General features: G+C 63.8%; 95 protein-coding genes and 1 other RNA gene (1 of these 96 cut by a window edge). 49 read left to right on the forward strand and 47 right to left on the reverse strand.

Translation table 11 applies throughout. From position 1 onward, the window contains the following. The 3 genes from QUG03_RS18375 to QUG03_RS18385 form a co-directional block, all read right to left on the reverse strand. Positions 1-3,724 (reverse strand): amino acid adenylation domain-containing protein (locus QUG03_RS18375; protein WP_500820623.1); only part of this gene is annotated, 3,724 nt, incomplete at its 3' end. Between the two features lie 203 nt (positions 3,725-3,927). After that, the gene (locus QUG03_RS18380) at positions 3,928-4,152 is read right to left on the reverse strand and encodes an MbtH family protein (protein WP_500820624.1); all 225 of its coding nucleotides are present in this window, start codon (positions 4,150-4,152) and stop codon (positions 3,928-3,930) included. Between the two features lie 425 nt (positions 4,153-4,577). Next, positions 4,578-7,295 carry an MHYT domain-containing protein gene (locus QUG03_RS18385; RefSeq protein ID WP_500820625.1) on the reverse strand — a complete coding sequence of 906 codons (2,718 nt, stop codon included), beginning with the start codon at positions 7,293-7,295 and terminating at the stop codon, positions 4,578-4,580. A 326-nt stretch (positions 7,296-7,621) separates the two neighbouring features. Between QUG03_RS18385 and QUG03_RS18390 the strand changes: the two genes are divergently transcribed. Genes QUG03_RS18390 through QUG03_RS18400 form a run of 3 tightly spaced genes read left to right on the forward strand, consistent with a single transcriptional unit; the run spans position 7,622 to position 21,685 of the window. After that, a complete protein-coding gene (locus tag QUG03_RS18390; RefSeq protein WP_500820626.1) occupies positions 7,622-14,794 on the forward strand; it encodes a hypothetical protein in 7,173 nt (2,390 codons plus the stop codon). Positions 14,795-14,805: 11 nt separating this feature from the next. After that, entirely contained in the window at positions 14,806-18,576 is a 3,771-nt protein-coding gene (locus QUG03_RS18395) for a hypothetical protein (protein ID WP_500820627.1), read from the forward strand. 10 nt (positions 18,577-18,586) lie between these two features. Continuing rightward, complete coding sequence (locus QUG03_RS18400) at positions 18,587-21,685, forward strand: phospholipase D-like domain-containing protein (protein WP_500820628.1); 3,099 nt, start codon at positions 18,587-18,589, stop codon at positions 21,683-21,685. 34 nt (positions 21,686-21,719) lie between these two features. Here the strand turns inward: QUG03_RS18400 and QUG03_RS18405 are convergent, their stop codons facing one another. The 5 genes from QUG03_RS18405 to licT form a co-directional block, all read right to left on the reverse strand. Further along, complete coding sequence (locus QUG03_RS18405; RefSeq protein ID WP_500820629.1) at positions 21,720-22,028, reverse strand: hypothetical protein; 309 nt, start codon at positions 22,026-22,028, stop codon at positions 21,720-21,722. 31 nt (positions 22,029-22,059) lie between these two features. Next, a complete protein-coding gene (locus QUG03_RS18410; RefSeq protein WP_500820630.1) occupies positions 22,060-23,457 on the reverse strand; it encodes a carbohydrate porin in 1,398 nt (465 codons plus the stop codon). 121 nt (positions 23,458-23,578) lie between these two features. Continuing rightward, complete coding sequence (locus QUG03_RS18415; protein ID WP_500820631.1) at positions 23,579-24,976, reverse strand: glycoside hydrolase family 1 protein; 1,398 nt, start codon at positions 24,974-24,976, stop codon at positions 23,579-23,581. Positions 24,977-24,997: 21 nt separating this feature from the next. Further along, positions 24,998-26,857 carry a beta-glucoside-specific PTS transporter subunit IIABC gene (locus QUG03_RS18420; protein WP_500820632.1) on the reverse strand — a complete coding sequence of 620 codons (1,860 nt, stop codon included), beginning with the start codon at positions 26,855-26,857 and terminating at the stop codon, positions 24,998-25,000. A gap of 154 nt (positions 26,858-27,011) precedes the next feature. Beyond that, positions 27,012-27,830 (reverse strand): BglG family transcription antiterminator LicT, encoded by an 819-nt coding sequence (licT, locus tag QUG03_RS18425; protein WP_500820633.1) that lies wholly within the window; start codon positions 27,828-27,830, stop codon positions 27,012-27,014. Positions 27,831-28,809: 979 nt separating this feature from the next. On the opposite strand from licT, the gene QUG03_RS18430 reads away from it, so the two are divergent. The 6 genes from QUG03_RS18430 to QUG03_RS18455 all read left to right on the forward strand — a co-directional run bounded on the left by QUG03_RS18430 (position 28,810) and on the right by QUG03_RS18455 (position 32,363). Continuing rightward, positions 28,810-29,382, forward strand: coding sequence for a PAAR domain-containing protein (locus QUG03_RS18430; RefSeq protein ID WP_500820634.1), 573 nt, complete (start codon positions 28,810-28,812; stop codon positions 29,380-29,382). A 3-nt stretch (positions 29,383-29,385) separates the two neighbouring features. Beyond that, a complete protein-coding gene (locus QUG03_RS18435) occupies positions 29,386-30,234 on the forward strand; it encodes a hypothetical protein (RefSeq protein WP_500820635.1) in 849 nt (282 codons plus the stop codon). Then, complete coding sequence (locus QUG03_RS18440; protein ID WP_500820636.1) at positions 30,219-30,683, forward strand: hypothetical protein; 465 nt, start codon at positions 30,219-30,221, stop codon at positions 30,681-30,683. The genes QUG03_RS18435 and QUG03_RS18440 overlap by 16 nt, the downstream gene beginning before the upstream one ends. A gap of 43 nt (positions 30,684-30,726) precedes the next feature. Further along, positions 30,727-31,098 (forward strand): hypothetical protein, encoded by a 372-nt coding sequence (locus QUG03_RS18445; RefSeq protein ID WP_500820637.1) that lies wholly within the window; start codon positions 30,727-30,729, stop codon positions 31,096-31,098. A 79-nt stretch (positions 31,099-31,177) separates the two neighbouring features. Beyond that, entirely contained in the window at positions 31,178-31,831 is a 654-nt protein-coding gene (locus tag QUG03_RS18450; protein WP_500820638.1) for a hypothetical protein, read from the forward strand. A 106-nt stretch (positions 31,832-31,937) separates the two neighbouring features. Beyond that, positions 31,938-32,363: a hypothetical protein gene (locus tag QUG03_RS18455; protein WP_500820639.1), complete on the forward strand. Its 426-nt coding sequence runs from the start codon at positions 31,938-31,940 to the stop codon at positions 32,361-32,363. A 182-nt stretch (positions 32,364-32,545) separates the two neighbouring features. Here QUG03_RS18455 and QUG03_RS18460 read toward each other — a convergent pair whose 3' ends face one another. The 11 genes from QUG03_RS18460 to rluD form a co-directional block, all read right to left on the reverse strand. Beyond that, positions 32,546-33,205 (reverse strand): BRO-N domain-containing protein, encoded by a 660-nt coding sequence (locus tag QUG03_RS18460; protein ID WP_500820640.1) that lies wholly within the window; start codon positions 33,203-33,205, stop codon positions 32,546-32,548. Positions 33,206-33,794: 589 nt separating this feature from the next. Beyond that, a complete protein-coding gene (locus QUG03_RS18465) occupies positions 33,795-34,754 on the reverse strand; it encodes a hypothetical protein (RefSeq protein WP_500820641.1) in 960 nt (319 codons plus the stop codon). A 468-nt stretch (positions 34,755-35,222) separates the two neighbouring features. Then, the gene (locus QUG03_RS18470; RefSeq protein WP_500820642.1) at positions 35,223-35,849 is read right to left on the reverse strand and encodes a hypothetical protein; all 627 of its coding nucleotides are present in this window, start codon (positions 35,847-35,849) and stop codon (positions 35,223-35,225) included. Further along, positions 35,833-37,236, reverse strand: a complete 1,404-nt coding sequence (locus QUG03_RS18475) for an AAA family ATPase (protein ID WP_500820643.1) — start codon at positions 37,234-37,236, stop codon at positions 35,833-35,835. The genes QUG03_RS18470 and QUG03_RS18475 overlap by 17 nt, the downstream gene beginning before the upstream one ends. Before the next feature lie 75 nt (positions 37,237-37,311). Further along, positions 37,312-38,391, reverse strand: a complete 1,080-nt coding sequence (locus QUG03_RS18480; protein WP_048410338.1) for a ribonucleotide-diphosphate reductase subunit beta — start codon at positions 38,389-38,391, stop codon at positions 37,312-37,314. Between the two features lie 19 nt (positions 38,392-38,410). Beyond that, positions 38,411-38,635: a hypothetical protein gene (locus tag QUG03_RS18485; protein ID WP_107798792.1), complete on the reverse strand. Its 225-nt coding sequence runs from the start codon at positions 38,633-38,635 to the stop codon at positions 38,411-38,413. 13 nt (positions 38,636-38,648) lie between these two features. After that, entirely contained in the window at positions 38,649-39,035 is a 387-nt protein-coding gene (locus QUG03_RS18490; RefSeq protein ID WP_019102819.1) for a hypothetical protein, read from the reverse strand. Positions 39,036-39,220: 185 nt separating this feature from the next. Then, the gene (locus tag QUG03_RS18495) at positions 39,221-39,601 is read right to left on the reverse strand and encodes a DUF6841 family protein (RefSeq protein WP_048414891.1); all 381 of its coding nucleotides are present in this window, start codon (positions 39,599-39,601) and stop codon (positions 39,221-39,223) included. 248 nt (positions 39,602-39,849) lie between these two features. Further along, a complete protein-coding gene (locus QUG03_RS18500; protein ID WP_107798794.1) occupies positions 39,850-42,705 on the reverse strand; it encodes a ribonucleoside-diphosphate reductase subunit alpha in 2,856 nt (951 codons plus the stop codon). Positions 42,706-43,336: 631 nt separating this feature from the next. Beyond that, positions 43,337-44,092 (reverse strand): peptidoglycan editing factor PgeF, encoded by a 756-nt coding sequence (pgeF, locus tag QUG03_RS18505; protein WP_500820644.1) that lies wholly within the window; start codon positions 44,090-44,092, stop codon positions 43,337-43,339. Further along, the gene (gene rluD, locus QUG03_RS18510; protein WP_107798796.1) at positions 44,082-45,185 is read right to left on the reverse strand and encodes a 23S rRNA pseudouridine(1911/1915/1917) synthase RluD; all 1,104 of its coding nucleotides are present in this window, start codon (positions 45,183-45,185) and stop codon (positions 44,082-44,084) included. Before rluD ends, pgeF begins: the two co-directional genes overlap by 11 nt. Here rluD and QUG03_RS18515 point away from each other — a divergent pair. Together QUG03_RS18515 and QUG03_RS18520 are read left to right on the forward strand one after the other, a co-directional pair. Then, positions 45,184-45,975: an outer membrane protein assembly factor BamD gene (locus QUG03_RS18515; protein WP_107798797.1), complete on the forward strand. Its 792-nt coding sequence runs from the start codon at positions 45,184-45,186 to the stop codon at positions 45,973-45,975. The two genes, rluD and QUG03_RS18515, sit on opposite strands and share 2 nt — an antisense overlap. A 142-nt stretch (positions 45,976-46,117) precedes the next feature. Continuing rightward, on the forward strand, positions 46,118-47,632 hold the full coding sequence (locus QUG03_RS18520) for a hypothetical protein (protein ID WP_500820645.1): 1,515 nt from the start codon (positions 46,118-46,120) through the stop codon (positions 47,630-47,632). Between the two features lie 60 nt (positions 47,633-47,692). Here the strand turns inward: QUG03_RS18520 and QUG03_RS18525 are convergent, their stop codons facing one another. Beyond that, positions 47,693-48,031 (reverse strand): P-II family nitrogen regulator, encoded by a 339-nt coding sequence (locus tag QUG03_RS18525; protein ID WP_019100167.1) that lies wholly within the window; start codon positions 48,029-48,031, stop codon positions 47,693-47,695. Positions 48,032-48,179: 148 nt separating this feature from the next. Between QUG03_RS18525 and purL the strand changes: the two genes are divergently transcribed. Next, complete coding sequence (gene purL, locus QUG03_RS18530) at positions 48,180-52,139, forward strand: phosphoribosylformylglycinamidine synthase (RefSeq protein WP_500820646.1); 3,960 nt, start codon at positions 48,180-48,182, stop codon at positions 52,137-52,139. Positions 52,140-52,219: 80 nt separating this feature from the next. On the opposite strand, the gene QUG03_RS18535 is transcribed toward purL, so the two are convergent. Continuing rightward, positions 52,220-53,140, reverse strand: coding sequence for a LysR family transcriptional regulator (locus QUG03_RS18535; protein ID WP_500820647.1), 921 nt, complete (start codon positions 53,138-53,140; stop codon positions 52,220-52,222). A 114-nt stretch (positions 53,141-53,254) separates the two neighbouring features. Between QUG03_RS18535 and QUG03_RS18540 the strand changes: the two genes are divergently transcribed. From QUG03_RS18540 to QUG03_RS18565, 6 genes are all read left to right on the forward strand, one after another. After that, the gene (locus QUG03_RS18540) at positions 53,255-54,019 is read left to right on the forward strand and encodes a sulfite exporter TauE/SafE family protein (RefSeq protein ID WP_197081470.1); all 765 of its coding nucleotides are present in this window, start codon (positions 53,255-53,257) and stop codon (positions 54,017-54,019) included. Positions 54,020-54,228: 209 nt separating this feature from the next. Then, positions 54,229-54,519 carry a helix-hairpin-helix domain-containing protein gene (locus QUG03_RS18545; RefSeq protein ID WP_107798801.1) on the forward strand — a complete coding sequence of 97 codons (291 nt, stop codon included), beginning with the start codon at positions 54,229-54,231 and terminating at the stop codon, positions 54,517-54,519. Next, complete coding sequence (locus QUG03_RS18550) at positions 54,519-55,145, forward strand: paraquat-inducible protein A (protein WP_253313602.1); 627 nt, start codon at positions 54,519-54,521, stop codon at positions 55,143-55,145. The genes QUG03_RS18545 and QUG03_RS18550 overlap by 1 nt, the downstream gene beginning before the upstream one ends. Then, positions 55,127-55,759 (forward strand): paraquat-inducible protein A, encoded by a 633-nt coding sequence (locus QUG03_RS18555; protein ID WP_107798803.1) that lies wholly within the window; start codon positions 55,127-55,129, stop codon positions 55,757-55,759. Before QUG03_RS18550 ends, QUG03_RS18555 begins: the two co-directional genes overlap by 19 nt. After that, positions 55,749-57,377, forward strand: coding sequence for a PqiB family protein (locus QUG03_RS18560; protein WP_488905618.1), 1,629 nt, complete (start codon positions 55,749-55,751; stop codon positions 57,375-57,377). Before QUG03_RS18555 ends, QUG03_RS18560 begins: the two co-directional genes overlap by 11 nt. Beyond that, positions 57,374-57,967 carry a PqiC family protein gene (locus QUG03_RS18565; protein ID WP_227103423.1) on the forward strand — a complete coding sequence of 198 codons (594 nt, stop codon included), beginning with the start codon at positions 57,374-57,376 and terminating at the stop codon, positions 57,965-57,967. The genes QUG03_RS18560 and QUG03_RS18565 overlap by 4 nt, the downstream gene beginning before the upstream one ends. Here QUG03_RS18565 and QUG03_RS18570 read toward each other — a convergent pair. After that, positions 57,957-59,468 (reverse strand): amidase, encoded by a 1,512-nt coding sequence (locus tag QUG03_RS18570; RefSeq protein WP_500820648.1) that lies wholly within the window; start codon positions 59,466-59,468, stop codon positions 57,957-57,959. The genes QUG03_RS18565 and QUG03_RS18570 overlap by 11 nt on opposite strands. Positions 59,469-59,580: 112 nt before the next feature. Between QUG03_RS18570 and QUG03_RS18575 the strand changes: the two genes are divergently transcribed. The 5 genes from QUG03_RS18575 to QUG03_RS18595 all read left to right on the forward strand — a co-directional run bounded on the left by QUG03_RS18575 (position 59,581) and on the right by QUG03_RS18595 (position 63,407). After that, a complete protein-coding gene (locus QUG03_RS18575) occupies positions 59,581-60,474 on the forward strand; it encodes a hypothetical protein (protein ID WP_500820649.1) in 894 nt (297 codons plus the stop codon). Next, positions 60,471-60,866: a hypothetical protein gene (locus tag QUG03_RS18580; RefSeq protein WP_253313607.1), complete on the forward strand. Its 396-nt coding sequence runs from the start codon at positions 60,471-60,473 to the stop codon at positions 60,864-60,866. The genes QUG03_RS18575 and QUG03_RS18580 overlap by 4 nt, the downstream gene beginning before the upstream one ends. A gap of 163 nt (positions 60,867-61,029) precedes the next feature. After that, positions 61,030-61,758 carry a pseudouridine synthase gene (locus QUG03_RS18585; protein ID WP_107801719.1) on the forward strand — a complete coding sequence of 243 codons (729 nt, stop codon included), beginning with the start codon at positions 61,030-61,032 and terminating at the stop codon, positions 61,756-61,758. A gap of 49 nt (positions 61,759-61,807) precedes the next feature. Continuing rightward, entirely contained in the window at positions 61,808-62,794 is a 987-nt protein-coding gene (locus tag QUG03_RS18590; RefSeq protein WP_500820650.1) for a hypothetical protein, read from the forward strand. Between the two features lie 253 nt (positions 62,795-63,047). Continuing rightward, entirely contained in the window at positions 63,048-63,407 is a 360-nt protein-coding gene (locus tag QUG03_RS18595; RefSeq protein ID WP_107798808.1) for a hypothetical protein, read from the forward strand. Positions 63,408-63,499: 92 nt separating this feature from the next. On the opposite strand, the gene QUG03_RS18600 is transcribed toward QUG03_RS18595, so the two are convergent. After that, a complete protein-coding gene (locus tag QUG03_RS18600) occupies positions 63,500-64,765 on the reverse strand; it encodes an Hsp70 family protein (RefSeq protein WP_488905612.1) in 1,266 nt (421 codons plus the stop codon). A 214-nt stretch (positions 64,766-64,979) separates the two neighbouring features. Between QUG03_RS18600 and QUG03_RS18605 the strand changes: the two genes are divergently transcribed. The 3 genes from QUG03_RS18605 (at position 64,980) to QUG03_RS18615 (ending at position 67,222) form a co-directional block, all read left to right on the forward strand. After that, positions 64,980-65,648 carry a YiaD family glycine zipper/OmpA-like lipoprotein gene (locus QUG03_RS18605; protein ID WP_488905611.1) on the forward strand — a complete coding sequence of 223 codons (669 nt, stop codon included), beginning with the start codon at positions 64,980-64,982 and terminating at the stop codon, positions 65,646-65,648. 171 nt (positions 65,649-65,819) lie between these two features. Further along, positions 65,820-66,887, forward strand: a complete 1,068-nt coding sequence (locus tag QUG03_RS18610) for a DNA-binding protein (RefSeq protein ID WP_107798811.1) — start codon at positions 65,820-65,822, stop codon at positions 66,885-66,887. A gap of 98 nt (positions 66,888-66,985) precedes the next feature. Then, a complete protein-coding gene (locus QUG03_RS18615) occupies positions 66,986-67,222 on the forward strand; it encodes a hypothetical protein (RefSeq protein ID WP_107798812.1) in 237 nt (78 codons plus the stop codon). A 99-nt stretch (positions 67,223-67,321) separates the two neighbouring features. Here the strand turns inward: QUG03_RS18615 and QUG03_RS18620 are convergent, their stop codons facing one another. The 5 genes from QUG03_RS18620 to QUG03_RS18640 all read right to left on the reverse strand — a co-directional run bounded on the left by QUG03_RS18620 (position 67,322) and on the right by QUG03_RS18640 (position 71,211). Further along, complete coding sequence (locus QUG03_RS18620; protein ID WP_253313612.1) at positions 67,322-67,804, reverse strand: free L-methionine (R)-S-oxide reductase MsrC; 483 nt, start codon at positions 67,802-67,804, stop codon at positions 67,322-67,324. Between the two features lie 106 nt (positions 67,805-67,910). Further along, complete coding sequence (gene phbB, locus QUG03_RS18625; RefSeq protein WP_107798814.1) at positions 67,911-68,651, reverse strand: acetoacetyl-CoA reductase; 741 nt, start codon at positions 68,649-68,651, stop codon at positions 67,911-67,913. A gap of 115 nt (positions 68,652-68,766) precedes the next feature. Next, a complete protein-coding gene (rsgA, locus tag QUG03_RS18630) occupies positions 68,767-69,642 on the reverse strand; it encodes a ribosome small subunit-dependent GTPase A (protein ID WP_227103405.1) in 876 nt (291 codons plus the stop codon). Next, on the reverse strand, positions 69,639-69,965 hold the full coding sequence (locus QUG03_RS18635; RefSeq protein ID WP_048415508.1) for a 4a-hydroxytetrahydrobiopterin dehydratase: 327 nt from the start codon (positions 69,963-69,965) through the stop codon (positions 69,639-69,641). Before QUG03_RS18635 ends, rsgA begins: the two co-directional genes overlap by 4 nt. A gap of 1 nt (position 69,966) precedes the next feature. Continuing rightward, on the reverse strand, positions 69,967-71,211 hold the full coding sequence (locus QUG03_RS18640) for a M48 family metallopeptidase (protein ID WP_500820651.1): 1,245 nt from the start codon (positions 71,209-71,211) through the stop codon (positions 69,967-69,969). Positions 71,212-71,292: 81 nt separating this feature from the next. Between QUG03_RS18640 and orn the strand changes: the two genes are divergently transcribed. From orn to QUG03_RS18655, 3 genes are all read left to right on the forward strand, one after another. Continuing rightward, on the forward strand, positions 71,293-71,838 hold the full coding sequence (gene orn, locus QUG03_RS18645) for an oligoribonuclease (protein ID WP_107798817.1): 546 nt from the start codon (positions 71,293-71,295) through the stop codon (positions 71,836-71,838). Positions 71,839-72,066: 228 nt separating this feature from the next. Continuing rightward, on the forward strand, positions 72,067-73,716 hold the full coding sequence (gene pgi / locus QUG03_RS18650; protein ID WP_107798818.1) for a glucose-6-phosphate isomerase: 1,650 nt from the start codon (positions 72,067-72,069) through the stop codon (positions 73,714-73,716). A 22-nt stretch (positions 73,717-73,738) separates the two neighbouring features. Then, entirely contained in the window at positions 73,739-74,227 is a 489-nt protein-coding gene (locus QUG03_RS18655; protein WP_500820709.1) for a CinA family protein, read from the forward strand. Positions 74,228-74,266: 39 nt separating this feature from the next. Here QUG03_RS18655 and xerC read toward each other — a convergent pair whose 3' ends face one another. The 4 genes from xerC to QUG03_RS18675 form a co-directional block, all read right to left on the reverse strand. After that, complete coding sequence (gene xerC, locus QUG03_RS18660; RefSeq protein WP_227103399.1) at positions 74,267-75,151, reverse strand: tyrosine recombinase XerC; 885 nt, start codon at positions 75,149-75,151, stop codon at positions 74,267-74,269. 1 nt (position 75,152) lies between these two features. Then, entirely contained in the window at positions 75,153-76,007 is an 855-nt protein-coding gene (locus QUG03_RS18665) for an AAA family ATPase (RefSeq protein WP_500820652.1), read from the reverse strand. Between the two features lie 65 nt (positions 76,008-76,072). After that, entirely contained in the window at positions 76,073-76,486 is a 414-nt protein-coding gene (locus tag QUG03_RS18670) for a tellurite resistance TerB family protein (protein WP_107798822.1), read from the reverse strand. A gap of 12 nt (positions 76,487-76,498) precedes the next feature. Beyond that, positions 76,499-76,936 (reverse strand): acyl-CoA thioesterase, encoded by a 438-nt coding sequence (locus tag QUG03_RS18675; RefSeq protein ID WP_107798823.1) that lies wholly within the window; start codon positions 76,934-76,936, stop codon positions 76,499-76,501. A 117-nt stretch (positions 76,937-77,053) separates the two neighbouring features. On the opposite strand from QUG03_RS18675, the gene QUG03_RS18680 reads away from it, so the two are divergent. Further along, positions 77,054-77,503 carry a universal stress protein gene (locus tag QUG03_RS18680; protein ID WP_107798824.1) on the forward strand — a complete coding sequence of 150 codons (450 nt, stop codon included), beginning with the start codon at positions 77,054-77,056 and terminating at the stop codon, positions 77,501-77,503. A gap of 125 nt (positions 77,504-77,628) precedes the next feature. On the opposite strand, the gene QUG03_RS18685 is transcribed toward QUG03_RS18680, so the two are convergent. Continuing rightward, positions 77,629-77,952, reverse strand: coding sequence for a helix-turn-helix domain-containing protein (locus QUG03_RS18685; RefSeq protein WP_107798825.1), 324 nt, complete (start codon positions 77,950-77,952; stop codon positions 77,629-77,631). A 272-nt stretch (positions 77,953-78,224) separates the two neighbouring features. Further along, positions 78,225-78,323: signal recognition particle sRNA small type (gene ffs / locus QUG03_RS18690), an RNA gene on the reverse strand. Positions 78,324-78,481: 158 nt separating this feature from the next. On the opposite strand from ffs, the gene argE reads away from it, so the two are divergent. Then, positions 78,482-79,654 carry an acetylornithine deacetylase gene (gene argE / locus QUG03_RS18695; RefSeq protein WP_107798826.1) on the forward strand — a complete coding sequence of 391 codons (1,173 nt, stop codon included), beginning with the start codon at positions 78,482-78,484 and terminating at the stop codon, positions 79,652-79,654. Positions 79,655-79,840: 186 nt separating this feature from the next. Beyond that, positions 79,841-81,229 (forward strand): sodium-dependent transporter, encoded by a 1,389-nt coding sequence (locus tag QUG03_RS18700; protein WP_227103392.1) that lies wholly within the window; start codon positions 79,841-79,843, stop codon positions 81,227-81,229. Between the two features lie 64 nt (positions 81,230-81,293). Here QUG03_RS18700 and QUG03_RS18705 read toward each other — a convergent pair whose 3' ends face one another. Beyond that, positions 81,294-81,572 carry a hypothetical protein gene (locus tag QUG03_RS18705; protein ID WP_107798828.1) on the reverse strand — a complete coding sequence of 93 codons (279 nt, stop codon included), beginning with the start codon at positions 81,570-81,572 and terminating at the stop codon, positions 81,294-81,296. Between the two features lie 220 nt (positions 81,573-81,792). On the opposite strand from QUG03_RS18705, the gene QUG03_RS18710 reads away from it, so the two are divergent. From QUG03_RS18710 to QUG03_RS18725, 4 genes are all read left to right on the forward strand, one after another. Beyond that, positions 81,793-82,992: an amino acid aminotransferase gene (locus QUG03_RS18710; protein WP_500820710.1), complete on the forward strand. Its 1,200-nt coding sequence runs from the start codon at positions 81,793-81,795 to the stop codon at positions 82,990-82,992. A gap of 96 nt (positions 82,993-83,088) precedes the next feature. Continuing rightward, positions 83,089-83,715: a YbhB/YbcL family Raf kinase inhibitor-like protein gene (locus tag QUG03_RS18715; RefSeq protein ID WP_253313617.1), complete on the forward strand. Its 627-nt coding sequence runs from the start codon at positions 83,089-83,091 to the stop codon at positions 83,713-83,715. 224 nt (positions 83,716-83,939) lie between these two features. After that, positions 83,940-84,287 carry a hypothetical protein gene (locus QUG03_RS18720; RefSeq protein WP_107798831.1) on the forward strand — a complete coding sequence of 116 codons (348 nt, stop codon included), beginning with the start codon at positions 83,940-83,942 and terminating at the stop codon, positions 84,285-84,287. A gap of 191 nt (positions 84,288-84,478) precedes the next feature. Further along, positions 84,479-87,421, forward strand: coding sequence for a DNA translocase FtsK (locus tag QUG03_RS18725; protein ID WP_500820653.1), 2,943 nt, complete (start codon positions 84,479-84,481; stop codon positions 87,419-87,421). A 71-nt stretch (positions 87,422-87,492) separates the two neighbouring features. Here QUG03_RS18725 and QUG03_RS18730 read toward each other — a convergent pair whose 3' ends face one another. Then, positions 87,493-87,627, reverse strand: coding sequence for a hypothetical protein (locus QUG03_RS18730; RefSeq protein WP_019100128.1), 135 nt, complete (start codon positions 87,625-87,627; stop codon positions 87,493-87,495). Between the two features lie 159 nt (positions 87,628-87,786). Next, positions 87,787-88,971: a vWA domain-containing protein gene (locus tag QUG03_RS18735; protein ID WP_500820654.1), complete on the reverse strand. Its 1,185-nt coding sequence runs from the start codon at positions 88,969-88,971 to the stop codon at positions 87,787-87,789. A 102-nt stretch (positions 88,972-89,073) separates the two neighbouring features. Here QUG03_RS18735 and QUG03_RS18740 point away from each other — a divergent pair, with 102 nt between their 5' ends. The 3 genes from QUG03_RS18740 to QUG03_RS18750 are packed head-to-tail and all read left to right on the forward strand — an operon-like array spanning position 89,074 to position 92,637. After that, positions 89,074-90,501 (forward strand): coniferyl aldehyde dehydrogenase, encoded by a 1,428-nt coding sequence (locus QUG03_RS18740; protein ID WP_486637297.1) that lies wholly within the window; start codon positions 89,074-89,076, stop codon positions 90,499-90,501. A gap of 1 nt (position 90,502) precedes the next feature. Further along, positions 90,503-91,027 (forward strand): twin-arginine translocation signal domain-containing protein, encoded by a 525-nt coding sequence (locus QUG03_RS18745; RefSeq protein ID WP_227103382.1) that lies wholly within the window; start codon positions 90,503-90,505, stop codon positions 91,025-91,027. After that, on the forward strand, positions 91,024-92,637 hold the full coding sequence (locus QUG03_RS18750; RefSeq protein WP_500820655.1) for a GMC family oxidoreductase: 1,614 nt from the start codon (positions 91,024-91,026) through the stop codon (positions 92,635-92,637). Before QUG03_RS18745 ends, QUG03_RS18750 begins: the two co-directional genes overlap by 4 nt. A gap of 75 nt (positions 92,638-92,712) precedes the next feature. On the opposite strand, the gene QUG03_RS18755 is transcribed toward QUG03_RS18750, so the two are convergent. Further along, positions 92,713-93,297 (reverse strand): superoxide dismutase, encoded by a 585-nt coding sequence (locus QUG03_RS18755; RefSeq protein ID WP_107798836.1) that lies wholly within the window; start codon positions 93,295-93,297, stop codon positions 92,713-92,715. Positions 93,298-93,415: 118 nt separating this feature from the next. Between QUG03_RS18755 and QUG03_RS18760 the strand changes: the two genes are divergently transcribed. Then, the gene (locus tag QUG03_RS18760) at positions 93,416-94,588 is read left to right on the forward strand and encodes a BaiN/RdsA family NAD(P)/FAD-dependent oxidoreductase (RefSeq protein WP_107798837.1); all 1,173 of its coding nucleotides are present in this window, start codon (positions 93,416-93,418) and stop codon (positions 94,586-94,588) included. Between the two features lie 145 nt (positions 94,589-94,733). On the opposite strand, the gene QUG03_RS18765 is transcribed toward QUG03_RS18760, so the two are convergent. Further along, positions 94,734-95,072, reverse strand: a complete 339-nt coding sequence (locus QUG03_RS18765; RefSeq protein WP_107798838.1) for a nuclear transport factor 2 family protein — start codon at positions 95,070-95,072, stop codon at positions 94,734-94,736. 156 nt (positions 95,073-95,228) lie between these two features. Here QUG03_RS18765 and dnaB point away from each other — a divergent pair, with 156 nt between their 5' ends. The 3 genes from dnaB (at position 95,229) to QUG03_RS18780 (ending at position 97,727) form a co-directional block, all read left to right on the forward strand. After that, positions 95,229-96,638, forward strand: coding sequence for a replicative DNA helicase (gene dnaB / locus QUG03_RS18770; protein ID WP_107798839.1), 1,410 nt, complete (start codon positions 95,229-95,231; stop codon positions 96,636-96,638). A 172-nt stretch (positions 96,639-96,810) separates the two neighbouring features. Continuing rightward, positions 96,811-97,119 (forward strand): (2Fe-2S) ferredoxin domain-containing protein, encoded by a 309-nt coding sequence (locus QUG03_RS18775; RefSeq protein WP_107798840.1) that lies wholly within the window; start codon positions 96,811-96,813, stop codon positions 97,117-97,119. Then, positions 97,119-97,727, forward strand: coding sequence for an alpha/beta hydrolase (locus QUG03_RS18780; protein WP_500820656.1), 609 nt, complete (start codon positions 97,119-97,121; stop codon positions 97,725-97,727). Before QUG03_RS18775 ends, QUG03_RS18780 begins: the two co-directional genes overlap by 1 nt. Before the next feature lie 59 nt (positions 97,728-97,786). On the opposite strand, the gene rnk is transcribed toward QUG03_RS18780, so the two are convergent. The 5 genes from rnk to QUG03_RS18805 all read right to left on the reverse strand — a co-directional run bounded on the left by rnk (position 97,787) and on the right by QUG03_RS18805 (position 103,445). Next, entirely contained in the window at positions 97,787-98,191 is a 405-nt protein-coding gene (gene rnk, locus QUG03_RS18785) for a nucleoside diphosphate kinase regulator (protein WP_107798842.1), read from the reverse strand. A gap of 170 nt (positions 98,192-98,361) precedes the next feature. Continuing rightward, on the reverse strand, positions 98,362-99,219 hold the full coding sequence (locus tag QUG03_RS18790; RefSeq protein ID WP_253313623.1) for a flagellin N-terminal helical domain-containing protein: 858 nt from the start codon (positions 99,217-99,219) through the stop codon (positions 98,362-98,364). A 156-nt stretch (positions 99,220-99,375) separates the two neighbouring features. After that, positions 99,376-100,170 carry a type I methionyl aminopeptidase gene (map, locus tag QUG03_RS18795; RefSeq protein ID WP_048415481.1) on the reverse strand — a complete coding sequence of 265 codons (795 nt, stop codon included), beginning with the start codon at positions 100,168-100,170 and terminating at the stop codon, positions 99,376-99,378. Between the two features lie 99 nt (positions 100,171-100,269). After that, positions 100,270-101,649, reverse strand: coding sequence for an ATP-dependent RNA helicase DbpA (gene dbpA, locus QUG03_RS18800; protein ID WP_107801722.1), 1,380 nt, complete (start codon positions 101,647-101,649; stop codon positions 100,270-100,272). A gap of 167 nt (positions 101,650-101,816) precedes the next feature. Further along, positions 101,817-103,445 carry a methyl-accepting chemotaxis protein gene (locus QUG03_RS18805; RefSeq protein WP_107798844.1) on the reverse strand — a complete coding sequence of 543 codons (1,629 nt, stop codon included), beginning with the start codon at positions 103,443-103,445 and terminating at the stop codon, positions 101,817-101,819. A gap of 241 nt (positions 103,446-103,686) precedes the next feature. Between QUG03_RS18805 and QUG03_RS18810 the strand changes: the two genes are divergently transcribed. The 3 genes from QUG03_RS18810 to QUG03_RS18820 all read left to right on the forward strand — a co-directional run bounded on the left by QUG03_RS18810 (position 103,687) and on the right by QUG03_RS18820 (position 106,836). Further along, a complete protein-coding gene (locus QUG03_RS18810; RefSeq protein ID WP_107798845.1) occupies positions 103,687-104,925 on the forward strand; it encodes a TIGR03862 family flavoprotein in 1,239 nt (412 codons plus the stop codon). A gap of 189 nt (positions 104,926-105,114) precedes the next feature. Further along, positions 105,115-105,327, forward strand: coding sequence for a sigma factor-like helix-turn-helix DNA-binding protein (locus QUG03_RS18815; RefSeq protein WP_048415477.1), 213 nt, complete (start codon positions 105,115-105,117; stop codon positions 105,325-105,327). A gap of 150 nt (positions 105,328-105,477) precedes the next feature. Beyond that, complete coding sequence (locus QUG03_RS18820; protein ID WP_500820657.1) at positions 105,478-106,836, forward strand: aspartate aminotransferase family protein; 1,359 nt, start codon at positions 105,478-105,480, stop codon at positions 106,834-106,836. Between the two features lie 141 nt (positions 106,837-106,977). Here the strand turns inward: QUG03_RS18820 and QUG03_RS18825 are convergent, their stop codons facing one another. Further along, complete coding sequence (locus QUG03_RS18825) at positions 106,978-109,134, reverse strand: HDOD domain-containing protein (RefSeq protein ID WP_500820658.1); 2,157 nt, start codon at positions 109,132-109,134, stop codon at positions 106,978-106,980. Between the two features lie 208 nt (positions 109,135-109,342). On the opposite strand from QUG03_RS18825, the gene cysD reads away from it, so the two are divergent. The 3 genes from cysD to QUG03_RS18840 all read left to right on the forward strand — a co-directional run bounded on the left by cysD (position 109,343) and on the right by QUG03_RS18840 (position 113,131). Next, on the forward strand, positions 109,343-110,269 hold the full coding sequence (gene cysD, locus QUG03_RS18830) for a sulfate adenylyltransferase subunit CysD (protein WP_107798848.1): 927 nt from the start codon (positions 109,343-109,345) through the stop codon (positions 110,267-110,269). After that, on the forward strand, positions 110,269-111,705 hold the full coding sequence (gene cysN / locus QUG03_RS18835; RefSeq protein WP_227103368.1) for a sulfate adenylyltransferase subunit CysN: 1,437 nt from the start codon (positions 110,269-110,271) through the stop codon (positions 111,703-111,705). Before cysD ends, cysN begins: the two co-directional genes overlap by 1 nt. A gap of 421 nt (positions 111,706-112,126) precedes the next feature. Further along, a complete protein-coding gene (locus tag QUG03_RS18840; RefSeq protein ID WP_107798850.1) occupies positions 112,127-113,131 on the forward strand; it encodes a BMP family lipoprotein in 1,005 nt (334 codons plus the stop codon). 95 nt (positions 113,132-113,226) lie between these two features. Here QUG03_RS18840 and QUG03_RS18845 read toward each other — a convergent pair whose 3' ends face one another. Then, positions 113,227-114,021: a 2,3-dihydro-2,3-dihydroxybenzoate dehydrogenase gene (locus QUG03_RS18845; protein WP_500820659.1), complete on the reverse strand. Its 795-nt coding sequence runs from the start codon at positions 114,019-114,021 to the stop codon at positions 113,227-113,229. Further along, positions 114,018-114,313, reverse strand: the final stretch of a protein-coding gene (locus tag QUG03_RS18850; RefSeq protein WP_107798852.1) for an isochorismatase family protein. It continues 595 nt past the right edge of the window; only the last 296 of its 891 coding nucleotides appear in the window; its start codon lies beyond the right edge, outside the window — the gene reads right to left on this strand; the stop codon is at positions 114,018-114,020. The genes QUG03_RS18845 and QUG03_RS18850 overlap by 4 nt, the downstream gene beginning before the upstream one ends.

The raw sequence follows: 114,313 nt of genomic DNA on the forward strand, positions 1-114,313 counted from the left end.
CGGCCAGCGGGTAGGCGTGCTGCATCCACAGCAGACGGTTGACGATGGCGCGATGGCTGTTGACGGCGCCCTTGGGGCGGCCGGTGGAGCCGGAGGTGTAGATGACGTAGGCCGGATGCCTGTCGTCGCCGGGGAGCTCCAGCGGCGCATCGGACAGGGTCTCGTCGAGTTGGTCCAGACACAGTGCGCGTTCGACCGGCAGGCTGGTCAGTAGCTCGGAGCGGGACAGGACCACGGCGGGCTGGGCGTCGGCCAGCATGAAGGCGATGCGCTCGGCCGGATAGTCGAGATCGAGCGGCAGATAAGCGCCGCCGGCCTTGAGCACGGCGAGCAGGGCCACGACCAGATCGATGGAGCGGGGCAGCGCGACGGCGACCAGGGTCTCGGGGCCGACGCCGTCGGCGCGCAGGCGGCGGGCGAGGCGGTTGGCGCGCTGGTGCAGCTGGCGGTAGCTGAGGGCGGCCTCGTCGAAGCGCAGCGCCTCGGCGTCGGGGCTGAGTTCCGCCTGGCGTTCCAGCAACTGGGTCAGGGTGGCGGCGGGCAGCGGGGCGTCGGTGCAGTTCCAGGCGGCGAGCGCGTCTTGCTGGGCCGGCGTGGCCGGCGGGATGCGGGCGAGCGGCAGCTCGGGCTGTTCGGCGATCAGGCGCAGCAGTTCCAGCAATTGCCGGGCGATGCCGTCGACGGCGTCGGCGGAGAAGAGATCGGGCCGGTAGCCGAAGCGCAGCTCGAGTTCGGGTCCGGGGACGGCGCACAGGTTGAGCGGATAGTGCGAGGTGTCTACGCCCTGGCCGCCCAGATAGCCGATGGACAGCGCGTCGTCCACGCGGCGATCGTCATCGGCGATCGGATAGTTTTCAAAGACCAGCAGGGTGTCGAACAAATCGCCAAGGCCGGCCGCCTGCTGGATCTCGGCGAGGCTGAGGTGTTGATGCTCGATCAGCGCGGCCTGCTGGGCCTGCAGGCGTTGCAGCAGGGCGGTCAGGGTTTCCTCGGGCTGCAGCCGCAGGCGTAGCGGGACGGTGTTGATCAGCAGGCCGACCATGCGCTCGACGCCGGGCAGTTCCGGCGGACGTCCGGAGACGGTGACGCCGAAAACGACGTCGTCTGAGGCGGAGAGGCGGGCGAGCAGAATGGCCCAGGCGGCTTGCAACAAGGTGTTGAGGGTGAGACCTTGCCGGCGGGCCAGCCGCTCCAGCGCGGCGTAGACCGCCGGGTCCGCCGTCACATTGTGGTTGCGCGGCAGATGCCGGCTTTTTTGCGCGCTGGGCGCCAGGCGCGCCGGCTGTTCCAGCCCGGCCAGATGCTTGATCCATTGGCGCTTGGCGGCGTCGCGGTCGCGGGTGTGCAGCCAGGCCAGGTAATCGCGGTAGGGAATGGCGGGCGGCAGCGCGTCGCCGCGGTAGAGGGCGAACAGTTCGCGCAGCAGCACCGGCACCGACCAGCCGTCGAACAGCAGGTGGTGGAAGCTCCACAGCAGCTGGTGGCGCTCCGCGTCCAGCTTGACCAAGGTAAAGCGCAGCAGCGGCGCGCGCGCCGGGTCCACGCCGGTGGCGTAGTCGTCCGCGCGCAGCCGTTCCAGGGCGCGCTGCTGTTCATCGGCCTGATGCGCGGACAGGTCCAGCTCGCGCCAGGGCGTCTCCACGCGCTCCAGCACGATTTGCGCCGGCTGCTCCAGCCCGTCCGCGGAGAAGGCCGCGCGCAGATGGTGATGGCGTTGCAGCAAGCCTTCGGCGGCCGCCCGCAGCTTGTCCGCGTCCAGCGGGCCGTCCAGCTGGAAGCCCATCTGTATCAGGTAGACGTCGCTTTGACCTTCGTCGTACAGCAGGTGGAACAGCAGGCCCCGCTGCAGCGGCGACAGCGGCAGCACCGCGCTGACCGCCGGATAGCGGGCGCGGATGCTTTCCAGGTCCGCGGCGCTGGGCGGCGGCAATTCACCCGCCGCCGCGTCGGCGTCCACCGGGCGGACCCGGAGCGCCAGACGCTCGATGCAGGGGTGGTCGAACACGTCCTGCGGGCTGAATTGCAGGCCGTGGGCGCGGGCGCGGCTGACCAGCAGAATGGCGCTGATGCTGTCGCCGCCCAGATCGAAGAAACCCTGGCCCAGGCCCACCCTGGACAGCCCCAGCACTTCCGCATACAGCTTGGCCAGCGTTTTCTCCAGCCAGTCCCGCGCCTCGCCGGCGTCGGCGTTTTCGAAATCCGGCGCGGGCAGCGCCTGTTTGTCCACCTTGCCGTTGGGGGTCAGCGGCAGACGCTCCAGCGGCACCACCGCCGCCGGCACCATGTAGTCGGGCAGCAGCTCGGCCAGCGCCGCGCGCAAGGCCGCGCCGTCGGCTTGCAGGCCGGCGCGGGAAACGACGTAGGCGACCAGTTGCTTGATGCCGGGCAGGTCTTCGCGCAGGCGGACCACGGCCTGGCTCACGCCGGCCTGCTGCGTCAGCAGGTGTTCGATTTCGCCGGGTTCGATGCGGTAGCCGCGCAGCTTGAGCTGTTCGTCGGCTCGCCCCAGATAATCCAGCGCGCCGTCGGCGCGCAGCCGCGCCAGGTCGCCGCTGCGGTAGAGGCGGCTGCCGGCGGGGCCGAAGGGGTTGGCGACGAAGCGCTCGGCGCTCAGCGCCGGCCGGCCCAGATAGCCGCGAGCCAGCCCGTCGCCGGCAAGATACAACTCGCCTTCCACGCCCGGCGGCAGCGGCCGCAGGGCGTCGTCCAGCACGTAAGCCTGGACGCCGGGCAGCGGCGCGCCGATGTCGGCGGGCGCCTCGTCCCGCATCCGGCCGCTCATCGTCGCGCAGACGGTGGCTTCGGTGGGCCCGTAGGCGTTGAGCATGGTTCGGCCGGCGGACCAGCGCCGCACCTGGGCCGCCGGGCAGGCCTCGCCGGCGACGATCAGGCCGCAATCCTGCGGGATGCCGCCGTCCGGCATGAGGGCCAGCGCGCTGGGCGGCAGCGTCAGATGGCTGATCCGCTGGCGGGCGAGCAAGTCCGCCAGCGCCGCGCCCGGCGTTACTTCCGCCGCCGGCGCGGTGACCAGGCAGGCGCCGGAGAGCAGGGTCATGGCGATTTCGGAGAAGGCCGCGTCGAAACTGGAGGAGGCGAACTGCAGCACGCGGGCGCCGGGGGCGATGCCGAAGCGCCGGCTCTGGGCGCGCGCCAGCGCGCCGATGCCGCGGTGGGTGACCGCCACGCCCTTGGGCTGGCCGGTGGAGCCCGAGGTGTAGATCACATAGGCCAGCTGGTCCGGCGAGTCATGCCGCAGAGGCGGGTGGTCCGGTTGCGCCTGCCAGGCCGCTTGCTCGGTATCCAGTTCCACCACCCGCGCCCAGTGGGCCGGCAGCTGCTCGGTCAGCGCGGCGCGCGTCAGCAAGGCGGCCGGCATGGCGTCGTTGAGGATGTAGGCCAGTCTCGCGCGCGGATAGTCGGGGTCCAGCGGCAGATAGACGCCGCCGGCCTTGAAGACGGCCAGCATGGCGATGATCTGCTCGGGCGAGCGGTCCAGGCAGAGTCCCACCGGCGTTTCGCGATCTATGCCCAGCTCGCGCAGATAATGGGCCAGGCGGTTGGCCTGGCTGTCCAGTTCGCGGTAGCTGAGCGCGCGCGCGCCGTGCCGCAGCGCAATGGCGTCCGGGTGGTCCGCCGCGCTGCGGGCGAACAGGGCGGCGAAGGTTTCGGCCGACGCGGCCTGGGTATGCGGATCGCGGGAGGGAGAAACGGCGTTGTCGTTCATGTCGCACCTAAAGATGGCTTGCTGCAGGACGTGAAGCCGCAAGCTGTCGCGCATGCGCGGCAGGCCGGCGTTTTTTCGATGTGGAGCGGGACGGCGAAAGGGGGGCCGCGGCGAACGCGTCGCAGCGGAATGGGAAGAAAGGCGCCGCGCTTTGTCTTGAAAGCGGACGCGACCCGGCTTCGCCCCTTGAGCCGGGGCGGGGGTCAGCCGGTGGAGAGCATCTCGTCTTGAGCGCGGGCCAGGCTGGCGGGCCGCATGTCTATCCAGTTTTGCTCGATGTGATCGAGACAGGACTGGCGGTCGGAGGGGCCGAGACGGGTTTGCCAGCCCTCGGGAACGGGCGCGAATTCGGGCCACAGCGAGTATTGGCCTTCATCATTGATCAGGGCGAAAAAAACGCCTTCCTTGTTGTCGAACGGGTTCGCCATGACACTTCTCCCTGTGACTCTCATGAATTTTGCCTGCGCAAAAACGCAGGATTATTTGTACAGCATAACAATGAAAAATGAATATGTCATTAAATAAATATGGCTATATCGCAGTGAATGAGCTATGGGGGAGGCGCTGGCAAAATCCAAGAACCTGTTCAAAGTCTCGCGAGCAAGGGCGAGACAAGGCGAAAACTGGCGAAAAAGCGGAATGTGCGAGGGGTACACGAGCATTTTGAGCTGGTTTTTAACGCCGTATCGCCGACGCGCAGCAGACCTTGAACAGGTTCTAAGGGAGCTCCGTCTGTTTCATCCGCTTGAGCTTCCGCGAGCCGCGCAGGCCTGGATGGTTGCAAGGTAAGGCAGGGGAAAAGCCCAGCCCGCCCGGGAGGGCATGGCCCGGCTGCGGCTCTCGCCTTCGCCGGCTAGCCCGCCAAGCGCTTCATCACGCGTTCGATCTCATCCTGCAGCCGGCCGATGTCTATGGGCTTGGTCATGAAACCGTCCATGCCGGCGGCCATGGCCGCCTCGCGGTCCTCCTGGAACGCGCCGGCGGTCAAGGCGATGATGGGCGTCGCGCGCTTGTCGCTGTCGGGGTCCACCTGACGGATGAATTTGCAGGCGGTGATGCCGTCCATCACCGGCATCTGAATGTCCATCAGGATGAGGTCGATGTCGTGGTGCTGCCACGCGTTGATGACCTCTTTGCCGTTGGCCGCGGTATAGATCCGGTGCCCGTATTTCTTGAGCAGGATGGAGACGATGTCCAGATTGATCTCGTCGTCGTCGGCCACCAGGATGTTCAGGGGGGACGGCGGTTTGGGCGCGCGCTCCGCGTCGGGCGGCTCCAGGCAGGGCAGGGCGTCCGGCGGCGCCGGGCGCAAGGGCAGGTAAACCTGAAAGACGGAGCCCTTGTTGAGCGCGCTTTGCACCTCGATCCGGCCGCCCATCTTCTGCGCCAGCTGCAAGGCGATGGTGGTGCCGAGGCCGGTGCCGCCAAAGCGGCGGGTGGTCGAGGCGTCCGCCTGGGAGAAGGGCTCGAACAGTTTGGCCAGGGTTTCCTGGCTCATGCCTATGCCGCTGTCCCGGATGATGACGACCACGTTTTCCCGCGCAGACAGCACCGTCAGCCAGACCCCGCCCTGAGCGGTGAACTTGATCGCGTTGCCTACCAGATTCATCAGAATCTGCCGCACCCGGAAGGCGTCGCCGATAAAGGCCTGCTGAATAATGGCCGGGTATTTCAACTGCAGGGTGATGCCCTTTTTGCTGGCGCTCAGCCGCAGAATGTCGATCACATGCTCCGCCACCTCGCGCAAAGAGAAGGGCGCTTCCTCCAGCTCCAGCGCGTTCTGCTCCAGCTTTGCCGTGTCGAGAACGTCGTTGAGCAGGCCCAGCAAGCTTTTGGCTGAGTGGTTGACGGTTTTGAGCATGCCTTTCTGCCTGTCGTCCAGCTCGGTGTCCTGCAGCACATCGGTGTAGCCGATGATCGCGTTCATCGGCGTCCTGATTTCATGGCTCATATTGGCCAGGAAGGCGCTTTTGGATTTGACCGCCGACAGCGCGCGGTTCTTGGCCTCGATCAGGGCGAACTCCGCCGCCTTCTTCTCCGAAATGTCCAGGATCACCCCGTCGATCAACAGCGGCGCGCCGCCCTCGTCGTAGACGCCGCGGGCGCTCTCCAATACCCAGCATTCCTGCTGGTTCAGGCAGAGCAGGCGGTACTCGACGACATAGAGCTGCCGCTGTTCCAAGGCGTGGCGGATGGTTCCGCGCACTCTCTCCTTGTCTTCCGGGTGAATGACGTCCAGCAGCTGAATGCGGCCGTCCAGAAAGGATTTTGCGGGCCAGCCGCATAGTTTTTCGATGTCTTCGCTGATGAAGACGATTTTCCAGGGCTCCTGGCAGTGGCTGCGGAAGGCGACGCCGGGGATGTTGTCGATCAAGGTGCGGAACTGGCTCTCGCGCTCTTCCAGCTCCCGCTGGATGCGGTGGCGTTCGCTGATGTCGCCGATGAAGCCGACGTAAATCACCTGCTCGGGCAGCTGCACCTTGCCTATAGACAAGCGGATGGGGAACTGGGCGCCGTCCTTTTTGAGCGCCATCTCCTCGCGTTCCCGGCCTATCAGCTTCGCGATCTGAGTCTCCTTGTAGTCGGAAAGGAAACGATCGTGTTTGGAATGGTGGGGCTCCGGCATCAGCAGATTGATGTTCTTGCCCAGCAACTCGTCCACCTTCCAGCCAAACAGCCGCTCCACCGCGGGGTTGGCGCTTAAGATGCGGCCCTTTTCGTCAATGGTGATGATGCCGTCCAGCGAGGTGTTGAAGGTGGCTTGCAGCTTCAACTCATTGCTCAGCGTTCTTTGATACAAAGGGCGGTAACGCAGCAACATATTGCCGACGAAGACGATGTTGCCGAGCACCAGCACGGTGACGGCGATGGCGACGGCCAGATTCGCGTTGTCGGCAAAGGCGTTGCGGAAGGCCGGGTCCGGCGTGCCGATGAAGCGGGCGGCCTCCATGCCGAAATAATGCATGCCGGCAATGGCGACCCCCATGACCGCGCCGCTGAGCAAGGTCATCTTTCCCTTGCCGATTTTCTTATTGTCCAGCCCAAAGCGGATCCAGAGCGACAGGGTGCTCAGCAAGACGGCGAGCAAGATAGAGACGGCGAACCACGCGGGGTCGTAGCGCAGCAGCGGCGTCATGCGCATCGCCGCCATGCCGGAGTAGTGCATGGTGCCGATGCCGCCGCCCACCAGCGCGCCGCTGATCAGCAACTGCTTGCCGTCAACCTTGGCTTGAGACAGCAAGTGCAAGGCAATCAGGGAGGCGGCGACGGCGGGCAGCATGGACAAGAGGGTGGGCAGCAGCGCGTATTCGATCGTGCTGCAAACGCTGAAGGCCAGCATGCCGACGAAATGCATCGCCCAGATGCCGCCGCCCATCGCGCAAGAGCCGGTGGCGAGGGCGACCCGGCGCAGCCAGCGGTCGCTGGCCTCGCGGGCCAGGCCGGCGATCTGCAGCGCCAGACAAGAGGTGAAAACGGCCACCAGCAGGGACAGCGCCACCAGCCACAGATTGTATTGGGTCGGCAAAAACAGATAGGACTGGTAAGCGTCGATAAAAAACGATCCGAGCATGGCCTCCCCATTTTCAATGGCTTCTTAACGCTGCGCCAACTTAAGCGCGGGCACTCACCCTTGGTATAGACAATGGCGGCGCCGGCGACGGAATCGGGCCGGCTTCCCGGCTTCTTCGCGCGTTTTGCGCGTGAAACCCTGTCCCGCCGGCGGCGCTCCGCGAGGCCTGGCTGGCCGCTTTCAAGCGGCTTCAGGGCTTGCCATTGCGCATATCCTATTGAATTCACAAACTTAATGGAATATGTGCTGCCGGTGGTCTATGCTCTTCTGATCAGTCTCTAGCGCCCAACCGACGCGTTAACTCCTTTCCAAGAAAGGAAGTTATGATGGTTACCGAACTTGCGCTCGTGGATTTGTTCCGCCCCTATCTGCTCAAGGGCGAGAACACGGATTGGCATGCCGTGCTGTCGGTGCTCTATGTGGAGAGCTTCGAGACGGCGTTTGGCTCCGAAGGCACGGTCATCCGCGGCGTGGCGCGGTTCTCCGGCGATGTGGAGATCAGCTTCGATCCGTCCAGCGGCACCTTGCGCGCGGCGGCGTCCAACACCGAGGGGCATCCCCGCTCCCAGTCCGGCCGGCGCGATCCCTGGTTCGACATCACCGACACCCACGTGGACTTCGCCCTGTCCGCGCCGCGGGCGGCGGGCGCCATCATCGCCAACGGCGTGGGCGGCATTCCCGGCGGCGACGCCGCTTTCGCGCCGGTGCGCGCGGTGCTCAACGCCTGGGACCCGATTCCCGGCGACGCGCCGCCGTCGGATTATCCCGGCACCGGCTTCACGCTGGACCTGGTGCTGGCCGGCATCGTGCTGCGGCCGCCTTTCCTCAAGCCGGCCAAGATGGAGAGCGACGGCCTGCTGGTGCCGGACACCTCGCGCAGCGACGTCTTCTTCACCCTGCCCAAGATCAAGCTGCGCCTGGCGCAGGGCAGCGACGCCGCCGCCGTGCTGGACGTGTCCATCGCCTCGCTGGGCGTCACCGGCATCGACGATCCCGGCGACATCGGCGCTGCGCAGCTGATCACGATGACCCCGCCTTACGCCTTCGTCGGCGACGGGCAGGTGGTGGGCTTCGGCTTCCGCTCCGCCACCCTGGACCTGGCCGACGGCTACACGCCGCCGGAGGTGCTGGACCAGTTTGGCTTCGACGAGAGCTGGACCGGGCTTTATCTGCCGGAGATCCGCCTGTTCGTGGCCCCCAACGGCATGCAGGACTTCGCCGTGGACGCCGGGGTGCGCAACTTCCTGATCGGCTTCGGCCAATCCAGCGGCGTGACCGGCGATTTCGAGCTGATGGTGATCAATCAGGGCGCAGGCCAGCTCAATGTGTCGGCGCGCTTTTTCACGCCGGACGGCGCCGCCATCGGCATCCGCCGCACCGGCGAGCACACCGCCGAGGCGTCCTTGCCCGCGCACACGCGCATGGTGATCGACATCACGGGGGGCCGCGCGCCCTATGTCGGGCAGGCGAGCTTCGGCGGCGGCGCGCATAACGGCCTGGTGCACGACATCGATCTGTCCGGCGCCGCCGACATGAGCATAGGCGTCACCGCCACCGACGCGTCCAATCCGCAGAAAAGCGCCACCCTCACCATCACCGCGCGGCGGGAGCAGGCCGCGCAGAGCCTGCCCGCGCCCGGCGCCGCGCCCGGCCAGCCGGCCACGGTGCGCACCACCTCCATCACGCTGGAAGGGCAGCCGCAGACCACGCCCGAGCTGCTGCTCGTCCGTCAGGACGCGAGCTCCGTCACCGTCAGCCTCAACCCGGCCAATCCGGCCACGGCCTGGACCGTGGACGGCGCGGCGCAGAGCCCCGGCGCCACGGTGACGATCCCGGTGTCCGCCGGGCAAACCCGGGCGATACGCGCGGAGCTGAGCAGCGGCTCCGTGACCGGCATCACCTGCTACTACCGCTTCGATCACCCCAATGACAGCGATCCGGCCGACTACGCGCTGATCCCCGACAACACCAACAGCTCGCCGGCGGTGGACCCGAGCGGCAGCGCCGTCTGGACGCCGCCGGCGACGCCGTTCATGCAGCAGTACCGCGCGGCGCTCAAACGCATTTCCGCCGCCGCGCTGACGCTGACCGGCGTGGCCAGCTTCGAAGGCAATGTGGCCAAGGCCAAGTACAACTACCTGCTCTCGCGCCGCCGCGCGCGGGCGCTGCAGCAGATCCTGAGCGCGGAGGCGGCCAATCCGGACGCCAATCTGCGCATCCCCAGCTTTACGCTGACGCTGGACCCGCCCGACATCGGCGCGGCGGAGCCGCCGCCGGCCTGGACCGCGGACTGGCAGACGCATTCCGGCGCGCGCAATCTGTGGTGGAAGGCGAGCATCGGCGGCTTCGGGCCCATCGCCTTGCCGGGCACCGTCACCCAGGGCGACGCCACGCGGCCGGCGGCCCCGCCGCCGCCGCCGCCCACCATCCCCACGCGGGATCCCGCGCCCGCCACGCCGCCGCCGCCGGACTGGTTCCGCTCCGCCGCGCTCAAGGTGCGCATCGTGCGCGATCAGTTCGTCGCCATTGAATTGAGCGGGTCGATCGATTTTGAAACCGCGGCCGAACAGCGGCTGCGCAACGGCGGCGTCGCCCAGGGCGACATCCCCACCTTCCAGGGCCTGGGCAGCCAGAACCCGTCGGACGGCATCGTCAATTACCAGATCCTCTACCAGCGCGATCCGGCCAGCCAGACCGACGAGGTCAAGCTTTACCTGGGCGCCGATCCCAACGACCGCGACGGCCTGGTGATGACGGGGCAGCTGGCCGGCCAGCCGCTGCAAGCCCCCAGCACCGGCCGCAACGTGCTGGGCATGACCACGGTGTTCACGCCGCTGCTGGCCGCCACCGCGCCCGCCAATCCGGCCGACGGCGACGTCGGCGCCCTGGTGCTGACCGGGGCCGCGCTCGCGCTGCCCATCACGCTGGCGGAGCTGGGTCTGTTCAATGTGGAGCGCGTGGTGCTGTACGGCGGCGAGTTGCATGTGACGACGCGAGCGGGGCAGTGGGTTTCCACGCTGCTGTTCGACGTGGAAACGGCGGTGTCGGCCAATGTCTCCATCGGCGGCTTCCAGCTGCTGGAGATTCCGCGCAACAAGCCGCTGGCGGTGCGCTACAAGGCGATAGGCCTGCAGATGGGCTATCCGCCGGGCTCGGCCAACCGCTTCCAGCTGCGGCCGATGTTCGATTCGTCCAAGGGCTATTCCATCGACCTGTCGGGGCCGGGCGCGGTGCGCGTGCCGGACCCGCTGGGCCAGATCATCCAGGTGTTGGGCGCGCGCATCGCGCGGACCAATCCGCTGACCTTCGAAGTGGATCTCGGTTTCGCGGTCAACCTGGGCGTGATCACCATAGAACGCGCGCGGGTGCGCATTCCCGTGGACCCGGCGGGTCCGCCGGAGTTGACCGCCTTCGCCGCCAGCCTGAAAGTGCCGGGCACCATAGAAGGGCGCGGCTATATGGAGATCAACGCCAACCCGTTCGAGATCAAGGGGCAGATCGACGTATCGCTGGTGCCCATCAAGCTGCGGCTGGCGGCGGGCATCGCGGTGTCCGACATCCCGGCGGCCCTGGGCGGGCCGGCCACGGCGGTGGCGATCTCGCTGGAACTGGAGCTGCCGGTGGCGATACCGCTGGCGCAGTCTGGCTTCGGCATTTACGGCTTCCTCGGCCTGTTCGCCATGCACTACACCCGCAACGAGGACGGCATCACCTCGCTGACGCCCGCGCTCACCTGGCTCAAGGACCGGGCCCAGGGCAATCCGACCAACCTTCAGGCGTGGAAGCCGCAGATAGACCATTGGGCCTTCGGCGTGGGCGCCATCCTGGGCACGATGGAAGGCGGCATCATCTTCAACGTCAAGGGGATGGTCCTGCTGGAATTGCCGGGGCCGCGCCTGCTGCTGGTGGTCAAGGCCAATCTGCTGGCCAAGCTGCCGGACCTCAAGGACAAAACCGCCGAAGGCACCTTCCTGTGCGTGATCGATCTCGACTTCGGCCGCGGCACGCTGACCATCGGGCTGTCCATCGATTTCAAGATCACCCCCATCGTGCAGATCACCATCCCGATCGAGGCGTATTTCAACCTCAATCACGGCGGCGACTGGCACGTCTACCTGGGCACCTTCCCGGGCAGCGACAGCATGAACCGTCCGCTGCCGGGCCCCATCCACGCCAACATCCTCAAGGTGTTCGACGGCCAGGGCTATGTGATGGTGTCCGGGCACGGCATCCCGGCGTACAAGGGCTTGTCGGCGGTCTCGGGCGTGGGCTTGGCCGTGGGCCTGGAGGTGTCCATCACCTGGGGCAACACCTCGATCAACCTTTATCTGCGCGCCACCGCCGGTTTCAACGCGGTGCTCGGCTTCGACCCGTTCTACGTGGGCGGCCTGCTCTACGTCCGCGGGGACTTGCACCTGTTCATCATCAGCATCAGCGCGTCGGCGGATCTGACGGTGCAGATCGGCACCAAGTCCGACGGCTCGCAGATCTCGCGGATAGACGGCGAGATCTGCGGCGAGATCGATCTGTTCTTCTTCAGCATCAAAGGCTGCGTCGATTTCCACATCGGCGAGCAAAACCCCATCATCCCGGCCGCGCCCGAGCTGGTCCGGGCGGTGAGCCTGGTCAGCCGTTCGCCCGCGCTGGTGGTGGGCACCGGGGTGGACCGCGGCATTGATTCGAAAATCGGCGACGCGCTGCGCGGCGCGGCGCAGCCGGCCGCCAACAATCCGGCCTTGCCGGTGGTGCCCATAGACGCCATTCCGGTGATCACGATGTCGGCCACCCCGGTGGACGACGCGCTGACGATTCTGGGCCAGACGCCGGGCGGATCGCCCGGCGCGCCGGCCGACGGCTTCGTCAAGCGCGGCGACTACGCCTACCGTTACGATGTGACCGCCGTGGAGCTGACGCGCGCCGACGGCGGCGTCGCGGTCGGTCCGGGGCCGACGCCGTCGACCTGGTGGACGCTGAACGACCCCACCGAAGGCAATCTCGTCGCCAATCTATCCCTGCTGAACTGGGTGCCCAATCCCACGCCCAAGGCGCTGGAGCGCAGCCAGTTCCTGGAAGAAAACATCACCGAACGCTGGGGCACCGTCTGCCACGACGCCGCGCCCGCCGCCGCCGTGCTGTGGACCTTCGAGCACGAGCCCAGCGGCCCGTCGGAAACCGGCTGGCAGGTGGACGGCATCGCCTGGCCGGACCCGGACAAGACCAAGCGCTCGGAAGCGCCGGACCTGGAGCTGGAGGTGAGCGAACGCTGGCGCACTGGCCAGCGCCAGCTGGACCGCCAGCGCGGCATCGTGCCGGCCGTCATCGCGGGCACGCAAGTGCCGTGCCGCCAGAAGCCCGGACTGCCGTCCTCCACCGTGCCCGCGGGCGTCGCCGCGCCGCTTAATCTGTCGGGTTTCGCCAGCCGTCTCGCCGTCGGGCGCGCGGTGCTGGAAGCCGCCACCGCGCCGTCCATCGCGCTGCGCCGGACCGACCGCATTGACGTCGCCCCGGTCGCGTTTGCCGACACCGTGCGCCAGCTGGCGAGCAGCACCGTCATCAACCGCGCGGCGCTGACGCAGATCAGCGCCGGCCTGGCCACGCTGGCGCCGCCGGCCGCCGCGCCGGGCGCCGCCACCGTGCCGCCGCGCCGCTGCGACAGCCGTCTGCTGGCGTCTCCGCTGTACGACATCGGCCTGCCGGTGGTGTTCGGCGACAAGCGCCGCGCGGGCGAGGTGGCCGCGCAACTGGAGCAGGCCGGCTTCAAGCAAGGCCCGCTGGACGATGTGATCGTGGTGAGCTGCGGCGCCATCGTCGACGGCCGCATCCTGCTGCTGGCCCGGCGCGAACTGCCGCCCAACCCCACGCCGGCGCGCGGCCTGGTGCTGCGTCTGCTGGACGTGAACGGCGCCGAGATCGGCCGCCGCGTGGTGAGCAACGCCGATGCGCTTGGCCTGCTCGGCCTGCCGCCGCGCTGGACGGACGCCAACGGGCCGTGGGTGGACCCGGTGTCCCACGTGGTGCTGCAATCTCAGCTGATGCAGGCGCAGGGCTATGTGCCGTATCTGATCCACCTGGACAAGGCGGAGAAGCTGGACCGCATCGAGATCGGCGTGCCGCACGCGAAGGACCCGGCCGCGGCCAAGAAGCGCGAGGTGAGCGGGCGGCCGTACTACGTGGCCGCGCTGGAGTTCACCCGCTGGGCCGAGGCCGCGCGCGAAGACTGGGATCAACGCCAGACCCAGCGCAACCGCGGCGTGCTGGAGCAATTGCTGGGCGCCGCCAGCGGCGACGTGGCCTTGCTGGCGCCGGACGAACTGTACCACTTGCGCACCACGGTCCATATCCGCGCCCGCGACAAAGCCGGCAACGAAACCGACGGCGGCGCGCAGACGCAGGACTTCTGGTTCCGCACCGACGCCAACAGCCCCAAATCGCTGGAACCGTGGATGCTGTGCACGCTGCCGGCCGCCGGGGAAGCGCATTATTTTGGCGAGGAGCACGTGCGCCTGGTGTTCGGGACCAACGATGTGGACAAATTGTGGGGGGCCTACGGCAAGGAATTGCGCGTGCGCCTGAAGGCCGCCTCGTTCGCCCAGGTGAACGTGCCGGGCATCGAGCATCCTGTGCCCATCGTCCATCCCGCCGGGGGCGGCGCCGGCATCCAGCCCAAGCTGGGCGATGTGAAGGCGAGCGTGATGTCGCCGTTCGAAGGCGCGCTGGTGGACAAGCTGGCAGAGTTCGGGCCGTGCATCCCGGTGGATGTCGACCGCTCGCGCCACAGCGAGCTGACCCTCCCGATCCCGCTCGAACCCTACACCGACTACGTGCTGGACATCGAAGCCGTGCCCATGGGCGCGCCCAAGAACGCCGTGGGCGAGCGCGTGCTGCGGCGGCATTTCTCAACCGGCGCCTTCGGCACCTTCGACGCGTTCGCCACCGCCTTCCAGGGCGTGCTGACCGAGCACCGTTACGCGCCGACGGGGGCCATGCAGGGCATTTTCGCCACCGCCGCCTTCGCCAGCCGGGACCCGCAGGGACCGGAGCTGGATCAGGCGATGATGGCCGCCGGGCTGGAGCCGATGCCGGTGCCCAAGGACCCGCGCGTCGTCGTGTTCTGGGAACAGGCCAACCCCGCGGCCACGCCGCAGCCGGTGGCGGTGATGATAGACGCCCCCGAGCCCATGCGCCGCACCCGCCCGCTGCCCAGCGAGGAGCCCAGCGGCGACACGCCGCCCAGCAAACGCTGGCAGATGACCGAGCAAGTCTGGCTGGATCTGACCCCGGCGGCCGGCAATGCGGCCGGCGTGAGCCAGACGCTGTGGGCGCCGGGCAATCAGCGCGCGCTGATCCGCCTGAGCGCGGGCGCGCGCGGTCAGCGGCTGCGCCTGGCGCTGGAGCGCAAGGTCTTCAAGGCGGCTTATCTCGATGGCGCGGGCGCCGCGCCCACCGATTTTGTGATCGTCGACGAACCGCTGGCGCATGCGCCGTGGGAAGAGTTCTGAGGAGCCCCGAGATGGCGACCCGTATCTACGACCCGGCGATCCTGAACGCGCAAGGCGCCCTGGTGGATTTCACCGCTCTCCTGCGCCAGCGCGGCGGAGTCAACCCCAATATCGGCGCGGCGACCATGGCGCCGCCCAAACGGCGCGCGCTGCTGCTACGCTGGCAGACCAGCCCCGCGGCCGGGCTGCCCAGCGAGCCCTTCAAGGTTTGGCGCCGTCCGGCCACGCCGCTGGGCCAGCCGCATCCGGTGGGCTATGAAGAACTGGCCTTGCCGCCGCTGTTCCGCATCATTCAGTTCGACGCGCCGCTGGCTTCGGCGCGGCTGACCGTGCATTCCAGCGCCGGCGGCATGCTCAGCGTGGCCGTGCTGGCCGGACCGCCGGTGCTGGAGGCCATCGTGGCCGTGCAGTCCCGCACCCTGGCCGCGGGCGGCAGCGACACCCTGGAGTTTCAGGCGCCGCTGATCACAGGGCTGATGCTGGTCAACGTCTCCAGCTACGACGCGCCCACCGGGCTCAACGCCGACGAACTGGAAAAAGTGGAAGGCTGGCAGCTGGTGGAAACGGTGGGGCTGCCGGTGGCGGAGGCGGACTGGGCGGGGCTGGGCCAGCGCCACGGCGTCAAACAGGGCAGGGTGGGCGCGGAAATGCCGGCGCCGGACGCGGCGGTGGACCGCTACCAGCGCGGCGTCAATCCGCTGGGCTGGTGGCCGGCGTTTCCGGACGCTGCGCCGGCGCCGATGTGGCAATTGCCGGACCCGGCCAAGCTGGTGGACGAGAGTGCCATCGAACTGCTGCCCATGCTGCATGACGTGGCCTCGCTGCCGCCCAATCAGCAGGCGGCCAAACGCTTCACCTTCACCATCGATCCGCCGCAGAACCCGGCCGGCGAAACCATGCCCGCCACGGACCCGGGCAAGGCCGATCTGTCGCCGGTGGGACTGTTGGCGATGGCGGCGTCGACCGATCCGCTGCTGGCCGTGACGCTGGGCTACGGCACCGGCTACGCGGACGAGGACATTCCGCCCATCAACTTCGCCAGCAGCCAGCTGTTCGGCGACGCCAGCCGCAGCGATTGGGACTGGCTGATCACCGGCCTGTGGGACAAGGGGCTGGACGGGGCGTCGGGGCCGGTGGAGTTCGCCGCGCTGGTGCCGCGTCCGGGCCTGGCCTTGCCCGCGCCCACGCCGGCGGATTTCGCGGTGGATTTCCAGGCCAATCTGCGGCCGTCTCAGGCGGACCGGGACTGGCTGGCGTCGATCCGGGCGAGCTGGGAGCGCTTTCCCTTGAACCAGCTGAGCGCGGTGGCCAGCTACGCCGCGGCGCGGCGCCGCAACGGCGCGCCCGGCGCGGCCGAGGCGCTACTGCAAAAGCACGCGCAGGCCGGCGGCCATCGCCCCATCGGCAGCGCGCGCAACGACCGCGACCCGGAGCCGACGCGGCAGAGCGCCACCGACGGCGCGCTCGCCGTTCCCAACGACCCGGGCAGCGTGGCCATGACTTATGCGGCGGCCACCCAGAACATCTTCGGCGTCTGGAGCCCGTGGGCGGCGGCGGCCATCACCGTGGGCCAGCCGGAGCTGTCGCCGGTGCAGTTCCTGTCCGCCGATCTGCGCGCGACGGATCCGGGCAGCGGCAGCGTCTGCGCGGCCACCCTGGTGTGCGACATCTCGGTGGACTGGCGGGTGCGCACCCCGTCGCGGATAGATTTGCGCGGCCGCCTGTTCGCGGCGGCCACGCGCAGCAGCGCTCTGCCGGCCGCGCCCGCGCCGGCGGGGCTGCAAAAATCGCTGGGCGGCGCGGCGGCGGCCATGCAGCTGACCTTCGCCGGCGACGCGCCCGCGCTGGCCGGCGGCACGGTGGCCGCGCTGGACGCGGAGGGCACGGCGGTGGTGACGCCCGGCCACGCCGCGCAGGGCAGCAGCCGGCGCTACCGGCTGACGATTCCGGGCTTTTCGCTGGACTTCGGCGCCACGCCGCATATCGGCCTGGTGCTGGAGGCGCGCGCGGTGGAGGCCATCGCGCCGCACCGCAGCGGCCCGTGGTCGCCAACGCCGCGCCTGGCCTACGCCTCGGACCCGCGCGCGCGGCCCACCGCCGTCGACATCGTCCAGCTCGCCAGCCTGCCGGACGCCGCCGGCGAATGCCACGCGCAGCTGAGCTGGGCGGCGGTGGCCGGCGCCGTGGGCTACGCGGTGTACGAAAGCACCGAGACCCGCATCCTGAGCAGCCATCCCGGGCAGCCGGAGCCGACGCCGGAGCGCACGCTCAGCCAGCGGCTGAGCACGATCAAGCAGGCGTTCAAGACGAATCCCATCCGCCGCGACTTCATCCGCCGCAACGCCGAACTGATCACCGTCACCGCCGCCGACGTGACGATGCCGCGCGGCTCGCGCGACATCCACGTCTACACCGTGCTGCCCATGATGGCGGGCGGCCACGAAGCGGCCTGGCCCAGCGGACCGAACGCGGATCAGGCGCTCATCGCCTACGCCGCGCCGCGCGTGGCCGAGCCCGCGCCGCCAACGATAGAAGTGCAGATGGTGTTCGACAAACCGCCCGCCGCGCCGGACTACCGGGCGCGCATCCGGGTGGGCACGCGCGGCGGCGCCGGCGCGCGGCCCAAGCGCATAGACCTGTACCGCGTGCGCGTGGACGACGCGGCGCGCGCGCTGGACAGCATGGGCCCGCCAATCGCCAGCGTCATGGCCAGCGGCGGCGGCTGGACGGTGAGCGCGCCGGACGGCGGCGGCGACTGGATCGCCCGCCTGGCCGGCGAAGACCGCCCCAGCGGCTCATGGCGCAATGTCTGGTATCGCGCCGTGGCCTGGAGCGACGACGACGCGCTGCGCGGCGTGCTCAAGGGGCGCTCGCGGCCGTCGCCCGCGGTGTCGGTGCTGATCCCGCCGGCCGGGCCGCCGGACCTGTCCCCGCTGACGATGAGCTGGCCCGGTGGCGATCCGGCCGCGGTGCTGCTGCAGTTCAGCTCCAACGCGCCGGTGGCGGCCACGCCGGCCGGGCCGCACATGCTGTCGGTGGAGGCCGTCCTGGCCGGCGGCGCGGCCTTGTTGCGGCGGCAGACGGCGCTGGACAAACTGGGCCTGGTGCCGCCCGTCACCGGCACGGACGTCTGGCGCATAGACGGCGGCCCCACCCAATACCGGCTGCTGGTGCGCCGCGCCGCCATGGGCGACGCGGTGTCGGTGACGGTGCGGATGACGGACCCGCTGGGACGCGCGAGCGAGCGCACGCTGGCCATCCCGTCCGGTTCCATCGTCCCGCTGCCGCTGTTGTCGCCCATCGTCGGCGCGGCCCTGTCGCCGTCCGGCAAGGCCTACACCTTTAGCAGCAACGCGCCGGACAGCGACGCGGGCGGGGTTTACCGCCTGCGCATCGAACTGACGCCCGAACCAGCGCTTCCTCCGATCACGCCGATACCGCCGATCCGGCCCTTGCCGCCCATTCCGCCTATCTCGCCGCGGCTGCCGCCCGGGCTGGGCGGCATAGGCGGCATAGGGATACCGCCCATCGTCATCGGCCCGCGCCCGTTGCCGTCCCAGTTCAAGCTGATCAACGGGGTCTATGTGTTCGAGGCGGAGCTGGCCTCGGTGCCCACGGTGTCCGGCAGGCCCGCCCTAGGGGCGTCCGGGCCGGCGGTGGCGCGCCAGGCCGCGCCGGCGCGCGACCATTTCGCCATCGTCACGGCGCTGGCCTTGCGCGGCGTTCTGGTTCGCATCATCACGCCCGACGGCCGCACGGTCGAACAACGGGCTCACGGTTAAGGAGCGCGCCATGGCCACGGTTTTCACGCTGACTCCCACCAGCGCCGCGCAGGCGCTCAAGGACCACGGGCTCGATGCGCTGGGGCTGACCGCGCTGCGGCTGGGGCCCAGCTGGGGCGGGGCCAACCCCGCGTTTGACGGCGCGGCGCTCACGCTCACTTTTGCCGGCGCGCCCAAAGCGCCGTGGCGCGGCGTTCTTGAATACCTGGACAGCCTGTCCGCGTTCCGCGCGGCGGACGGCGCGCCCTTGACCGGGGCCGGCGCGGCGCTGCGGCTGCATCCGCAGGCGGCGGCGCGGCTGGAGGGTCTGGCCGCCGGCCGCTACGCCGCGCCCGGACAGCCCCAGGTGCGCGCCGTGCCGCATGTGATGGTGATCCGCGGCCTGACGGGCAACGTCTCGCCGCACAGCTACGATCCGGGCGACGCGCTGCCGGCCGGCGCGGCGGGCGCGGCGCTGAGCTTTCACGATGCGCGCGGCCTCATCGTCGACCCGGTCGCGGTGGCCGCGATGCTAGACGATCTGCAAACGGCGTTTCCCGCGCTGGATATCAGCGCCGGCGGGGCATCGCCCGCGGCGGCGGGCGGCGTGCGCAGCATTGCCGGGCTGGCCGGCGGCGTGCTCGCCCAGGTGGTCACGCTGCACGGCCGCGCGTTTGCCGCGGCGGGCGGCGGCCCGGGGGTGGAAAGACAGGCGTCCGGCGGCGGCTCGTCCACGGCCTTGGGCGCCGGAGGGCTGGTGGCCATCAGCGCCGGCCAGCAACTGGCGGGAACCGGCGCCAGCGCGGCGGCCAGGCTGCGCCTGGGCTGGGCCGGCGGCGGCACGATGTCGGCCGGGCCGCTCACCGTGCCCAATCTGCCGGCGGGGGTGACGCTGGCGCGCCAGTTCGTCCGCGCCTTTGCGGTGGATCTGGATTGGCATTTGCGCGGCAACCGCGGCGTCGCCGAGATCAACGGCATCCCCGCGGACGACCAGCGGATACCGGCGGACCTGCAGCCCCAGGTGCGCGACGGCGTGCGCATCGACTACCTGGCGGACGGCCCGGACATGCTGGCCGCGGCGTCGCAAGTGGCGGGGCGCATGATGGGGGCCGGCGCCGGCGCGCTGATGTTCGCGGTGTCGCCCACCTTTGAATCCGGCGTGGGCACCGCCGCCGCGCCGGGCGCGGGCGCGCACTGGCCGGCCTTTCCCGGCCCCAACACCAATGCCGGCTTTGGCGCGGGCATGGCCCCGCCGGCCGGCGTCACCGCCACCTGGTCCGGGAGCAACGACGTGGTGGTGGCGATCCCGGCCGATTTCGCGCCCAGCGGCGCCACTGTGCGCGTCTTCGCGCAGCGCTTCCAGCTGATCCAGGCCATAGGCGAGGAGCAATCCTTCCTGCGCGCCGACGGCGGCGCGGCGATCGCCGCGGCGGGCAGCCCGGTGTCGGTGCTGGTGCGCAACCCGTTTGGCCTGAAGCCCGGCGACCCGCTGCCCAGCCCCGGCACCCTGGTCTACGACCTGGTGATCGTGCCGCGCGCCGGGCGGCGGCGCATGTGGGCGGCGCAACGCGCGGCGATCGCGGCCGGGCCGGCGGCCGCGCCGGCCGACCCGTTCGCCGCCGGCGACCCGCTGGCGGCCTGGCCGGACAACATCAAATCCATCTGCCAGGTGCCGCTCTTCGGCCTGCCGCGCACCGTCACGCCGCCGGGAGGCTCGCCGGCCACCGCGGCGGACCTGGCGCGCGCGCTGCTGTCCGAGACCCAGCCGCGCCAAGGGCCGCGCATGCCCACCATGGCCCGCTTCGACGCCATGGTGGTCACCGGCATCCCCAGCGCCAACGTCTCGGCCGGGCTGGACTGGGACGCGGTGCTCAGCGGCGGCCGCTGGGCGCGCGAAAGCCGGTCCGCGGACCACGCCAACGCCAATCCCGGCAACCCCGCCGGCCCGGACACCCATGCGCCGGGCGTGCGCGTCACCGGCGCGCTGGCCTACGACCTGGCCCAGCACGCGCTGCGCCGCGCCCAGCCCATTTTCCCGCTGCCGGGGGGCACCACGCCGGGCTGGATCGCCATGTCCGGCGGCAACAACTTCAACCCGCCGACGGCGGCGCCGGCCGCCGTGCCCGGCAGCTCCTCGGGCGTGGCGCTGGAAACGGTGTGCGCGGTATGCGAGACGCCGGAACTGTCCTTGCTGCCCGACGGCAATCCGCTGGGGTCTTCCTCGCCCATCACTTTCCAGAACCTGCTCAACCAACTGGCCACCGCCCTGGGGCTGGGCAGCGCGCCGTCCATCACCGTCTCCAACGAAGACCGGCTGATCAACGCGGTGCGGCGCGAGTTCTTCGTCTCCAAGCACGGCAACCGCGATTCGCTCTGGGCGCTGACCCGCGCCATCGGCGAGGCCGACGAGCTGATCTACATCGAAACCGCCGGCTTCGCCCGCACCGCGCGCCCCAGCGGCTCGCCCGCCGCCTACGAGATAGACCTTGCGCAGAAGATTGCGGACCGGATGGCGGCCAACCCCAATCTGAAAGTGATTGTCTGCCTGCCGCGCGAGACGGACTTCGCGCCCGCGTACGCGCCCTTTGTGCGCCGGGCGATCGCCCAGCGCAAGGACGCGGTGGACATCCTGCAAAGCGCCGGCGCTGCGCGCGTGGCGGTGTTCCACCCGCGCGGCTTCCCCGGCCGCTGGGCGCAACTGCGCACCACCACCGTCATCGTCGACGATGTCTGGTGCCTGAGCGGCGCCACCCATTTCCGGCGCCGCGGCATGACTTTTGACGGCAGCATGGCGGTGGCCTCGTTCGATCGCGACATCGCCGGCGGCTACAGCCGCAAGGTGAGCGCCTTTCGCCGGCAACTGATGGCGGCCAAGCTGCAGGTCAGCCCAACGGACGCTGCGGGGCTGCCGGCCTCGGAATGGCTGCGCCTGCAATCGCCGGCCGCGGCCTTTGATCTGATCTCGGATCTATTGATGCAAGGCGGCCTCAACCGGCTGGCCCCGCTGTGGCTGGGCCCGACGGACGCCTCGGTCATCCCGCAGAGCGACGATGTCGCCGACCCGGACGGCGCCGCGGGCGCGTCCGGGCTGCTGACCCTGGCGGGTTTGCTGAGCGAGAGCAGCACCTGAGGCCGGGCGGGGCAGAGCTGGGAGGCTCCGCGGGCTAGACCAAGCTGTTGACGCGGTTTAAGCCCTGGCTCAAGCGCTGTTGCACCGGCTCCAGCAGCGCCACGGCCTCCTCGCTGCTGAACAGCAAGGGTTCGTCGCGGCGTTGCATCAGGGTCAGGATGGCTTGCAGCCCGAGATGAGCTGCGCGGATGTCGATCAAGCCTTGTACCAGACAAGCGTCCATCTCCGCGCATTGCTGGGCCAGTTGCCGGCCCAAGTGTGGCAAGGCGGTCTGATTCTGGGCGTCGAACAGGTTCTGGTTCAACAGCTTTAATTGCTCCATGGCGGGCAAGGCAGTATTCATCACGGCATTCCCTTGGCTTTACCAAATTGAATTAGAAGTTGATCGTGGTTTTCAATCCCACCACCCACGCATTGGGCGTCTGAACCAGCCCGCCTGGCCGCACCCAGTATTGAAGTCCTGGCTGCAATTCCAGCCAGGGCGTAACTTGGTAGCGGTAGATCAGTTCGGTGTTGACCGAGGACTCCGGCAGCGGCGCGTAACGCGGGTCCTGATAGTCGCTGACGCCGGTTTGCTGATTCAGCAGGTTCTGGCTGCGGCGCCAGTTGGGGCTGGCTTGAAACTTGGAGACGCCCAAGGCCAGCCAATCGTTTGGTCGGGCATCAAACGGCCCTCGATAACGCAAGGACAGGGAGCTGGAGTAGGAGCGAGTGCTGCTGCGTTGATCGGCCACGCCCAAGCTCCAGGAAAGGCTCAGTCCGCGATTGGCGGTGTCGGCGTGGCGGGTCAACTGCTGATTGAAGCCGGTGTACAGATACCAGGTATTGCGGTAGTAGCGGTAGCCCGCCGGGTCATTCATTCCCGCGCCCCCGGACGCCCCCGCGTAGAGGTCGCGCTGTTTGGCATTGGTGTAGAGCAATCCCAGTGTGTAGACGCCTGGCAGGCCAAACTGGCGGGTTTTCAATGTTGCTTCCAGCGGCAGCAGAATGCCGCGGCTGCCGTCGGTGGACACGCTCCAGGCGTGGCTGCGTGACGGCGCATCCGGGTTCTGCTCCAACAAGCCGGTTTTCAGCGTGACTTCCGGGGTGATCCGGTACTGCAAGGTGGTGCCCCAGTAATGCACGTTCCAGTTATACCAAGTCCGGGAGCCGGCGGATTTGCCCCCGCACAGATTCAAGGTCTGGAAGTCGCAGGAAATAATCTGGTCGAAGTCCTGTACCTTGTTCATCAGTCCTATCCGCCACTGCAACTTGCCGTCGAGGAAGCTACGGCGGAAGGTCAGCCAGCCCAGACGGGTAATGGACTGGCCACCCCAGCTTTCCTGCGTCAGATCGTTGAAACCGACGCGGGTATCTTGCAGCCGCGAAGTGGTCAGGTTGTTGTCATGGTTGCGGTTGACGATATTGCCCTCGATCACGGCATCGGGAATGCCGGTCAGCGCTTCCAGACTTTGGGTGAAGGTCAGCGAAAACTGGTCGATGTATTCGGCTTTCTTGTCCGTGTTGTAGCCGCCTTTGGCGTTGTAGGCGGTTTGGCTGACGTAGGCCAGGCGATAACGAAAACCATATCGTTCCAGCCGGTTGCGAATGCCGGTATCGGTGCTGAGCAAGTCGCCGGCCTGCGGTTCGAAGCCAAGCACCGTGCCATCCCAGGCGGGGATATCATCGCGTCCGCTGTCGGCTTGCGCGATAGCCGGGCTTAGTAGAACGCCCACGGTCAGGCCCAAGGCCAGCGGGAGGGAACGCGGGTCGGTAGAAAACAGGGTAGGCATGTTGGTCTCCTGAACTTCCGGCGGCTGCATAGGCGCAGGCAAAACCAGCCCCTGGCCTATGACAGCGCCTGTTGTGGGTGTGGCCTGCCGCTGGCAGGCCTAGGGGTTTTTGCAGCTGGGCTTAGCCGGCCGGCTTCAGTGATTTTCCCCGGCTGCTGATCACATCGCGATACCAGTAAAAGCTGTCCTTGCGCCGTCGTTCCAGGCTGCCATGGCCCTGGTCGTCCAGATCGACGTGGATGAAGCCGTAGCGCTTGGACATCTCCGCCTTGGAGGCGCTGACCAGATCAATCGGCCCCCAACTGGTGTAGCCGAGGATTTCAACGCCATCGTCCAGAGCTTCGGCCACTTGGATCAGGTGATCATTGAGGTATTGGATGCGGTAGGGGTCATGGATGCGGCCGTCCGGCGTCACCTCGTCGCGCGCGCCCAGGCCGTTCTCCACGATGAACAGCGGTTTTTGGTAGCGGTCGTAGAGCAGATTGAGTAGGTAGCGCAGACCCTGCGGGTCGATTTGCCAGCCCCAGTCGGAACTGGGCAGGTGCGGGTTGGGCACCATGCCCAACGTACCGCCGGCTTGTTCCGCCAAGTTTGGGTCGGCGCTGGCGCAGCCGGACATGTAGTAGCTGAAGGAGATGAAATCCACGGTGTTGCGCAGGTCCGCCAGGTCTGAGGGGCGAATGCTTAGCTCGATACCCTCTTCGCGGAAGAAGCGCCGCATATAGGCCGGGTAAGCGCCGCGCGCCTGCACATCGCCAAAGAACTGCCACTTTCGATTTTGCCGCAGGGCTTCTTGCACGTCTTCCGGCCGGCACGTCAGCGGGTAACGGATGCCTCCCAACAACATATTGCCGATCCGGCCGTCAGGGATCAGTTTGCGGAAGATTTTGACCGTTCGCGCGCTGGCCACCAGTTGGTGGTGGATGGCTTGGTAAACCGCTTGCTTGCTGCTGTCCGGCGGCAGACCGACGCCGGTAAACGGCGCGTGCAGCGCCATATTGATCTCGTTGAAGGTCAGCCAGTATTTGACCTTGTCGCGGTAGCGGGTGAGCACCGTGCGGGCGTAATGCTCAAAAAAGGCGATGGTCTGGCGGCTGGCCCAACCGCCGTAACGCTGGGTCAGCGCGTAAGGCATTTCGAAGTGCGACAGCGTGACCAGCGGTTGAATGCCGTGTTTGGCCATTTCGTCGAACAGGCGATCATAGAAAGCCAGCCCGGTCCCGTTGGGGGCGACCTCGTCGCCTTCCGGGAAGATGCGGCTCCAGGCTATGGACACGCGCAGGCAGCTAAAGCCCATCTCGGCGAACAGAGCGATGTCTTCCGGGTAGCGGTGATAAAAGTCGATGGCCCGGTCCTTGAGGCCGCTGTCGCCGTCCACGCGCTCGACGATGGGGCCAAAAACGCCCTGCGGCAGCACGTCCGAGGTGGACAGCTCCTTGCCATCGGTCAGGTAAGCGCCTTCAGCCTGGTTGGCGGCCAAAGCGCCGCCCCAAAGAAAACTAGCGGGAAACATAGTCATCTCTATCTCCTGTTGCGGTGGTTAACGGCTGACGGCCAGCAGGGGAGCCAGCTCCTCCACCTCGGCCGTGGGGATGGACTGCACTTGTATGCAGCCGGGGTTGCAGATCAGCACTACGCTGGTCATATCGAAGCCGGCCTCGGTAATCGCGGCGCGGTCAAACTCCAACAGCAAATCGCCTGCCGCGATTGAGTCACCTGTCCGAACATGGGCGTGGAAGTGGCGGCCATCGAGTTTGACGGTATTGATGCCGACATGGATCAGCACTTCGGTGCCGTCGTCGGCGACGAGCGCCAGCGCGTGGCAAGCGTGGAACAGGGATTTGACCTGGCCGCCAAACGGCGCCACTACCCGGCCGCTATGCGGCAGGATGGCCACGCCTTGGCCTAGAATGCCGCTGGCAAAGGCGGGGTCCGACACTGTGCTGAGCGGCTGCACCTGGCCATGGAGTGGGGACAGAACTTGATAAGACGAGGTCGCCAAGACCAAGGCCGGAGCCTCCATCGCCGCTGTGGCGGCAGCGGCCGGCTTGGGTTTGGGCTGGCCAAAGAAGAAGGTGAGCAGGGCGGCAACACTCGTCGCCAGCAGGCTGCCGGCTATTGCGCCCCATACCGTGTAGTCGATGCCGCTGTCGGGAATGAGTTGGGCAAAGGAAAAAATACTGGCCAGGCCCATCGAGTATTTCTTGGCCTGCACATAGCCGATGACCAGGCCGCCCAGCGCACCGCCCACGCAGCCGAAGATGAAGGGACGTTTGGCCGGCAAGTTGACGGCATAGATCGCCGGCTCGGTAATGCCGAACAGGCCGGACGTGACCGCCGAACCGGCCAGGGCGCGTTGCTTGGCGTCGTGGCTACGCAGCATGACCCCCAAGGCCGCACCAGCCTGTCCCAAAACGGCTGGGATCAACATGGGCGTCAAGGTGTCGTAGCCCAGCGCGCTCAGGTTGTTGTAGAACAGCGGGATGAAGCCCCAGTGCAGGCCGAAGATCACCAGAACCTGCCAGCCCGCACCCAGGACGGCCCCGGCGAGCATGGGCATGAGGCCGTACAAGAGTTGAATGCCGCCTGCCAGCGTTAGGCTAGCCCAGGTGGCCAGCGGGCCTATCAAGATGAAGGTGAGCGGCACCACCAGCAGCAGGCAGGCCAGCGGCGTCAGTATATTGCGAACCGAGTCATGCAGGCGTGGTCGGAGCCGGCGTTCGACCTGACAACTGACCCAGGCCGCAAACAGGATGGGCATCACCGAGGCGCTGTAATTCATCAAGGTGATGGGCAGGCCGAGAAAATCCAAACCCACCGCTGCAGGGTCTTTGGCGGCTTCGAAAGCACGGAGCGCTTGCGGGTGTACCAAGGCTCCGCCGATGGCCATGGTAAACAAAGGATTGCCGCCAAACTTTTTGCCAGCGGTATACCCCAGGGCCATCGGGAAGAAATAGAACAAGGCGTCGCTGGCGGTGAACAAGAGTAAATAGGTGCCGCTGCTCTTGTTGAGCCAACCGCAGGCCACGAATAGCGCCAGCAGCCCTTTTAAAACGCCGGAGGCGGTCAGAATGCCCAGCACGGGCATGAAGATGGCCGACACCAGACTGATGAAACGGTTGAATAGCCCCTCGTTTTCTTCGGTGCCGGTTTCCTCCTTGAGTCCAATCAGCGGCTGTATTTTTGCAAAGACCTCGGCCACCTGATTGCCGATCACCACCTGGAATTGCCCGCCGCTCTCCAGCACCATCAGAATATCGGGCAGACGGTTCAAGGTTTCCGCCTGGGCCCGTCCGGAATCGCGCAACTTGAAGCGCAGCCGGGTGGCGCAATGCACCAGGCTCAGAATATTGTCCTTGCCGCCCACTCCCGCGACGATTTGTTTGGCAAGTGTGTCCATGGTTCTCCTCCCTATGGCGAGCGAACGCTCAAAAAAAAACCTGACCGCGCCCACCCGCAATGGGGGAGACGTGGCCAGGTTTTGCCTGTTCTAGACAGTAACAACCCTGTTGATGTCGCGACTGGTCAAACCAGCCGGTGAGTAAAGATCAGGCTTATAGACGGCTGATGTGAATGGCGAGGAACATCATCTCGTCCAACTCAAGCTCCTTCCGGTACTGCTCCCAAATATAAGCACCAACGCTCTCCGCGCTGCGCCATGCCTGCGGGTAGCTTGCCTTCACCGCCGCATGCAAGGAGGTGTCTCCAGCAGGCAATGACTGCTGGGACAACACGCGTTGCGCAAAAAACTTCAGGTGGGCAATGAAGCGGTGGTAGCTCAGCGCTTGCTGGTCAAGCTCATGCCCTTGCTGGTAGGTGACGATCCGCAGTACCTGCTGCATCAGCTGGGTAATGGCTTGCATCTCCGGAGCCTCGCTATTCATTTGGGCGTTGGCCAAATGCCAGGCGATGAAACCGGCCTCATCCTCCGGCAAGGTCAGCCCCAATCGCTGCTCAATCAGCGCCAGCGCTTGCAGGCCAATGGCGAATTCTTTCGGGTAAAGCCTGCGCATTTCCCATTGCAGCGCGTTGTGGAGGGCAATGCCCTGACGATGGCGTTCAAGCGCGAAATGGCAGTGATCCAGCAAAGCCAGGTAAACCTCTTCGGGCAGCCTGCCCAATTGTTTTTTCGCCAGGTTGAGGATGTCGGTGCAAACCGCCATCACCTCGGCGGGGATGCCGCTCAAGACTTCGCTCAAACGGGACATCAGCTCATGGTTTTGCAAGGCGAAGAGTTTTTCTACCAGCGCCGGGTCCAGCGCGTCGCCCGGCCGCTTTTGAAACCCCAGGCCGCAGCCCATGGCCACCAGCTCATGCTGGTGTTCGTCCAACACGAGGGCGGCATTGTTGTTCAAGACTTTGCTGATCTTCATAGCGCCCACCTTGAAAACAAAAAAACCTGACGGCTTGGCCTCAGCCAAGTCATCAGGTTTTGCCTGCTTGCGCAGTAACAATCCTTGAGCACAAACATCTGCTTTGACGACGCAGGAGCAAAGCCACGGCTTTGACCCGATGCGTCGTCAGCGGATGAAACCATAGAGTGAAAAAACATACAACTTAATTTGTTAAAAATATATCGCTTCGAAATCGGCGGGGGCAGACGTCCGGCAGGACCGGCCGCTGGAGGCGGTTTTGCGGCAGTGGCGAAAAAGTGCGAAGGCATCATTGCGGTCTCCACGTCAGCGTTGGAAACCTGCCGTTTGGCGGGCAGGGAGCGGCGTCGGGGCAAAGGCTGTGCAACTGGCTGGCGCAATCGTCCAGCACCGCGGTGGCGGCGCAGGCCAGATGTTGCAAGCGGGGCTGCTGTGTCTGTGCGGCGTGGGATTGGAAAGCGTCAAGAACGTGACGCAGGGTGACGAGGCAGTTCAAGGCCAGAGCGCAGGCGGCCAGGGTTTGGGTCTGTGGATCAGGCGGTGGTTTGGCGAAAGCGGAGTGCGGATGGGAAGGCGTCATTGCGGTCTCCTAGTCAGCTTTGGAGCCTGCCCGGAGAGGCTTGGACAGGCACGTGACAAGGTTGGAAGACCGCGATCTACTACGGCAGCCGTAAGGCTCAATGCCACGGCCTGCCCTCTTGCGGGTACTACGAGGGTACAGCTAGGCGAACCTATACAGCGGCGGTGCCGCTAGGTTCAGTAGATCACGGGCTTCCAAACCCGGCGCGACGTTATTGGGCGCAGCGCGAGCACAGGGTACTGAGGCGGGGATGGGGCGTCAAGCCACTGACGGAGGAGATTAATGTCTCTGAGTGGACTAATCGGGGTAGGTGGCTTTGTTTAGTTGATATATTAAGAATAATTGCCGAGAATGGCCGTGGCGTGCCGGAAGCTAGTTTCTTGAATGGAAAGGAAAACTATGGCTGCGCGCGCAATTATTCGCATTGGTGATACCACCTCACACGGCGGCACGGTGCTGGAGGCGTTTTCGAACTTCAATATTTTTGGCAAGAATGGCTGTGGGATTGGCCACCGGGGCTACTGTCCGCAGTGCAAGACAGATTTTGTTATCGTAGCCGGGGCGAAAAACCACACCTTCATGGGCAAGAATGTGGCGCTGGAGGGGATGCTCACCTCTTGCGGCGCGGTGCTGATCGCCTCCCAGTGGCAAGCCACGGTGGATACCGAACCCGGCGCGGTCAAGCTGGTGCCTGGGCCGTTGAGCGCGATGATCGCGGCAGGAGCGTCCTTGCCGGCTCAAGGTCCGAACTGGATCGAGTTTGCCTTGCCGGGTCAGGAGAACTACCAGGGCTTGGCCTGTACCATCAACTTCGACGACGGCAGTTCGAAGGAGATGACATTTGACCAGGCCAGCTGTTTGCGGATCGACTCCATTGCGGAAGTCGCGGGCATCCATGTTGAAATCCCAGAAAATGAAGACGTTAGCGACGAAAACCTCTCCAGTAAAATCCTTAATCTGATCGAGGGCTGAGACATGAGCGATACCGTAAGCTATGGCAGAAGCCGCAGTGCCGGCACTTCCACCACCAGCGGGGCCAGCGTCCCCGAGTATAAGATCGAGTACCGAGGCCACTACCAAGTGAATCAGCGGCATGAGCTGGAGTCCCCGCTCAAGAAAAGCTTGGATATGTTGGAGGCCGCTGCGGCAAGGTTTGCAACGGATGCTATCAAAGATGGGAGCGTCCGAATCTCTTATCAAAATAATATTAATCGTATGGCGCAGGCGGTTCTTGAAGAGGTGAATTCAGGGAAATTGACTGCGAAGGAAGGGATGGAGTTTGCTACAGCGATGCGTAACAAGATCATGGAAGAACATCGGACCGTGACTTCTCCTCAAGCGCTTGCCTCTGCTGAAAAGCATAAATTGAATGGCAAAACTGTTGAGCAACTGTTGGATAAAAAAGCCAGAGACATTTATCAAAAGGGATTTTATATACTGACACCTGCCGAACAAAATAAGGTTTACTATGCAGTAATAGAGTCTTCAGCTCGTTCCAGTGGTAAGTTCGATGTGAAAGCAACTAGATTGAAAGTCATGGGTAAGGTGGCGTGGATTGTTACCGCTGCTTTGGCAACTCATGCTGTTATGGGGGCGGATAACAAGAAAAAAGAAGTTGTTAAACAAGGGGCGACAATTGGTGGGGGTGTGGCAGGTGGTGCGGCCGCTGGGCTGATGGTTTCAACTATTTGTGGTCCCGGTGCTCCAATTTGTGCAATTGCTGTTGTCTTGGCTGGTAGTGTTGCTGGAGGTTTGTTGGCTGAAAGTATTGTGGATAGTCTAGATGAAGAGTTGGAGGAGTTTTCTAGATGGCAAATGCAATAAAAGACTTTGATGTAGTGGAGAGCCCAAGAAAGCCTGGGGTTATAATCGTTTATTTTGATCTTTTGTTTTGTGGCAAAAAGACCGGTGTCAAAGTTATGAGCGAGTCGGTTTTTGCTCAGTACTGGATGGAAGATTCTGAACGTTATTTTTTGGTGTTCCAGAATGCCCCCTGGGAGGAAACTAATTATGAATTTTATCTTTTAACAAAAGATTTTGTGGTTTTGGATCGTGTGCATCTATTTTCGCCTGATGACCGTGATGATGAATTGATTGATAGTTATGAATTAAAAGGTGGAGTATTTTTCTTTAAAAAGTATGGAAATGGCAATAGGTATAAAGTAGTAATTGAAAATAAGGGGAAGGTTGGCTATTCCTTTGGTGATCTGAAATATAGATTGATTTTGGGGGCGCTAAAGCCGGTCAAGTATCTTCAGTTAACCCCCTTGTGAGTCTTTGGAAGGGGAGTGTTTTGGGTTGCGCTAGGGAGGTGGCATGGAGTTTTTGTCTCGATTGTTTAAGTGGAAGTCAAGACGGGCAGTGGAGAAGGTTGTATTTGATGAGCGTAAAATTATCCATAGCCCATTGAGAGGGGAGGATGTTGAGTTCCATTGGGCTGATCTGTACGAGGTAAGCATCGAAACCACGGATCAAGGGCCGTTTGTAGATGACGTATTTTGGGTGCTTGCTGGAGGTGGTTGGTTTTGTCGCATTTCAAGCACTGCGGAAGGCATGGGGGAGCTTTTGGAAAAATTGGGAGAGTTACCTGGGTTTAATCATGAGGCGGTTATCGTTGCGATGAGCGTAGCAACAAACGCAAGATTTGAATGTTGGAAAAAACATGGTGTGGCTCCTATTGAAGGGTAACGTGCCGAGTTCTGAAGCCTATGCAGGCTAGAGCGGCGATAAAATGGCTTATTTCTACTGACCTTGTAATGATATGCGCATGAATTATTTTGTGGCTTTACTGTTTCTGCCAACATTGGCCCTGGCTGCTGAGGTGTTTGATGGTTATGAGACATATTACAGCAGCCTGCCAAATCATTTATTCCAGTCTTCGGGTGTAGAGCTAGAACCTTTCAGCCTGGAGGGGGAACAAGACATCCGATATATTTGGCAGGGTATGGCAGCGGGTAGCCGCCATAAAGTTGAGCTGAAAGAGGGCAAGGTCATCTTGGATGGCAGGACATGGTTGGCCAAGTCGATCAAGGCTTTCCCTGGCGAGGTGGTTAACGCTGGAGACCTGGGGAGAGGGGCCGTAGCCTATTTCGCCACCGGTTGGGCATGTGTGGAAAATACCCCAGCATCGGTCTCAGGTACGGCGGGGAGACATAAGTCGGTCTACCTGTTGCGCTTGGGAGCCAAGTCCCGAGGATGGAAGCTACCCAGCCTGTTTGCATCCTGTCAGGGCCTTAGGTTAGTGAACGGTCAGGTGCGCTTCGACAAGCTTGAGTATCATTATCAGGATGACAAGGATGAGCCGGCTGGGGTCGTATTCAATGAGTACATGATTAAGTCCGGCCGATTTATGCCCTTGGCGGGAAAGCGTTTCGCCTTCTTTGTAGAGGAGGGGAATGTGTATAGGCTTTTACTTGATTGATTGCTATTGACGGGTAAATAAAATGCAGAGGAGATGTCAGAATTTTTGTGTACTGAGGTCAGTTAAAAAAATCTCAGTTTTGCGTCTTGGAGCCGTTTGCGCCCTAGTGATTTCTCTCGTTACGGTCCCCACTTGGGCTGGACAGGTTGGTAATGTACGCTTCGCCTCTGTGCCGATCAAGGGTAAAGAAGTCCATAAGCTTATTGATAGAAAGGCCGATGTTCATCTGTTTTTCAAGAAGAAAGATATCATCCGTCCTAAGTATCGCAACTACACAGTAGAAAGTGATGCATCTGACGTCATGGATCAGCATAACAAGATAGCTGCAATCCAGTTTTCAAGCTATGGGATTGCTTCAGGCGCTGACCGTAGTAGTTTTCACGAGATTGTCAAATGCGCGTTTGTGGATACACAGAGTGGGCGATTCTTGTTTGAGAGTGATGCGCAGATGTGTGATGGAGAATGGAAACAGCCGACGCTATGGCAAGACGCATCGGGGCGGCATTTGGACTTCGATAAATTACCTAAATAAGGTCATTTTGCATAACTGTAGCGAGTTTCTAAGAGCGGCTAACAAAACCTGTCGAGGCTCACGAGGTATCTGGAAAAGTGGGGGCGATTCAGGTCGCATCTAAGCTACTAGGATTCTTTTGACGAAAACACCGCTTCACAACGTTGAAGCGGTGTTTCTTATTACGCTGCGCGATTGGCTGCCTAACTGCCTATGCGCTCTGCCAAACGCAGCTGGCAGGCGGTGGCTAGCTTCACCAGTTCCGCCTTGCTGACCGGTATTTTGCCGGGCGGGGCGATCAGCTCCGCCATGCCGTTGAGTGTGGAGACGCTGCTGTTCAGGCCGACTAGCCTGCCGTGCGGCCAGCGCTGCTGGTTGTTGGGCGCATAATCCAGTGTCAGCACCCAGCGTGAATGCAGCCATGGGCCGGGTTCGCGCAGCACAGTGTTCAGCACCGCGCGGCTGACCTGCTGCGCCGCCTCCGCGGCGAGGGCGAGCGCCAGGTGCAGGGCTTCCGCGGTGCCAGCCGCGCCGGCCTGATGCAGCAAGGCCGGGCGGGTTTCCTCCAGCCACCAGCGCCGCAGCCGCCGCGCGCCCGGTTTCTTGATGCGGCGGAATACCTCGTTTAGCTCACCCTCGGACAGGCACAGCACCGGCTCCGCCTCATCCGCCAGGCGGAAAGATTGTCCCAGCGGCTCGCCCAAGGCCTGCTGTAAATCCTTCACCTCCAGCTTCATGGATGCCGCGACCTCCGCCGCGATAAACCAGAATCCCTCGGGCCGCCGCAGCACCCGCATGGACAAATCCTTGGCGAAATCCAGCTGTAGCGGCGTATTCATTTCCAGATTGATAGCGGCATTCATGGCCGAGCCTCCCCAATGAAACGTGGGAGCCGCGCTGCCAGAAACGCATGGCGATACGCGGCGCGCAGTCGCAAGCAGGCATGTGATAGGCGGTGGGGAGAGTAAATAAGGGGAGGGGAGATAGAGACGACAAATATAAGACGAGCATCCATGGTTATGGACTCCTGACGGTTTTGTCTAAAGCGCCCCCTGTTGAGAGGGGCGGCCGGGCACTTCAACACCGCCGTCAGACGGCCCGCAGATTTCCCCCGTTGCCGGGGTATTGTATGGCTGCACGCTACCCGGCCATAAGCTTTGGGCGTGCCAGGATAGCGGCACGACAGGAAACCTATGGACGCAAAAAAGCCACGACTTACGGGCGCGGGCTAACCGCTGACGGAGAGGTGTGTTGAGCACCAGCGGTCAATTTAACAGTGAGGACGCTTGGGGTCAATCTATTCAAGCAGGATAGATAGCAACTTGGCTTTTGAGATAGATTTTTCGCTCTATTTAATGCGGAACTTTACATGCTCAGTCCAAATTTCCATTTTTTTGATCAATTTGTGAAAGATTTAAACATAATGGCTGGGTTTTTATGTGAATAAATTCTTTACATTGATAGAGGCCAGTTTTTTCTTACAAGCCACTCGATATCATCTCGATCCACAAAGTTAATGCTCCCTATCAAACGACTATCTATTTTTGAGTTTATCTTTTTTATTGCATTTTCACTTATTTTTCCGCTGGCGACTATGAAAAATTCTGAGATGTAATATGATTTAGATTGGCAAGGGCCCTCAACCGGCATGCTAAAAGCATCGTCAATTTGGGAAATTATTGTGTCTATTAATGAGTTCGCTCCCCCTCCAATGTCGCCTGCTTTTATTTGTGCTGCCAATCTCCTGAAATTTCCGAACTTATCTATCTCACTAAATAAGATGTCCCTACCGTACTCTTTCGGTCCATGGTTGTGTCTGACATGGCAATACCCCATGGCTATTAGCAAGGGTATTATTAATTCTTTTGTTAATTTACTCTCTGACACAGAGTGTTCTTTATTCCACTTAAATCCAAATATTTTGGATTCAGCATCATCTATCAATTCGGATGTTAATAGCAATTTTCTTTGAAGTAATTCAAAAATGTCTTCATCGGAATCTGTTAGATCCGCATGTATATATAAGTCGCCATTCTCAAAATCAACTTTTAATTCTTGGCAATATTTTTCACCAGCTATAATTGAATACACTTCTCGATATACTGCTTTTGTTACTATGGTGTCATCCCAAATATCTGGTTCATCACAAAACGATATGGTCAAGGAGAATTTACCGTCTGCACGATATATGTAGCATCTCCTTGCATTTTTAATTTTTATATCTTCGAGGAAATTAATGTTTAATATGAAAAGATCGGGGTATTGCGATGTGGATACTCCCTTTAAGTCGCCAAGCTGGCATGTTGCCTCACTTTCTATTTTGTCGTTATATACTGTAAGTTGAATCTTCTTTCCATTTATTAATGCTGATGGCGGAGAAGGTATAATTTCAAATCCTTTTGTGGTTTTCATGGTGTAGCGATTAACTGTGGCTTGAGGTGAGCTAGCCAAAGCTTTGCAAGGTGGTGAGTGTAATTAAGTGAAATGAATTTTGGCAGTGTTGTGTATTTTGTTCATCAGTTTTTTATGTTTTGTGAGGGTGGTATATAAAATTTTGTTAAGTCGTGAATTGATTGGGTTGTGTATGGATTTCTAGTCAGTGTAAGTTAGCTTTCGAAATTAGACTTAGGAGTTTTAAGCTCAGAGTTGCAAGAGGGGCGGCTGAGTAATGCACTTAATTTGTCCGCTGGGTGTAACCAGTATGTAAACGAAGTAGGTGTTAAAGTGCAACTGCATTATTTCTACCGTGTAGTGAATTTTGAAATTCACAAGTTAATAACGATCTGCCATGCATTGCTATTGCATGATAGGTCTTGGCTGCAAAAAATCAGTATAATCTACAATTTTTTACCCATCTTGGTGAGTTGTGAACTTCCTGTTTTATAAGGCTAAAGATATATTTTCCCGTAAATTTTTATGGGATTTTGTTTGAGAGGCGAGGCCATTTGTTGGTAAGTTTTGAGCAAGAAATGATCTTTTTTGGGAGAATTTTTTTTTGAATTTTTCCAATCTGCTTCCGCTAAGTTCGGAAGCTTCAATGAGTTTTTTTAAGAGATATTCTTTGGGGTTTTTAATGTGCTCTACGGATTTTGGGCTTGGTAATTTTAAATTTATTCTACAATCAATATTTTCGGCGGCCTTTTTTATGGCTATTTCATCAAGCAAAAGCCATGCTTCCATTTCTTTGACAGGTATGAATGGAATAATTTTATACTCCCCATTCAAGTGGGCCGTTTGTTGTCTTATTTCAAGTTCTCGTGCATCAACTCCTACGCTATCGCCATCCCTGTGAATTACTATGTAGTTAACATTGGGTTCAAGCGCGATGGCCGCATCTACTTTTTCTCTTATAGTTCTGCCTGGAGGAGTGGGGAGCTGGGATAAGTCCATTTTTACGGCAGATGCCTCATCTGCGCCAAGCTCAATAAAAAGAGATTCAATATGCCCTGTTAGCATTAAATCTGACGGACCTTCTGTAATGAATAAAAATCTAGCATGCATAATCATATCCCTCCATACCAGTCAGAGAGAGTTGCGCATGCTTTGGCTTTGCTAGATAGCTTAATATGCTTCCAAGACCAATCTGGGAATTGTCTTTTTTTGCTCTCCAGGTATTTTTCAAGTGAAAGCATCTAATGGTAGAGGCGGTTCTGCCAAAAGGGTTTTTGATTTTTACTACATCTGTAAAAATTATATCAGCAGGTGGGGTCAGCTGAACGAGCAAAGGGGAGTGTGTTGCAATTATAAGTTGGCGCATTGGATTGTTCTGGCTTGGTGATTCTAAAGGATCAACCGCTAGCTTTACAAGTAGTTCTAGCATGGATTGAATTTTGGCCGGATGAATCCCATTTTCTGGCTCCTCGAAGCAAAGGAGGCCTTTAAATTCAGGGTCTTGTGACATGATGCACAAAGTCAGAAATCTAAGTGTTCCGTCAGATAATGCTCTTGCTGGTAAAAAAGCTCCCGCACGCTCCTTTACTTCTAATGTGAAGATTTGTCTTGCGGTGTCTGGCTCTACTCTTAATTCTTGAACAGGTATAATTTCTGATAAATTCTCTGCAATTTTTTCATAGACAGATGGATCAGATTTATATAGCTTAAACAGTGTCGCAGCTAGATAGTCGCCGTTTTGAGTGATGCTTCTTGGGTCATGCATCTTGTTTGATCGGCGCATTGCACTAGGTTCAAGAGCGAGAAATCGCCACGACTGCATTTCTCTACGGGTTGCAAGAATTGTCGGTAGGGAGGATGTGTTGGTATTTCCAATTACCGTTTTTATTGCACCACCTGCGGGGAACTTTTGAGAAGGCTGTCCCCTGCCTCCGCTATCTTGGTGTACATTTACCGTTTGTTGTCCATCCTCATTCTTTGTGCTAATAAATGATGCACCTTTTCTTTTGTTTATAATAATTACGTCTCTAAATTTTCCAGCACTTAATGGAAACTGTAGATTTTCCACTGCATCGCTTTTTTTTCTGTGCACTAGCGATTCAGATATCATGTAAACTTTAGCTTGACTGAACTGTTCGCTAGGGGCGTCGTAACCAAGTTCTATTTCATATCTTAAATATGATGATGAGGCAGATGCAGGTCTGCCAAAATCATCTACGACATTTAGATCAACAATCATTTCTGCAGCAATTTTCATTCTTTCCATACGGTCAGTTCCATCTGTATAGAAAATGTCTGCTGGGTCAGAGTTGATGCCGTCATCTCTAATTAAGGTCGCAGCGCTTGTTATTGGATTGTCACATAATAATGATAAAAATCGAATAAGATCGAATATGTTTGATTTGCCAACTCCATTTAATCCAGCGATACAGTTTTTAGGGCCAAAGTCTATCGAGAAATCCAATAGGTTTTTAAAACCATTTGCCTCGAGTCTTGTGAGCATTTTATTTTTCCATTAAAAAAGGCACACTCGAAAGTGTGCCTTTTGCATAAAATAATGTCAATGAGCTATGTCAAATCAATCCCAGCTCAAAGCCCCGCCAGTCTGGTACTCGGTCACCCGCGTCTCAAAGAAGTTTTTCTCTTTCTTCAAGTCGATCATCTCGCTCATCCACGGGAAGGGGTTGTTCACGCCGGGGTAGAGCTGGTCCAGGCCAATCTGCTGCATGCGGCGGTTGGCGATGAAGCGCAGGTATTCCTTGAACATGCTGGCGTTCAGGCCCAGCACGCCGCGCGGCATGGTGTCTTCGGCGTAAGCGTATTCCAGTTCCACCGCGTGTTTGAACAGTTCGGTGATCTCGGCTTTGAAGCTTTCGGTCCAGATTTCCGGCTGTTCCAGCTTGATGGTGTTGATCAGGTCGATGCCAAAGTTGCAGTGCATGGACTCGTCGCGCAGGATGTATTGGTACTGTTCCGCCGCGCCGGTCATCTTGTTCTGGCGGCCCAGCGCCAGGATTTGCACAAAGCCCACGTAGAAGAACAGGCCTTCCATGATGCAGGCAAACACGATCAGGGATTTGAGCAGCTTCTGGTCGTTTTCTAGCGTGCCGGTCTTGAAGGCCGGGTCGCACAGTACGTCGATGAAGGGGATCAGGAATTCATCTTTGTCGCGGATGGATTTGATTTCGTTGTAGGCGTTGAAGACTTCGCCTTCGTCCAGGCCCAGGCTTTCCACGATGTATTGGTAGGCGTGGGTGTGGATGGCTTCGTCAAAGGCCTGGCGCAGCAGGAACTGGCGGCATTCCGGGCTGGTGATCTGGCGGTAGGTGCCCAGCACGATGTTGTTGGCGGCCAGGGAGTCCGCGGTCACGAAGAAGCCGAGGTTGCGCTTGACGATGCGCATTTCGTCTTCGGTCAGCTGGCCGGTTTTCCACTGTTCGATGTCGCGCTGCATGTTCACTTCTTGCGGCATCCAGTGGTTGGCGCATTGGGCCAGGTATTTTTCCCATGCCCATTTGTGTTTGAAGGGCACGAGCTGGTTGACGTCGGTGGTGCCGTTGATCACTTTTTTGTCCACCACGTTGACGCGGCCGGCGGCGTTGGCGCCCGCGGAGGGGGCGGCCGGTTTGGTTTCGATGGTGTCGTCAAAGTTCAGCATTAAGGGCTCCTGTCTGGATTTACTCCGCGTCCGGCGCGGTGATTTGGGGCGGCAGCGGCTGCTTGTCGCCAGCCAGGCTGGGGCTGAGCGGCAGGCTGCTTTTGCGCAGTATTTGTATCTGGCGCGGCGCGGCGACAAGTGCCGGCACCGGGTCCAGGTCCACGTGCAGGCTGCCCAGTTTGCGGTAGCCTGCGTCTTTGCCATTTTCGCCATGGCGGGCGATACAGAATGCGGTGGCGCTCATGAGCGGCGTCCTTTCAGAAGCGCAGCTGTTGGCTGAGGCGGTGGATCAGCTGGCGTTCGCTGCTTTCCTCCTGCTCCACCTGGCTGCCGCGCGGCTGCCGCAGCTTCAGCAGCTGGCGGTATTGCCGGTTGGCTTGTTCTATGTCTTGCTTGAGCAGCTCTATTTGCTGCTGCAGTTCTTCCGGCTGGCAGTACACCACCAGCGCGTCCGCTTCCACCCAGGCTTTGCGCCATACTTTTTGGCGCGGCAGGCGGCGGGCTTCGTTGAACAGGTCCTTCCATTCGCAGGGCGGGGCCTGGTTCAGCGTCAGGTACATATTGAACAGCACAAACTGCTTGTCGGGGTTGTGGGTTCTTTGTTCGCAAAACCCGTTGATCCGGATGTTTTCAAACGTTTGCATCTGACCTCCTGCTGAAGCCTGGCTTGTGGCGGCGGGGCCGTGGGCCTCGTCATCCTGGAACCTGCTCAAAGCCGGCTGCGCTCGCTGGCCGGGCCTTGAACTGCTTCCGTCCGCCCGCATCGCGGGCCGGCGGCGCTTCCATCCCGAAGCCGCCTGGGGGCAAGCGGCTTGAGGCTGGGGCTGCCTTACTGCTGCGGCGCGTCCTGGTATTGGACCAGGCCGTAAATCTTCCACTCGCCGTCCACCCGTTTCAGGTGGTAGCCGGTGCAGTATTCCCAGGCCGGCTGGCCCTGGCGCTGCACAATCCAGCGCACGCGGGCGCTGGCGGCGTCTTCGCCAAAATTCAGCACGCTGTCCAGCTGGTGGCGGGCGCTGGCGAAGCCCTGGCTGCGGTACCACTCCAGCAAGGCGGTGGTGGTGTCGCGCAGCGATGCCATGTCTTCCCAGCTGGTCAGGTCGCCCTGGTGTATGGCGGTGAAGGGCACGGTGAAGTGCGCGGTCACCTGGGGCACGTCCAGCTGGCTGTAGCCAACGGCGTAGCTGTTAAAAAATTCCTCTATGTTCATCCGGTTTCCCCTGGTTCTGTGTGTTTGCGGCGCCCGCTGCCGTTGCGGTCTGGCGCGGGTTGTTGCTGCGTTCCCCATTGGCCAGCCGTCTGGACGGGCAGGCGGCTGGCCAATGGGTGGGGCGGCCGGATTACGGGGCCATGTCACAGCCGGCTGCGGGCAGGGGGCTGTGACATGGAGCCTGGCCGGGGCCAGGCTAGACCAGCCCCGAGGGGCCGGCCGTTCAAGCCAGGATGGCTGCTTCCGCCTTATTGGCAGCTCTCGCAATCCGGGTTGTCGATGCTGCAGAACTTGGCGTCGGTGGCCGGGGTGTTGTCCACCATGGCTTCCGGTGCCGCGGCCGCTTGGCTGTGGCTGTTGGACACCGCGTTCAGCTCGCCGCCGCGGCCGGTGGATTTCTCGGCGCTGGTGGCGGCCAGGGTGCGTAGGTAGTAGGTGGTTTTCAGGCCGCGCAACCAGGCGTGCTTGTACAGCTCGTCCAGTTTCTTGCCGGAAGCGCCCGCCATGTACAGGTTCAGGGACTGAGCCTGGTCGATCCACTTCTGGCGGCGGGAGGCCGCTTCCACCAGCCAGCGCGGGTCCAGTTCAAAGGCGGTGGCGTAGATGGCTTTCAGCTCGGCCGGCACGCGGTCGATCTGGCCCAGGCTGCCGTCAAAGTATTTGAGGTCGGCCACCATCACTTCGTCCCACAGGCCGGCGGCTTTCAGATCGCGCACCAGGTATTCGTTGGTGACGGTGAATTCGCCGGACAGGTTGGATTTGACGAACAGGTTCTGGTAGGTCGGCTCAATGCTCGCCGATACGCCGATGATGTTGGCGATGGTGGCGGTGGGCGCGATGGCCAGGCAGTTGCTGTTGCGCATGCCGTGGGTTTTCACGCGTTCACGCAGCGCGTTCCAGTCCATGCGTTCGCTGCGGTCCACTTCCAGGAAGCCGCCGCGTTCGGCCGCCAGCAGGTTGATGCTGTCGTGCGGCAGGATGCCGCGGTCCCACAGGCTGCCCTTGTAGGACGGGTAGCGGCCGCGTTCTTCCGCCAGTTCGGTGGAGGCCCAGTAAGCGTAGTAGGCCACCATTTCCATGGATTCGTCGGCAAACTCCACCGCGGCGTCGGAGCCGTAGGCCACGCGCTTCTGGTGCAGGCAGTCCTGGAAGCCCATGATGCCCATGCCCACCGGACGGTGTTTCAGGTTGGAGTTGCGCGCCTTCTTCACCGGGTAGAAGTTGATGTCGATCACGTTGTCCAGCATGCGCAGGGCGATGCGGATGGTGCGCTGCAGTTTTTCGGAGTCCAGGCTGCCGTCCGCTTTCAGGTGGGCGGACAGGTTGACGGAACCCAGGTTGCAGACTGCGATTTCGTCCTCATTGGTGTTGAGGGTGATCTCGGTGCAAAGGTTGGAGCTGTGCACCACGCCCATGTGCTGCTGCGGGCTGCGGATGTTGCACGGGTCCTTGAAGGTCATCCACGGGTGGCCGGTTTCAAACAGCATGGTCAGCATTTTGCGCCACAGGGACAGCGCCGGGATGCGCTTGTACACCTTGAGTTCGCCGCGCTCGCCCATGGCTTCGTATTCTTTGTAGCGCTTCTCGAAGGCCGCGCCGTACAGGTCGTGCAGGTCCGGGGCTTCGGACGGAGACAGCAGGGCCCAGTCCGCGCCTTCCATCACGCGCTTCATGAACAGGTCCGGAATCCAGTTGGCGGTGTTCATGTCGTGGGTGCGGCGGCGGTCGTCGCCGGTGTTCTTGCGCAGCTCCAGGAATTCTTCGATGTCCGCGTGCCAGGTTTCCAGGTAGGCGCAGACGGCGCCTTTGCGCTTGCCGCCCTGGTTCACCGCCACGGCGGTGTCGTTGACCACTTTCAGGAACGGCACCACGCCTTGGGATTTGCCGTTGGTGCCCTTGATGTGGGAGCCCATGGCGCGCACGGAGGTCCAGTCATTGCCCAGGCCGCCGGCAAACTTGGACAGCAGGGCGTTTTCCTTGATGCCTTCGTAGATGCCGTCCAGGTCGTCGGCAATGGTGGTCAGGTAGCAGCTGGACAGCTGGCTGCGACGGGTGCCGGAGTTGAACAGGGTGGGGGTGGACGACATGAAGTCGAAGCTGGACAGCACGTTGTAGAACTCGATGGCGCGCTCTTCGCGGTTCACTTCGTTCAGCGCCAGGCCCATGGCCACGCGCATGTAGAAGGCCTGCGGCATTTCGATGCGGTTGCCGTCCACGTGCAGGAAGTAGCGGTCAAACAGGGTTTGCAGGCCCAGGTAGCCAAATTTCAGGTCGCGGTTGGCGTCCAGCGCGGCGCCCATTTTTTTCAGGTCGTATTCGCCCAGTTTTTCATCCAGCAGTTCGGCGTCGATGCCGTTCTTGATGAAGGTGGGGAAGTACAGCGCGTACTGCTTGGCCATTTCTTCCTGGCTGACGGCTTCGCCCAGGATTTCCAGGCGGATGTTGTTCAGCAGCAGGCGGGCGGTCACGTAATCGTAAGCCGGGTCCTGCTCAATCATGGAGCGGGCGGCCAGGATGGCGGATTTGTTGACTTCGTCTTCGCTGACGCCGTCGTAGATGTTCTTCAGGGTTTCGCTCAGGATGGCGTCGATATCGATGCCGGCCAGGTTCTGGCTGGCGGATTCGATGGTGGCGCGCAGGCGGGCGATGTCCAGCGGCAGCTTGCGGCCGTCTTTGCGCACCACGTTGATCTGCACCTGGGTCAGCGCTTCGCCGCGGGCGGCGCGCTCTTGGGCGCGCTGTTCGCGGTACAGCACGTAGGCACGGGCTACATCATGCTCGCCAAAGCGCATCAGAGACAGTTCCACTTGGTCCTGGATGTCTTCAATGTGGATGGCGCCGCCTTCCGGCTTGCGGCGCATCAGGGCGCTGGCCACTTGTTCGCTCAGCTGGGCGACTTTTTCGCGCAGGCTGGCGGAGGTGGCGCCTTGATGGCCCATGACGGCCAGGAAGGCTTTGGTCATGGCGATGGAGATCTTGACGGGCTCGAACGGCACCACCGCACCGTTGCGACGGATGGTTTTGTACTGGCTGAAATCGGCCTTGGGCGCGGCTGCGCGGCCGAGTTCTGCGGCGGTCTGCCCTTCAAAGGTGGTCAATTGCATGTAGCCCTCGATAAGGTGGGTGGTTGCGTCCTTCCGTTGCTGCGTTTCCCGAGGGGCAGGCCGGCTGTGGACAAATCTGTTGAAAAGCTGTGCGCGAGCTGTGGGTAAACACAATATGTATTGTTTGTAGCTCGCGGAATACCCAAATTCTAGTGTTGAGTATGGGGCAGTACAAGTCTTGACAGCGGAAGATTTAATGGCTGTTTTGGCGCGGACGAGGGGCGAAAGCCCGTGGTTGTTGGCTTTGCGGGGCCTGAGATTTTTTTTGGCCGGCCGACACATTTCATTCTGTAGGCAGGAAACCTTGCTGAAACAAGCCGCAGCGGGGAGGGCGGCGCGGGCCACTAGATGTTGTGGATTTGCATCAGGGCGCGGACGGCGTCGCGCGGGCGGAAATTGGTGCGTAATTGGTGTGTTGGGTTTTTGGCCTGTCTGACCGCGCAATCAATGAAAAGCCCCGCGCGCGGCGGGGCCATGGGGCGGGTGGCTTAGAATGGGTTTACGATCTCGCGAGCTAAGGCGAGACAAGGCGAAAACGGCTGAGAAAGCGGAATGTACGGTTGGTACATGAGCATTTCGAAGCCGGTTTCAACGCTGTATCGCCGACGCGCAGCAGATCGTAAACAGGTTCTTACTCCAGCCAGATCAGGCTGGCCATACGTCCGGTCTGGCCGTCGCGGCGGTAGGAGTAGAAGCGCGCGCGGTCTATCACCGTGCATTCTTCGCCGCCGTAGATCTGTTCCACGCCGGCGGCGTTCAGGCGCTGGCGCGCCAGCGCGTAGATGTCGGCCAGGTATTTGCCGTCGCCGATATCGCTGAAGGCGGCCGCGGCGGCGGGGTCGCGTTCCATGAAGGCGGCGCGCACTTCCGCGCCCACTTCAAAGGCGTCCGGACCGATGGCGGGGCCCAGCCAGGCCATCAGCCGCGCCGGGCGTTCCTGGCAGGCGGCCACGGCGGCTTCTATCACGCCTTCGCACAAGCCGCGCCAGCCGGCGTGGGCGGCGGCCACCACCGTGCCTTCGCTATTGCACAGCAGGAGCGGCAGGCAGTCCGCGGTCATCACCGCGCACACCGCGCCGCTTTGGCGGCTGAAGCTGGCGTCGGCGTCCGGCGGCTGGGCGCCCACCTCGGCCGCGTTCAGCACCGTCACGCCGTGCACCTGGTTCAGCCAGGCCGGCTCCGCCGGCAGTTGCTGGCGCAGCAGCGCGCGGTTGGCGGCCACCGCGGCCGGGTCGTCGCCCACGTGCTGGCCCAGGTTCAGGCTGTGGAAGGGCGCTGTGCTGACGCCGCCGTTGCGGGTGGTGATCAGGGTGCGCACATTGGGCGGCGCCGGCCAGTCGGCCTCCAGCCAGTCCGGCGCTTGCTCGGCGGGCAGCTCAGCGGACATAGATCACCTCCACGTCGCCGTCGTCTTCATCGTCCTCTTCGTCCCAGTCCTCGTCTTCCGGCTCGTCCTGCAACTGCGGCAGCGGCGCGGCGTCGGCGGTGTCGCCGTCTCCGCGCAGCACGTCCAGCAGGTGGCGCAGGTCGTCCGGCAGCGGGGCTTTCCAGTTGCGTTCCTCGCCGCTGGCCGGGTGCACCAGGGTCAGGGAGTAAGCGTGCAGCGCCTGGCGGCCCAGCGTCTTCACCACGGCGGCAACGCCTTCGTCCATCTTGTGGCGCAGGTTGCCGTAGACCGGATCGCCGGCCAGCGGGTGGTTGGCCTCGCGCATGTGCACGCGGATCTGGTGGGTGCGGCCGGTTTCCAGCTTGCATTCAATGTAGGAGTGGCTGGCGAAGCGTTCCAGCACCCGCACATGGGTGATGGCCTGTTTGCCGCCAAACTTCAGCACGGCCATTTTCAGGCGGTTGTGCGGATCGCGGCCCATCTGGGTTTCTATGGTGCCGTCAAACGGCACGTTGCCGTCGGCGATGGCGCGATAGATGCGCTTGACGGTGCGCGCCTGCAACTGGCGCACCAGCTCGGTCTGGGCCGGCAGCGTCTTGGCCACCACCATCAGGCCGCTCGTGTCCTTGTCCAGGCGGTGCACAATGCCGGCGCGCGGCACCTGGGCCAGAGCCGGGCAGTGGTGGAGCAGGCCGTTGAGCAAGGTGCCGCTCCAGTTGCCGGAGGCGGGGTGGACCACCAAACCGGCCGGTTTGTTGATCACCAGGATATGATCGTCTTCAAAGATGATGGGCAGGTCCATGGCTTCCGCCTGGAAGGCCATCTCCTCGTTGCTGCGCATCAGGGTGACGTCCAGCTTTTCGCCACCCAGCACTTTGGTCTTGGGCGCGGCGGGCTTGCCGTCCAGCAGCACATGGCCGTCCTTGATCCATTGCGTCAGCCGGCTGCGCGAGTATTCCGGCATCAATTTCGCCAGCGCGGCGTCCAGCCGTTCGCCGCACAGCGACAGCGGAACATCAAGTTGTTGTGTAGCGGATACCTCGTTTTCCGAGATGTCGCTATAATCGTCCGGGTCAAAGTAAGGATCAGTCATGAAAAGATACGTTGTCGCTGCAATGTTGGTGATGGGGCTTGCCGGTTGTGCAACCACGGAAACCTACGATGAGACTCGCGGCTGGACCGTGGAAAAGCTGTATTCGGAAGCGCATGATGAGTTGAACAGCGGCAATTATACCCGCGCTGTCAAGCTCTACGAAACGCTGGAAGCGCGTTTCCCTTACGGGCGCTATGCCCAGCAGGCGCAGATGGACCTGGCTTACACCCATTACAAGGATAATGAGCCGGAGCAGGCCATCGCCTCCGCCGACCGTTTCATCAAGCTTCATCCCACCCATCCAAACCTGGACTACATCTATTATCTGAAAGGCTTGGTGTTTTACAACGATGATTCCGGGCTGCTGGCCAAATGGGCCGGTCAGGACATGAGCGAGCGGGATCCGCGCGCCGCGCGCGAGGCTTTCGCCGCCTTCCGCGAGCTGGTGACGCGCTTCCCCAACAGCATTTACAAGGAAGATGCCTCCAAGAAGATGGAGCGGCTGCTGGACGCGCTGGGCGGCAACGAGATGCACGTGGCCCGTTATTACATGAAGCGCGGCGCTTACCTGGCGGCGGCCAACCGCGCCCAGGGCGTGGTGAAGAGTTACGCCAACACCAAGTATCCGGAAGAGGCGTTGGGCATCATGGTGGCGGCTTACGACAAGCTGTCCATGCCGCAGCTGCGCGACGACGCCAAGCGCGTGCTGGCGCTGAACTACCCCAATAGCGAATACCTGAAAGAAGGCTGGTCCATCGAGGACATGCCGTGGTGGAAGCTGTGGAAGTAAGCCGACCTTAAATGGTTTGAAAGCCCCCGGAATCCGGGGGCTTTTTGTTTGATGTCGCGCAGGCGCAGCGGGGCAAGGGTTTGAGGGCAATGCCTGCGGGATGATATGGTTTCGCCCTTTAAGCTGATAATCATAATTAGCCATGTCCAAAACCTTCGCCTCCCTATTGGCGCTGGCCGTCTTGTGCGCGCCGCTTGCCGCCGCCGCAAAACCAGACTTCGTCCTATTGAAAGCGCGTTACCCGGAAAAGCTGTCCTACGACGGCTCGGCGCAGCTGCTGAGCGCCGGCGGCGGCGAACTGAACGATTCCGCCATGGGTTTGATCGACGCGCTCAAGCTGCGTTTTCCCTGGCATGAGCTGTGGGCGCTGCGTTCGGCCAATGGCCTGAGCTTGCGTCAGGGGCGCGCGGAGGCGGCCCTGCCTTTGCCCAAGGGCGGCTATTTCACCGCCAGCTATGTGGCGATGTCGCGAGACGGCCTGACCTTGGCTTTTGGAAGCGGCCGGGACGGCAAGCTGGAGGCGGTGCGCTGGCGGCGCGGCGGAGCGCTGGAGACGTTGGTGCCTGCCGGCCAGGCCTGGCTGTCCGGCGTCACCGACATCAGCGCCGACGGCCGCACGGTGATTGGCTGGCTGCTGAGCGATAAAGGAGCCATGCCGCGCGGCTTCCAATGGGTGGAGGGCAAGGGCTTCAGCTTGTTGCCGGAGCCCATGAGTCTGCCGCTGGCGCTGAGCGCGGATGGGGCCGTAACGGCCGGCATCGCCCTGCGCGGCGATCTGGACACGCTGCGGCGGATGCGGCGCATGCAAGATTTCATGAATGAAAGCCCGCTGATGAGCGATGGCGTGGCGACTCAGCTGCATGTTTCCGGCGTCCATCTGGGGCGCGGCGATGTGGCCGGCTACTTCAAGCATGCCGACACCGGCATGTGGCACGGCTTTGTCTGGAACTCGGACGAGGGCAAGCCAAGCCGGCGTGAGTCCTTGCCGTGGCCGGTCGAGGCGGAAGGCAAGATGGATGACGCGCAGCGCGACGCTCAGGTGTTGGCCTGGGCCGGCATGAGCGGCGCAGACGGGAAGATCTTCACGGAAAGCGACGCCGTGCGTTGGCGCGCGGGCGAGGGCGTCAGCGTGATCCGCGCCAAGTCGGTGTTGGAAGGCTTGTCCGCGGACGGGCGCACGGTTTTTGTGTCCTTTGACCGGGAAAACGACCATAGGCGCGCCTTCGTGCAAATCTCGCCGGAGGGCGAGGCGGATCTGGAGGCGGCGGTGCGCGCGGAAACCCGCAAGGAGAGCCTGGGGATGTTCTTGCGTTCGGTTTCCGCAGATGGCCGCCGCTTATGGCTAAGCGCGTCCGCTACGGACGGAGAGCACCCGCTGCGTTTGGAAAACGGCAAGCTGGCGCCGTTCTCGCCGGTGATCGGCGATCTGACGCTGACCGCTTATAGTCAGGACGGCCGCGTGGTGGCGGGCATCTCCACCCAGCCGGAGCAGGGCGGCTACGCCACTTTGCGTTGGCGCTTTGGCGCGCCCAAGACGCAGCGCCTGTTCTGCCCGGGCGAGGAGCGGAGCAGCAGCCACATCGTCATGTCCGGGGACAGCAAGGTGGTGGCCGCGGGGCAGGATACGCATACCTGCCTGTTCGGGCCTTTGGATTAAATGACAAGGCCCCGCGAAAGCGGGGCCTTGGAGAACGGGTTCCGGCGCTTGCCGGTGGGCTTAAATCGCCTGTTCGTTGGTTTCGCCGGTGCGGATGCGCACCACTTGCTCCACCGGGGTGACGAAGATCTTGCCGTCGCCTATCTTGCCGGTGCGGGCGGTGGCGACGATGGTTTCGATGGCGCGCTCCACCAGGTCGTCCGGCAGGATCACTTCCACTTTCACCTTGGGTAAAAAGTCCACCACGTATTCGGCGCCGCGATAGAGCTCGGTATGGCCCTTCTGGCGGCCAAAGCCCTTGACCTCGGTGACGGTCAGGCCGTTGATGCCCAGCTCGGACAGGGCCTCGCGCACCTCGTCCAGTTTGAACGGCTTGATCACGGCTTCAACCTTTTTCATGCTGGAAGCTCCTTGCTGATGAGATGAAATGCTGTCTAAATGCGGATTATTTTATTAAGCGGCGGACATCCGGGCAATTAGCCGCTTAAAACAAACAGTGAATTGCTGTATTATGACGCGCTTTCCTGATACTTGTCGCGGGTGTCTAATGTCTTACCTTACCAAGCTCCGTGGCGGCGTTGCGCTGTCGCCGTTCCGTCTTGAAAAACTGCTTGCCGCAGCCGCCGAAGCCGGGCTGCCGGACCTCAGCATCAGTGCCGAATTCTGGCATTTCGCCGAAAGCGAAACCGAACTGACGCTGGAAGAGCAGGCCACCTTGGGCAAGTTGCTGAGTTACGGCGAAGCGCCGTTGGCCGGCCAGCCGGATGGCGAACTGTTTCTGGTGACGCCGCGATTGGGCACTTTGTCGCCCTGGGCCTCCAAGGCCACCGATATCGCCCAGCACTGCGGGCTGGGAGGGATTTACCGCATCGAACGCGGCACCGCCTTCTGGGTTAAGTCCGCGCAACAATCTTTAAATGAAGAGGCTCGTCATATTTTGACGGGCCTCTTGCACGATAGGATGACGGAAACGGTGTTGGCCTCGCTGGACGACGCCGCCCGCCTGTTTGTCCATCAAGATCCGCAGCCGATGAGCAGCGTGGACATCCTCGCCGGCGGCCGCGCGGCGCTGGAGGCGGCCAACGCCGATCTGGGCCTGGCCCTGTCCGAAGACGAGGTGGAATATCTGGTGGAAAACTTCACCAAGATGCGCCGCAATCCCACCGACGTGGAATTGATGATGTTCGCGCAGGCCAACTCCGAGCACTGCCGTCACAAGATCTTCAACGCCAAATTCATCATCGACGGCGAGGAGCAGGAAAAGTCGCTGTTCCGCATGATCCGGGACACCCACGACGCCAATCCGCAAGGCACGCTGGTGGCGTACAAGGACAACGCCTCGGTGATTGAAGGCGCTTTCATCGAGCGCTTCTATCCGCAGCCGGAAGGCCACGGCTACGCTTACCACAGCGAGCCCACCGATATTCTGATGAAGGTGGAAACCCATAACCACCCGACGGCGATTTCTCCCTTCGCCGGCGCGTCCACCGGCAACGGCGGTGAAATCCGCGACGAGGGCGCCACCGGCCGCGGCTCGCGTCCCAAGGCCGGCATGACCGGTTTCACCGTGTCCAATCTGAACATCCCCGGCTTTGTGCAGCCGTGGGAGCGTTACAGCGATGTAGCGGCGCAATACGGCAAGCCGGAGCGCATCGCCTCCGCCTTGCAGATCATGCTGGAAGGCCCGATCGGCGGCGCGGCGTTCAATAATGAGTTCGGCCGTCCCAATCTGACCGGCTATTTCCGCACCTTCGAAGAAGTGGTGGAAGGCGAGATGCGCGGCTATCACAAGCCGATCATGATCGCCGGCGGCCTGGGCAATATCCAGCAGCAGCAAATCCACAAGAACGAGATTCCGGAAGGCGCGCTGCTGATTCAGCTGGGCGGCCCCAGCCTGCTGATCGGCCTGGGCGGCGGCGCGGCTTCGTCGATGGACACCGGCGCCAATAGCGCGGATCTGGACTTCGACTCCGTGCAGCGCGGCAACCCGGAAATCGAACGCCGTTGCCAGGAAGTGATAGACCGCTGCTGGCAGATGGGCGACGCCAACCCCATCGTGTCGATTCACGACGTGGGCGCCGGCGGCCTGTCCAACGCCTTCCCGGAGCTGGTGAACGACGCCGGCCGCGGCGCCGTCTTCCATTTGCGCAAGGTGCATCTGGAAGAAAAGGGCATGACGCCGATGCAGATCTGGTCCAACGAGTCGCAGGAGCGCTATGTGATGGCGGTGCTGCCGCAGGATCTGGAACGCTTCACCGCGCTGTGCGAACGCGAGCGCTGCCCGTTCGCGGTGCTGGGCGTGGCCACCGACGACGGCCATCTGCAGGTGCGCGACGATCACTTCGACAACCATCCGGTGGACATGCCGCTGGAGGTGTTGCTGGGCAAGCCGCCGCGGATGACCCGCGACGTGAGCACCCGCGAGCGCGACCTGGCCATCTTCGACGCCTCGCGCTTTGAATTGAAGGAAACCGCGCTGCGCGTGCTGCGCAATCCAACGGTGGCGGACAAATCCTTCCTGATCACCATCGGCGACCGCACCGTGGGCGGCATGACCGCGCGCGATCAGATGGTGGGCCGCTGGCAGGTGCCGGTGGCGGACGTGGCCGTCACCACCATGGGTTTCAACACCTACCGCGGCGAAGCGATGGCGATGGGCGAACGCACGCCCACCGCGCTGTTCGACGCGCCGGCCTCCGGCCGCATGGCGATAGGCGAGGCGCTGACCAATATCGCCGCCTCTTTTGTCGGCCACCTGGGCAACGTCAAGCTGTCCGCTAACTGGATGGCCGCCGCCGGCCACCCGGGCGAGGAAGCGCGCCTGTACCGCACGGTGGGCGCGGTGTCCAAGCTGAGCCAGGACCTGGGCATCAGCATCCCGGTGGGCAAGGATTCCTTGTCGATGAAGACGGTGTGGGAAGAGGCCGGCGAGAAGAAAGCCGTGACCGCGCCGCTGTCGCTGATCATTTCCGCTTTCTCCCCGGTGGAAGACGTGCGCAAAACCGCGACGCCGGAGCTGAAAGAGGACAAGGACACCGATCTGATCCTGATCGACCTGGGCTACGGCCGCTGCCGTCTGGGCGGTTCCATCTACGGCCAGGTATGGAAGGCGATGGAAGGCAAGGCGCCGGACGTGGAAAGCCCGCACCAGTTGGCGGCCTTCTTCAACACCGTGCAGACGCTGTTGCGCGACGATATGTTGCTGGCCTATCACGACCGCTCCGATGGCGGCCTGTTCGTGACCTTGTCGGAAATGATGTTCGCCGGCCATATCGGCGTCACCATCGATCTGCAGGAACTGGTGATCGAGCGCAAGAACACCCAGCGCATCATCGACGACTTCGTGCAGCCCACTCAGGAAGCCGCCACCCATGGCCGCCTGATGCGGGTGCTGTTCAATGAAGAGTTGGGCGCGGTGTTGCAGGTGAAGAAATCCGACACGCCGGAAGTGATTTCGCGCTTCATGAAGGCCGGTATCGGCCGCGAGCTGTTCGTGATCGGCCGCGTGAACAACAAGGACCGCCTGGTGATCAAGCACCGCGGCGTGGAGTTGTTCAACGAGAGCCGTTCCGATCTGCACCGCGAATGGTCCGAGACCAGCGCCCGCATGCAGCGCCTGCGCGACAACCCTGCCTGCGCCGACAGCGAACACCTGCTGCGTTCCAGCCCGAAAGCGCCGGGCCTGAGCGCCAAGCTGAGCTTCGACGTGCACGCCGATCCGGCGGCGCCCTTCGTCGCCGGCGGCGCGCGTCCGCGCCTGGCGGTGCTGCGCGAGCAGGGCGTCAACGGTCAGCTGGAGATGGCGGCGGCTTTCGACCGCGCCGGTTTCGACACCGTGGACGTGCATATGAGCGACGTCATCAGCGGCCGCGTGTCGCTGGCGGACTTCAAGGGCCTGGCCGCCTGCGGCGGCTTCAGCTACGGCGACGTGCTGGGCGCCGGCGAAGGCTGGGCCAAGAGCATTCTGTTCAATCCGCGCGCTCGCGATCAGTTCGAGGCCTTCTTCGGCCGCGGCGACACTTTCGCGCTGGGTGTGTGCAACGGCTGCCAGATGATGTCCAATCTGTCGTCCATCATCCCGGGCGCCGAACACTGGCCCAAGTTCCACCGCAACGCTTCCGAGCAGTTCGAGGCGCGCTTCGCCATGGTGGAGGTGACGGCCTCGCCGTCCATCTTCCTGGGCGATATGGTGGGCAGCCAGCTGCCGGTGGTGGTCAGCCACGGCGAGGGCCGCGCGGTGTTCGCGCCGGGCGCGCAGGAGCAGGCGCTGACGGCGTTGCGCTATGTCGATTTCGACGGCCGCGCCACCCAGACCTATCCGCTGAACCCCAACGGCTCGCCGGCGGGCATCACCGGGGTGACCACGGCCGACGGCCGCTTCACCATCATGATGCCGCACCCGGAACGGGTGTTCCGCACTGTGCAGAACAGCTGGCACCCGGCGGATTGGGGCGAGAACGGCGCTTGGTACCGGATGTTCGCCGCCGCCCGCCGCTGGGTGGGTTGAGCGGGGCCATGGCGGGCCGGTGTTCCGGCCCATGGTGAACATGATCGAAACGGAAGCTTTGGCTTCCGTTTTTTTATGGTTCAGCGTGCTTTAAGCCCGTAGCCGGCGTCGCGGGCGGCCGCGCGCACCTCCTCCAGCAATAGCCGGGCTTTGCGCGGAATGCGGCGGTTGGCGAAGACGGCGTGCATCTGCGGATTGTCGCCGTGGCTGGAGACGATGCGGTAATCCGGACACAGCCGCAGCAGCTGGCCGGCGCGCACCAGCGGCTCGGCCAGCCAATCGCCCAGACGGGCGACGCCCAGGCCGGCCAGCACGGCGTGGAGCACGGCGCTGCCGGAGCTGACGCGGTGCCAGGGCGTTAGATTGAGGCTGAGCTGGTGGCCGGCGGACACGAAGTTCCAGGCTTTCAGCACGCGCGGCGCGGAGTGGATCAGCACCCGGTGCTCCGGCAGTTGTTCCGGCGTTTGCGGCGCGCCGTGGCGCTCGACATAGGCCGGGCTGGCGTAGAGGTGGCGCTGGTAATCCCACAGCGGGTAGCCGATCAGCTCGCTGGAGGCGGGGAAGGCGCCGCGGATGCTGAAGTCCAGCTTCTCGCGTATCGGGTCCAGTATGGTGTCGCTGTACAGCACGTCGAAGCGCAGCTCCGGGTTGGCGTCGGCCATGCGGGTCAGCACCGGCGGCAACAGAGCGTGGCTCATCGCCTCCGGCGCGGAAAAGCGCAGCAGGCCGCGTGGCGCCTCGCTCAAGGCCGCCAGCTCGTCCTCGGCTTCTTCCTGCAGGTCCAGCATCTTGCGCGCCGTGGCGTAATAGTTTTCGCCGGCCAGGGTCAGATTGACCTGTTTTTGCGAGCGCGCCAGCAGGCTGCCGCCCAGCGCTTCTTCCAGCGTCTGCACCGCGCGGGTGGCGCTGCTGGGTGATGTGCCCAGCTGGCGCGCGGCGGCGACAAAGCTTTTTCTTTCCACCACCGCGCAGAACACGCGCAATTCCCATAATGATTTCATCCCGGCCCCGGTATTCTGATTGCGATTTTCGCAATACGGTATTGCAAGCACGCTTGGCTGGCAAGGCATAGAATCTTGTCCTAACTGTAAGCGGCGCGGAGCCGGGAGAAGTGGATGCTGTTGACTTTGAGTTTTCTGTGCGTGATTGCCTTCGCCGCCGGCCTGGTGGACGCGGCGGTGGGCGGCGGCGGCCTGATTCAGATTCCGGCCCTGTTCAGCGCCTTGCCCAATCTGGCGCCGGCCACGGTGTTCGGCACCAATAAGCTGGCGGCGGCCATGGGCACCTTGTCCGCCGCGCGTTCCTATCTGAAGCGGGTCAAGGTGCCGTGGCGCTTGGTGCTGCCGGCGGCGGTGGCGGCCTTCTTCATGTCCATCGCCGGCGCGGCCACGGTCAGCCTGATCGACAAGGCCGTGCTGCGCCCCCTGGTGTTGGCGCTCCTGGTGGTGATGGCGGTGTACACCTTGTGGAAGAAGGACTTCGGCTCCCTGCACAAGCCGGTGGCGATAGGCCGGCGCGAAATGGCGATAGGCATGGCCATCGGCGGCGCCATCGGTTTTTACGACGGCCTGTTCGGCCCCGGCACCGGCAGCTTTCTGATGTTTTTGTTCATCCGCTTCTTCGCTTTCGATTTTCTGCACGCCTCGGCCTCGGCCAAGGTGGTGAACCTGACCACTAACTGCGCGGCGCTGCTGTTCTTCATCCCCGCCGGTCATGTGCTGTTCCAGTACGCGCTGCCGATGGCGGTGTGCAATATGGCCGGCGCGACAGTGGGCACCTGGGTGGCGATGAAGAAGGGCACCGGCTTTGTGCGGGTGCTGTTCCTGCTGTTGACCAGCACCTTGATCCTCAAGCTGGGCTGGGACATCTTCCACGGCTGAGCGTCTGTTCAAGTCCGCCGCGCTGGACCGGGCGCGGCGGGCGCCGTTGCGCAAGGCGCATGCGCCGCCTCCCTTCCGTTTCTTCCTTTCCTCCCTCCTTGTCTCGCCTAATTCTCGGGATGTTGAACGGCCTCCGGACCGGGCCGGCTTTTGAACTCTGGCGCGGCCTCCTTTATGATGCGGGTTGTCGCCATCTGCGCAGAGAGTTTATGCATCCATCACGTTGTCCGCCCGCGGCGCGGGCGCGGCATTTGCGCGAGCTGCCCAATATCGGCCCCAGCCTGGCCGAGGATTTGCGCTTGCTCGGCATCGAAGAGCCGCGCCAATTGCGCGGCGCCGAGCCTTTGCGGCTGTACCACCGTTTGTGCGAACTGACCGGAACCCGGCAGGACCCGTGCGTGCTGGATACGCTGATGTCGGTGGTCCATTACATGGACAGCGACGAGGCGCGGCCGTGGTGGAGCTTCACCGCCGAGCGCAAGGCGAAAGGCGGCTACTGATGGCGCGGCCGGACGCCGATTCCAAGCTGACCGCCTGCCACGATTGCGATCTGCTGATGCGGGTGGCGTTGAAGGGGGAGGGCCGGGCGTGCTGCCCGCGCTGCGGCGCTTTGGTGCGCCGTTACGGCGCGCAGCGGCAGGACGCCGAGCTGGCGCTGCTGCTGACCGGGGTGATCGCCTTTCTGCTGGCCAACGTCTATCCGGTGGTGACCCTGGAGGCCGCCGGAGCCCGCAGCGCGGCCACCTTGTGGCAGACGGTGGTGGCGCTGGAGCGCCAGGGCATGTTGTCGGTGGCGATGCTGGTGATGTTCACCGGCATCGTGATGCCGTCGCTGGAGCTGGGCAGCATGCTCTATGTGCGGCTGCCGCTGGCCTTCGGCCATGTGCCGCGCGGCTTTCCCTGGCTGATGCGGCTGAAGATACTGACCCGCCCATGGTGCATGGTGGAAGTGTTTTTGCTGGGCATCCTGGTGTCCCTGGTCAAACTGGTCAGCCTGGCCACCGTGCACGTGGGCGTGGGCCTGATGGCCTTGTTCGCCTTGATCGTGTTGATGGCGGCCAGCGCCAGTCGTTTCAATCCGGAAGACTTGTGGGAGCGTTGTCAGCAATGTCGGACTACCGCGTGAAAACCGCCGCGCAGTCCGGCCTGTGGCTGTGCCACGGCTGCGGGCTGCTGTGCCGGGCCGGAGAAGGCGCCCAATCCTGCCCGCGCTGCCACGCCGCGCTGCACTCGCGCAAGCCGCACAGCCTGCAGCGCAGCTGGGCCTTGCTGTTGGCGGCGATGGTGGCCTATCTGCCCGCCAATCTGCTGCCTATCATGGAAACCTCCACCATCATGGGCATGCAGAACGACACCATCATGAGCGGGGTGGTGTATTTGTGGAAATCCGGCTCCTGGCCGCTGGCGCTGGTGGTGTTCACCGCCAGCGTGCTGGTGCCGCTGTTGAAGATTCTGGCCTTGCTGCTCTTGCTGGTGACGGTGCAGCTGGGTTCCGGCTGGGCGCCGCGGCAACGGACGCGGCTGTATCGGGTGGTGGAGGTGATCGGCCCGTGGTCGATGTTGGACATTTACGTGGTGGCCCTGATGGTGGCGCTGGTGCAATGGCAGTCGCTGGCGTCGATCAAGGCCGGGCCGGGGGCGATCGCCTTCGGCACGGTGGTGGTGCTGACCATGGTGGCGGCGATGAGTTTCGATCCCAGGCTGATCTGGGATCAGGTAAAGGAAGACGATGAGCAGTGATCAACCCGAAAAACCGGCCGCAGCCGGCGAGGACTTGCCGGCCGCGGTGCCGGTGAAGCGGCGGCGCTGGTCGCCGTCGCTGGTGTGGCTGATTCCGGTGGTGGCGGCGGTGATAGGCGGCTGGCTGGCGGTGAGCGCGGTCTTGTCGCGCGGGCCCACCATCACCATCGCCTTCCAGAATGCTGAAGGGCTGGAGGCGGGCAAAACCCGGATCAAGTACAAGGACGTGGAGATCGGTGAGGTGAAGGCGGTATCGGTGAGTCCGGACCGTCAGTCCATCCTGGTCACCGCGGAGCTGAGCAAGAACGTGGACGATTACCTGGTGGCGGACAGCCGTTTCTGGGTGGTGCGGCCGCGCATTTCCGGCGGCAGCGTGTCCGGTCTGGGCACGGTGCTGGGCGGCTCCTACATCGGCATGGACGTGGGCAAGAGCAAGGAGCGCCGCACCGAGTTCAAGGGCCTGGAAGTGCCGCCCATCATCAACGCGGACCTGCCGGGCAAGATGTTCGTGCTGCGCTCCGACAATCTGGGCTCGCTCAACGCCGGCTCGCCGGTGTATTTCCGCCGCGTGCCGGTGGGCCAGGTGGTGGGCTACGAGCTGGACCCAGCCGGCAGCGCGGTGAAGCTGTCGGTGTTCATCAACGCGCCTTATGATCACTTCGTCACCGTCAACAGCCGCTTCTGGCACGCCAGCGGCATCGACGTGGCCATCGGCGCCAACGGCCTGAGCGTCAACACCCAGTCCTTGGCGGCGATTGCGCTGGGCGGCATCGCCTTTGAAACCCCGCTCAGCGACGGGCCGGACAAGGCGCCGGACGCCAAATACCTGTTCCTGCTCAATGAAACCCGCGAAAAAGCGCTGCAGAACCGCGACCGGGAAACCCAGTCCTTCCGGCTGAAGTTCCGGCAGTCGGTGCGCGGCCTGACCGTGGGCGCGCCGGTGGATTTCCGCGGGATTACTTTTGGCGAAGTCACCGCCATCGGCATCGAATACGCGGCGGCGCGCAAGGACTTCGACATGACGGTGGACATCCGCACCTATCCCAGCCGGCTCAACACCCTGTCCGGCGATCACAGCCTGTCGGCCAAGATTTCCGTGGAATCCCTGGTGCGCAACGGCCTGCGCGCCCAGCTGCGCTCCGGCAGCCTGATCACCGGCCAGCTTTACGTGGCGCTGGACTTCTTCCCCGAGGCCAAGCCGGCCAAGGTGGCGGTGCGCAACGGCATGACCGAGCTGCCGACGCTGCCGGGCGATCTGGAAGAACTGCAACGGGTATTGCAGCGCATTGCGCGCCGGCTGGACAAGGTGCCGTTCGACAGCATAGGCGAGGAGCTGAATCAATCGTTGAAATCGCTGCACCAGACGCTGGACGGCATGCGCAAGCTGTCCGAGAACATGGACGGCAAGGTGCTGCCGCAGGCGGTGAAAACGCTGGAAGACTTGCAGAAAACGCTGGAGAGCACGCGCCAGACGATGCAGGCGGATTCGCCGCTGCAGCAGGACGTGCGCGCGGCGGCGCAGGAGGTGTCGGAAACGGCGCGCAGTTTCCGCGCGCTGGCCGATTACCTGGACCGCCATCCGGAAGCGTTGATACGCGGCAAGGGAGAGAAAAAATGAAATCCATCGCGCTGAGCTTGATCATGCTGGCGCTGCTAAGCGCCTGCGCCTCGCCGCCCACCACCTTCCATCAATTGCGGCCGGCGCTGTCGACGGCGGCCGCGACCCCCGTGCTGGGCGTCAGCGTGATGGTGGGGCCGGCTAGCCTGCCCGCGGGGCTGGAGCGACCCCAGCTGGTAGTGGAAGATGCCGCCGGCAATGTTGAATTGCTGGACTTGCAGCGCTGGGCCGGTCCGCTGGACCGCATGCTGACGCAAGCCGTGGCGGCGGACCTGTCCCGCTCGCTGGGCCTGGCCAGTATCTACGCCTATCCGCAACCGGGCATGGGCGGCGGGGACGTCCGCTTATTGCTGGACGTGCGCCAGCTGCGCCTGCGTCCGGGGCGCGACGCCTCGCTGGAAGTGGCTTGGCAGGCGCTGCCGACGCAGGGCGACAAACGGCCGCTGGCCAGCGGTTATTTCCTGCAGAGCCAGCCTTTGGCGACGCCGGACGCCGCGGCGGCCGCGGCCGGCCTGCAGACGCTGGTGACCGAGCTGGGCCGCCGGCTGGCCGGCGAGTTGGGGCCGGCTCTGGCCGGCTTCAAGCGCTAGGCGGGGCCGGCGGGCGCCGTTGCGCCCACGGTCTGGCCTGCTCCAACTGGCGGGCCAGCCGCAGCAGGGTCAGGTCGTCGCCGCAGCGCGCGACGAATTGCACGCCTATCGGCAGCCCGGCCTGGCTCCAGTACAGCGGCACGCTCATTGCCGGCTGTCCGCTCATATTGAAGGGTATGGTCCAGCCCAGATACTCCATCAGACGGCGCGAAGTGGCCGGAATCAACTGGCCGAAGCGCAAAGTCCAATCCCAGCCCAGCTTGCCCAGCATCCAGCGCGAGATCGCGGTTTCGGCGGCGCTGGGTCCCAGGCCGCCGACGAGGGCGGGCGGCTGGTTCAGGGCCGGGGTGGCCAGCGCGTCGTAGCGCTGGTGGAAGGTTTCCATGATCCGGGCCTGCTCCCAGGCGAAACCGCGCGCCCAGGCCAGCTCACCGGCGCTGAGCCGCTCGCCGTAGCGCGCCAGCGCCCAGCTGGCCGCTTCCAGTTGCTGGTGGCGCGCCGGTTTGCCGGTGCGGCGCTCGATGTCGCGCAGCAGGCCGGCCATCTCGCCGCAGATGATGGCCAGCATCGCGCGGTTGTATTCCTCCGGCGACGCCAGCGGCGGCGACGCTTCTTCCACCTCGTGTCCCAGCTCGGTCAGCAAGGCCAGCGCGTCGTCCAGTGCGGCGGCGCAGTCCGGGTGCAGCGCGCCGCCCAGGATGGGGCGCTTGCTCCAGGCGACGCGCAGCTTGCCGGGCTCGCGCTGATGCGCGGCGAAAAAGCTTTGCTCCGGCGCCGGCCAGTAATAGGCCTCGCCGCCGCGCGGGCCGCCGGCCAGCAGGTCCAGCATCGCCGCGCTGTCGCGCACGCTGCGCGTCAGCGCGTGTTGGCAGACCAGGCCTTGCCAGCCCTCGCTGTAGTCCGGGCCGGCCGGGCCGCGTCCGCGGCTGGGTTTGAGGCCGAACACGCCGCAGTTGGAGGCGGGAATGCGGATGGAGCCGCCGCCGTCGCCGCCGTGGGCGATGGGCACGATGCCGGCGGCCACCGCCGCGGCCGAGCCGCCGCTGGAGCCGCCCGGGGTGCGGGTCAGGTCCCAGGGGTTGCGGCTGAGGCCGTAGACCTCGGATTCGGTGTAGGGACTGAGGCCCAGTTCAGGCGTGGCGGTTTTGCCGATGAAGATCAGGCCGCCCTGGCGATAACGTTGGATGATGTCGGCGTCGCGCGGCGCGACATAGCCGTCGAACAGGCGACTGCCGTTGCGAGTGGGCACGCCGGCGATGTCGGCCAGCAAATCCTTGATCAGCACCGGGCAGCCGGCAAGCGGGCCGGCGCCTTGCGCTTGCCGCAACTGGGCCTGAGCCTGTTCCGGCAGCGGCAGGCAGACCGCGTTCAGCGCCGGATTCCAGCGCTCCAGCCGTGCCTGGGCCGCGGCCGCGGCCTCGCCGGCGCTGATCTGGCCGTCGGCGATCAGCTGGGCCAGGCCAATGCCGTCGTAGTCTTCGTATTCATTGAAACAGTTCATGCCTGCCTCCGGGGGCTTGGCTGGCGCTCCATGGCGTACCAGCATAGTCGAACAAGACGGCTTGATGTACTGATTGCGACTAAATAAAATCGAATGCGATGGTTTTCTTGTCTTGATGATGCAATATGAATTTTACGGGGGAGGCGTGGCAATGCGCAATCTGAGGGCGGGAGTTGGTTTCTTGGGTTTGCTGATGGCGGTCGGGGCGGTTGCCGAAACACCAGGACACTCGCAGGCCCCGCGCAAGGAGTCGGTTTACGCCTATGCCGAATTGGCTAAGGGGTGGGCGGCTTTCGACGCATTCCGCGCGCTGGCACCGGGCTCCTCGCTGCGCTATCGCCTTTATCCACATCCGCCGCGGGCGGGAGTAGGGCTATTTTGGCGCGATGGCAGTGGGGGCAAAGGCATGGTCAAGCTCGCCAGCGACTACAGCTTTGCCCTGGATGAGCTGGCGGGGCTGGCGCAGCGCAATGCACTGTTGGTGGCGAACCTGCCCCCGGTGGAGTTGAGTTGGCGTCCGGTGGTACGCAGCAAAGGTCTGCCCGCCAATACCTGGCGGCTGGGAGATTTGCGACTGGAGTGCTTGGTGGGGGTCCAGAGTAGGGTGAGCTTGCGGGATGAGAGGGAGGTGGCCTGCTTGCCGGTAGTGGAGGCCGCGTGTCAGGAGGGTGTGGTGGCCTGCGCGCGCAAGGCTTCAGCGGCCTTGGGCGAGGCGATGCTCAAGGGGCTGGCGCGCTTGCAGAGCGAGAAAAACCCTTATGAGCAAGGGCGCGTTCAATACTTGTTCATTGCTGACAAGCCGGTGTTCAGCGTTACCTTGTTGGAGCGTGGCAAGCAGTTCACCTTGCCCGTCATCTGGCTTTACGGTCGCGCTGAGTCGTTCACACCGTTCTTTCAATGGCCGTACCCGCGTGAGTATTTGTATTCGGTGCCGCTGGATGTAGGGGCATGGTCTGACGATGCGCAAGTCGTGTTGGAACCCATGATTGGGGAGGGCAGCAAATGAAAAAGCGATGGTGGGCGCTATGTTGCGTTTGTTGGTTGATGGGGTGCGCCAGCAGCGGAAGCAGGCAGTTGGCGGAAGTGGATGAACCGGCGGTGAAGCGAATGCTGCAAAGCGGAGGCAGCCAGCGCGAGGTGCTTGATGCTTTTGGGGAGCCGCAGGACCGAATACGTTTTTCCAGCAATCGTGAATTGTGGGTGTACAGCTATGTTCAGTATCGGCCTCAGTTGCAAAACTTCACCGACCTGGGGCCCTTGTTCAGTGCGCAGAACCGTTACGACAAGGAGCTGGTGTTATTGTTTGACGTTGGGGGTAAGGTGCTGCAGTGGCGCTTGTCCACCAGAGAGGAGGTGCGTGGCACCGGGGTGCTGAACAAGTCCCCAACAGGAGGGTGATGGTTGGCGCATAGCCAGTTGCAGTGGCATCCCCTACAATAGCGGGAATGCAACAGCGGACTTGCCGGTGGTTGCGGGTGGCCCGAGCGTCTGTCTTGGAAGATGGAGACGGAGCGGGCGCCGCAGCGGGCGCAAGCCGCTTTTTTTATTACGGAACGAAATGATGGAACCAGTGCGCCTGTCGAAACGCATGGCCGAGTTGGGTTTGTGCTCGCGCCGCGAGGCCGATAGCTATATCGAACAAGGGTGGGTGAAAGTGGACGGCGAGGTGGCCGTCCTCGGGCAGAAAGTGCTGCCGCACAATCTGATCGAAGTGGACAAGAAGGCGCAGGACGCTCAAGCCTCGCGCGTCACCATCCTGCTGAACAAGCCCATGGGTTATGTGTCCGGCCAGGCCGAGGACGGCTACGAGCCGGCGGTGGTGTTGGTCAAGCCGGAAAACCAGTGGGCGGAGGACAAGAGCCGCCGCCGGTTTTCTGCGCAGCATCTGAGAGGGCTGGCGCCGGCCGGCCGCCTGGACATCGATTCGGTGGGCCTGTTGATCCTGACCCAGGACGGCCGGGTGGCCAAGCAGATCATCGGCGAGCATTCCAGCGTGGATAAGGAGTACCTGGTGCGGGTGGAGGGCGAACTTTCCGACGAAGGTTTGAGTCTGCTCAATCACGGTCTGGAGCTGGATGGTAAAAAATTGCTGCCTGCCACCGTGGCTTGGCAAAACGAGGATCAGTTGCGTTTTGTGCTGCGCGAGGGCAAGAAACGCCAGATCCGCCGCATGTGCGAACTGGTAGGCTTGCGCGTGGTGGGCCTGAAGCGGATTCGTATCGGCAAGGTCAAGCTGGGCAATCTGCCCACCGGCCAATGGCGCTATCTGCGCGACGACGAATCGTTTTGATCCGGCCGGACGGCCGGTTGTCAGTGGGGGACGCATGTTAGGGCGCTTGTTGCAAAGATGGGGGCTGGATGCCGAAAGCCGGCAGCAGCAGCGGGAGTTGGCGCAGGCGATAGAGAGCCTGGTCGACGGCACGGACAAGCGTTTGCGCCTGTCTCCCGGCTATCTGGACGCGCTGGCGCCGGGCATGCGCGTCACCCAGGCCTATCTGGCCGAGTTGCCCAGCCGAATGCCGGAGCCGCTGGCGCTGTCCTTGCGCGGCTTTGCGCAGGACCCGCGGCTGGGCTTGCTGTTTTCCGGGCCAGCCAGCCTTTTGTCCTGCCTGCGGCAGAGCGAAGCCTTGCGCAATTTCTTCCTGTCCGCCAGCCAGGGCGACGAGGCCTGGGCCTTGTTGTCGATGGCGCGCAGCGAAACCGGCCGGCTGGGCGTGGCGATGGAGGGCGGGGAGCTGCGCCGCGAAGTGCCGCAGCAGGTGGTGAGCTTCGACGGTCATAGGCTGGCCATGCCCTGCGCGTCGCGCGAGCTGCTGCTTGAGAGCAGCGCGCGGCGCAGCGAGGAAATGCTGGTCACGGTGATCGCGCGGCGGCTGAGCCTGCTGGAGCAGTTGCGCCAGACCTTGGACAACGAGATGTCGCGGCTGCAATTGCGCTTGAGCGTGCTGCGTTGCGAGGCCGGCACCGTGGTGGACGGCTCCTCGGACGGTTCGCCCTTGCCCGACACCTGCGAAGGGGTGCAGCGGCGCATGGCCGAGATCGAGCCCCAATTGCGCGAGGCGCGTGGCGCGCTGAGCCTTGAGGGCTTGCTGGAGACGGTGCGCCATGTGCTGGAGCATCCGGCCGAATATTTTCGGCTGGAATGGCGGACCTTGTACCTGAACCGCATGGGGATCAAGCAGGACGCGCCGGGCGAAGACGCCACCGAACTGGAGTTCGAGGAGCTGGTGTTGGGGCAGGCCCAGCCTTTGCGCCGCGCCTTGATGCCGGTGCGGGTGACGCGCCAGGCGCTGGCGGAATTGGAGCGGGAATTCGGCAGCGACTGAGACGGGGCCCGACTACGCCAAAGCGGGCTGTGCAAAGCCGAAACAAGGGCTATGCTGGAACTGTATAGTCGCTTTCGATCAGCCTTCAGGGCGGCTGATTGAGTCTGCCCCGGCACCAGGCCGGGGTTTTTTTGCGCCCGCCGCATCGCAATGGGATATTTTGCGCCGGGAATGCGTGAAACGCCCGTCAGGGCTTGCTTTGTGCTATCCTTGCGCCCCTCTTCAGCAACGACCGTGACCCGTCACTCAAGCCATGAAAGATCCTTGCGATCACTACACCTTCGATCTGATTGGCGGCGTCCGCAAAAAGCCGGGACGCAAGCCCTTGGGCGAGCGCGCGATGACGGTGGCCGAGCGCAAGCGGCGCAGCCGCGAACTGCGCCGCAGCCGCCTGCAGGAGCTGTCGGTGACGGTGGAGCTGAGCCGGGACGCGCAGAAGTCGCTGGATAAAATGATAGAGTGGTGGGGCGTCAGCAAGAAGGAGGCGATCAACCGCGCGCTGATGATAGCCTGTCAATCGCAGACCGGGCGCACCGCGCAGTTGTTCGAGTTCGATCTGCCGCCGGAGGCGCGGCGCAAGGGCAAGAAGACTAACGGCGGTTCCGGCGCGTAAGCACCGCCGCCGTGCGAATAAGCGAAAAGGCCGAGCAAGCATGCTCGGCCTTTGGCGTTTCCGGGCCCGGCGGGCCGGGCGCGAATCGTGTCTTAACCGTAGCGTTTGGCGGCCTCGATCGCCAGGCCGCTGCCGATGCTGCCGAAGAGATCGCCTTCCACATGGCGGGCCTGGGGCAGCAGGCGCTTGATGCTGTCGCGCAGCGCCGGCACGCCGCTGGAGCCGCCGGTGAAGAAGACGGTGTCGATGTCGTCGGCCTGTGCGCAGGCGTCGGTCAGCAATTGGCGCACCGTGGCGCCGATCTGGCCCAGCATCGCGTCTATGCTGTGATTGAATTGATCGCGGCTCAACTCGCAATGCAGGCCGGCCTCGATATGCCCCAGGTCCAGCCGGTGCTGCGCCTCGTCCGACAGCGCGATCTTGGCGGCTTCCACCTGCATCGCCAGTCGGTGGCCGGCGCGGTCCTGGATCAGGCGGAACAGGCGGTCCAGCACCTGCGGCTGCGCCGCGTCGCGGTGCACGTCCTGCAGGTCCATCCAGGCCTTGCGGGTGTAGGCGAAGTTGATGGTGTGCCAGGTGGCCAGGTTGAAGTACTGGCTGGACGGCATCTCCGCGTTGTTGCGCAGCCGGCTCTTGAAACCGAACAGGGGCATCACGCCGTGCAGGCTCAATTGCTTGTCGAAGTCCGTGCCGCCAATGTGGACGCCGCCGGTGGCGAGAATGTCGTCGAGGCGCTCGTCCAGGCGGTGGCGCTCGGGCGCCAGGCGGATCAGGGTGAAGTCCGAGGTGCCGCCGCCGATGTCGACGATCAGCACCAGCTCTTCGCGCTCCAGCCGGGCTTCGTAGTCGAAGGCGGCGGCGATGGGTTCGAACTGGAAGGACACGTCCTTGAAGCCGACCTGGCGCGCGATCTCGCCCAGCGTGGTCTCGGCTTCGGCGTCGGCCTTGGGGTTGTCGTCGACAAAGTGCACCGGGCGGCCCAGCACCACTTGTTCGAACGGGCGCTCGGCGGCGCGGTCGGCGCGCAGCTTCACTTCCTGGATGAACAGGCTGAGCAGGTGGCGGAAAGGCAGGGCCTTGCCTTGCACTTCGGTTTGGCTGTCGATCAGGTTGGAGCCCAGCAGGCTTTTTAGCGAGCGCATCAGCCGGCCTTCATAGCCTTCCATGTACTCCTGCAGCGCCAGCCGGCCGAACACGGAATGATCTTCCTCGTAATTGAAGAAAACCACCGAGGGCAAGGTGATCTTGCCGTCCTCCAGCGTCAATAGAGTGGCTTGGTTCGGGCGCAGCCACCCCACGGTGGAGTTGGATGTGCCAAAGTCAATGCCGCAGGCGCGGGCCGTAGTCTGCGTGTTCATATTCCCTCCCGTAAAGCGAGGCGCGATGGTACGCGGATTGGCGCGGCAAGGGAAGGCTTTGGCAAGCGAATCAAGCGTTTTGTCGCTTTGGAGGTTTCAGCCGCGCCTGTCTTTTGGCCGGGGCGCGCGGTGGCCGCAACGCAATGGGTATATGCTGAAAGCGCGTCCCGCAGGAGCCGGGGCGGGTAATGGACTGAATGGAAAGGATCCAGGCATGAATAAACTGATCGTGATGTTTGTTGCATTGGCGCTGGGGAGCGGCGGCCTGTCCGGCTGCGCGAATATGTCCGAAACCCAGAAAGACACCGGTACCGGCGCGGCGATTGGCGCGGTGGCCGGCGCGGTGCTGGGCGGCCTGACCGCCGGCGGCAACCCCGGTCGCAGCGCCGCCACCGGCGCGGCCCTGGGCGCGGCGCTGGGCGCCGGTGGCGGCTATTTGTGGTCTAAGCACATGCAGGAGCAGAAGGCGGCGATGGAGCAGGCGACCAAGGGTTCGGGCGTCAGCGTCAGCCAGACCGCGGACAATCAGCTGAAGCTGGACATCCCCAGCGATGTGTCTTTTGACGTGGGCCGCTACGACATCAAGCCCAATCTGCGGCCGATTCTGGACCGTTTCGCCACCACCTTGAACCAGAACCCGGTGACCACGGTGAAGATCGTCGGCCATACCGACAACACCGGTTCCAATGCGGTCAATGACCCGCTGTCGCTGAACCGCGCCCGCGCCACGCGCGACTATCTGACCGCGCGCGGCGTGGCGGAGGGGCGGATCAGCATCGCCGGCCGCGGCTCGCATGAGCCGGTGGCGAGCAACGCCAGCGCCTCTGGGCGGGCGAAGAACCGGCGGGTGGAAATCTTCGTGGGCGAAGCTGCGCGCGGTTGACGCGGGCGGACGGAGCGATGCGGGGCGGGCGCCGTAAACGGCGCGCCGCCCTTTGTGTTTTCCGGCCGAGGCATGCGCAGGCTGTCTGTTAAATTTTAAATGTAATACGTAATATATTTTAAAGCGACGCTTTGCTAGAATGTCGGCCACGACAAACGGGCATTTTCAGGCATGGCGACAGATATTTATTCGCGCATCCGGCAGGCGGCGTTCGAGCTGGTGGGCGAAGGCGTATGGCCGACGGTGATGGAGGTGAGGGCCAGGATAGGCGCGGGCTCCAACACCACGATCAACAACACCTTGAAAGAGTGGCGGCAGGAGTTTCTGTCGCGGGTGGCGGTGTCGTCGCGGCGGCCGGATTGGCCGGCCGGCCTGGCCGAAGCCTTTGAACAAGTGTGGCAGCGGGCCTGCGACGAGGCGGACGGGCGGCTGGAGTCTTTGCGTCAGGACGCGGAAACCGCGGTGGCCCAGGCCGCGGCGGAGACCCGCGAGCTGGAAGCCGGCCTGGCGGCGCGCCAGGCCGAGTTGCAGTCCGCCTTGCGCGAGCTGGAGTTGCGCGCCGCGAGGCTGGCGGACTTGGAAGGACGCTTGCAGGGCGAGGAAACCCGGCGCCAGATGCTGGAGCGGGCGCAGCTGGAGCAGGAGTCGAGGCTGGAGCAGTCCAGGAAAGAGCTGTCCGAGCTTAGGCGTCAGGCGGAGCAACGTCAGCAGGAACTGGAAGAGCGCGCCGAGCTGAAAGTGCAGGAGGCGCGGGAGGAAGCCGCGCGGCGCGAGGCGCTGGCCTATGAGCGGCTGGAAGGTTTGCGGCTGCGGCTCTACGAACAGATGGAAGAGGAGCGTCGGGCGATGCAGCAGGCGCAGGCGCGCCAGGAAGAGGCTTTGCAACAAAGCCGGCGCGAGCGGACGCGGCTGGAGGGCGAGTGGCGCGACCGTCTGGCGGAGCGCGAGCGAGACAACGGTCGTTTGGAGGCGAGGCTGGAGTGGCTGGAAGGGCGCAGCGCCGCCTTGGAGCAGGATGCGTTGCGGCAGGCGGTGCAGTTGGAGCAGACTTCGGCGCGCTTGCTGGATATGGCCAGCGAGAACAGCCGGCTGGCCGGCGAGGTGAATCTGGGCGCCGAGCGGCAGCTGGCGCGTTTGGTCGAGATTCTGGCTGGTTCGCGCCAGGAGCTGTTGGCGCTGGACGAGGCGGGCTTGCGCGAATGGCTGGGGCGGCAACTGCAATTGCCCCTGCTGGGCTAGCGCGCTCCGGACGCGTGTTTCTACTAAGTGCTTGCCACGATGCCGGCGGAAGCCGGCTTTGCTAGTTTGACGTGAGGATTGTCTTGATTGGAGGCAATATGACTTTCGTCGAATATTATCGCGCGCCGGCGCTGATCTCCCTGCTGGCCTTGTTCGTGTGGTGCGGCTTGTGCTGGGCGGACGGCGGCTCTTTCTGGCAGGGTTTGCTGGCGATGGCCGCGGGCAAGAATCTGTCCATTCTGTCCGGTCTGGCCGTGTTCTGGGTTCTGGAGCTGGCGGGACGCGCGTGGTCGAGATCCCGCGAGGGGCGAGACCCTATGCATTTGCAGTCGTAGCCGGCGGCAAGGGACGGCAATGAAAAGCGCGCCAAAGGGCGCGCTTTTTTCATGGTCGCGGCGGCCTCGAAAGCTCTTGAGGCCGGTTTGCGGGCTTTCTCAGAACAAGCGGGCCAGCCCCGCGGCGATGCGCTCCAGGTATTCGGCGTCCACCGCGTCGAAGCTGGCCGGTTCGCTGGAGTCCACATCCAGCACCGCGACCACTTCGCCTGCGGCGTTGCGGACGGGCACCACGATTTCTGAACGGGCGCTGGAGGAACAGGCGATATGGCCGGGGAAAGCGTCGACATCTTCCACCACCAGGGTTTTTTCGGCCTGCCAGGCGCTGCCGCATACTCCTTTGCCAAACGGGATGCGAGTGCAGGCGATCGGGCCCTGGAAGGGGCCAAGCACCAGTTGCTTGTCCTTGACCAGGTAGAAGCCGGTCCACAGCCAGTCGAAGCTGCTGTGCAAGGCGGCGCAGAGATTGGCCAGCGCGGCGATCTGATCGGTCTCGGACTCAATCAGCGCCAGCGCCTGCGGCAATAGGGTTTGATAGCGCTCTTGTTTGTCGGCGCCGTGGATGATCAGCTGTTCTGCCATGGGGTGTCGTCGGGGTGTGGCTTGGGAAAGCGACAGCATACACAGCGGGCGGGCAAAAGAAAACGCCGCCCGGCGGGGCGGCGTCGTGCGGCGGGCCGGGGCCCGTTTACATCATGTGTTGACCGCCGTTCATCGCCACGTTGGCGCCGGTGATGAAGCCGGCTTGTTCGGAGGCGAGGAAGGCGACCAAGGCGGCGATTTCCTCGGGCTTGCCCAGGCGGCCCACCGGAATCTGCGCCACGATCTTGTTGCGCGTCTCCTCCGCCACCGCCATCACCATATCGGTGGCGATATAGCCGGGCGAAATGGTGTTGACGGTCACGCCCTTGCGCGCCACTTCCTGCGCCAGGGCCATGGTGAAGCCGTGCATGCCGGCCTTGGCGGCGGAGTAGTTGGTCTGGCCGAACTGCCCCTTCTGACCGTTGATCGAGGAGATGTTGATGATGCGGCCGAAGCCGCGGTCGCCCATGCCGTCCACCACCGGCTTGGTCATATTGAACAGGGAGTCCAGATTGGTGCGCAGCACCGCGTCCCAATCGTCCTTGGTCTGCTTCTTGAAACTGCAGTCGCGGGTGATGCCGGCGTTGTTGACCAGCACGTCCACCGGCCCCAGGTCTTTGGCCACCTTTTCGGCCAGTGCCTTGCAGGCTGCGGTGTCGGTGACGTCGCATTGGTAGGCGTGGATATCCTTGAGTCCCAGCCCCTTCATGTCGGCGAGCCAGGCTTGTTCGCGGCCGGGCTTGCTGTAGGTGGTGACTACGATGTGACCGCTTTCCGCCAGGGCTTTGCAGATGGCGGTGCCAATACCGCCCATGCCGCCGGTTACGAGTGCGATTCGCTTAGTCATAGTGCTGGCTCCTTTTTTGGCTGTCTGTCTGGATATGCTTATGCGATACGACTTTCAGTTTTTTAGGATAAGTGAATTACCCGCGTATGTGAATGGAAAGTACGCACACCCTTCGTCACGGCTTGGACGGTGAAAGTTCATCCGTTAGACGTTGCAGCAAAGAGAGCCGGGACTTGGCGATGGCGCCCGATTCACATGCGGTCATGATGGCACAGTTCGGTTCCACGCGGTGCGAACAATTGTGGAAGCGGCATTGACCAATCAACGGGCGTATTTCCGGGAAGTAGCGGGTTAGTTCGGCGGCCTTCAAATGCTTGAGGCCAAACTCCTGTAGGCCGGGGGAATCGATCAGATGACTGTCCGCGTTCAGATGGTAAAGCGTGGCGTGAGTCGTGGTGTGGCGGCCGGAGTCCAGCGCGGTGGAAATGTCGCCGATGCGGGCGTTGGCGTCCGGCAGCAGCGCATTGGTCAGCGTGGACTTGCCCATGCCGGACTGGCCGACGAAGACGCTGGTCTGGCCTTGCAGCAAGGGCAGCAGCGGCGCGACGTCCTGCTTGGCGGACAGGGTGACCACTTGGTAGCCCAGTTGGCGGTACAGCTCCAACTTGCGCAGCAAGCCCTCAGTTTCCGGCAGGTCAGCCTTGTTGACCACGATGACGGGATCGATGTCGCCGGCTTCCGCGGCGATCAGGCAGCGGCCCAGCAGTTCTTCGTTGGGGCTGGGCACGGCGGCGATCACGAACAGGATGCGGGTCACATTGGCGGCGATGACCTTGGTTTTCCAGTCGTCCTGGCGGTAGAGCAGGCTGCGTCGCTCTTGCGAGCGCTCGATGACGGCCTGTTCCTTGTTCTGCACCAGGATGTCCACCCAGTCGCCACAGGCGAAATCGACGCGTTTGCCGCGGGTGGTGCAATCGTAAACCTGGCCGTCGGATTCAACGATGAAGCGGCGGCCGTGGCTGCGGATGATTTGTCCGGTCTGACCTGTCATGGGCGGGCCAGCAGCGCTTCGGTCTTGGCGGCGCAGATGAAGTCGTTCAGGGTCAGGCCGCCGGCGTCGTGGGTGCTGAAGTTGACGACGACGCGGTTGTAATGCACCGACAGATCCGGGTGGTGGTCTTCGCGGTGGGCGATCCAGGCCAGCGCGTTGACGAAGGCCATGGTGTCGTGGAAGTTGGCGAAGGGAAAGGTCTTGGTCAGTTCGATGCCGCGGATGTTCCAGCCGGGCAGGGAACCCATCAATTGGTTGACGGTGCTGGCGGCCAGCGGGCTGGCGCCGTGTTGGGCTTCGCAGGACAGTTCGAGCAGGTTCATGTCAGCGGTTTCCTTGTAGATGGTTGATGCGCAGCGCGGCGGGCGGGTGCGAGTCGTAAAAAGCGGAATGCAGCGGGTCCGGCGTCAGCGTGGACGCGTTGTCGCGATAAAGTTTGACCAGGGCGGACACCAGTTTGCCGGCGTCGGTTTCGCTGGCGGCGAAGTCGTCGGCCTCGTATTCATGGCGGCGTGACAGGCTGCTGGACAGCGGGGTGAACGGAAAGGTGAAGGCCGGCACCGCGGTGAAAAACAGGATCAGCGCCATCGCGGTGCTGGGCGTGGAAACACCCAGGCCGGCGTAGAACCAGGGCGCGTCCAGCAACTGCCCCAGCAGGAAGAGGAAGCCCAGCGACAGCGCGAAGGCCAGCGCGATGCGCTTGACGATGTGGCGGCGCTTGAAATGGCCCAGCTCGTGAGCCAGCACGGCTTCGATTTCCTGATGGTCCAATTGCCCCAGCAAGGTGTCGAAGAACACGATGCGCTTGCCGGCGCCAAAGCCGGTGAAGTAGGCGTTGCCGTGGCTGGAGCGGCGGGAGCCGTCCATCACGAACACGCCCTGGCTCTGGAAGCCGGCGCGTTGCAGCAGCGCTTCGATGCGCGCCTTGAGCTCCAGGTCTTCCAGCGGGGTGAATTTATTGAACAGCGGCGCGATCAGCGTCGGGTAGATCGCCACCATCAGCAGCTGGAAGCCGGTCCAGACCAGCCAGACCCACAGCCACCACAGCGGGCCGGAAATGTCCATCAGCCACAGCACCAGCGCCACCAGCGGGAAGCCGATGACGGCGCCCAGCAGCAGGCCCTTGATCTGGTCGATGATGAACAGCTTGGGCGTGGTCTTGTTGAAGCCGAAGCGGGCCTCGATGCCGAAGGTGGAGTACAGGCTGAGCGGAAAGCTGACGCAGCCGGTCAGCGCCGCCACGCCCACGATCAGCAGCAGGCCGGACGGCAGCGGCGAGACGCCTGCGGCGGCCACGGCGCCGGCCAGCCATTGCAGCACGCCGCCAAAGGTCAGCGCCAGGATCACCAGGCTGTCCAGCACGGCGGAAAACAGGCCGAAACGGGTCTTGGCGATGCAATAATCGGCGGCCAATTGATGTTGTTGCAAGGCGATGGCGTCGCGAAAAGCGGCGGGCACTTCCGCGCGGTGGCGGGCGATGTGGCGGGCGTGGCGCCAGCCCAGCCAGAGTTTTAGCGCGAGTGTGGCCGCCAGCGCGGCCAGGAAGAGAGAGCTGAATGCCTCGGTCATCGGAGTCCGTTATCTGCTGTCAGGTTTGCCGCCAGCGCGGCAATGAAGGAAAATAGAAGGGTTTTGCAAAGATTGGCAAGTATGACACAAGATCAAATGAACCTCATCTGGCTCGACATGGAAATGACGGGCCTGAATCCAGAGACCGACCGCATCATCGAAGTGGCGATGATCGTGACCGACAGCCAGCTGAACGTGGTGGCGGAATCGCCGGTGTTGGTGATCCACCAGCCCGACGAGGTGTTGGACGGCATGGACGACTGGAACAAGAACACCCACGGCAAGAGCGGCCTGATCGAAAAGGTCAAGGCCTCCACGCTGGGCGAAGCCGAGGCCGAGCAAATCCTGCTGGATTTCATGGCTCTGCACGTGCCGCCGCGGATCACGCCGATGTGCGGCAACACCATCCACCAGGATCGTCGTTTCATGGTGCGCTGGATGCCCAAGCTGGAAGAGTATTTCCACTATCGCAACCTGGATGTGTCTACGCTGAAAGAGTTGTGCAAGCGTTGGAAGCCGGAGGTGGCGCGCGGCGTGGTCAAACGCGGCAAGCACGAGGCGCTGGCGGACATCCTGGAGTCTATCGAGGAGTTGCGTTACTACCGTGAGCATTTCCTCAAGCTCTAAGAACCTGTTTACGATCCGCCGCGCGTCGTGAAACGTGGCACGGCGAGTGCCGCTTCGAAATGCGCATGTGCCACGAGTACATTCCGCTTTCTCAGCTGCAACGCCTTGTCCCGCTCTAGCTCGCGAGATCGTAGACACGTTTTAAGCGGGGGACTGTCCCACAGGAGCGGCTCCGCAGCGGAGTTTGCTCCTTTTTATTGGCGAACACTTATTCCAGCGGCAATCCATATGGCTTCGCAACGCAGTTCCGACATTAATTCCACCCGGGTCTGGGCCCGGCTGCATCAGCATCAGCGCGCGACCCGGCACATGCATATGCGCGAGTTGTTCGACGCCGATCCGCAGCGTTTCCAGCGCTTTTCGCTGGAGCTGGACGGCCTGTTGCTGGACTACTCCAAGAACCGCATCACCGAACGTACGCTGGAGTTGTTGTTCGAATTGGCGCGCGAGGCCGATCTGGCCGGCTGGATGGAGAAAATGCGCGGCGGCGAGCGCATCAACGTCAGCGAGGACCGCGCGGTGCTGCACACCGCCTTGCGGCTGCCGGCCGGCGAGAGCCTGCTGCTGGACGGCTGCGAGCTGGTGGCCGAGGTGCAGGCGGTGCTCGCGCGGATGCGCGCTTTCAGCGAACAGGTGCGCGGCGGCGAGTGGAAAGGCTTCAGCGGCCGGCGCATCCGTCACGTGGTCAATCTGGGCATAGGCGGTTCCGATCTGGGGCCGCTGATGGTGAAAGAGGCGCTGGCCGCGTACGCGTCGCCGGAGCTGGACGTGCATTTCGTCTCCAATGTGGACGGCGCGCACGTCGCGCGCACGCTGCAGCGGCTGGACCCCGCCGAAACCCTGTTCATCATCGCGTCCAAATCCTTCACCACGCCGGAGACGCTGTTGAACGCCCAGGCGGCGCGGCAGTGGTTTTTGCAGGCGGGGAGCGAGGCCGATATCGCGCGTCATTTCGTCGCGGTGTCCACCAATCAGCCGGCGGTGCAGGCTTTCGGCATCGATCCGGCGCATATGTTCGGCTTTTGGGACTGGGTGGGCGGCCGCTACTCCACGTGGTCGGCCATTGGCCTGCCGGTGATGCTGTCGATAGGCTTCGACCGCTTCCAGGAATTCCTGGCCGGCGGTCACGCGATGGACCGGCATTTCTTCAGCGCGCCCTTCGCCGCCAATATGCCGGTGCTGCTGGCGCTGATCGGCGTCTGGTACAACACCTTCTATCGCGCCCATACCCACGCCATCATGCCTTACGACCACGGCTTGCGGCGTTTGCCGGCCCATGTGCAGCAATTGGACATGGAGTCCAACGGCAAGCGCGTCGGCCGTTACGGCGAGGCGTTGGATTTCGACACCGGCCCGGTGATCTGGGGCGAAGAGGGGGCCAATAGCCAGCACGCCTTTTTCCAGCTGCTGCATCAGGGCACGCGACTGGTGCCTTGCGACTTCATCATCCCGATGCGCAGTCATTATCCGGTGGCGGACCAGCACCAGGTGCTGGTGGCCAACTGCCTGGCCCAGACCGAAGCCTTGATGCGCGGTAAGAGCGAGGCTGAGGCGATGCGGGAGCTGGCGCATTTGCCGGGCGAGCAGCTGGACATGCTGTTGCCGCAGAAGCTCTTCCCGGGCAATCAGCCGTCCAACACCCTGGCGCTGGACGAGGTGAGTCCGCGCAGTGTGGGCATGCTGCTGGCGCTGTACGAGCACAAGGTGTTCGTGCAGGGCGTGATCTGGGGCATCAACTCCTTCGATCAATGGGGGGTGGAGTACGGCAAGCAACTGGCGCGCCGCATTCTGCCGGAGCTGGCCGCCGGCGACGACGCGCTGGCGCACGACAGCTCCACCAACGGCTTGATCCGCCATTTCAAAGCGCGGCGAGGCTGAGAGGATGGCCATGCAAGAAAGTCTGGAATTGGCTCGCCGTCTGGGCGAGCGTTTGCTGGCGGCGGGCGAGAGCGTCGCCGCCGCCGAATCCTGCACCGGCGGCATGATCGCCGCGGCGCTGACCGACATCGCCGGCAGTTCCGCCTGGTTCGGCTACGGCGTGGTCACTTACAGCAATGAGGCCAAGCAGCGTCTGCTGCGGGTGGAGGACGGCGCCTTGCGCGAGCACGGCGCGGTCAGCGAGGCGGTGGTGAGGCAGATGGCCGCCGGCGCGCAGGCGTTGTCCGGCGCGGATTGGAGCGTGGCGGTGTCCGGCGTCGCCGGCCCCGGCGGCGGCACGGCGGCCAAGCCGGTGGGGCTGGTCTGGTTCGGCATCGCCGGCCCTGACGGCTGGAGCGAGGCTTTCAGCTGCCGCTTCGACGGCGATCGCGCGCAGGTGCGCGCGCAAACCGTGATCCGCGCCTTGCAGCGTCTGGACGAGCTGTTGGCCGCGCGCAGCCGCACGGCTTAGCGTCCACCCGCTGAAGCGCGGCGGGCTTTGAACAGGCTCTTAGTCTTTGTTGTCCGGTTTTTTGCGCGCGCGCGGGTGCGCGCCGTCGTAGACCTTGGCCAGGTGCTGGAAGTCCAGCGCGGTATAGATCTGGGTGCTGGACAGATTGGCGTGCCCCAGCAGTTCCTGCACCGCGCGCAAGTCCCCGGAGGATTGCAGCAGGTGAGAGGCGAAGGAGTGGCGCAGCATATGCGGATGCACGTGTTGTTGCGCGCCGGTCTTGATCGCCCAGTCACGCAGGCGTTTTTCCACTTGCCGTCCGCCCAGCCGTCCGCCGTGGCGGGCGATGAAGACCGCGCGCTCCTCCTGCGCCGCCTGGCGTTGCGCCAGCCAGCGCTGCAGGCAGGCGCGCGCCTCGGCGCCCAGCGGCGCAATGCGTTCCTTGCCGCCCTTGCCGCGGATGCGCAGCAGATCGTCGGAAAAGTCCAGGTCTTCCAGATTCAAGCCCACCGCTTCGGACAGGCGCAGCCCGCAGGAATACATCAGCTCGAACAGCGCGCGGTCGCGTATGGAGAGCGCGTCGTCGTCGTCGATGCGGTCCAGCAAGGCCGCGGTGCTGTCCACCGGCAAGGCCTTGGGCAGCGGCTTGTCCTGTTTGGGCGCGCGCAGACCCTGGCTGGGGTCGTCCCCGCGCTGTCCGTTGTCCAACAGCCATTGGTAGAAGCGGCGCCAGGCGGAGAGCTTGCGCGCCAGGCTGCGGCTGTGCAGGCCTTGCGCGTGCAGCTTGGCCAGGATTCTGCGCAACTGGGCGTGTTCGGCCCGCTCCAGCGGAGCGGGGCTCAGCAGGGCGGCCAGTTGTTCCAGATCGCGCAGGTAGGCGGCGGCGGTGTGGCCGCTGCGGCCGGCCAGCGCCAGCGAGGCGGCAAAGCGCTCCAGGATGTCCATTTCAGCGGCGCAGTCTGGCCATCTGCATCAGGCGCTCGAACAATTGCAGATCCTGTTCGCTCTTGAGCAGCGCGCCCGCCAGCGGCGGCGGGGCGTTGTCCTGATGGCGCTGCTTCAGCGCGGCGGCGTTCATGTTTTCCGCCGACAGCAGTTTCAGCCAGTCCAGCAATTCCGAGGTGCTGGGTTTCTTCTTCAGGCCCGGCAGCTCGCGTATGGAGAAGAACACCTCCAGCGCTTCGCTGACCAGTTGCTGGCGCAGGGCGGGGAAGTGGGCGTCGATGATGGCCTGCATGGTGTCCCGGTCCGGGAAGCGGATGTAATGGAAGAAGCAGCGACGCAAGAAGGCGTCCGGCAGCTCTTTTTCATTATTGGAGGTGATGATGATGATGGGGCGCTGGCGGGCGCGCACGAACTCCTGGGTTTCGTGGACGAAGAACTCCATCTGGTCCAGTTCGCGCAGCAGATCGTTGGGGAATTCGATGTCGGCCTTGTCGATTTCGTCGATCAGCAGCACCGGGGCGGAGTCGGCGTCGAAAGCCTGCCACAGCTTGCCCTTGACGATGTAGTTGCGGATGTCGTGCACGCGGGCGTCGCCCAGCTGCGAGTCGCGCAGCCGCGAAACCGCGTCGTATTCGTACAGGCCGTGCTGCGCCTTGGTGGTGGATTTGATCGGCCAGACAATCAGCTCTCGGCCCAGGCTGCGGGCCACTTCCTCGGCCAGCATGGTCTTGCCGGTGCCGGGTTCGCCCTTGATCAGGAGCGGGCGCTCCAGCGTGATGGCGGCGTTCACCGCCATCATCAGGTCTTCGGTGGCGATGTAGTTGTCGGTGCCGGAAAATCGGGTATTGCTCGTCATGGGCGGGGGAGGCTTCAAAATGGCCAAAGCAGCCGCGCGGACGGCTGCTTTGGCGCGGAAAGGGGTTAACGGGCGAATTCGCGTTCCAGATCGTCCAGCGAAATGCCCCAGCTTTTCATCATATGGCTCAGCAAGGCCATTTCCGGCTCGCTGATGGTGCCGTCTGACTTGCTGATGTCCATGGCCAGCACGCAGGCCAGGATGCGTTTGCGGTGGTCGCTCACCTCGGCCAGCAGGCCGTTGATGCGCTCCGCGTCCAGCAAATGAATGGTGCCGTCGTCGTTGGCTTCGTCGGAGACGTCGTCGCAGTAATCCACCAGCACCTTGGTGAACTGCTTGCGCGGCAGGCCGATCAGGTCGTAGACGTGGAGTTTCTCCAGCAGCTCCAGCTCGCGCGGGTCCATATTGCCATCCGTGATCATAAACATGGCCAGCAGGCGCGCCAGTGCTTCCGGGCTATTGAGTGCGTATTTTCTCATGACGCCTTTCCTTTATTCTGATGTGACGCCTAGCCGCTCCAGAAACGCTGGGGGCATGGCGGCAGGCTTGCGGCTGACGTAGTCGAAGAAGACTAGGCCTGTCTTCAATCTTGCCACTTCTTTCCCGGTTTTGTCATTGCTTGCCTGATAGAGCAGATCGAAACCGCGCGCGCCGACGTCGTCCACGGCCAGCGCGAAGCGCAGCACCTCGCCGTGAAAGGCCTCCGCGCGATAGAGGATGGCGGTGTCCGCCACCACGACGCCCAGGCCCTCGATGCTGAGTTCGTGCGGATAGCCTAGACTTTGTAAAAAGCGCAGCCGCGCTTCCTGAGCCAGTCTCAGCACGGCGTCGTTGCCTAGGTGGCCGGCGTAGTTGATGTCTCCGATGCGGATGTCGACGCGGGTTTCGAATGCGAAGCGCTCAGGCAGGACAATCTGGATTCTGGGCATGATGTGGGCTTTGGGCGAGTGGTTTGGCTGAGTTGTTTGTCTTAACCTGAGTCAACAGGGCAGTGGCATGGTTTGATAGACTGCAAGTGTAAGGCAAATACAACAAGGAGCAGAGTCATGTATCAGCGCATATTCGTACCCGTGGATGATAGTGAAACCTCCAACCTGGCATTGCACGAGGCTTGCCATCTGGCCAAGGAGGTGGGCGCCAGCCTGAAGTTGGTGCATGTGGTGGATTTGGCCCAGTTCGGCTGGGGCGGCACCGAGTTTCTGGACGCGACCGAGCTGCAGAAATCGATCAAGCAGGCGGGCGAGCAGGTGTTGGGCCAGGCCGGGGCCAAGGCCAAAGAGCTGGGCGTGACGGCGGATTGCAAGATTCTGGAAAGCTGGGGCGACAAAATCGCCGCGGTGCTGGTGGACGACGCCGGCGTCTGGGGCGCCGATTTGATAGTGATGGGTACCCATGGCTGGAGCGGCTTAATGCATTTGCTGATGGGCAGCGTGGCGGAGGGCGTGCTTAAACTGGCGGACGTGCCGGTGTTGCTGGTGCGCAACCCGGGGGACTAGGCTGATGGCATGGCGGGCGCCTTGCATGGACGGAGTGAGGCGCGCCGTTGCTTGTCGGACAATCACGCGGGCAAAAATAAAGCCAGCCGGCATCGCTGCGGGCTGGCTTTCCTCGCGGAAGGGGATCAGCCGGCGGTGGCTTCCACGCTGCCGTCCTGGGCTTCCAGCTTGGTGCGAACCGCTTTGCGCAGACTCTTGTACAGGTCCGGGTGGGTTTCCTTCAGGTACTCGACGATTTCGAAGTCTTCGCGGCGAACCTTGGACAGGTCGATCTGCTCGACGTGAACCAGGCGCAACAGTTCGCGCACCGGCTTGGGCATGTTGCGGCCGCTTTCGTAGCGGGAGCCGCCGGACTGGGTCACGCCGATGCGGCTCCAGAATTCTTGCTGGTTCAGGCCGAGCTTGCGGCGGATCTCACGCGGGTTGGGGATCTTTTCAAACAGTTTCATGAGTGTTCCTCTCAGTATCAAAGAATATTGGTTCTAATATTTTTTAGGTTTCGTGCCCTGCACCCTAAAAATAGCAAAAAAAATCCATCAGGAATAATTCTGATGCAAAAAAGTTCATGAAGTTCCGTTAAGAGTCGACTTCGTTTTTTGCAATGTTAGTGGATTCTTATTGTCAAGGACAATGGGATTTGCAGGTCGAGACGCAAAAAGATACTGTGTGGTCGCTTTTTTGTAAAGCGTTTTGGCATTTGAGACTGAAAAAAAAGGGGAGGGGCGGCGAGCCTGACCCCCGGCACTTGCGCTAAATAACTGTGGCTGCTTCCTTCCGGACCTGACCAGGTTCGCTATCGCGCAATGCGGGGAGACCCGCCTCAAGAGAAGACGCATTCTAACGACAAGCGGCCGTTTTGCCAAGCTCGGCGTGCGTTTTTGTCGCGACGCCGGCCGCGGCGTCGGTTGCCGAAGCGCGGCCGCGCAGGCAGACTGGGCGGCATCTATATTAATACTGCGGCAAGCGTGGGAGTGTGTGATGGTTCAATCGGCGCAAGAACTGTTGGCGGAACTGATCCGCTTCGACACCACCAGCCGGCATTCCAATCTGCAATTGATCGAGTGGACGCGCGCTTATCTGTCGCAATTGGGCGTGGAGTCCACGCTGACCTTCAACGACGAGGGCAGCAAGGCCAATCTGTTCGCCCGCATCGGCGCGCCGGAACTGCCGCTGGTGGTGCTGTCCGGCCATAGCGACGTGGTGCCGGTGGACGGCCAGGTCTGGAGCAGCGATCCCTTCGTTCTGACCGATAAGGGCGATGGGCGCTTGTATGGCCGCGGCTCCGCCGATATGAAGGGCTTCATCGCCTGCGTGCTGTCGCTGGCGCCCTGGTTCGCGGAGTTGGCCGCGCGCGGAGAATTAAGGCAGGGCATAGGCATCGCCCTGTCTTACGACGAGGAAGTCGGCTGCCTGGGCGTGGGCCGGCTGATAGACCGCCTGGCGGCGGACGGGGTCAAGGTGTCGGGCTGCATCGTCGGCGAGCCCACCAGCATGCAGCCGGTGATCGCGCACAAGGGCATCGCTCATTTCCTGTGCAAGGTGGGCGGCCGCGCCGCGCATTCCTCGCTTACCCCGCAAGGCGTCAACGCCATCGAGTTCGCCGCGCGGCTGATCACCCATATCCGCAAGCTGGCCGACGCCGAAGCGTCCTTCGGCCATCGTCAGTCCTTATATGATGTGCCGTTCACCACCTTGCAGACCGGCACCATTCATGGCGGCACCGCCTGCAATATCGTGCCCAAGGATTGCGAATTCATGTTCGAGTGCCGCTGGTTGCCGGGCGATGGGCCTGAGCGTTTTGTCAGTTCCGTCCGGGACTACGCCGCCACCTTGTTGCTGGAGATGCGCGAGGTGGCGCCGGAGGCACAGATCGAGATCGAACGGGTGGTGTACAGCCCGGCCTTCGAATCGTCGGAAGACAGCGCGGTGCGCCGCACCGTAGCGCGCTTGTGCGGCTGCGACGGCGGCAAGGGCGTCGCCTACACCACTGAGGCTGGCCTGTTCAGCGAGGCCGGCATCGCTTGCGTGGTGTTGGGGCCCGGCAACATCGAACAAGCGCACCGGCCCGACGAATACATCGACATCGATCAACTGGAGCAGTGCGCGGCCTGGTTGCGGCGACTGGGAGATGAGCTGACGCAAAAACCGTGAAGATTTTTTTGCGCTGATGACCGAATAGCCGCAAAATCGCTGCCGGCGACAAGCCGAACACTCAAGTTGCCCGCCGGGGGGATCCCTTAGGCGGGCTTGTTTTATGGCGGCGTGAGCAGCTGTTCAACGCCCGGTCCCAAGGGGCCGGCGAGCGTTGGCGCCGCGGTAGTCAGAAAGAAAAAATAAATGAGTCAGAACGTGGGATCTGTGCGGCAGGGAGGCGCGGCCAAGTCGCGAGACGGCTTCACCTCCAGCTTTGGCGTGTTGGCGGCGACTCTCGGTTCCGCCGTGGGCCTCGGCAATATCTGGAAGTTTCCTTATCTGACCGGCACCAATGGCGGCGCCGGTTTTTTGGTGGTGTATGTGCTGGCCACGCTGCTGGTGGGTTTGCCGGTGATGATCGCCGAGATCATGCTGGGCCGCAAAGCCAAGCGTGACGCGGTGACGGCGCTGAAGACGCTGGCGCCGGCCGGTCAGCCCTGGTGGCTGATCAGCGCATTCGGCGTGCTGGCCGCCTTCCTGATCATGGCTTTCTATTCCGAAGTGGCGGCCTGGGTCTTCGCCTATGTGTTCAAGTCCTTGGGCGGCGGCCTCTTGTCCAGCGATCCCAAGGTGACCTCGCAGGCGTTTGGCGCCTTGATCTCCGATCCGGTGCAATCCTTGCTGTGGCAATGGCTGGTCTTGCTGCTGATAGGCGGCATTCTGCTGATGGGGGTGTCCAAGGGCATCGAGGCGGTGACCAAGAAGCTGATGCCCTTGCTGTTCCTGCTGTTGCTGGTGATAGGCGCGCGCAGCCTGATGCTGCCCGGCGCGGCCAAAGGGCTGGACTTCCTGTTTACCCCCGATTTTTCCAAGATCAGCGGCGCGGTGGTGTTGACCGCGGTGGGGCTGGCCTTCTTCAAGCTGTCCATAGGTATGGGCACCATGATTACCTACGGCAGCTATTTCCGCGATGATCAGAACATCCCGGTCACCACCTTCCGGGTGATGTGCGCGGACCTGTTCGTTTCCCTGCTGGCAGGCATCGCTATTTTCCCCGCGGTGTTCGCTTTCGGCTTTGAGCCGGCGGCGGGCCCGTCGCTGCTCTTCATCACCATCCCGGCGGTGTTCGCCAGCATGCCGCTGGGCAATGTGTTCATGGTGGCCTTCTTCGTGCTGGCCGCGATCGCCGCCACCGGCGCGATGCTGTCCATTCTGGAAGTGCCGGTGTCGGTGTTCAGCGAGCGCTTCGGCATCAGCCGCGTCAAGGCCACGGTGATCAACCTGCTGCTGCTGGCTTTGGTGGGCGCGGGCTGCGCCTTGTCCAACAGCACGCTGTCCGGTTTCAAGCTCTTCGGCATGACCTTGTTCGATCTGTTCGACTTCGTGACCTCCAATCTGCTGATGCCATTGGGCGGCATCTTCCTCTGCCTGTTCGTCGGCTGGGTGTGGGGTTTCGAACAGCTGAAGCAGGCGCTGAGCAATCAGGGCGCCCTGAAGAACGAGGGCTTGTTGAAAGCGCTGTTCTTCGTGCTGCGCTATGTGTCGCCGCTGTTGATCCTGGTGGTGATGCTGAAGGGCCTGGGCGTGATTTGAGCCCGTGCCGTCAAATAGAAAAAGGAGCCGCGAGGCTCCTTTTTTCATGCCGGCCGGCAGGGGTTTAGGGCTGGGCGGCGTCGTCTTCCGGTATCACCACCGGCGGCGGGGTGAAGCCGTTCAGTTCGCGGGCGTTTTTTTCCAACAGCAGCACAATGCTGGTGTTGAGCGCGCCGAAAGCCCAGCTGACCAGGAAAAACACCGAGTAGGCCGATAGCTTGTCGTTGAACAGGGTTTTGCCGTGCAGACTGAGCTCGGCCGGATCGAAAATGGAGAAGAACACCCCTGTCGCCAGAATGGCGATGATGAAGGAGGGCCAGAACAGCAAGATGCCTTTTTTCATTGAGTCATGCTCCTGTGGCTGCCGCAAGGAAATGCTTGGGTGGCTGATGTCAGGGTAATGGCCGGGCGACGCACTGTCAAAACGCGGCGACGGTGGATGAGCGACCGGAGAACGGCTCTCCATGTTAGACTGTGGCCATCCGGTTTTTCTTGTCCAGCCGGCCAGGGCGAGCGCTTTTGGCCGGTTGTTGCGTAAAGTAATGGAGCCTTGCATGACCTCGATCTTCTCCGCCGTAGAACTGGCGCCGCGCGACCCTATCCTGGGCCTGAACGAAGCATTCAACGCCGACACCCGCACCACCAAGGTGAATCTGGGCGTTGGCGTTTATTCCGACGACAACGGCAAGATTCCGCTGTTGGCGGCGGTAAAGGCGGCGGAGAAGGCGCGTCTTGAAACCATGCCGCCGCGCGGCTACCAGCCGATCGAAGGCGCTCAGGCTTACGACAGCGCGGTGCAGAACCTGCTGTTCGGCGCGGACAGCGAGCTGATCAAGGCGGGCCAGGTGGTGACAGCTCAAGCGCTGGGCGGCACCGGCGCCCTGAAAATCGGCGCGGACTTCCTGAAGCGCCTGAACCCGGCGGCCAAGGTCTATATCAGCAACCCGAGCTGGGAAAACCACCGCGCGCTGTTCGAGTCCGCCGGCTTCGAGGTGGAAAACTACCCGTATTACGACGCGGCCACCCGCGGCGTCGATTTCGAAGGCATGCGCGCCTTCCTGGCGCAACTGCCGGCCGGCTCCGTGATCGTGCTGCACGCTTGCTGCCACAATCCCACCGGCGCCGACCTGTCCGACGCGCAATGGGCCGAGGTGGTGCGGGTCTGCCGCGAGCGCGGCCTGGTGCCTTTCCTGGATATGGCTTATCAGGGCTTTGCCGACGGCATCGACGCCGACGCCGTCGCCGTGCGCCTGTTCTCGGCCTCCGGCCTGCAGTTCTTCGTGTCCAGCTCCTTCTCCAAGAGCTTCTCGCTGTACGGCGAGCGCGTGGGCGCCTTGTCCATCGTCACCGCCGGCAAGGAAGAATCCGCGCGCGTGCTGTCCCAACTGAAGCGCGTGATCCGCACCAACTATTCCAACCCGCCGATTCACGGCGGCGCGGTGGTGGCCGCGGTGCTGTCCAACCCTGAACTGCGTCAGTTGTGGGAAGACGAACTGGCCGGCATGCGCGATCGCATTCGCGCGATGCGCGTCGGCTTGGTCGAGGCGATCAAGGCCGAAGGCGTGGCTCAGGACTTCTCCTTTGTCGCCCAGCAGCGCGGCATGTTCTCCTATACCGGCCTGAGCGCGGCCCAGGTGGAGCGCTTGCGCGCCGACTTCGGCATCTACGCCGTGTCCACCGGCCGCATCTGCCTGGCGGCGTTGAACAGCAAGAACCTGACCTATGTGGCTTCCGCCATCGCCCAGGTGGTGAAGGCGGGCTAAGCCTGGCCGGTTTTGATATCCAGCATCGCCAAAGCCCCGCAAGTCGGGGCTTTTTTTCAATCGGCCTATCGCCGGCCGTAGTCAAGGAGCAGATTCATGCAATTGCACAGCCGCAGCTTTCAAGACGGGGAACGCATTCCGGGCCGCCTGGCCTTCTGCGTGCCGGACGCCGACAGCCATGTCGCGCTGTCCGACAACCTCAACCCGCATCTGGTCTGGAGCGGAGCGCCGGAGGGGACGCGCTCGTTCGCGCTGATATGCCATGATCCGGACGTGCCGTCGCGCGGCGACGACGTCAATCAGGAGGGCAGGGAGGTGCCGGCGGATCTGCCGCGGGTGGACTTCTATCACTGGCTGCTGCTGGACATTCCCGCCGGACAGAGCGAGATCGCCGAGGGCGGCCACAGCGCGGGGGTGAGCGCGCGCGGCAAGAGCGGTCCGGACGCGCCGCAGGGCTTGCGTCACGGCATCAACGACTACACCGGCTGGTTCGCCGGCGACGCGGCTATGGCCGGCGACTACTACGGCTACGACGGCCCCTGCCCGCCGTGGAACGACAGCCTGGAGCACCGCTACGTTTTCACCGTCTACGCCTTGGATGTGGCAGCTTTACCGGTGGACGGCGCCTTGACGCCTGCGAATATCGTCGCGGCTTTGGACGGCCATGTGTTGGCCTCGGCCAGCTTGAGCGGCCGCTATACGCTAAATCCGCGTTTGCTGTAATCGTCCCGCAATGTGAAGAAGTGGCAAAAAGGACAGTTTGTCCGTCTCGCAACGCAGAGGCCTCTGGCAAGGGATTGCAGTAGGCCAATGAAATGCAGCATGATGTTGCGGCGTTTCCCGTCTCCGCGGCTGATTTAGTTCGGGAGCCCGCGCCCGCGCGGCGCTTTGAACCGCGGCCAGCCCAAAGCGGCAAACGATAACAACATCAAAGGGGATTAACTGTCATGGTTGCAAACACTGTTAAAGACAAGCTGCCGGCCGCCGCGTTGGCGACGGGCGCTTTTGACGCGGACGATGCCGATGTGCGCAACAATCTGGGGCTGATGGGCTTGTTGGATGTGAACTCCGGCGATGGCCGCTATCGCCTGACCGCGACGCTGGAGCCGGAAGTCGAAGGCGTGGACGACGTTCAGGCCTGGGTGTTGGAAATGGAGCTCGTGACCCTGGCCACCGGCCAGGTGCTGCGTTGCAAACAGGCCGGCGTCGCCTACGCCGGCCCCACGCCGGGCAGCCATCTGCGCCGCTTGTTGGCCAATGGTCAGCTGCAGGGGTATTTGCAACTGGCCGCCTAGCCGGACCGCGCCGCCAGCAGGGATTAAGCCGCCGCATCATGCCGCGGCTTAATTTTTTTCTCCGCCTGGGCGCTCATCGTCCGCGCGCGCCTGCCGCGAACACTATAAAAAACGGTACAATCGCCGCAGTCGGGCTCGCAGCGGGTGCGGGTCCGGCGGTTAATTTTCGACATCGTCAGAGGTTGTGAACTGTGTGGTTTGTGCTGTGTGTGCTGCTGTTGGTGCTGGGTGCGCTGGCTTGGCTGGTGTATACCGGCCGCGTCGTCTTGTCCGAATGGACCCAAAAGCTGGATCGCTTGTTGGGCATGTCGCCGACGGAGCGTCATGAGCCGGACTACTTCGCGGAGGAGGCCGACGCCGGGCCGCACGCCGCGGAGGCGTGGAGCCGTCCTCGGACCGAGCCGATCGCGTCCCGCGACGCGTCTCCCGCTCCAGCCGAGCAGGAGCCGGCCAGACCGTCCGCGCCACAGCCGTCCCCTGAACGCGAAGCGCCGCCGGCCGCCGTCGAGCGCGAAACCGTAGTCTTGCCGAAACGGCCGGCCGCGCCGCCGCAGGCCAAGCCGGAACTGCCGACGCTGGAACTGTCCCGCGAATACCGCAAGCGCGTGCGCCAGCCGTCGGCCGAGCAAGAGCAGGCCAAGGATCTGCCGGTGATCGGCCTGCATGAGCTGCAACATAATCTGCAGTCGGATTACCGTCGCCGCCAGGCCTCCCGGGTTCTGACGCAGAGCGCCAAGGATCAGGGCGCGTCCGCCTTGCCGGTGATCGAGCCCAGCGAGGTGCGCGAGCAGTTGCGCCACATCCATTCCAAGCGCGGCAAAACCATGGCCGCGTCTCAAGCTTTCGTGATTCGCCCCCAGGCGCTCAAGCCGCAAGAGGCGGAGGAGCCGCAAATCGTGCCGCCGCCCGTGGTGCGGCATGAATTGCCGGCCAGCGCGCGGCCCGCGCATCACGGCTGGCTGTCTCCGCCGCCCGCGCAGGCGCGACCGGCGCCGCCGCTGATCGAGCCCGAAGTGGTGGCGTTCGAGGAGATATCCGCGCCGATGGCGGAGATCGCGCCGCCTAGGCCGGAGGACGAGGCCCAGGCCCCGTCGTCGGAGCCGGCGTCGCCGGTATTCGCGCCGGTCGAGCCCGCCGCGCCGGCGTTTCTGCTTGACGTGGAGCCCAGGTCCGAGCAGGAATGGGCGCCGCCGCCGGCCGAGGCCGCGCCGCCGGATCCCGCGGCCGACGAGGCGGCGTTGCCGCTTATCGACCCGGTTCCGGTTTCCGTTCCGCAGACGGTAGACGAGGCGGAGCCGACGCGGCCGCCGGAGCCGGCGCCGTGGCGCTGGCCGCAAACGCGCTCGGTTCTGGTGCAGGAGGATGAAAAGCCCGCGGTGGTGCAGCAGGCGGTGTTGCCGGCGGAAGAGCCGCCTTCGGCGGCGGCCGCGGCGCGGCAGCTGGCGGCCAAGCCCATGCCCTGGGTCTTGATCGAGCCGCCGCCTGCGGAAGCGAAGCCGGCGGAAGCCTTGGCCGAGCTTCGTCCGCCCTGGGATGCCGAGCCGGCGCCGGAGGCGCCCGAGGCATGGGCGCGGCAGGCGCAGGCCGAGGTGGAGCAGGCGGCGACGCTGGACGCCAAAGCGGAAGCCAAGCCGCGGCCGGTATACGACGATTACGGTTTGCCGGGGCTGGATTTGCTGCGCCCGGCGGACGAGGCGACGGTGACGTGCTCGGAGGAGGAGTTGCTGGAGCGCGGCATCGTCATCGAGGAAAAGCTGGCCGAGTTCAAGGTCAAGGTCAGCGTGGTGGACGCTTACGCCGGCCCGGTGATCACCCGTTACGAGGTGGAGCCGGCGGTGGGCGTGCGCGGCAATCAGGTGGTCAATCTGATGAAGGATTTGTCGCGCGCGCTGGGCCTGGCCGCGATCCGGGTGGTGGAAACCATACCCGGCAAAACCTGCATGGGTCTGGAGCTGCCCAATCCCAAGCGCCAGATGATACGTTTGTCCGAGATCTTCTCCTCCGAAGTGTTCCAGCAGCCGCGTTCGCGCCTGACCCTGGCCTTGGGCAAGGACATCACCGGCCAGCCGGTGGCGATGGATCTGGCCAAGGCGCCGCATCTATTGGTGGCCGGCACCACCGGCTCCGGCAAATCGGTGGGCGTCAACGCGATGATTCTGTCCATGCTGTACAAGGCGCGGCCGGACGAAGTGCGCTTCATCATGATAGATCCCAAGATGCTGGAACTGTCGGTGTACAACGACATCCCGCATCTGCTGGCTCCGGTGGTCACCGATATGAAGCTGGCGGCCAACGCCTTGAACTGGTGCGTGGGCGAGATGGAGCGCCGCTACCGGCTGATGAGCGCGCTGGGCGTGCGCAATCTGGCCGGCTACAACGACAAGGTGAGCGAGGCCGAAGCCATGGGGCAGCGCATCGGCAATCCGTTCAGCCTGACGCCGGAAACGCCGGAGCCCTTGGAGGCCTTGCCCTTCATCGTGGTGGTGGTGGACGAGTTCGCCGACCTGATGATGGTGGCCGGCAAGAAGATCGAGGAATTGATCGCGCGGCTGGCGCAGAAGGCGCGCGCCGCCGGCATCCATTTGATCCTGGCCACTCAGCGGCCGTCGGTGGACGTGATCACAGGTCTGATCAAGGCCAATATTCCGACGCGGATCGCCTTCCAGGTGTCCAGCAAGGTGGACAGCCGCACCATTCTGGACCAGATGGGCGCGGAAAGCCTGCTGGGTCAGGGCGATATGCTGTTCCTGCCGCCGGGAACCGGTTATCCGCAGCGCGTGCACGGCGCCTTCGTCACCGACGACGAAGTGCACGCCATCGTCGAACATCTGAAGCAGTTCGGCGAGCCCGATTATGTGGAAGGCCTGCTGACCGGCGAGAGTGAGGCGGAGGAGGAGTCCGCCGCGGCCACGGCCAAGGCGCAGGCGGCGACGGAAAGCGACCCGCTGTACGACGAGGCGGTGGAAATCGTGATGCGCACCCGCAAGCCGTCTATTTCATCGGTGCAGCGCCATCTGCGCATAGGCTATAACCGCGCCGCGCGGCTGATCGAGGAAATGGAAGCGGCGGGCATTGTCAGCCCGATGGAAAGCAACGGCAACCGGACGGTGCTGGTGCCGCAGCGCGAGTTCTGATTCGTGTGTCGCCGCATGAAAAAAGCGCGCCCTAGCGGCGCGCTTTTTCGTTTCTTATGCGTGGACGGGGGTCAGCGACGGCGCTGGTCCTGATCGTTGCGAATGCGGATCGGAGCCAGTTGGTCCTGGTCTTCCACCGGGCCGCTCAACATCTTGGCGACGACGACCACAGCGGCGATGAGGGCGAATAAAAGCAAAATTTCCATGGCATGGCTCCCCGAGGCTTGAGTACGAACTTGTTGGTGAAGACGATTGCCGGCCAACCGGCCTGGAAGCAAAGTCGTCTATGGCGGCCCCCTGTGATTTCATTCTGGAACACAAGCTGCCGCAAGCTCAAGTAATAATTTGTGTCGGAAAGTTAAAATTCAAGGCGCGCTGCGCTTCAGCGCCCGCATCGCCTGATCAATGCCTTGCAAGGTCAGCCCGTACATGCGCCCGGACATCAGTTGTTGCAGCATGTGCAGCGATTGGGTGTAGTCCCAGTGCGCTTCCGGCACCGGGTTGAGCCAGGCGGCGTGCTTGAAGTGAGCGAGCAGGCGGCGCAGCCAGACTTCGCCGGCCTCCTGGTTCATGTGTTCCACGCTGCCGCCCGGATAGCTGATCTCATAGGGGCTCATGGTGGCGTCGCCGACGATGATCAGCTTGTAATCGCCGCCGAAAGTATGGATCAGGTCCCAGGTGGGCAGGGTCTGGGTGTGGCGGCGGGCGTTGTCCTTCCATACCGCTTCGTAGACGCAGTTGTGGAAGTAGAAATACTCCAGGTGCTTGAACTCGGACTTCACCGCCGAGAACAGTTCCTCGCAGGCCTTGACGTGGTCGTCCATCGAGCCGCCGATGTCGAACAGCACCAGCACCTTGACCGCGTTGCGCAGCTCGCGCTGCATGCGCAGGTCCAGCATGCCGGCCTTGCCGGCGGTGGCGGCGATGGTGGCGTCCAGATCCAGCACTTCCTCGGCGCCGTCGCGGGCGAACTCGCGCAGCCGGCGCAGCGCGATCTTGAGATTGCGGGTGCCCAGCTCGACCGAGTCGTCGAAATTGCGGAATTCGCGCTGGTCCCACACTTTCACCGCGCGGCGATGGCGCGACTCATGCTGGCCGATGCGGATGCCGGCCGGATTGTAGCCGAAGGCGCCGAAGGGGCTGGTGCCGCCGGTGCCTATCCATTTATTGCCGCCCTGGTGCCGTTCCTGCTGCTCTTGCAGCCGCTGGCGCAGGGTGTCCATCAACTGCTCCCAGCCCAGCGCCTCCAGGCGGCGCTTGTCTTCCTCTAACAGGTGCTTTTCCACCTGCTTGCGCAGCCAGTCTTCCGGGATGCCGGTTTTCAGTTCGTCCAGCGCCAGCGACAGGCCTTTGAAATGGCTGCCGAACACTTGGTCGAAGCGGTCGAAGTGTTTCTCATCCTTGATCAGCGCGGTGCGCGCCAGATAGTAAAACGCGTCCAGATCGCCGAAGGCGACGCGTTTTTGCAGCGCCTCCAGCAAGGTGAGGAATTCTTTCAGCGTGACCGGCAGACCGGCCTCGCGCAGGGCGTAAAAAAAATCGATCAACATGGCGCGGCTAGAGGGTGACAGCGTGGGTGGGCGATGATATTCTTATTTTAGAGTCACGGCTCTAAACAATCGTTCGGATACTGCTATCCTAAGGATAATACAATGAATGCCGCCGCCATGCCCATTTGCCGGGATGATCATCTGCAAGCGGAGTTTTCCCGCCTGTACCGCCTTAGCCGGGCTTCAGCGTTTCCGCCGCTGGAGCAGCGCCAGGATTGGCTCAAGCGCCTGGAGAGCATGTTGCAGGACAACCGCCAGGCTTTCGTCGACGCCATCAGCCAGGACTTCGGCCACCGCAGCGCGGTGGAAACCCGGCTGGCCGAGCTGTTTCCCTCGCTGGAGGCCATACGTTACGCGCGTCGGCGGCTGCGGCGCTGGATGCGGCCGGAACGGCGCGGGGTGTCTATGTGGTTCCAGCCGGCCGGCAACAGCGTGATGCCGCAGCCCTTGGGCGTCATCGGCGTGCTGGTGCCGTGGAACTATCCCTTGTTTCTGGCGCTGGGGCCGGTGGTGTCCGCCTTGGCGGCCGGCAACCGGGTGATGGTGAAGATGTCGGAATACACGCCGGCAACCGGCGCGCTATTGCAGCGCCTGGCCGAGCGCTACCTGGGGCCGGAGGTGATGGTCGTGGTCAACGGCGACGCCGAACTGGCCCAGGACTTCAGCCGGCTGCCTTTCGACCATCTGTTCTTCACCGGCTCCACCGCGGTGGGCCGTCACGTCATGCGCGCGGCGGCGGAGAATCTGACGCCGGTGACCTTGGAGCTGGGCGGCAAATCGCCGGTCATCGTCGCCCGGGGCGCCGATCTGCGTCACGCGGCCGAGGCCATCGTCGCCGGCAAGATGCTGAACGCCGGCCAGACCTGCGTGGCGCCGGACTATGTGCTGGTCAACGATAAGGACCGCGAGGCCTTGCTGGACGAGTTGCGCGGCGCGGCGCGGCGCGCCTATCCGACGCTGGCGGACAATCCCGATTACAGCGCCATCATCAATGAGCGTCATTGCCAGCGCCTGCTGCAATGGCTGGAGGAGGCGCGCGCGGCCGGCGCCGAGGTGGAGCAGATCAACCCGGCGGCGGAGGACTGGCGGCCCAGCCGCAAATTCCCGCTGACCCTGGTGCAGGGCTGCCCGGAAGACGCGACTTTGTTGCGGGAGGAGATTTTCGGGCCGATTCTGCCTGTGCTGAGTTACGACAAATTCGACGAGGCGCTGGCCTACGTCAACGCGCGGCCGCGGCCGCTGGCCTTGTATCTGTTCGACCGGGATGCGCTGCGCATAGAGAAAACCTTGCGCGAAACCGTGTCGGGCGGGGTGGCGATCAACGACATCGCCCTGCAGGTGGTGCAGGAGGATTTGCCTTTCGGCGGCGTCGGCCCGTCCGGGATGGGGCATTGTCACGCCAAGGAGGGCTTTATGGCCTTCTCCAAGCTCAAGCCGGTGTTCCGGCAAAGCCGCTGGGCCGGCACCGCCTTGACGCGCGCGCCTTACGGCGCCGGCGTGGAGCGGCTGTTGAAGTGGATGCTGCGCTGAGATGCTGAGCCGCCGCCAATTGCTCAAAACCGGTCTGGGCGGCGCCGCGGCCTTGGCGCTGGCCACCTTGTTGGCCTCGCCGCAGCCGGACGGCCCGGCCGAGGACTGGGCCAAGCCCTTGAAGCTGCGCGCCTTGACGCCGCGGGACGCCCAGTTGCTGGCGGCGATCGCCCCGGGCGTCCTGGGGGCGGGCGTCGCGCCGCCCGAGGACGTGGTGCGCGGCGTGGACCGCGCGGTGGCCGGCTTGCCGCCGGCGATGCGGGCCGAACTGCGTCAATTGCTGGATTTGCTCGGCAACCCCTGGGGGCGGCGCTGGATCGCCGGAGTGTCCGCGCCGTGGCGGCAGGCGTCGGTCGAGGACATCGAAGCCTTTCTGCGGCGCTGGCGCGGCAGCGTTTTTCCCTTGCTGCGCAGCGGCTATCAGGCCTTGCACCAGTTGCTGAACGCGGCCTGGTACGGCAATCCGGCCAGTTGGCCGGCGCTGGGCTATCGGCAGCCGGCGGCGGTGATGGAGATGCTGCCGTGAGCCGCGCGACGATACCCGATCCGGTGGCCGCCGGCGTCGCCGCGGGCTGGAAGGCGCTGGACGGTGCGAGCCTGCCCGATCTGGAGCTGCGGGCCGATGTGGTCATCGTCGGCAGCGGCGCCGGCGGAGGCATGGCGGCCGAGCAATTGGCCGCGGCCGGGTTGGACGTGCTGCTGTTGGAGGAGGGCGGCCTGTACAGCTCGCGCGATTTTCGTCTGTTGGAAGCCAAGGCCTACCCGGAGCTGTATCAGGAGTCCGCCTGTCGCAAAACGGCGGATAAGGGGATTTCCATCCTGCAGGGCCGGGCCGTGGGCGGGAGCACCGTGGTCAACTGGACCAGTTCCTTCCGCACGCCGCCGGACACGCTGAACTGGTGGCGGGAGCGCCACCGTTTGAGCGGCATGGGCGAGGAGGCGATGCGGCCCTGGTTCGAGCAAGCCGAGGCGCGGCTGGGCATCGCCGACTGGCTGCCGGACCCGAACCCCAACAACGCGGCGCTGGCCCGCGGCTGCGCGGCGCTGGGCATCGCCCATGCGCGCATCCGCCGCAATGTGCGTGGCTGTTGGAACCTGGGTTATTGCGGCATGGGCTGCCCCACCAACGCCAAGCAGTCCATGCTGGTGACGGCAATTCCCGCTGCGCTGGAGCATGGCGCCAGGCTGATCAGCCGGGCGCGGGTGGATCGTTTGCGCGCCAATGCCGCCAGAACCCGGCTGGAAGGGCTGGAAGGGCGTTTTCTGGCGGCGGACGGGGTGGGAGAAACCGGGCGCCGCTTCAAGGTGAAGGCGGCTCAGGTGGTGCTGGCCGCCGGCGCCATCGGTTCGCCGGCCATCCTGCTGCGCAGCGGCCTGATCGATCCGGGCGGCCATACCGGGACGCGGACCTTTCTGCATCCAGTGCTGCTGTCAGCGGCCTTGATGCCGGAACCGGTGGAGCCGTTCAACGGCGCGCCGCAGACGGTGTACAGCGATCACTTCATGCATGTTCACGCGCTGGACGGTCCCTTGGGCTACAAGCTGGAGGTGCCGCCCATCCATCCCTTGCTGGCTGGCATCACCTTTCCCGGCTTCGGCGCGGCGCAGCCGGCCTTGCTGCGACGCTTGCCGCATCTGCACGCGACGCTGGCCTTGTTGCGCGACGGTTTTCACCCGGAAAGCCGCGGCGGCCAGGTGCGCTTGCGCGGCGATGGTTCGCCGGAGCTGGACTATCCCTTGAACGAGGTCTTGTGGGAGGGCGCGCGCCGCGCCTGGTTGAGCATGGCCGAGATCCAGTTCGCGGCCGGCGCCAGGCAGGTGCTGACGGTGCACGAGCAGGCCGGCCTGGCCCGCAGCTGGGGCGAGGCCCGGAGCATGATTGCGGGGCTGACGCTCAAGCCCTTGCTGGCCAAGGTGGTCAGCGCTCATGTGATGGGGGGCTTGGCGATGTCGGGCGACGCCGAGTCCGGGGTGGTGGACGAATGGGGGCGGCATTGGCAGCTGGACAATCTGACCGTGGTGGACGGTTCGGTGTTTCCCAGCAGCGTGGGGGCCAATCCGCAGCTGTCCATTTACGCCTTCGCCCTGCGCGCGGTGGCGGCCTTGCGGCAGCGGATGCAGGGCGTAAAAACCTGAGAGGCCATGGCGCGAGGGCGACAAAAAAGGGACCGCGGAGGTCCCTTTTGCATCAGGCTGTCAGGCAGCGTCGAATCAGGCGAAGTTCTTGGCGACGAAGTCCCAGTTCACCAGCTTCCAGAAGCTGTCCAGATAGTTCGGGCGGCTGTTGCGGTAATCGATATAATACGCGTGCTCCCACACATCACAGGTCAGCAGCGGCTTCTTGTCGGTGGTCAGCGGGGTGGCGGCGTTGCTGGTGGATACCAGGTCCAGCGAGCCGTCGGTGTTCTTCACCAGCCAGGCCCAGCCGGAACCGAAGGTGCCGATGGCGGTTTGGGTGAAGGCTTTCTTGAATTCGTCGTGGGAACCCCATTTGGCGTTGATGGCGTCGGCCAGCGCGCCGGTGGGCTTGCGCTCTTCGCCGGCGTTGGGGGCGAAGCCCAGCCAGTAGAAGGTGTGGTTCCAAACTTGGGCCGCGTTGTTGAAGATGCCGCCGGAGGATTTCTTCACGATCTCTTCCAGGGAGGCGTTTTCAAACTCGGTGCCCTTGACCAGGTTGTTCAGGTTGGTGATGTAGGTCTGATGATGCTTGCCGTAGTGGAATTCCAGGGTTTCCTTGGAAATGTGCGGGGCAAGCGCGTCCAGCGCGTACGGCAGTTCCGGCAGTTTGTGTTCCATTATGCTCTCCTTGTTGAGAAAGTAAGCCGCATAAGCGGATGCTTTAGCCGCAAGTTTACTGGATTAAGCCGCTGGTCGCCAATAGTTGACTAAAAAAGTAAAGTAAGGATGAACGCCATTGCAGTATGATGTTATTGTCATTGGAGCCGGCGCCGCCGGCCTGATGTGCGCGGCCACCGCGGGCCAGCGCGGCCGGCGCGTGCTCTTGCTGGACCATGCGCGCAAGCTGGCCGAGAAGATCCGCATTTCCGGCGGCGGCCGCTGCAATTTCACCAATCTCCACGCCCGTTTCGACTGTTATCTGTCGGCCAATCCGCATTTTTGCCGTTCGGCGCTGGCGCAGTACACGCCGCAGGATTTCATCGCCATGGTCGAGCGCCACGGCATCGGCTATCACGAGAAAAAGCTGGGCCAGCTGTTCTGCGACGACGGCAGCGAACGCATCATCGCCATGCTGGACGAGGAGTGCCGGCTGGGCGGGGTGGACCGGCGCATGGAGGCGCAGGTTCTGCGGGTGAGCCGGGACGCGGACGGTTTCGCGCTGGAGACCGGCGCCGGCGTTTTTCGCGCGGCGTCGCTGGTGGTGGCGACCGGCGGTTTGTCCATCCCGCAGATCGGCGCGACGCCGTTCGGCTACCAGTTGGCCGAACAGTTCGGCCTGGAGCTGACGCCGCTGACGCCGGCCCTGGTGCCGCTGACCTTTCATGTGGAGGACGCGGAAGCGTTCGCGCCGCTGGCCGGCGTGTCTTTGGAAGTGGAAGCGCGCGCCGGCAAGGGGCGCTTCCGCGAGAACGTGTTGTTCACTCACAAGGGCGTGTCCGGCCCGGCCATTCTGCAAGTGTCGTCCTATTGGCAGCCGGGCATGACGCTGGAACTGGACCTGCTGCCGGACGCGGACGCCGCGGCCTGGCTGGAGCAAAAGGCGGGCAGCGAGCAGCTTATCGCCAACGCGCTGGCCGAGTTCGGCTGGCCCAAGCGCTTCGCCGAGGCCTGGCTTGAGCGCGAGGGCTGCAATAAGCGGCTGAAGGACTTGTCGCCCAAGCAGCGTCAGCAGCTGGCCGAGCGCTTGCACGGCTGGCGGGTCAAGCCCAACGGCACCCAAGGCTATAAAAAGGCCGAGGTGACGCTGGGCGGGGTGTCGACCAAGGCGCTGTCGTCCAAGACCATGATGGCCAACGCGGTGCCCGGCCTGTTCTTCATCGGCGAGGTGGTGGACGTCACCGGCTGGCTGGGCGGCTACAATTTCCAGTGGGCCTGGTCGTCAGGCTATGTGGCCGGGATGCATTGCTGATCTTGGAGCCTGTTTATGATCTCGCGAGCAAGGGCGAGACAAGGCGAAAACGGCTGAAAAAGCGGAGTGTACATACGGTACATGAGCATTTTGGAGATGTTTTCAACGCCGTATCGCCGACGCGTAGCAGATCGTAAACAGGTTCTTAGTCCGCCGCCAGAAACCACACGTTCTGGATCTTGCCGTCGATGATTTCATAGACGGCCGCCACTTCGAAGGGCTGCTCGGCCACGCCGCTAACGCGTTCGTGGTCGATTACCTTGTTGCCGAACTCGATGCGTTTGACCAGTTCGGCGTGCAGGTCCGGCAAGTTGAAGCGCTGGCCGGCGTAGAAATCTCTCAGGGCGGCTTTGCCGCGCAGGCTGGGTTCCGCGCCGGGCAGCCGGTACACCGTCACGTCGTCGGCGTAGACGGCGAGGAAGGGCTCCAGCTGGCGTTGGTTGTAAGCGTCGAGTTGTCTTTGGACGAGGGCGGTGGGCGTCATGGCGGCTCCAGATGAACGAAGCTTCGATGCTGGGGCCGCGCGAGGCGCTTGTCAACGCATGCTCAGCGAGTGGCGGTTTCGGGTTAAAATCGGGTTTTGCCTGATCCAGGCTTGCTTCATTCGCGCGGCCAGGCCGCGCCATCACTCCGAGTCTACATGACTGAATCGTACGAGAATTTTGACAGCGAGATGGCGGCGATCCGCACGCCGCCTCATTCGATCGAAGCCGAGCAATCGGTGCTGGGCGGCTTGTTGCTGGACAACAGCGCCTGGGACAAGATCGCCGACGTGGTGTCCGAGGCGGACTTTTACCGCCATGACCACCGGCTGATCTACAAACACGTGGCCAGGCTGGTGGAACTGGCGCGTCCGGCCGACGTGGTCACCGTTTCCGAAAGCCTGGACAAGAACGGCGAACTGGGCAATATCGGCGGCCTGTCCTATCTGGCCACGCTGGCGCAGAACACGCCGTCCGCCGCCAATATCCGCCGCTACGCCGAGATCGTGCGCGAGCGCTCCATCATGCGCCAGCTGGCGCTGGTGGGCACCGAGATCGCCGAGGCCGCCTACGCGCCGATGGGGCGCGACGCCTCGCAGCTGCTGGACGAGGCCGAGGGCAAGGTGTTCCAGATCGCCGAATCCACCGCCAAGTCCAAGCAGGGCTTCCTGGAAATGCCGGGCCTGTTGAAAGAGGTGGTGGAGCGCATCGATATGCTCTACAGCCGGGAGAACCCGGACGAGGTCACCGGCGTGCCCACCGGCTTCATCGATCTGGACGCCAAGACCTCGGGCCTGCAAGCGGGCGATCTGATCATCGTCGCCGGACGTCCGTCCATGGGCAAGACCGCGTTCTCGATGAATATCGCCGAGCACGTGGCGGTGGAGCAGCATCTGCCGGTGGCGGTGTTCTCGATGGAGATGGGCGGCACGCAGCTGGTGATGCGTATGCTGGGTTCGGTGGGGCGGCTGGATCAGCACACGCTGCGCACCGGCAAGCTGGGCGACGACGACTGGCAGAAGCTGACTTACGCGATAGGCAAGCTGTCCGAGGCGCCGATGTACATCGACGAAACCGCGGCGCTGACCGCGCTGGAAGTGCGCGCGCGCGCGCGCCGTCTGGCGCGCCAGCACGGCGGCAAGCTGGGTCTGATCGTGATCGACTACTTGCAGCTGATGTCGGGCTCGGGCCGCGGCGACAACCGCACCGCCGAGCTGGGCGAGATTTCGCGCGGCCTGAAAGGCCTGGCCAAGGAGCTGCAGGTGCCGGTGATCGCGCTGTCCCAGCTGTCCCGGGCGGTGGAGCAGCGTCCCAACAAGCGGCCGATGATGTCGGACTTGCGAGAATCCGGCGCCATCGAGCAGGATGCCGACTTGATCGTCTTCATGTACCGGGAAGAGTATTACAACCCGGAGAACCAGGAAGTGAAGGGCCTGGCCGAGGCCATCATCGGCAAGCACCGTAACGGTCCCACCGGCGCGGTGCGGCTGGCCTTCGTCGGCAAGTACGCCAAGTTCGACAACGCCGCCACGCTGGGCGTCAGCGGTTGGGCGGACAGCGACTCCTAAGAACCTGTTTACGATCTGCTGCGCGTCGGCGATACGGCGTTGAAAATGGTTTCGAAATGCTCATGTACCGTCTGTACACTCCGCTTTCTCAACCGTTTTCGCCTTGTCTCGCCTTAGCTCGCGAGATCGTAAACACGTTCTAAGATGGTTCTGTGAGCATACGAGGCATTCCATGAGCTTTTTCGACAAGCATGTATTCATCTGCTGTAATCAGCGCGCCGGCTGCGAGGATTGCTGCAATAATCACGGCGCCAGCGAACTGCTGGGCTATATGAAGGACAAGGTCAAGGCCCTGGGCCTGGCCGGCGAGGGCAAGATCCGAGTCAACAAGGCGGGCTGTCTTGGGCGCTGCGACGACGGCCCGGTAATGGTGGTGTATCCGGAGGAGACCTGGTACACCTTCGTCGACAAGGAAGACATCGACGAAATCGTCGCCGAGCACATGGTGGGCGGGCGCGTGGTGGAAAGGTTGAAGATCTGATGTTGAAGGCGATGAACAAGCAAGTGGTGGCCGGGCCCGCCGGCGGTCTGGAAACCATCGTGGTGGCGGCCCAGGCGGAGGCGCGCGGCATTGCGGTGATCTGCCATCCCAACCCGCTGCAGGGCGGCACCAACACCAACAAGGTGGTGCAGACCGCGGCCAAGGCCTTGTCGCAGCTGGGCTATGTCTGCTACTGCCCGAATCTGCGCGGCGTGGGCGACAGCGAGGGACAGCACGATTACGGCATCGGCGAGGTGGAGGACGTGATCGCCGTGGTGGAACACGCGCGCCGCGAGCAGGGCGATCTGCCGCTGGCGCTGGCCGGTTTTTCCTTCGGCGGCTTCGTCGCGGCGCGCACCCGCGCGCGCATAACGTCGGACAAATTGCTGCTGATGGGCGTGGCGGTGGGCAAGTACGAAACGCCGACGCCGGAGGTGCCGGCCGATGCGCTGGTGATTCACGGCGAGGAGGACGAGGTGATTCCGCTGTCCGCGGTGATGGCATGGGCGCGGCCGCAAGGCTTGCCGGTGGTGGTGTTTCCCGGCGCCGGCCATTTCTTCCATGGCCGCCTGGTGCAGCTGGCGCAGACGATTCAGCGCTGTTGGTAGGGCGTCGTCAGGCCCTGGCGCAAAAAAACCGGTCATCCATGCGATGGCCGGTTTTTTTATCAGCGGTGCAGTTCGCCCGCGGCTTCTGGCTGGTAGGTGACTTCCAGCACCTTCAGGCGGATGCTGCCGGCCGGCGTCGGCCAATCTATGCTCTGTCCGGCGGAGAGGCCGAGCAGCGCGGCGCCGATGGGCGCCAGCACCGAGATCTTGCCCTGTTCGCTGTCCGCTTCGCGCGGGTAGACCAGGGTCAGGGTTTTTTCCTGGGCGTCGTCCAGCTTGACCCGCGCGCAGCTGTTCATGGTGATGATGCCGGCGGGCATGGCGGCGGGCTCCACCACATCGGCGCGCTCCAGCTCGGCTTCCAGCGCGGCCGCGGTGGGGTGGCCGCTCTCGCAATCCTCCAGCAGCGCGGCGAGGCGCTCATAGTCCAGAGAGGACACCGTGATGGCCGGGCTTGTCGACATATGCAACTCCTTCAGATAGACAAAGGGCACCGCAGGGTGCCCGATGATTTAGTGCGCGAAAAGCGTGTGTGCCAATGATATCGCTTGTAACCGCGTGTAACAAGGCTTGGCGGCGCAATCGCCGCTAATACTGGGCTTTGGGCCGGGGGGGGGGGGGCCGGCCTCGCGCTTCAGCCCAGCAGGGACAGCGCCGCGCGCGGGCCGACATTGGCCTGGGCCTGGGCGGCGAGGCCGGTTTGCCCCAGGATCTGTTTGGCCGCCAGCTGCGCCGTCGCGGCGGCGAAGTCGGTGTCGCTGATCCGGCTATTGGCGGCGGCGGTGTTGACCGAGGCGGTTTGCAGATTGTTGATGCTGGCCTCGAAGCGGTTGCTGATCGAGCCCAGCGTGCTGCGGGTGTTGGCCAGGGTGTTCAGATCGGCGTTGGTGCTTTGCTGCGCGGCCAGCGCGCCGGCCTGGGTGCTGATGTCTATGGTGCCGGTGGCGTTCAGATTGGCGTTGTAGCTGTTGAGCCCGCCGCTGGCCGGCGCGGCGGACAGATTGACGCCGGAGATGTTCACCTGGTTGTCCGCGCTGCCGTTGGGGCCCACCTGGAAGGTGGTGGAGGCGTTGCTGTTCAGCAGCGGGGTGCCGTTGAATTCGGTGCTTTGCACGATGGCGGAATTGGCCTGGGTCAGCTGGTCCACCTGCTGTTGCAGCGCCTGGCGGTTGCTGGCGCTGAGCGCGCCGTTGCCGGCCTGGATCGCCAGCTCCTGGATTTGCTGGGTATTGCTTTGCAGCTGATTGAGCGCGCCGTCGGCGGTTTGCGCCAGCGAGATGCCGTCGTTGGCGTTGTTGATCGCCTGATTATTGCCGTTGATCTGGGCCAGCAGCGCTTCGGAAATGGCGGCGTTGGCCGGGTTGTTGGCGGCGTTGTTGGTGGTCTTGCCGGCCGAGAGTTGAGCCAGCAGCTTGTCTTTGGCTTTCTGGGTCTGGTTCAGCTGGTTCTGCCCCTGCAGCGCGCTCAGATTGCTATTGATGGTCAGTGCCATGGCCGGCTCCCGCTGGATGTGGTTTCACTTCTTCAGTGTAAGAAAGCGCGCGGGGCAGGGCAAGCCGGGTTTTGGGTAAAGTCGCGTCGCGGCGGATGGCGCGGGCATGGGCGTGAAAAAGCCCGGCGGCGCCGGGCTGGGGATGGCGTTTCCGGCTTATTTGCCGGGCTTGGGCGGCGTGCCCGCGGACTGGGTCAGGATCTCGTAGCCGCTGTCGGTGACCAGCACGGTGTGCTCCCATTGCGCGGACAGGCTGCGGTCCTTGGTGACCACGGTCCAGCCGTCGCCCAGCATGCGCAGGTGGCGCTTACCCTGGTTGATCATGGGCTCGATGGTGAAGATCATGCCGGCCTGCAGTTCCAGCCCGGTGCCGGGGCGGCCGTAGTGCAGCACTTGCGGCTCCTCGTGGAATTTGGTGCCGATGCCGTGGCCGCAGAATTCCTGCACCACGCTGTAGCCGGAGTTTTCCGCGTGCTGCTGGATGGCGTAGCCGATATCGCCCAGCGTGGCGCCCGGCTTGACCTTGTCGATGCCGCGCCACATGCATTCGTAAGTGATGCGGGACAGGCGGCGGGCGTGTTCGCTGACGTTGCCGACGTGGTACATGCGGCTGGTGTCGCCGTGGTAGCCGTCCTTGATCACGGTGACATCCAGATTCATGATGTCGCCGCTTTTCAGGGGCTTGTCGTTCGGGATGCCGTGGCAAATCACATGGTTGACCGAGGTGCACACGGATTTGGGGTAGGGATTGTGGCCGTCCGGCGCGTAGTTCAGCGGCGCCGGGATCGCGCCCTGCTCATTGACGATGTAGTCGTGGCACAGCTTGTCGATGGCTTCGGTGGTGACGCCGGGCTTGATGAAGGGGGTGATGTAGTCGAGGACTTCCGACGCCAGGCGGCCGGCGATCCGCATCTTTTCGATGTCTTGGGCGTTTTTCAGTTGGATGCTCATGGGATTCTGGTGATGTGCGTGTCTGCGGCTAATGAGACGTATTCTAGCAAAAACGCCCCCGGCCCGGCAGTGCTTGTCGGGCCGGGGGCGCGTCGTCGTTCAAATCAGGCGCATCTTGAACTGCTTGCCCTTGATCTTGCCGGCGGACAGGCGCTCCAGCGCCTGCTCGGCGATGGCGCGGTCCAGCGCGACGAAGCTGGCGAATTCGAAGATGCTGATCTTGCCGATCTGGGCGCCGCTAAAGCCGGCGTCGCCGGTCAGCGCGCCGAGGATGTCGCCGGGGCGCAGTTTTTCGCGCTTGCCGCCGGCGATTTCCAGCGTGACCATCGGCGGCAGCAGCGGGCCGCCGGGGGCCGGGGTCAGTTGTTCCAGCTTGGCCCAGGTCAGCGGCGCCTGCTGATAGCTTTCGATCAGCGCCAGCCGCTTGTCGTCGTTGTCGGCGGTCAGGGTCAGCGCCAGGCCCATCGCCTCGCCGCGGCCGGTGCGGCCGATGCGGTGGATGTGGATTTCCGGATCATGGGTGACGTCGACGTTGATCACCAGGTCCAGTTCCTTGATGTCCAGGCCGCGCGCGGCGACATCGGTGGCCACCAGCACGGTGGCGCTCTTGTTGGCGAAGCGCAGCAGGATTTGGTCGCGTTCGCGCTGCTCCAGGTCGCCGTACAGCGCCAGCGCGCTGAAGCCGCGCGCCTGCAGGTCTCGCACCAGCTCCTTGCAGCGTTCCTTGGTGTTGCAGAAGGCCAGCGCGGACGTCGGGCGTAGGTGTCGCAGTATGGTGGTGACGGTTTCCAGCCGCTGTTCCGGCTTGATCTTGTAGAACCATTGTTCGATGCGTTCGCCGCTGTGCAGCGACTCCACCTGGATTTCCTGCGGCCGGCGCATGAATTGGGCGCTGATCTTGCGGATGTTTTCCGGATAGGTGGCGGAGAACATCAGCGTCTGGCGCTGGCGCGGGCAGGCGCGCACGATGCCGACGATTTCCTCGATGAAGCCCATGTCCACCATGCGGTCCGCCTCGTCCAGCACCAGGGTGCCGACGCCGGACAGATTCAGCGAGCCGCGGAACAGGTGATCCTGCAGCCGGCCGGGGGTGCCCACCACGATGTGGGCGCCGTGTTCCAGCGAGCCGATTTGCGGGCCCATCGGGCTGCCGCCGGTCAGAGTAACCACTTTGACATTGTCTATGCTGCGCGCCAGCCGGCGGATTTCCTGCGCTACCTGGTCGGCCAGCTCACGGGTGGGGCAGAGCACCAGCGCTTGCACGCCGAACCAGCGCGGGTTCAAGCGCGCCAGGATGCCGAGTCCGAAAGCCGCTGTCTTGCCGCTGCCGGTCTTGGCCTGGGCGATCAGGTCCTGGCCGTCCAGAATGGCCGGCAGGCTGGCCGCCTGGATGGCGGTCATGCTGTGGTAGCCCAGGCTGTCCAGATTGGACAAGAGGGCGGCGGACAGGGGCAGGGTGGAGAAAGCGGCTTTTTTCACAATGACTTGGCGTATTACGGTATCGGGCTGCGAGTGTAACAGGCCGGCGGCCAACGGCCAAATCGGATATCCGCCGCCGGCGGATTTATTTCGGCTCCAGCCCGCAAGAAGGCGGAGGCCCCGCGCGAACGGGGCCGAAATTGACTGGCGGCTCCATGGAGTTGGATTCACACGGTGAAGCGCGACACCGATTCCGTCAGCCGCTGGGCCAATTGTTCCAGTTGTTCGGCGGCGTTCACGGTTTGGCCGATCTCCTGATCGTTGGTCTGCGCCATTTCGGCGATGGCGTCTATGCTGCCGGTCACGGATTGGCTGGCGGCGCGCTGCTGCTCGGTGACGGCGACGATCTGGCGCAGGCCCTGGCGCACCTCGGCCACCGATTGATTGGCGGCGTCCAGCACGCTGGACACGCTGTCGGCGGACTGGCGGCTGGCGGCCAGCGAGCTGAGGCCGGCGTTGACCGCGGCGCGCACCGCGTCGGTTTTCTGGTTGAGCGCGCCGGTCACGGCGTCGATCTCGCTGGCGGAGCGGGCCGATTTCTCCGCCAGCTTACGCACCTCGTCGGCCACCACCGCGAAGCCGCGGCCCTGTTCGCCGGCGCGCGCGGCCTCGATCGCCGCGTTCAGCGCCAGCAGATTGGTCTGTTCGGCGATCTCGCGCACTTCCTTGGTCATATTGGTGATGCTGGAGGTGGAACTGGCCAGCTCGGTTTCCGCCTGCGCCATCAGCCGCACCGCCTGCTCCACCTGGCTGACTTCGCGTTGCAGCTGGCTCAGGCTGGCGCGGCCGTCTTCGGAGCGTTGCAGGCTCTGGTCGGCTTCGGCGCTGACGTCCTCGGCCTTGCCGGCGATTTCGCCGATATGGCTGGCCAGCTGCTCCACCGCGCCGGCGGCGGACTGGGACTGGCGGTTTTGCCTGTGCGAGCTTTCCGCCAGGTGGGCGGCGCCGTCGGCCAACTGGCGCGAGGACTGCGACACCGCGCCGGCGGAGGCGCCGACATGGCGCACCAGCTCGGCGATGGCGGCCAGCATCTGGTTGAAGCGCAAGGCGGTGTCGCCGATTTCGTCGCGGCTGCGCACCGGCAGCCGTCGCGTCAGATCGCCTTCGCCCTGGGCCAGCTCGGCGAGCCCGGCCGACATCGCCTGCAGCGGGCGGGTGACGAGGCGGCGCGCCAGCAGGAAGACCACCGCCATCAGGGGCAGGGAAGCCAGGATGGCGAACAGAATGCTCTGATCGCGGAAACGGCTGACCGAGGCGTAAGGCTTCTCCAGGGAGACGCGCATGCTGACCACGCCCAGCGGGGTCTTGTCCGCCACCTGGTGGCACATCATGCAGTTTTTGCCCAGATAGTTGCGCGAGGCCAGCGCCGGATAGACCACGCGCAGATGTTCGCCCAGCGCCGGCGTGGATTCAATCCGGATATGAGGCTTGCCGTCCCGCAGCGCCTGTTGCTCCACCGCGTCGCCGTTCAGATTCTTGTCGCCGGCGTTGCCGGGGCCGAACTGCTTGCTGACGGCCGGGGCGCGGATCACTCTCAGATCGCGCACCGCGGACAGTTCCTTGATCTGGTCCAGAAAAACGTCGCGTTGGCCCACGGTGCCGGTAATCATCATGCCGGTGAGCCCGGCCATGGTCATTTCATTCATGCTGTGGGCCAGGTCTTGCGCCTGTTCCACGGCGATGTCCCGGCTGACGCTGGTTTCCCAGGCTATCAGCCCGCTCCAGGCCAGGACCAGGCAGCACCATACCGCCATGGTCAGTTTCAGCCAGATCGGCCAATCGGAAAATTTGCGCATGCGTGTGCGGACGGAGGGTCCGTTCTCCCGGTGTGTTTGTAGAATCGCGCGATTGCCGCTATAGGTTTATTGAAATGGGTCGCAGCGCGATGGTAGTGATTTGATGACGTAGGAATGTTGGTTTAAATCAAACTTATAGTTAAAACGATTAGGCTTGGGTTTGCGGCGGTTTTCTGTGAAAATCCCGCCCTCGCCGCAGTTTGGGCGCATTCTTCACCATGGATTTCAAGGAGCGCAGTATATGGGTGACACAAGCGGACGCCGCGTAGCCATCATCGGCGGCGGGCCGGCCGGCCTGGCCGCCGCCGAGCAACTGGCGGCGGCGGGCGTGCGGGTCGATGTCTACGACGCGATGCCGTCGGTCGGCCGCAAATTCCTGCTGGCCGGCGTGGGCGGCATGAACATCACCCATTCCGAGCCCCACGCCAGCTTTGTGCAGCGCTACGGCGCTCACAGCGCCGAGTTGCGGCCCATGCTGGACGTGTTCAACGGCGAGCATGTGCGCGCCTGGGTGCACGGCCTGGGCATAGAAACCTTCATCGGCAGTTCCGGCAAGGTGTTTCCCAAGGAAATGAAGGCGGCGCCGCTGCTGCGCTCCTGGCTGACGCGCTTGCGCGAGGCGGGGGTGAGCTTCCACGTGCGCCATCGTTTCCTGGGCTGGGACGAGCGCGGCCGCCTGCGGCTGTCGTCGCCGGACGGCGAGCGCCTGGCCGAGGCCGACGCCGTGGTGCTGGCCATGGGCGGCGGCAGCTGGCGCAAGCTGGGTTCGGACGGCAGCTGGGCGGCGATGCTGCGCGAACGCGGCGTGGAGGTGTCCAAGCTGCAGCCGTCCAACTGCGGCTTCGACGCCGGCTGGAGCGAGTATTTCGCCGACAAATTCGCCGGCGCGCCGTTGAAATCGGTGACCTTGCAGTTCCATCCGGCCGTCGGCCATCCGTTCAGCCGCCGCGGCGAGTTCGTCATCACCGCCGGCGGCGTGGAGGGCAATCTGATTTACGCCTGCTCCGGCGCCATCCGCGACGAAATCGCGCGCAGCGGCGCGGCCTTGTGTTATCTGGACCTGATGCCGGACTGGAGCTTGCAACGCATTCTGGGCGAAGTGGCGCGGCCGCGGGGTTCGCGTTCGATGTCCAGCCATTTGCAAAGCCGCTTGGGTCTGAAGGGCGTGCGCATGGGCTTGCTGCGCGAATGCCTGGACAAGGACGTGTTCAACGACCCCGCCAAGCTGGCCGAGGGCATCAAGGCGCTGCCTTTGCGCTTGCTGGCGCCGCGGCCGCTGGACGAGGCGATCAGCACCGCCGGCGGCGTGACCTTCGGCGCGCTGGACGACAATCTGATGTTGCAGGCGATGCCCGGCGTGTTCTGCGCCGGCGAGATGCTGGACTGGGAAGCGCCCACCGGCGGTTATCTGCTGACCGCCTGCTTCTCCACCGGGCGCGCCGCCGCCGGCGGCGTGCTGCGCTGGATGCGGCAGGCTTGAGGCCTGTTGCGTCCACGCCAGCGCAATAGGCGGCGACTGCGTATTTACACGGAGCGCTGCCTGCATTTTTTTTGCAAGCCCCTATACTGGTAATGTCGCGCGAAACGCGCGGCCACGTCATTGTCGAGAAAGCCGCCCACTGCATGGATTGTCATGATGCGAAGGCGAACGCCTGAGGAGAACAGCGCGATGAAGCTTGACGATTTCAACCAGGTGGCCGATCTGATCGGCCTGAAAAAACGCTCGCGCGAAGCGGTGTGGCTGATGGAGGTGGAGGGCATGACCGGCTACTTCGCCGCCCAGCAAATGGACATCAGCGAGTCCACCGTGTCCCGCGCTCACAGCCGCTTCCGCCGCGCGCTGCAAAAAATCAACGCTCTGGCAGGCCATCTGCCCTTGTAAAGCCGCCATCGCGGCGCTGACGAAGCCCGGCCTCGGCCGGGCTTCGTCGCATTCAGGCTGTTCCTTGTGCCGGGGAGGGCCGGCGCCGCTGCCGCCGTCGACGGCATCTGGATATACTGACGCGCAGTCTTCCCCTTCAAGGAGAGCTTCATGGCTTTGCGTCACGGCATCGATTTCGACAAGGCCCAGGCCTTGCACCGGCAGGAACTGGCGATGTTTTCCGAGCGGCGCCCGCGTTCGCGGCAGCTGTCCGCCGCCGGCGGCGAGCATTTGCTGTTCGGCGCGCCCTTGCACTGGATGGCGGACTGGTCCACTCCCTTCAATCTCTACGTGGAAGAGGCCCGGGGCGCGCGGCTGCGCGACGTGGACGGCCATGAATACCTGGATTTCTGCCTGGGCGACACCGGGGCGATGTTCGGCCATTCGCCGGAGCCGGTGGCGCGCGCCATCGCCGAACAGGCGGCGCGCGGCCTGACCGCCATGCTGCCGTCGCCGGACGCGGTCTGGGTGGCGGAGGAACTGGCGCGGCGCTTCGGCCTGTCGCACTGGCAGTTCGCCCTCAGCGCCAGCGACGCCAACCGCTTCGCGCTGCGCTGGCTGCGCGCCGCCAGCGGCCGGGATCAGGTCGTCGTGTTCAACGGCTGTTACCACGGCACGGTGGACGATGCCTTCGTCGATCTGGTCGACGGCCGGCCCAGGCGGCGCGCCAGCCTGCTGGGCCAGGTCCACGATCCGGCCGCGCATACCCGGGTGGTGGAGTTCAACGATCTGGAAGCGCTGGAGCGGGCCCTCAGCGACGAGCGGGCGGCCTGCGTGCTGGCCGAGCCGGTGATGACCAATATCGGCATGGTGTTGCCGGATTCCGGTTACTGGAGCGAGGCCCAGGATTTGATCCGCCGCTACGGCAGCTATTTGCTCTTGGACGAAACCCACACCATCAGCAGCGGGCCGGGCGGCTACGGCGCGGCCTACGGCCTGAAGCCGGACGCGCTGGTGTTGGGCAAGCCGCTGGGCGGCGGCCTGCCGTGCGCGGTCTATGGGTTCAGCGCGGAATTGGCGGAGCGGGCGCAGCGCGCCAAGCGCGCGGCCGCGCCCGGTCATTCCGGCATCGGCACCACCTTGAGCGGCAATATGCTGGCCGCGGCGGCGATGCGCGCCAACTTGGCCGAGGTGATGAGCGACGCCGCCTATCAGCGGATGTTCGCGCTGGCCCAGCATCTGGCGGACGGCTTGCAGGACTGGATAGAACGCTGGCGGCTGCCGTGGTGCGTGAGCCGCGTCGGCGCGCGCTGCGAGTTCCAGTTTTCCCCGCGTCCGCCGCGCAACGGCAGCGAGGCGGGGGCGATGCTGGACGAGGAGCTGGAGCGGGTGATCCATCTTTACCTGCTCAACCGCGGTTTCCTGATCACGCCCTTCCATAATATGTTGCTGCTGTGTCCGGACGCGGAGTTCGCCGACATCGATCGCCTGCTGGAGGCCTTGGACGGTTTCGCCGGCGAGGTGGTTTAGCGCCGGTTCAACCCCTCGCGAGCCAGAGCGGAACAAGGCGTTGCGGCTGAGAAAGCGGAGTGTACAAGGGGGGCGTGAGCATTTCGAAGCGGTGCTCACCGTGCCACGTCTCACGACGCGCAGCAGATCGTAAACAGCTTCTTAGCGCGCGGGCTGCTGGCGGATGGCGAGCAAGGCCTGATTGCGCAGCGTCTTCAGCAGGCTGAGCTGCTCCGGCGCGATGGCCAGCGAGCCGGCCTGGCGGCGGTCGCCGTAGAGTATGCCCAGCTTGCGTTTGTCCAAGGACAGCGGCAGCAGCACAAAGGTATGGGCGACGCCCATCTGGCGGAACCAGGCCGGGATGTGCTGGGCGATGGCCGGCGCGTCGATGTCGTCTATCAGCATGTCGGCGTTACGTTCCAGCGCCTTGCGGAACAGGCTGTCGCCGCTGTCGATGTCGGCGCGCAGCGCCGGCAGCAGCAACTCCACTTTTTCGCCGAAACCGAAGCGCGCCTGCAGCGGCAGATCGGCCCCGCTGCGCGCGCAGATCAGCGCGTGGTCGAAGCCCAGTCCGCGGTACATGGTTTCCAGAATGATGCGCAGCAGGTCGTTGAGCTTGTAATCGCCCAGCAGGGTGTTGGTGATGTCCTGCACGCCGGCGGACAGCACGGCGATCCGGCCGGCGGAGCCGGCGGTGGCCTGTAGCCGGGTGGGGTCCGGCGCGGGCGGCGGCGGCGCGGCGGGGCTGGGCGGCGGCGCGCTCTTGTCCAGCCTGGCCTGGCGCAAGGCCTGCGAGCGCGGCCCTTGGCCGGCTTCCGGGCCCAGTTCCGCCAGATAGGCGGTGAGCTGGGTTTGCGCCTGCGCCAGTTCCCGTTCCAGCGGCGCCCACTCCAGCGCCAGCGCCCGGCTGTAGCGTTGCAGCAGCTTGCGGCTGGCCTCGGTCTGATCGATGCCGCTCTGGGTCAGCTGGCAGACCAGTTCGCGGCACAGCGAGCTTAGCGCCTTCATCCGCATCTCGCCGGTTTGCGGCTGGCGCACCGCGCCGGCCGGCATCGGTTCCATGCCGGTCAGAATCCGTTCCGGAAAACGCCACAAGGCGGCGGTGGCGGCGCCCAGGTCGGCGTAATGAGCGCCCAGCGTCTGGTGCGCGGCCTGGTCGACGCCGGCGCCGGCGGCGATCAGCGTCTGGATTTGCCGGTACTCGTCGCGGAAGTAGTTGACGCACAGCAGTTCGCCCAGGTTTTGCAGCATGCCGCAAATCAAGGCTTCTTCCGCCTCGCGCACACCGCAGGCCGGCGCCAGCGAGCGCGCCAGCAGGCCGGTGAACAAGGTCTTGATCGCCACGTCGCGGATCTCGTCGGCGTGGGCGCGGTTGTGCAGGTGTTCGAACAGCAGCAGGCTGAACGCCAGATTGCGTATGGTGTCGAAGCCCAGGATCACGATGGCGCGCGAGATGGTGCTGACCGCGCCGCCGTACTGGCTGAAATTGGCGGAATTCACCACTTTCAGCAGCTTATTGGTCAGCGACACGTCTTTGAGGATGGCGCTGGACAGCGCTTGCAGGCGCTCGCTGTCGGCGTTGTTGCTCTTGTTGATGGCGGCGATGGCCTGGGACAGCGCCGGAAAGTCCGGCGCGTGGCGCATGCGTTGCAGCAAGTGGTCCAGCGCGGCGCGGCCGCCTTCCTGGCGGTTGAAGCGTTGATGGCGGGCCAGCCAGTCCTGCAGCCCGGCCAGCGCGCGGCGACAGGCGCCGGCGTCGGCCGCCGGGTCGCGCAGCGCGTCCAGCCATTGCTCCAGCTCCGGATCGCAGTCCCGTTCCGGCGCGCCGGCGCTGATCAGCCAGCGCAGCAGTTGTTCGGCCTGAGACAGCTCTTGGCGCAGCCGTTCCGGGCTCAAGGCCTGGCAGGCGTGTTCGCCCAGCAGCGCGACGCGCTGGTGGATGTCGGCGAGCACGGTTTCGGGATAGAGCCGTCCCAGGCATTTGCCGCTGGCGTGCAGGTGGATCAGCGGCTCCAGAATGTCGCAGGCCAGGCCGATGCGCTCGGCCAGCGGCAGCGCGGCCAGCGCCTTCAGACGCAAGGGCTGCAGCGTGTCCTGCCGGTAGACGGCGTAGGGTTTGCCGTCCAGGCGGGCCTGGCCCTGCCAGGCTTGCAGCAAGGGATGGCGGAAGGCCGGGCGCGGCGGCGCGTCCGGCAGCTCGGACGCGGACTCCACCAGCGCCAGCGCCGCGCCGTCGCGGCTGGCCAGCAGCACCGACAGGCCGTCCGGGCAGTGCAGCGTGGCGACGATTTGGTATTCCGGCTCTGCGGCGGGGCTCATCGCTGTCTCCGTGCGGCTTGCGTATTTGTACTAATGTAGACAGTTATTGCCGCGTGGGCCGAAGATTCCGCAGCGTCCGTCCTGGCGTTCTTATTGCCCTTTGGACTAATTGTTGATTTGCTAAGAGCATATTGATATAACCCATCGGTTTTGATGCGCCGATGGGCTTTCGGTAGATTTGAGCGCATCTACAGGATGGGCAGGAAGCATGAACATCGGTCAACAGAGGCTGACTCACCTCAAGCAGTTGGAAGCGGAGTCTATCCACATCATTCGCGAAGTGGCCGCGGAATTCGAAAACCCGGTGATGCTGTATTCGATAGGCAAGGATTCGGCGGTGATGCTGCATCTGGCCAAGAAAGCGTTTGCGCCGGGCAAGCCGCCGTTTCCCTTGATGCACGTGGACACCACCTGGAAGTTCAAGGAAATGATCGCGCTGCGCGACAAGCAGGCGCGCGAGTACGGCTGGGATCTGATCGTCCACGTCAACCAGGAGGGCGTGGACGCCGGCATCAATCCGTTCACCGCCGGCAGCGCCAAGCACACCGACGTGATGAAGACCGAGGGCCTGAAGCAGGCTTTGAACAAATACGGTTTCGACGCCGCTTTCGGCGGCGCTCGCCGCGACGAGGAAAAAAGCCGGGCCAAGGAGCGGGTGTATTCCTTCCGCGACCGCAACCACCGCTGGGACCCGAAGAACCAGCGGCCCGAGCTCTGGAACATCTACAACAGCAAGATAGACAAGGGTGAGAGCATACGGGTGTTCCCGCTGTCCAACTGGACCGAGCTGGATATCTGGCAATACATCTTCCTGGAAAACATCGAGATCGTGCCGCTGTACTTCGCCGCCGAACGGCCGGTGATAGCGCGCGACGGCACGCTGATCATGATAGACGACGAGCGGATACTGGATTATCTGAGCCCGGCGGAGAAGGCGAGCATTGAAACCCGCCGCGTCCGCTTCCGCACCCTGGGCTGTTATCCGCTGACCGGCGCGGTGGAATCGCAGGCGGCCACACTGCCGGACATCATTCAGGAGATGCTGCTGACCCGCACTTCCGAGCGTCAGGGCCGGGTGATAGACCACGACAGCGCCGGTTCGATGGAAAAGAAAAAGATGGAAGGATATTTCTGATGACCCACCAATCCGATCTGATCGCCGGCGACATCCTGGAATACCTGCGCCAGCACGAAAACAAGGATCTGCTGCGCTTCATCACCTGTGGCAACGTGGACGACGGCAAGTCCACCTTGATCGGCCGGCTGCTGCACGATTCCAAGCTGATCTTCGAGGATCAGCTGGCGGCGATAGAGCGCGACTCCAAGAAATACAACACCACCGATCAGGAGATAGACCTGGCCTTGCTGGTGGACGGTTTGCAGGCGGAGCGCGAGCAGGGCATCACCATCGACGTCGCCTACCGCTATTTCAGCACCGACAAGCGCAAGTTCATCATCGCCGATTGCCCGGGCCATGAGCAGTACACCCGCAATATGGCCACCGGCGCGTCCACCAGCAATCTGGCCATCATTCTGATCGACGCGCGGCGCGGGGTGCAGACCCAGACCCGCCGCCACAGCTACATCGTCAGTTTGCTGGGCATCCGTCATGTGATCGTGGCGGTGAACAAAATGGACCTGGTGGATTACGATCCGGCGGTGTTCGAGCGCATTCGCGACGAGTATCTGGCCTTCGCCGAGGGCCTGGCGATTCCGGACATCCGCTTTGTGCCGATCTCCGCGCTGCGCGGCGACAATGTGGTCAGCCGCGGCGAGGGCGCGCCCTGGTATCAGGGGCCGACGCTGATGCAGTTGCTGGAAACGGTGGAAGTGCGCAGCGACGCGGCGCTGGAAGGCTTCCGCCTGCCGGTGCAGTACGTGAACCGGCCCAATCTGGACTTCCGCGGCTTCTGCGGCACTATCGCCGCCGGCGAGATCCGCCCCGGCGACGAGGTGCTGGCGCTGCCGTCCGGCCGCCGCAGCAAGGTCAAGGCCGTGGTGGCTTACGAGGGCGAACTGGCCGCGGCCGGGGCCGGCGAGGCGATCACGCTGACGCTGGAAGACGAGATCGACGTGTCGCGCGGCGATATGCTGGTGCGCGCCGACCAGCCGCCGCCGGCGGTGGCGGCCAGCCTGGACGCGCATCTGGTGTGGATGCAGGACGCACCCTTGCGCGCCGGCAAGGAGTACGGCTTCAAGCTGGCCGGCAAATTCGTCACCGGCCGGGTGGAGGCCATCCTGCACCAGGTGGACGTCAACACGCTGGAGCAGAAGCCGGCCGAGGCGCTGCACCTGAACGAGATCGCGCTGTGCCGGATCAGCCTGAACGCGCCGGCGGTAATAGACGCCTACGCCGCCTGCCGTGGCACTGGCAGCTTCATCGTGATCGACCGGCTGAGCAACGCCACCGCCGGCGCCGGCATGATCACGGCGGCCAGGACGGAGCAGGCGGCCGCGCCTCAGGACGAATTGCAGCGCTTGCGCGCCTTCGAGCTGGAGTTGAACGCGCTGGTGCGCAAATACTTCCCGCACTGGGAGGCCAAGGACATCGGCCAGCTGTTTCCGCGCTGAGCGTGTGTTGAGCGTTGCCGACGGCCCGTCGCCCTAGTGTTCAGAGCCTGTTCAAAGGCTAGTGAGCGGGAGCGGGACAAGGTGTCGCGGCTGAGAAAGCGGAATGTACGTTTGGTATATGAGCATTTCGAAGCCGCACTCATCGTGCCGCCTCTCATACGGCGGGCTGTCCGTTTTTCGACCTGTTGTTGCAGGATTCGGCCACGCCGGTTTACAGCCGGCGGCAGGCTGCCTACAATCCGGCAGCTTCAATTGGCGCGTTGTATCCGCTGCGGTTCGCAGCGGCGTGGTTCTGTTTCGTCCCGTCTGCTCCGGCAGCCGCGGTCCACTCGGTTTCCCCCTCCGTCTTTCGCTTGAAGCGCCGGCAACGCCGCCCGCGGCGCTGTCGCATCGCCTGTAATCCACATAGAAAAGATAAAACATGACGTTTGCGCTGAAACACATCGCAGGCGCAACCGCTGCCATCTTGCTGGCAGGCCCGGTTGCAGCCAAGGATTTCACTGTCGCCGTGATCTACGATCAGGCGGGCAAGTTCGACAAGAGCTTCAATGAAGCGGCATTCAACGGCGCCGAACGATTCAAGAAAGAATTCCACATCAACTACCGCGAAGGCCAGGTCAGCAACGACGCTCAGAAAGAGCAGATGCTGCGCAATATGGCGCGCAAGGGCGCCGACCTGGTGGTGGCGGTGGGCTTCGCCTACACCCAGTCCATCGAGACCGTGGCCAAGGAGTTCCCCAAGGTGAAGTTCACCCTGGTGGATTCGGTGGCCAAGGGCCCGAATGTGCAGAGCATCGCCTTCAAGGAGCAGGAAGGCTCCTTCCTGGTGGGCATGGCCGCCGCGCTCAAGTCCAAGAGCGGCAAGGTGGGCTATCTGGGCGGCATGGACGTGCCGCTGATCCGCGCCTTCGGCTGCGGTTACGCCCAGGGCGCCAAGTACGCCAATCCCAAGGCGGTGGTGATGCAGAACATGATAGGCACCACCCACGCCGCCTTCAACGACCCGGCGCGCGGCGGGGAATTGGCCAAGAGCCAGTTCGATCGCGGCGTGGACGTGGTGTTCGCCGCGGCGGCGCTGTCCAATATGGGCGTGATCCAGGCGGCCAAGGGCGCCAAGAAGTTCTACATCGGCGTGGACAGCAATCAGAACTATCTGCAGCCGGGCGTGGTGCTGACCTCCATGGTCAAGCGCGTGGACAACGCGGTGTACGAAACCATGCGCGACGCCAAGAACGGCGCGTGGAAGCCGGACGTCAAGCTGATGGGCCTGAAGGAAAACGGCGTGGACTGGGCCTTGGACCCGCACAACCGTTCGCTGATCACGCCTGAGATGGAGAAGAAGATCCTGCAGGCGCGCAAGGACATCGTCAGCGGCAAGATCAAGGTGGTGGATTACCGCGCCGCCAACCGCTGCCCGGTGAACTGATCCGCCGGAGCCGCGCAGCGCTTGGCGCGGCGACGTGACAACGGGCAAGACCAAATGGTCTTGCCCGTTTTTCTTTGCGGATCGTGAATAGGTGCTTAGATCCCCAGCGTCGCGCCGCCGTCCACGTACAGATTATGCAGCGTGATGTGGCGAGCCTGATCCGACAGCAGGAACAGCGCGGCATTGGCCACATCCTGCGGCGCGGCGATGCGTTGCAGCGGGATGCCGGTGCGGTACTGCTCCAGCGAGCCTTGCAGAATGGCCGGCGGGATGGCGTCGTCGCTCCACAACTGGCGCTGCATCGCGGTGTCGGTGGAGCCGGGCGACACGATGTTGCAACGCACGCCGAACTCGGCCAGCTCCAGGCCCAGGCATTTGCTGAACTGGGTGGTGGCGGCCTTGGATGCGGCATAGGCGGCCATCTGGGTGCGCGGCACTTCGGCGGCGTTGGAGCCGACGGTGACGATGCCGCCCCGGCGGCGCGCCTGCATGCGCCGCGCCACCGCGCGGCTGAGGAAGAACACGCCGTGAGTGTTGACGGCGAAGCTTTGCAGCCAGTCCTCGTCGCTGAGCTGTTCCACCGTGCCCAGGCGCAGCACGCCGGCGACATTGGCCAGCATGTCGATGGCGCCGATCTCGTCTTCGATGCGGGCCACCGCCTGTTCCACCGCCGCGCCGTCGCGGATGTCCATCGGCAGCGGGATGATGCGGCCGTCGGCGTGGGCCGGCGCGTGCAGCGCCAGCTGCTGCAGGCCGTCGGCGCGCAGGTCCAGCGCCGCCACGCGGCAGCCCTGGTCCGCCAGCGAGCGCGCTAGCGCCGCGCCTATGCCCTGGGCCGCGCCGCTGACCACGGCCAGCCGGCCGTGGAATTCCGGGTAGCTGGCGCTCATGCGGCGGCCCCATCCAGCTGGCGCGCCAGCAGCGCCTGCCAGGCGTTGACGGTGGGTTGTTGCGCCAGTTCGATGAAGTCGATTTCCGCGCCCAGCGCGCGCCATTGTTCCAGCAAGCTCATCAGGCGGATGGAGTCCAGGCCCCAGTCCAGCAGATTGTCGTCCAGGCCGATGTCGCTGGCCGGCTGTTGCAGCAGTTCGGCGATGGCGGCGCGCAGCGCTTCCGCGCTGGGCGCGGCGCTGGCCGGTGCGGCCTGCTGGTCCAGCTGGCCCAGCAGGCGCTGGCTGTCCA

This window comes from Chromobacterium sp. CCUG 30098 (assembly GCF_059916605.1).

Excerpts from the sequence above, each read along its gene's own strand:
- QUG03_RS18380 (WP_500820624.1), bottom strand. The coding sequence starts at position 4,152 with ATGGCGAACCCGTTCGACAACAAGGAAGGCGTTTTTTTCGCCCTGATC.
- QUG03_RS18385 (WP_500820625.1), bottom strand. The coding sequence starts at position 7,295 with ATGCTCGGATCGTTTTTTATCGACGCTTACCAGTCCTATCTGTTTTTG.
- QUG03_RS18390 (WP_500820626.1), top strand. The coding sequence starts at position 7,622 with ATGGTTACCGAACTTGCGCTCGTGGATTTGTTCCGCCCCTATCTGCTC.
- QUG03_RS18395 (WP_500820627.1), top strand. The coding sequence starts at position 14,806 with ATGGCGACCCGTATCTACGACCCGGCGATCCTGAACGCGCAAGGCGCC.
- QUG03_RS18400 (WP_500820628.1), top strand. The coding sequence starts at position 18,587 with ATGGCCACGGTTTTCACGCTGACTCCCACCAGCGCCGCGCAGGCGCTC.
- QUG03_RS18405 (WP_500820629.1), bottom strand. The coding sequence starts at position 22,028 with ATGAATACTGCCTTGCCCGCCATGGAGCAATTAAAGCTGTTGAACCAG.
- QUG03_RS18410 (WP_500820630.1), bottom strand. The coding sequence starts at position 23,457 with ATGCCTACCCTGTTTTCTACCGACCCGCGTTCCCTCCCGCTGGCCTTG.
- QUG03_RS18415 (WP_500820631.1), bottom strand. The coding sequence starts at position 24,976 with ATGACTATGTTTCCCGCTAGTTTTCTTTGGGGCGGCGCTTTGGCCGCC.
- QUG03_RS18420 (WP_500820632.1), bottom strand. The coding sequence starts at position 26,857 with ATGGACACACTTGCCAAACAAATCGTCGCGGGAGTGGGCGGCAAGGAC.
- licT (WP_500820633.1), bottom strand. The coding sequence starts at position 27,830 with ATGAAGATCAGCAAAGTCTTGAACAACAATGCCGCCCTCGTGTTGGAC.
- QUG03_RS18430 (WP_500820634.1), top strand. The coding sequence starts at position 28,810 with ATGGCTGCGCGCGCAATTATTCGCATTGGTGATACCACCTCACACGGC.
- QUG03_RS18435 (WP_500820635.1), top strand. The coding sequence starts at position 29,386 with ATGAGCGATACCGTAAGCTATGGCAGAAGCCGCAGTGCCGGCACTTCC.
- QUG03_RS18440 (WP_500820636.1), top strand. The coding sequence starts at position 30,219 with ATGGCAAATGCAATAAAAGACTTTGATGTAGTGGAGAGCCCAAGAAAG.
- QUG03_RS18445 (WP_500820637.1), top strand. The coding sequence starts at position 30,727 with ATGGAGTTTTTGTCTCGATTGTTTAAGTGGAAGTCAAGACGGGCAGTG.
- QUG03_RS18450 (WP_500820638.1), top strand. The coding sequence starts at position 31,178 with ATGAATTATTTTGTGGCTTTACTGTTTCTGCCAACATTGGCCCTGGCT.
- QUG03_RS18460 (WP_500820640.1), bottom strand. The coding sequence starts at position 33,205 with ATGAATGCCGCTATCAATCTGGAAATGAATACGCCGCTACAGCTGGAT.
- QUG03_RS18465 (WP_500820641.1), bottom strand. The coding sequence starts at position 34,754 with ATGAAAACCACAAAAGGATTTGAAATTATACCTTCTCCGCCATCAGCA.
- QUG03_RS18470 (WP_500820642.1), bottom strand. The coding sequence starts at position 35,849 with ATGATTATGCATGCTAGATTTTTATTCATTACAGAAGGTCCGTCAGAT.
- QUG03_RS18475 (WP_500820643.1), bottom strand. The coding sequence starts at position 37,236 with ATGCTCACAAGACTCGAGGCAAATGGTTTTAAAAACCTATTGGATTTC.
- QUG03_RS18480 (WP_048410338.1), bottom strand. The coding sequence starts at position 38,391 with ATGCTGAACTTTGACGACACCATCGAAACCAAACCGGCCGCCCCCTCC.
- QUG03_RS18485 (WP_107798792.1), bottom strand. The coding sequence starts at position 38,635 with ATGAGCGCCACCGCATTCTGTATCGCCCGCCATGGCGAAAATGGCAAA.
- QUG03_RS18490 (WP_019102819.1), bottom strand. The coding sequence starts at position 39,035 with ATGCAAACGTTTGAAAACATCCGGATCAACGGGTTTTGCGAACAAAGA.
- QUG03_RS18495 (WP_048414891.1), bottom strand. The coding sequence starts at position 39,601 with ATGAACATAGAGGAATTTTTTAACAGCTACGCCGTTGGCTACAGCCAG.
- QUG03_RS18500 (WP_107798794.1), bottom strand. The coding sequence starts at position 42,705 with ATGCAATTGACCACCTTTGAAGGGCAGACCGCCGCAGAACTCGGCCGC.
- pgeF (WP_500820644.1), bottom strand. The coding sequence starts at position 44,092 with ATGTCCGCTGAGCTGCCCGCCGAGCAAGCGCCGGACTGGCTGGAGGCC.
- QUG03_RS18515 (WP_107798797.1), top strand. The coding sequence starts at position 45,184 with ATGAAAAGATACGTTGTCGCTGCAATGTTGGTGATGGGGCTTGCCGGT.
- rluD (WP_107798796.1), bottom strand. The coding sequence starts at position 45,185 with ATGACTGATCCTTACTTTGACCCGGACGATTATAGCGACATCTCGGAA.
- QUG03_RS18520 (WP_500820645.1), top strand. The coding sequence starts at position 46,118 with ATGTCCAAAACCTTCGCCTCCCTATTGGCGCTGGCCGTCTTGTGCGCG.
- QUG03_RS18525 (WP_019100167.1), bottom strand. The coding sequence starts at position 48,031 with ATGAAAAAGGTTGAAGCCGTGATCAAGCCGTTCAAACTGGACGAGGTG.
- purL (WP_500820646.1), top strand. The coding sequence starts at position 48,180 with ATGTCTTACCTTACCAAGCTCCGTGGCGGCGTTGCGCTGTCGCCGTTC.
- QUG03_RS18535 (WP_500820647.1), bottom strand. The coding sequence starts at position 53,140 with ATGAAATCATTATGGGAATTGCGCGTGTTCTGCGCGGTGGTGGAAAGA.
- QUG03_RS18540 (WP_197081470.1), top strand. The coding sequence starts at position 53,255 with ATGCTGTTGACTTTGAGTTTTCTGTGCGTGATTGCCTTCGCCGCCGGC.
- QUG03_RS18545 (WP_107798801.1), top strand. The coding sequence starts at position 54,229 with ATGCATCCATCACGTTGTCCGCCCGCGGCGCGGGCGCGGCATTTGCGC.
- QUG03_RS18550 (WP_253313602.1), top strand. The coding sequence starts at position 54,519 with ATGGCGCGGCCGGACGCCGATTCCAAGCTGACCGCCTGCCACGATTGC.
- QUG03_RS18555 (WP_107798803.1), top strand. The coding sequence starts at position 55,127 with ATGTCGGACTACCGCGTGAAAACCGCCGCGCAGTCCGGCCTGTGGCTG.
- QUG03_RS18560 (WP_488905618.1), top strand. The coding sequence starts at position 55,749 with ATGAGCAGTGATCAACCCGAAAAACCGGCCGCAGCCGGCGAGGACTTG.
- QUG03_RS18565 (WP_227103423.1), top strand. The coding sequence starts at position 57,374 with ATGAAATCCATCGCGCTGAGCTTGATCATGCTGGCGCTGCTAAGCGCC.
- QUG03_RS18570 (WP_500820648.1), bottom strand. The coding sequence starts at position 59,468 with ATGAACTGTTTCAATGAATACGAAGACTACGACGGCATTGGCCTGGCC.
- QUG03_RS18580 (WP_253313607.1), top strand. The coding sequence starts at position 60,471 with ATGAAAAAGCGATGGTGGGCGCTATGTTGCGTTTGTTGGTTGATGGGG.
- QUG03_RS18585 (WP_107801719.1), top strand. The coding sequence starts at position 61,030 with ATGGAACCAGTGCGCCTGTCGAAACGCATGGCCGAGTTGGGTTTGTGC.
- QUG03_RS18595 (WP_107798808.1), top strand. The coding sequence starts at position 63,048 with ATGAAAGATCCTTGCGATCACTACACCTTCGATCTGATTGGCGGCGTC.
- QUG03_RS18600 (WP_488905612.1), bottom strand. The coding sequence starts at position 64,765 with ATGAACACGCAGACTACGGCCCGCGCCTGCGGCATTGACTTTGGCACA.
- QUG03_RS18605 (WP_488905611.1), top strand. The coding sequence starts at position 64,980 with ATGAATAAACTGATCGTGATGTTTGTTGCATTGGCGCTGGGGAGCGGC.
- QUG03_RS18610 (WP_107798811.1), top strand. The coding sequence starts at position 65,820 with ATGGCGACAGATATTTATTCGCGCATCCGGCAGGCGGCGTTCGAGCTG.
- QUG03_RS18615 (WP_107798812.1), top strand. The coding sequence starts at position 66,986 with ATGACTTTCGTCGAATATTATCGCGCGCCGGCGCTGATCTCCCTGCTG.
- QUG03_RS18620 (WP_253313612.1), bottom strand. The coding sequence starts at position 67,804 with ATGGCAGAACAGCTGATCATCCACGGCGCCGACAAACAAGAGCGCTAT.
- phbB (WP_107798814.1), bottom strand. The coding sequence starts at position 68,651 with ATGACTAAGCGAATCGCACTCGTAACCGGCGGCATGGGCGGTATTGGC.
- rsgA (WP_227103405.1), bottom strand. The coding sequence starts at position 69,642 with ATGACAGGTCAGACCGGACAAATCATCCGCAGCCACGGCCGCCGCTTC.
- QUG03_RS18635 (WP_048415508.1), bottom strand. The coding sequence starts at position 69,965 with ATGAACCTGCTCGAACTGTCCTGCGAAGCCCAACACGGCGCCAGCCCG.
- QUG03_RS18640 (WP_500820651.1), bottom strand. The coding sequence starts at position 71,211 with ATGACCGAGGCATTCAGCTCTCTCTTCCTGGCCGCGCTGGCGGCCACA.
- orn (WP_107798817.1), top strand. The coding sequence starts at position 71,293 with ATGACACAAGATCAAATGAACCTCATCTGGCTCGACATGGAAATGACG.
- pgi (WP_107798818.1), top strand. The coding sequence starts at position 72,067 with ATGGCTTCGCAACGCAGTTCCGACATTAATTCCACCCGGGTCTGGGCC.
- xerC (WP_227103399.1), bottom strand. The coding sequence starts at position 75,151 with ATGGACATCCTGGAGCGCTTTGCCGCCTCGCTGGCGCTGGCCGGCCGC.
- QUG03_RS18665 (WP_500820652.1), bottom strand. The coding sequence starts at position 76,007 with ATGACGAGCAATACCCGATTTTCCGGCACCGACAACTACATCGCCACC.
- QUG03_RS18670 (WP_107798822.1), bottom strand. The coding sequence starts at position 76,486 with ATGAGAAAATACGCACTCAATAGCCCGGAAGCACTGGCGCGCCTGCTG.
- QUG03_RS18675 (WP_107798823.1), bottom strand. The coding sequence starts at position 76,936 with ATGCCCAGAATCCAGATTGTCCTGCCTGAGCGCTTCGCATTCGAAACC.
- QUG03_RS18680 (WP_107798824.1), top strand. The coding sequence starts at position 77,054 with ATGTATCAGCGCATATTCGTACCCGTGGATGATAGTGAAACCTCCAAC.
- QUG03_RS18685 (WP_107798825.1), bottom strand. The coding sequence starts at position 77,952 with ATGAAACTGTTTGAAAAGATCCCCAACCCGCGTGAGATCCGCCGCAAG.
- argE (WP_107798826.1), top strand. The coding sequence starts at position 78,482 with ATGGTTCAATCGGCGCAAGAACTGTTGGCGGAACTGATCCGCTTCGAC.
- QUG03_RS18700 (WP_227103392.1), top strand. The coding sequence starts at position 79,841 with ATGAGTCAGAACGTGGGATCTGTGCGGCAGGGAGGCGCGGCCAAGTCG.
- QUG03_RS18705 (WP_107798828.1), bottom strand. The coding sequence starts at position 81,572 with ATGAAAAAAGGCATCTTGCTGTTCTGGCCCTCCTTCATCATCGCCATT.
- QUG03_RS18715 (WP_253313617.1), top strand. The coding sequence starts at position 83,089 with ATGCAATTGCACAGCCGCAGCTTTCAAGACGGGGAACGCATTCCGGGC.
- QUG03_RS18720 (WP_107798831.1), top strand. The coding sequence starts at position 83,940 with ATGGTTGCAAACACTGTTAAAGACAAGCTGCCGGCCGCCGCGTTGGCG.
- QUG03_RS18730 (WP_019100128.1), bottom strand. The coding sequence starts at position 87,627 with ATGGAAATTTTGCTTTTATTCGCCCTCATCGCCGCTGTGGTCGTCGTC.
- QUG03_RS18735 (WP_500820654.1), bottom strand. The coding sequence starts at position 88,971 with ATGTTGATCGATTTTTTTTACGCCCTGCGCGAGGCCGGTCTGCCGGTC.
- QUG03_RS18740 (WP_486637297.1), top strand. The coding sequence starts at position 89,074 with ATGAATGCCGCCGCCATGCCCATTTGCCGGGATGATCATCTGCAAGCG.
- QUG03_RS18745 (WP_227103382.1), top strand. The coding sequence starts at position 90,503 with ATGCTGAGCCGCCGCCAATTGCTCAAAACCGGTCTGGGCGGCGCCGCG.
- QUG03_RS18755 (WP_107798836.1), bottom strand. The coding sequence starts at position 93,297 with ATGGAACACAAACTGCCGGAACTGCCGTACGCGCTGGACGCGCTTGCC.
- QUG03_RS18765 (WP_107798838.1), bottom strand. The coding sequence starts at position 95,072 with ATGACGCCCACCGCCCTCGTCCAAAGACAACTCGACGCTTACAACCAA.
- dnaB (WP_107798839.1), top strand. The coding sequence starts at position 95,229 with ATGACTGAATCGTACGAGAATTTTGACAGCGAGATGGCGGCGATCCGC.
- QUG03_RS18775 (WP_107798840.1), top strand. The coding sequence starts at position 96,811 with ATGAGCTTTTTCGACAAGCATGTATTCATCTGCTGTAATCAGCGCGCC.
- QUG03_RS18780 (WP_500820656.1), top strand. The coding sequence starts at position 97,119 with ATGTTGAAGGCGATGAACAAGCAAGTGGTGGCCGGGCCCGCCGGCGGT.
- rnk (WP_107798842.1), bottom strand. The coding sequence starts at position 98,191 with ATGTCGACAAGCCCGGCCATCACGGTGTCCTCTCTGGACTATGAGCGC.
- QUG03_RS18790 (WP_253313623.1), bottom strand. The coding sequence starts at position 99,219 with ATGGCACTGACCATCAATAGCAATCTGAGCGCGCTGCAGGGGCAGAAC.
- map (WP_048415481.1), bottom strand. The coding sequence starts at position 100,170 with ATGAGCATCCAACTGAAAAACGCCCAAGACATCGAAAAGATGCGGATC.
- QUG03_RS18805 (WP_107798844.1), bottom strand. The coding sequence starts at position 103,445 with ATGCGCAAATTTTCCGATTGGCCGATCTGGCTGAAACTGACCATGGCG.
- QUG03_RS18810 (WP_107798845.1), top strand. The coding sequence starts at position 103,687 with ATGGGTGACACAAGCGGACGCCGCGTAGCCATCATCGGCGGCGGGCCG.
- QUG03_RS18815 (WP_048415477.1), top strand. The coding sequence starts at position 105,115 with ATGAAGCTTGACGATTTCAACCAGGTGGCCGATCTGATCGGCCTGAAA.
- QUG03_RS18820 (WP_500820657.1), top strand. The coding sequence starts at position 105,478 with ATGGCTTTGCGTCACGGCATCGATTTCGACAAGGCCCAGGCCTTGCAC.
- QUG03_RS18825 (WP_500820658.1), bottom strand. The coding sequence starts at position 109,134 with ATGAGCCCCGCCGCAGAGCCGGAATACCAAATCGTCGCCACGCTGCAC.
- cysD (WP_107798848.1), top strand. The coding sequence starts at position 109,343 with ATGAACATCGGTCAACAGAGGCTGACTCACCTCAAGCAGTTGGAAGCG.
- cysN (WP_227103368.1), top strand. The coding sequence starts at position 110,269 with ATGACCCACCAATCCGATCTGATCGCCGGCGACATCCTGGAATACCTG.
- QUG03_RS18840 (WP_107798850.1), top strand. The coding sequence starts at position 112,127 with ATGACGTTTGCGCTGAAACACATCGCAGGCGCAACCGCTGCCATCTTG.
- QUG03_RS18845 (WP_500820659.1), bottom strand. The coding sequence starts at position 114,021 with ATGAGCGCCAGCTACCCGGAATTCCACGGCCGGCTGGCCGTGGTCAGC.